Origin of the sequence: Pseudomonas sp. MH9.2 (genome assembly GCF_034353875.1) — a bacterium.
Lineage (GTDB): Bacteria > Pseudomonadota > Gammaproteobacteria > Pseudomonadales > Pseudomonadaceae > Aquipseudomonas.
Window position 1 is genome coordinate 3,543,303 of sequence record NZ_CP133784.1, and the last position, 115,343, is coordinate 3,658,645.

92 protein-coding genes and 4 pseudogenes (1 of these 96 only partly in view) are annotated in these 115,343 nt (G+C 59.3%); 27 read left to right on the forward strand and 69 right to left on the reverse strand.

The window, feature by feature from the left end:
* On the forward strand, positions 1–1,540 hold the 3' portion of the coding sequence (locus tag RHM55_RS16625; protein ID WP_416152022.1) for a heavy metal translocating P-type ATPase. 725 nt of this gene lie to the left of the window's left edge; only the last 1,540 of its 2,265 coding nucleotides appear in the window; its start codon lies beyond the left edge, outside the window; it ends in the stop codon at positions 1,538–1,540.
* A gap of 29 nt (positions 1,541–1,569) precedes the next feature.
* Here RHM55_RS16625 and hutG read toward each other — a convergent pair whose 3' ends face one another.
* From hutG to hutC, 10 genes and pseudogenes are all read right to left on the reverse strand, one after another.
* The gene (gene hutG, locus RHM55_RS16630) at positions 1,570–2,373 is read right to left on the reverse strand and encodes an N-formylglutamate deformylase (protein ID WP_322177411.1); all 804 of its coding nucleotides are present in this window, start codon (positions 2,371–2,373) and stop codon (positions 1,570–1,572) included.
* A 16-nt stretch (positions 2,374–2,389) separates the two neighbouring features.
* Positions 2,390–3,595, reverse strand: a complete 1,206-nt coding sequence (hutI, locus tag RHM55_RS16635) for an imidazolonepropionase (protein ID WP_322177412.1) — start codon at positions 3,593–3,595, stop codon at positions 2,390–2,392.
* 15 nt (positions 3,596–3,610) lie between these two features.
* On the reverse strand, positions 3,611–5,029 hold the full coding sequence (locus RHM55_RS16640; protein WP_322177413.1) for an amino acid permease: 1,419 nt from the start codon (positions 5,027–5,029) through the stop codon (positions 3,611–3,613).
* Between the two features lie 104 nt (positions 5,030–5,133).
* Entirely contained in the window at positions 5,134–6,672 is a 1,539-nt protein-coding gene (hutH, locus tag RHM55_RS16645; RefSeq protein WP_322177414.1) for a histidine ammonia-lyase, read from the reverse strand.
* 203 nt (positions 6,673–6,875) lie between these two features.
* On the reverse strand, positions 6,876–8,345 hold the full coding sequence (locus tag RHM55_RS16650; protein WP_322177415.1) for a cytosine permease: 1,470 nt from the start codon (positions 8,343–8,345) through the stop codon (positions 6,876–6,878).
* 138 nt (positions 8,346–8,483) lie between these two features.
* Positions 8,484–10,184, reverse strand: a complete 1,701-nt coding sequence (gene hutU, locus RHM55_RS16655) for a urocanate hydratase (protein ID WP_322177416.1) — start codon at positions 10,182–10,184, stop codon at positions 8,484–8,486.
* A gap of 493 nt (positions 10,185–10,677) precedes the next feature.
* Positions 10,678–11,175 carry an Lrp/AsnC family transcriptional regulator gene (locus tag RHM55_RS16660; protein ID WP_322177417.1) on the reverse strand — a complete coding sequence of 166 codons (498 nt, stop codon included), beginning with the start codon at positions 11,173–11,175 and terminating at the stop codon, positions 10,678–10,680.
* 177 nt (positions 11,176–11,352) lie between these two features.
* Positions 11,353–12,258 (reverse strand): annotated as a pseudogene (ctlX, locus tag RHM55_RS16665) (citrulline utilization hydrolase CtlX); the annotation flags it as partial.
* A 188-nt stretch (positions 12,259–12,446) separates the two neighbouring features.
* A complete protein-coding gene (locus RHM55_RS16670; protein ID WP_322177418.1) occupies positions 12,447–13,016 on the reverse strand; it encodes a HutD family protein in 570 nt (189 codons plus the stop codon).
* Entirely contained in the window at positions 13,013–13,723 is a 711-nt protein-coding gene (hutC, locus tag RHM55_RS16675; protein WP_322182988.1) for a histidine utilization repressor, read from the reverse strand. Before hutC ends, RHM55_RS16670 begins: the two co-directional genes overlap by 4 nt.
* A gap of 202 nt (positions 13,724–13,925) precedes the next feature.
* Here hutC and RHM55_RS16680 point away from each other — a divergent pair, with 202 nt between their 5' ends.
* On the forward strand, positions 13,926–15,290 hold the full coding sequence (locus RHM55_RS16680) for a formimidoylglutamate deiminase (RefSeq protein WP_322177419.1): 1,365 nt from the start codon (positions 13,926–13,928) through the stop codon (positions 15,288–15,290).
* 105 nt (positions 15,291–15,395) lie between these two features.
* Here RHM55_RS16680 and RHM55_RS16685 read toward each other — a convergent pair whose 3' ends face one another.
* The 7 genes from RHM55_RS16685 to RHM55_RS16715 form a co-directional block, all read right to left on the reverse strand.
* On the reverse strand, positions 15,396–15,965 hold the full coding sequence (locus tag RHM55_RS16685) for a lipocalin family protein (RefSeq protein WP_322177420.1): 570 nt from the start codon (positions 15,963–15,965) through the stop codon (positions 15,396–15,398).
* Positions 15,966–15,983: 18 nt separating this feature from the next.
* A complete protein-coding gene (locus RHM55_RS16690; RefSeq protein ID WP_322177421.1) occupies positions 15,984–16,238 on the reverse strand; it encodes a hypothetical protein in 255 nt (84 codons plus the stop codon).
* Between the two features lie 122 nt (positions 16,239–16,360).
* Positions 16,361–16,963, reverse strand: a complete 603-nt coding sequence (locus tag RHM55_RS16695; protein ID WP_322177422.1) for a DUF924 family protein — start codon at positions 16,961–16,963, stop codon at positions 16,361–16,363.
* 3 nt (positions 16,964–16,966) lie between these two features.
* Complete coding sequence (locus RHM55_RS16700; protein WP_322177423.1) at positions 16,967–17,977, reverse strand: class 1 fructose-bisphosphatase; 1,011 nt, start codon at positions 17,975–17,977, stop codon at positions 16,967–16,969.
* A gap of 144 nt (positions 17,978–18,121) precedes the next feature.
* Positions 18,122–19,435, reverse strand: coding sequence for a DUF3999 domain-containing protein (locus RHM55_RS16705; RefSeq protein WP_322182990.1), 1,314 nt, complete (start codon positions 19,433–19,435; stop codon positions 18,122–18,124).
* Between the two features lie 80 nt (positions 19,436–19,515).
* Positions 19,516–22,311 carry a DUF2339 domain-containing protein gene (locus RHM55_RS16710; protein WP_322177424.1) on the reverse strand — a complete coding sequence of 932 codons (2,796 nt, stop codon included), beginning with the start codon at positions 22,309–22,311 and terminating at the stop codon, positions 19,516–19,518.
* Between the two features lie 154 nt (positions 22,312–22,465).
* Positions 22,466–24,919, reverse strand: coding sequence for a glycogen/starch/alpha-glucan phosphorylase (locus RHM55_RS16715; protein WP_322177425.1), 2,454 nt, complete (start codon positions 24,917–24,919; stop codon positions 22,466–22,468).
* Between the two features lie 234 nt (positions 24,920–25,153).
* On the opposite strand from RHM55_RS16715, the gene pip reads away from it, so the two are divergent.
* From pip to mdoH, 4 genes are all read left to right on the forward strand, one after another.
* Positions 25,154–26,125: a prolyl aminopeptidase gene (gene pip / locus RHM55_RS16720; protein WP_322177426.1), complete on the forward strand. Its 972-nt coding sequence runs from the start codon at positions 25,154–25,156 to the stop codon at positions 26,123–26,125.
* Positions 26,126–26,135: 10 nt separating this feature from the next.
* Positions 26,136–26,573 (forward strand): D-aminoacyl-tRNA deacylase, encoded by a 438-nt coding sequence (gene dtd, locus RHM55_RS16725; protein ID WP_322177427.1) that lies wholly within the window; start codon positions 26,136–26,138, stop codon positions 26,571–26,573.
* Positions 26,574–26,838: 265 nt separating this feature from the next.
* Positions 26,839–28,731 (forward strand): glucan biosynthesis protein G, encoded by a 1,893-nt coding sequence (locus RHM55_RS16730; RefSeq protein WP_322177428.1) that lies wholly within the window; start codon positions 26,839–26,841, stop codon positions 28,729–28,731.
* A complete protein-coding gene (gene mdoH / locus RHM55_RS16735) occupies positions 28,724–31,300 on the forward strand; it encodes a glucans biosynthesis glucosyltransferase MdoH (protein ID WP_322177429.1) in 2,577 nt (858 codons plus the stop codon). Before RHM55_RS16730 ends, mdoH begins: the two co-directional genes overlap by 8 nt.
* 103 nt (positions 31,301–31,403) lie before the next feature.
* Here mdoH and RHM55_RS25970 read toward each other — a convergent pair whose 3' ends face one another.
* The 13 genes and pseudogenes from RHM55_RS25970 to ubiE form a co-directional block, all read right to left on the reverse strand.
* Positions 31,404–32,297 carry a methyl-accepting chemotaxis protein gene (locus RHM55_RS25970; protein ID WP_416152023.1) on the reverse strand — a complete coding sequence of 298 codons (894 nt, stop codon included), beginning with the start codon at positions 32,295–32,297 and terminating at the stop codon, positions 31,404–31,406.
* Between the two features lie 9 nt (positions 32,298–32,306).
* A pseudogene (locus RHM55_RS25975) lies at positions 32,307–33,344 on the reverse strand (methyl-accepting chemotaxis protein); the annotation flags it as partial.
* Positions 33,345–33,592: 248 nt separating this feature from the next.
* Complete coding sequence (locus tag RHM55_RS25980; protein ID WP_407074651.1) at positions 33,593–34,456, reverse strand: methyl-accepting chemotaxis protein; 864 nt, start codon at positions 34,454–34,456, stop codon at positions 33,593–33,595.
* A 39-nt stretch (positions 34,457–34,495) separates the two neighbouring features.
* Positions 34,496–35,623, reverse strand: a pseudogene (locus RHM55_RS25985) (methyl-accepting chemotaxis protein); the annotation flags it as partial.
* 53 nt (positions 35,624–35,676) lie between these two features.
* Complete coding sequence (locus tag RHM55_RS16750; RefSeq protein ID WP_322177432.1) at positions 35,677–36,384, reverse strand: 16S rRNA (uracil(1498)-N(3))-methyltransferase; 708 nt, start codon at positions 36,382–36,384, stop codon at positions 35,677–35,679.
* Entirely contained in the window at positions 36,381–37,184 is an 804-nt protein-coding gene (gene tatC / locus RHM55_RS16755) for a twin-arginine translocase subunit TatC (protein WP_322177433.1), read from the reverse strand. The genes RHM55_RS16750 and tatC overlap by 4 nt, the downstream gene beginning before the upstream one ends.
* Positions 37,181–37,672, reverse strand: a complete 492-nt coding sequence (tatB, locus tag RHM55_RS16760) for a Sec-independent protein translocase protein TatB (RefSeq protein ID WP_322177434.1) — start codon at positions 37,670–37,672, stop codon at positions 37,181–37,183. Before tatB ends, tatC begins: the two co-directional genes overlap by 4 nt.
* A gap of 10 nt (positions 37,673–37,682) precedes the next feature.
* Positions 37,683–37,946, reverse strand: coding sequence for a twin-arginine translocase TatA/TatE family subunit (locus RHM55_RS16765; RefSeq protein WP_219063590.1), 264 nt, complete (start codon positions 37,944–37,946; stop codon positions 37,683–37,685).
* 26 nt (positions 37,947–37,972) lie between these two features.
* Positions 37,973–38,305, reverse strand: a complete 333-nt coding sequence (locus RHM55_RS16770) for a phosphoribosyl-ATP diphosphatase (RefSeq protein WP_219063589.1) — start codon at positions 38,303–38,305, stop codon at positions 37,973–37,975.
* Positions 38,298–38,699, reverse strand: coding sequence for a phosphoribosyl-AMP cyclohydrolase (gene hisI / locus RHM55_RS16775; RefSeq protein ID WP_322177435.1), 402 nt, complete (start codon positions 38,697–38,699; stop codon positions 38,298–38,300). The genes RHM55_RS16770 and hisI overlap by 8 nt, the downstream gene beginning before the upstream one ends.
* Positions 38,700–38,768: 69 nt before the next feature.
* Positions 38,769–40,388: a ubiquinone biosynthesis regulatory protein kinase UbiB gene (gene ubiB / locus RHM55_RS16780; protein ID WP_322177436.1), complete on the reverse strand. Its 1,620-nt coding sequence runs from the start codon at positions 40,386–40,388 to the stop codon at positions 38,769–38,771.
* A complete protein-coding gene (locus tag RHM55_RS16785; RefSeq protein ID WP_322177437.1) occupies positions 40,385–41,008 on the reverse strand; it encodes a ubiquinone biosynthesis accessory factor UbiJ in 624 nt (207 codons plus the stop codon). Before RHM55_RS16785 ends, ubiB begins: the two co-directional genes overlap by 4 nt.
* Positions 41,008–41,778, reverse strand: a complete 771-nt coding sequence (ubiE, locus tag RHM55_RS16790; RefSeq protein ID WP_219063685.1) for a bifunctional demethylmenaquinone methyltransferase/2-methoxy-6-polyprenyl-1,4-benzoquinol methylase UbiE — start codon at positions 41,776–41,778, stop codon at positions 41,008–41,010. The genes RHM55_RS16785 and ubiE overlap by 1 nt, the downstream gene beginning before the upstream one ends.
* A 149-nt stretch (positions 41,779–41,927) precedes the next feature.
* Between ubiE and RHM55_RS16795 the strand changes: the two genes are divergently transcribed.
* From RHM55_RS16795 to RHM55_RS16805, 3 genes are all read left to right on the forward strand, one after another.
* Positions 41,928–42,206, forward strand: a complete 279-nt coding sequence (locus RHM55_RS16795; RefSeq protein ID WP_322177438.1) for a polyhydroxyalkanoic acid system family protein — start codon at positions 41,928–41,930, stop codon at positions 42,204–42,206.
* Positions 42,207–42,391: 185 nt separating this feature from the next.
* Entirely contained in the window at positions 42,392–42,817 is a 426-nt protein-coding gene (locus RHM55_RS16800) for a phasin family protein (protein WP_322177439.1), read from the forward strand.
* A gap of 10 nt (positions 42,818–42,827) precedes the next feature.
* On the forward strand, positions 42,828–43,586 hold the full coding sequence (locus RHM55_RS16805; protein ID WP_322177440.1) for a phasin family protein: 759 nt from the start codon (positions 42,828–42,830) through the stop codon (positions 43,584–43,586).
* A gap of 121 nt (positions 43,587–43,707) precedes the next feature.
* On the opposite strand, the gene RHM55_RS16810 is transcribed toward RHM55_RS16805, so the two are convergent.
* The 10 genes from RHM55_RS16810 to RHM55_RS16855 all read right to left on the reverse strand — a co-directional run bounded on the left by RHM55_RS16810 (position 43,708) and on the right by RHM55_RS16855 (position 56,534).
* A complete protein-coding gene (locus RHM55_RS16810) occupies positions 43,708–44,322 on the reverse strand; it encodes a TetR/AcrR family transcriptional regulator (RefSeq protein ID WP_322177441.1) in 615 nt (204 codons plus the stop codon).
* 71 nt (positions 44,323–44,393) lie between these two features.
* Positions 44,394–46,076: a class II poly(R)-hydroxyalkanoic acid synthase gene (gene phaC / locus RHM55_RS16815; RefSeq protein ID WP_322177442.1), complete on the reverse strand. Its 1,683-nt coding sequence runs from the start codon at positions 46,074–46,076 to the stop codon at positions 44,394–44,396.
* Between the two features lie 42 nt (positions 46,077–46,118).
* On the reverse strand, positions 46,119–46,973 hold the full coding sequence (gene phaZ, locus RHM55_RS16820) for a poly(3-hydroxyalkanoate) depolymerase (protein ID WP_219063580.1): 855 nt from the start codon (positions 46,971–46,973) through the stop codon (positions 46,119–46,121).
* Between the two features lie 149 nt (positions 46,974–47,122).
* Complete coding sequence (gene phaC, locus RHM55_RS16825; protein WP_322177443.1) at positions 47,123–48,802, reverse strand: class II poly(R)-hydroxyalkanoic acid synthase; 1,680 nt, start codon at positions 48,800–48,802, stop codon at positions 47,123–47,125.
* A 343-nt stretch (positions 48,803–49,145) separates the two neighbouring features.
* Positions 49,146–49,529: a DUF971 domain-containing protein gene (locus RHM55_RS16830; RefSeq protein WP_322177444.1), complete on the reverse strand. Its 384-nt coding sequence runs from the start codon at positions 49,527–49,529 to the stop codon at positions 49,146–49,148.
* Between the two features lie 47 nt (positions 49,530–49,576).
* Complete coding sequence (gene hslU, locus RHM55_RS16835; RefSeq protein ID WP_322177445.1) at positions 49,577–50,914, reverse strand: ATP-dependent protease ATPase subunit HslU; 1,338 nt, start codon at positions 50,912–50,914, stop codon at positions 49,577–49,579.
* A 67-nt stretch (positions 50,915–50,981) separates the two neighbouring features.
* Positions 50,982–51,512, reverse strand: a complete 531-nt coding sequence (gene hslV / locus RHM55_RS16840; RefSeq protein WP_219063576.1) for an ATP-dependent protease subunit HslV — start codon at positions 51,510–51,512, stop codon at positions 50,982–50,984.
* A 244-nt stretch (positions 51,513–51,756) separates the two neighbouring features.
* Complete coding sequence (locus RHM55_RS16845; protein ID WP_322177446.1) at positions 51,757–52,446, reverse strand: SPOR domain-containing protein; 690 nt, start codon at positions 52,444–52,446, stop codon at positions 51,757–51,759.
* Position 52,447: 1 nt separating this feature from the next.
* A complete protein-coding gene (gene argS, locus RHM55_RS16850; RefSeq protein WP_322177447.1) occupies positions 52,448–54,184 on the reverse strand; it encodes an arginine--tRNA ligase in 1,737 nt (578 codons plus the stop codon).
* Positions 54,185–54,314: 130 nt separating this feature from the next.
* Complete coding sequence (locus tag RHM55_RS16855) at positions 54,315–56,534, reverse strand: primosomal protein N' (RefSeq protein ID WP_322177448.1); 2,220 nt, start codon at positions 56,532–56,534, stop codon at positions 54,315–54,317.
* A 167-nt stretch (positions 56,535–56,701) separates the two neighbouring features.
* On the opposite strand from RHM55_RS16855, the gene rpmE reads away from it, so the two are divergent.
* From rpmE to RHM55_RS16870, 3 genes are all read left to right on the forward strand, one after another.
* The gene (gene rpmE, locus RHM55_RS16860) at positions 56,702–56,938 is read left to right on the forward strand and encodes a 50S ribosomal protein L31 (protein WP_219063572.1); all 237 of its coding nucleotides are present in this window, start codon (positions 56,702–56,704) and stop codon (positions 56,936–56,938) included.
* A 23-nt stretch (positions 56,939–56,961) separates the two neighbouring features.
* A complete protein-coding gene (locus tag RHM55_RS16865; protein ID WP_322177449.1) occupies positions 56,962–57,765 on the forward strand; it encodes a thermonuclease family protein in 804 nt (267 codons plus the stop codon).
* A gap of 181 nt (positions 57,766–57,946) precedes the next feature.
* The gene (locus RHM55_RS16870) at positions 57,947–59,215 is read left to right on the forward strand and encodes a malic enzyme-like NAD(P)-binding protein (RefSeq protein ID WP_322177450.1); all 1,269 of its coding nucleotides are present in this window, start codon (positions 57,947–57,949) and stop codon (positions 59,213–59,215) included.
* Between the two features lie 121 nt (positions 59,216–59,336).
* Here RHM55_RS16870 and RHM55_RS16875 read toward each other — a convergent pair whose 3' ends face one another.
* Positions 59,337–61,781, reverse strand: a complete 2,445-nt coding sequence (locus tag RHM55_RS16875; RefSeq protein WP_407074652.1) for a penicillin-binding protein 1A — start codon at positions 61,779–61,781, stop codon at positions 59,337–59,339.
* Between the two features lie 209 nt (positions 61,782–61,990).
* On the opposite strand from RHM55_RS16875, the gene RHM55_RS16880 reads away from it, so the two are divergent.
* The 11 genes from RHM55_RS16880 (at position 61,991) to hemE (ending at position 77,804) form a co-directional block, all read left to right on the forward strand.
* Positions 61,991–63,055 (forward strand): pilus assembly protein PilM, encoded by a 1,065-nt coding sequence (locus tag RHM55_RS16880; RefSeq protein ID WP_322177452.1) that lies wholly within the window; start codon positions 61,991–61,993, stop codon positions 63,053–63,055.
* Positions 63,055–63,621, forward strand: a complete 567-nt coding sequence (locus RHM55_RS16885) for a PilN domain-containing protein (RefSeq protein ID WP_322177453.1) — start codon at positions 63,055–63,057, stop codon at positions 63,619–63,621. The genes RHM55_RS16880 and RHM55_RS16885 overlap by 1 nt, the downstream gene beginning before the upstream one ends.
* Positions 63,618–64,241, forward strand: a complete 624-nt coding sequence (gene pilO, locus RHM55_RS16890) for a type 4a pilus biogenesis protein PilO (protein WP_322177454.1) — start codon at positions 63,618–63,620, stop codon at positions 64,239–64,241. The genes RHM55_RS16885 and pilO overlap by 4 nt, the downstream gene beginning before the upstream one ends.
* Positions 64,238–64,777 (forward strand): pilus assembly protein PilP, encoded by a 540-nt coding sequence (locus RHM55_RS16895; protein WP_322177455.1) that lies wholly within the window; start codon positions 64,238–64,240, stop codon positions 64,775–64,777. Before pilO ends, RHM55_RS16895 begins: the two co-directional genes overlap by 4 nt.
* A 110-nt stretch (positions 64,778–64,887) precedes the next feature.
* Positions 64,888–66,975 (forward strand): type IV pilus secretin PilQ, encoded by a 2,088-nt coding sequence (gene pilQ, locus RHM55_RS16900; protein ID WP_322177456.1) that lies wholly within the window; start codon positions 64,888–64,890, stop codon positions 66,973–66,975.
* Between the two features lie 4 nt (positions 66,976–66,979).
* On the forward strand, positions 66,980–67,498 hold the full coding sequence (aroK, locus tag RHM55_RS16905; protein ID WP_322177457.1) for a shikimate kinase AroK: 519 nt from the start codon (positions 66,980–66,982) through the stop codon (positions 67,496–67,498).
* A gap of 129 nt (positions 67,499–67,627) precedes the next feature.
* The gene (aroB, locus tag RHM55_RS16910) at positions 67,628–68,731 is read left to right on the forward strand and encodes a 3-dehydroquinate synthase (protein WP_322177458.1); all 1,104 of its coding nucleotides are present in this window, start codon (positions 67,628–67,630) and stop codon (positions 68,729–68,731) included.
* A 9-nt stretch (positions 68,732–68,740) separates the two neighbouring features.
* Positions 68,741–70,351, forward strand: a complete 1,611-nt coding sequence (locus RHM55_RS16915) for an AAA family ATPase (RefSeq protein WP_322177459.1) — start codon at positions 68,741–68,743, stop codon at positions 70,349–70,351.
* Between the two features lie 357 nt (positions 70,352–70,708).
* Positions 70,709–75,154, forward strand: a complete 4,446-nt coding sequence (gltB, locus tag RHM55_RS16920) for a glutamate synthase large subunit (protein WP_322177460.1) — start codon at positions 70,709–70,711, stop codon at positions 75,152–75,154.
* A 32-nt stretch (positions 75,155–75,186) separates the two neighbouring features.
* Positions 75,187–76,605: an FAD-dependent oxidoreductase gene (locus RHM55_RS16925; protein ID WP_219063559.1), complete on the forward strand. Its 1,419-nt coding sequence runs from the start codon at positions 75,187–75,189 to the stop codon at positions 76,603–76,605.
* Positions 76,606–76,736: 131 nt separating this feature from the next.
* On the forward strand, positions 76,737–77,804 hold the full coding sequence (gene hemE, locus RHM55_RS16930) for a uroporphyrinogen decarboxylase (protein ID WP_219063558.1): 1,068 nt from the start codon (positions 76,737–76,739) through the stop codon (positions 77,802–77,804).
* A gap of 82 nt (positions 77,805–77,886) precedes the next feature.
* Here the strand turns inward: hemE and RHM55_RS16935 are convergent, their stop codons facing one another.
* Entirely contained in the window at positions 77,887–79,158 is a 1,272-nt protein-coding gene (locus RHM55_RS16935) for an MFS transporter (RefSeq protein ID WP_322177461.1), read from the reverse strand.
* A gap of 118 nt (positions 79,159–79,276) precedes the next feature.
* Here RHM55_RS16935 and RHM55_RS16940 point away from each other — a divergent pair, with 118 nt between their 5' ends.
* Positions 79,277–80,173: a LysR family transcriptional regulator gene (locus RHM55_RS16940; protein ID WP_322177462.1), complete on the forward strand. Its 897-nt coding sequence runs from the start codon at positions 79,277–79,279 to the stop codon at positions 80,171–80,173.
* A gap of 195 nt (positions 80,174–80,368) precedes the next feature.
* Here the strand turns inward: RHM55_RS16940 and RHM55_RS16945 are convergent, their stop codons facing one another.
* From RHM55_RS16945 to RHM55_RS17040, 20 genes are read right to left on the reverse strand one after another with little or no spacing between them, the layout of a single operon-like run.
* Positions 80,369–81,592: a beta-ketoacyl-ACP synthase gene (locus tag RHM55_RS16945; protein ID WP_322177463.1), complete on the reverse strand. Its 1,224-nt coding sequence runs from the start codon at positions 81,590–81,592 to the stop codon at positions 80,369–80,371.
* Positions 81,592–82,320: a 3-oxoacyl-ACP reductase FabG gene (gene fabG / locus RHM55_RS16950; protein WP_322177464.1), complete on the reverse strand. Its 729-nt coding sequence runs from the start codon at positions 82,318–82,320 to the stop codon at positions 81,592–81,594. The genes RHM55_RS16945 and fabG overlap by 1 nt, the downstream gene beginning before the upstream one ends.
* Complete coding sequence (locus RHM55_RS16955; RefSeq protein ID WP_322177465.1) at positions 82,317–82,772, reverse strand: hotdog family protein; 456 nt, start codon at positions 82,770–82,772, stop codon at positions 82,317–82,319. The genes fabG and RHM55_RS16955 overlap by 4 nt, the downstream gene beginning before the upstream one ends.
* Entirely contained in the window at positions 82,769–83,965 is a 1,197-nt protein-coding gene (locus tag RHM55_RS16960) for a beta-ketoacyl-[acyl-carrier-protein] synthase family protein (protein WP_322177466.1), read from the reverse strand. Before RHM55_RS16960 ends, RHM55_RS16955 begins: the two co-directional genes overlap by 4 nt.
* The gene (locus RHM55_RS16965; RefSeq protein ID WP_322177467.1) at positions 83,962–84,450 is read right to left on the reverse strand and encodes a DUF3261 domain-containing protein; all 489 of its coding nucleotides are present in this window, start codon (positions 84,448–84,450) and stop codon (positions 83,962–83,964) included. The genes RHM55_RS16960 and RHM55_RS16965 overlap by 4 nt, the downstream gene beginning before the upstream one ends.
* Positions 84,447–85,196 carry a class I SAM-dependent methyltransferase gene (locus RHM55_RS16970; protein ID WP_322177468.1) on the reverse strand — a complete coding sequence of 250 codons (750 nt, stop codon included), beginning with the start codon at positions 85,194–85,196 and terminating at the stop codon, positions 84,447–84,449. The genes RHM55_RS16965 and RHM55_RS16970 overlap by 4 nt, the downstream gene beginning before the upstream one ends.
* On the reverse strand, positions 85,193–86,425 hold the full coding sequence (locus RHM55_RS16975) for an NAD(P)/FAD-dependent oxidoreductase (protein WP_416152024.1): 1,233 nt from the start codon (positions 86,423–86,425) through the stop codon (positions 85,193–85,195). Before RHM55_RS16975 ends, RHM55_RS16970 begins: the two co-directional genes overlap by 4 nt.
* Position 86,426: 1 nt before the next feature.
* Positions 86,427–87,587, reverse strand: a complete 1,161-nt coding sequence (locus tag RHM55_RS16980) for a sodium:proton antiporter (protein ID WP_322177470.1) — start codon at positions 87,585–87,587, stop codon at positions 86,427–86,429.
* On the reverse strand, positions 87,584–89,938 hold the full coding sequence (locus RHM55_RS16985; protein ID WP_322177471.1) for an MMPL family transporter: 2,355 nt from the start codon (positions 89,936–89,938) through the stop codon (positions 87,584–87,586). Before RHM55_RS16985 ends, RHM55_RS16980 begins: the two co-directional genes overlap by 4 nt.
* The gene (locus RHM55_RS16990) at positions 89,922–90,524 is read right to left on the reverse strand and encodes an outer membrane lipoprotein carrier protein LolA (RefSeq protein WP_322177472.1); all 603 of its coding nucleotides are present in this window, start codon (positions 90,522–90,524) and stop codon (positions 89,922–89,924) included. The genes RHM55_RS16985 and RHM55_RS16990 overlap by 17 nt, the downstream gene beginning before the upstream one ends.
* Complete coding sequence (locus RHM55_RS16995) at positions 90,521–90,946, reverse strand: acyl-CoA thioesterase (RefSeq protein WP_322177473.1); 426 nt, start codon at positions 90,944–90,946, stop codon at positions 90,521–90,523. Before RHM55_RS16995 ends, RHM55_RS16990 begins: the two co-directional genes overlap by 4 nt.
* Complete coding sequence (locus RHM55_RS17000) at positions 90,936–92,483, reverse strand: aromatic amino acid ammonia-lyase (protein WP_322177474.1); 1,548 nt, start codon at positions 92,481–92,483, stop codon at positions 90,936–90,938. The genes RHM55_RS16995 and RHM55_RS17000 overlap by 11 nt, the downstream gene beginning before the upstream one ends.
* A complete protein-coding gene (locus tag RHM55_RS17005) occupies positions 92,464–93,414 on the reverse strand; it encodes a glycosyl transferase (RefSeq protein WP_322177475.1) in 951 nt (316 codons plus the stop codon). The genes RHM55_RS17000 and RHM55_RS17005 overlap by 20 nt, the downstream gene beginning before the upstream one ends.
* Entirely contained in the window at positions 93,407–94,144 is a 738-nt protein-coding gene (locus RHM55_RS17010; RefSeq protein WP_322177476.1) for a glycosyltransferase family 2 protein, read from the reverse strand. The genes RHM55_RS17005 and RHM55_RS17010 overlap by 8 nt, the downstream gene beginning before the upstream one ends.
* Positions 94,137–95,816, reverse strand: a complete 1,680-nt coding sequence (locus RHM55_RS17015; RefSeq protein ID WP_322177477.1) for an AMP-binding protein — start codon at positions 95,814–95,816, stop codon at positions 94,137–94,139. Before RHM55_RS17015 ends, RHM55_RS17010 begins: the two co-directional genes overlap by 8 nt.
* Entirely contained in the window at positions 95,813–96,358 is a 546-nt protein-coding gene (locus RHM55_RS17020; RefSeq protein ID WP_322177478.1) for a hypothetical protein, read from the reverse strand. Before RHM55_RS17020 ends, RHM55_RS17015 begins: the two co-directional genes overlap by 4 nt.
* Positions 96,355–96,609 (reverse strand): acyl carrier protein, encoded by a 255-nt coding sequence (locus tag RHM55_RS17025; protein WP_322177479.1) that lies wholly within the window; start codon positions 96,607–96,609, stop codon positions 96,355–96,357. Before RHM55_RS17025 ends, RHM55_RS17020 begins: the two co-directional genes overlap by 4 nt.
* 9 nt (positions 96,610–96,618) lie before the next feature.
* Complete coding sequence (locus RHM55_RS17030) at positions 96,619–96,879, reverse strand: phosphopantetheine-binding protein (RefSeq protein ID WP_219064478.1); 261 nt, start codon at positions 96,877–96,879, stop codon at positions 96,619–96,621.
* Positions 96,854–97,666: a lysophospholipid acyltransferase family protein gene (locus RHM55_RS17035; RefSeq protein WP_322182993.1), complete on the reverse strand. Its 813-nt coding sequence runs from the start codon at positions 97,664–97,666 to the stop codon at positions 96,854–96,856. The genes RHM55_RS17030 and RHM55_RS17035 overlap by 26 nt, the downstream gene beginning before the upstream one ends.
* Positions 97,642–98,361 carry a beta-ketoacyl synthase chain length factor gene (locus RHM55_RS17040; RefSeq protein WP_322177480.1) on the reverse strand — a complete coding sequence of 240 codons (720 nt, stop codon included), beginning with the start codon at positions 98,359–98,361 and terminating at the stop codon, positions 97,642–97,644. The genes RHM55_RS17035 and RHM55_RS17040 overlap by 25 nt, the downstream gene beginning before the upstream one ends.
* A gap of 361 nt (positions 98,362–98,722) precedes the next feature.
* Here RHM55_RS17040 and RHM55_RS17045 point away from each other — a divergent pair, with 361 nt between their 5' ends.
* Entirely contained in the window at positions 98,723–99,502 is a 780-nt protein-coding gene (locus tag RHM55_RS17045; RefSeq protein WP_219064476.1) for a ParA family protein, read from the forward strand.
* 28 nt (positions 99,503–99,530) lie between these two features.
* Here the strand turns inward: RHM55_RS17045 and RHM55_RS17050 are convergent.
* Both RHM55_RS17050 and trxC read right to left on the reverse strand, forming a co-directional pair.
* Positions 99,531–99,917 (reverse strand): annotated as a pseudogene (locus RHM55_RS17050) (PAAR domain-containing protein); the annotation flags it as partial.
* Positions 99,918–100,048: 131 nt separating this feature from the next.
* Complete coding sequence (gene trxC, locus RHM55_RS17055; RefSeq protein WP_219064475.1) at positions 100,049–100,483, reverse strand: thioredoxin TrxC; 435 nt, start codon at positions 100,481–100,483, stop codon at positions 100,049–100,051.
* Positions 100,484–100,901: 418 nt separating this feature from the next.
* Between trxC and RHM55_RS17060 the strand changes: the two genes are divergently transcribed.
* Positions 100,902–101,348 (forward strand): hypothetical protein, encoded by a 447-nt coding sequence (locus RHM55_RS17060; RefSeq protein WP_322177481.1) that lies wholly within the window; start codon positions 100,902–100,904, stop codon positions 101,346–101,348.
* Positions 101,349–101,517: 169 nt separating this feature from the next.
* Positions 101,518–102,276: a hypothetical protein gene (locus tag RHM55_RS17065; protein WP_322177482.1), complete on the forward strand. Its 759-nt coding sequence runs from the start codon at positions 101,518–101,520 to the stop codon at positions 102,274–102,276.
* On the opposite strand, the gene selO is transcribed toward RHM55_RS17065, so the two are convergent.
* The 5 genes from selO to putA form a co-directional block, all read right to left on the reverse strand.
* A complete protein-coding gene (selO, locus tag RHM55_RS17070) occupies positions 102,215–103,678 on the reverse strand; it encodes a protein adenylyltransferase SelO (RefSeq protein ID WP_322177483.1) in 1,464 nt (487 codons plus the stop codon). The two genes, RHM55_RS17065 and selO, sit on opposite strands and share 62 nt — an antisense overlap.
* Positions 103,679–103,726: 48 nt before the next feature.
* The gene (gene mscK, locus RHM55_RS17075; RefSeq protein ID WP_322177484.1) at positions 103,727–107,089 is read right to left on the reverse strand and encodes a mechanosensitive channel MscK; all 3,363 of its coding nucleotides are present in this window, start codon (positions 107,087–107,089) and stop codon (positions 103,727–103,729) included.
* Positions 107,090–107,124: 35 nt separating this feature from the next.
* Positions 107,125–108,867 carry a potassium/proton antiporter gene (locus RHM55_RS17080; RefSeq protein ID WP_322177485.1) on the reverse strand — a complete coding sequence of 581 codons (1,743 nt, stop codon included), beginning with the start codon at positions 108,865–108,867 and terminating at the stop codon, positions 107,125–107,127.
* 177 nt (positions 108,868–109,044) lie between these two features.
* The gene (locus RHM55_RS17085) at positions 109,045–110,847 is read right to left on the reverse strand and encodes an acyl-CoA dehydrogenase (protein WP_322177486.1); all 1,803 of its coding nucleotides are present in this window, start codon (positions 110,845–110,847) and stop codon (positions 109,045–109,047) included.
* A 199-nt stretch (positions 110,848–111,046) separates the two neighbouring features.
* Entirely contained in the window at positions 111,047–115,000 is a 3,954-nt protein-coding gene (putA, locus tag RHM55_RS17090) for a trifunctional transcriptional regulator/proline dehydrogenase/L-glutamate gamma-semialdehyde dehydrogenase (protein WP_322177487.1), read from the reverse strand.
* Between the last annotated feature and the right edge of the window lie 343 nt (positions 115,001–115,343).

Below are 115,343 nucleotides of genomic sequence, written 5' to 3' on the forward strand. Positions count from 1 at the left end.
GATGCAGCTGACCCCCGAGTCGGCCACCGTGCAGCAGGCCGACGGTACATGGCTCAAGCAAGAGGTGAAAACCGTCGAGTTGGGTGCGCTGTTGCGCGTGCGGCCGGGCGAGCGAATCGGGCTGGACGGTGAAGTGGTCTCGGGTAACTCGACCATCGACCAGGCACCGATCACCGGAGAAAGCCTGCCGGTAGAAAAAGCCGCTGGGGACAAAGTCTTCGCGGGCACCATCAATCAGGCGGGCTCGCTGGAATATCGGGTGACTGCAGCGGCGAATCACTCAACGCTGGCGCGGATCATTCATGCAGTCGAAGCGGCTCAAAGTGCGCGTGCGCCGACTCAACGGTTTGTCGACAGCTTCTCTAGAATCTACACCCCGGCGGTCTTCCTGCTGGCCTTGGCTGTGGCGCTGATCCCTCCGCTATTGATGGGCGCTATCTGGTTCGACTGGATCTACCGTGCGCTGGTGCTGTTGGTGGTCGCTTGCCCCTGTGCGCTGGTGATTTCCACCCCGGTGACCATCGTCAGCGGGCTGGCGGCAGCCGCGCGCAAGGGCATTCTGGTCAAGGGCGGGGTGTACCTGGAAAACGGGCACAGGCTCGACTATCTGGCGCTGGATAAAACCGGGACCATTACCCACGGCAAGCCCGTGCAGACTGATTACCTGGCGTTAGGCCCCGATGCCCCGGGGATCAGCGACATCACGCGGAGCATCGCTGCCAGTCTGGCCAGCCGCTCCGATCACCCTGTGTCGCAGGCCATTGCCAAAGCCTCGGCTGAGCAGTCATTGACCCTGCATGAGGTCCAGGCGTTCGAAGCCCTGGCCGGTCGTGGTGTGCGCGGTGAGGTGGGTGGTCAGCTTTATCACTTGGGCAATCACCGGTTGGTAGAAGAACTTGGCCTGTGTTCGCCGGAGTTGGAGCTAAAGCTCGACGCAATGGAGCGCCAGGGGAAATCCGTGGTGCTGCTGTGTGATTCCCTCGGCCCGATAGCACTGTTCGCGGTTGCCGATACGGTCAAGGAAAGCAGCCGTGAGGCGATTCGCGAATTGCACGCGCTGGGCATCAAAACCATGATGCTGACCGGCGACAATCCGCATACCGCGAAGGCGATTGCTGATGTGGTCGGTATCGATCAGGCGCAGGGCAACCTGTTGCCAGCAGACAAACTGCAGGCCATCGAAGCGCTTTATGCGCGGGGTCATCGCGTGGGCATGGTCGGAGACGGCATCAACGATGCGCCAGCCCTGGCTCGCGCCGAGATTGGTTTCGCGATGGCGGCGGCGGGGACTGACACTGCAATCGAAACCGCCGATGTCGCCTTGATGGACGATGATCTGCGCAAGATTCCGGCCTTTATTCGCCTGTCACGTCAGACGTCGGCGATTCTCAAGCAGAATATTATTCTCGCTTTGGTGATCAAGGCGGTGTTCCTGATCGTCACCTTCGCCGGCATGGCAACCATGTGGATGGCCGTGTTTGCCGACATGGGCGTCAGCCTGCTGGTGGTGTTCAACGGGTTGCGGTTGCTCAGGAAATAGCGGTCGCCTGACATGATGCTTTCGCGATGTCAGCCTGGATAGCGCTTCTGTCCCCAGTCGATCAGCGTTTGCAGCAGGTTTTGCAGCACCTCTTGTGTGGGCTCGGCCAGGTCTGGGCGGTACTTGAAGGGTTCGAACTCTTCCATGTAGGTGTTTTGCACCAGTTCCAGCTGCACGGCATGGATGTTGTTGGCAGGGTCACCGTAATGGCGGGTGATGTGGCCGCCCTTGAAGCGTCCGTTGAGGACATGGGTGTAATCGGTGGCTGATGCGCAGGTCGCTTCCAGCTCGCGGGCCAGTGTTGTGTCGCAGCTGGCGCCGTTGAACGTACCGAGGTTGAAGTCCGGCAGGCGGCCTTCGAACAGGTGCGCAATCTCGCCCCGAATGGAATGCGCATCGAACAGCAGCGCATAGCCGAATTCGTCACGCAGCCGCGCCAGTTCGTGCTGCAACCTTTGGTGATACGGGGTCCAAATCAGCGCAAGGTAGCGGGCGCGCTCTTCAGCGCTGGGTGCCAGGCCTTCGCGGAACAGCGGCGAGCCGTCAAACAGCGTCGCCGGGAACAGCCCTGTGGTCGCGCCGGCATACAACGGCTTGTCATCGGCCGGGCGATTGAGGTCGATGACGAAACGCGAATACTCGGCCGCCAGGGTGCTGGCGCCGAGTTCGCCGGCGAAATCATACAGCTGCGGGATGTGCCAGTCGGTGTCTGGCAGGCTTTGCGCTGCGTCCACCAGGCCCGCTTCGACCGCCGGGGTCAGGCGCAATCCAGCATGGGGCATGCTGACCAGCAAGGGCAGCCGGCCACGTTTGAAATCCAGAACCTTATTCACACCTACCTCCTGAGTATCACACCAGTGATTCGGCGCCGTGACGCACGATCCGCTTGTCCAGATCGCCGCCCAGCCAGTAAGCCAGGTCCGCTGGCCGTTCAATCTTCCACGCCACGAAGTCGGCGATTTTGCCCACTTCCAGCGAACCATGGGTATCGCCCAGCCCCAGCGCTTTGGCGGCGTTGAGGGTGACGCCCGCCAGGGCCTCTTCCGGGGTCATGCGGAACAGCGTACACGCTATGTTCAGCATCAAGCGCAACGACAGGGCCGGCGAAGTGCCGGGGTTCAGGTCGGTGGCTATCGCGATGTTGACCCCGTATTTACGCAGCGCGTCCATGGGTGGCAATCGGGTTTCCCGAAGAAAGTAGAAGGCTCCCGGCAGCAGCACTGCGACGGTGCCAGACGCGGCCATGGCGATGGCATCGTCTTCGGTCATGAACTCCAGATGATCCGCCGACAACGCGTGATAGCGCGCCGCGAGGCTGGAGCCGCCCAGGGATGACAGCTGCTCGGCGTGCAGTTTCACCGGCAGGCCCAATTGAGCCGCAGTGATAAACACCTGCTCAACCTGCGCGGGCGAGAACGCCAGGTATTCGCAGAACGCATCCACCGCGTCCACCAGACCTTCCGCCGCCAGTGCCGGGAGCATCTCGTGGCAGATATGGTCGATGTAGTCGTCGGCGCGGTTGGCGTATTCCGGCGGCAAGGCGTGGGCGGCCAGGCACGTACTGCGTACCGTGACCGGGAGCACTGCACCCAGCCGACGGATCACCCGCAGAATTTTGCGCTCACTGGCCAGGTCCAGGCCGTAGCCGGATTTGATTTCCACCGTGGTCACACCGTCGCGGAGCAAGCGCTTGAGACGCTGCTCTGCACTGGCGAAGAGTTGATCTTCGCTGGCGGCGCGGGTGGCGCGTACGGTACTGGCGATGCCGCCACCGGCCGCCGCGATCTCTGCGTAGCTCACGCCTTGCAAGCGCTGCTCGAATTCGCCGCTGCGGTTACCGCCAAAAACCGTGTGCGTGTGACAGTCGATCAGGCCTGGCGTGACCCAGGCACCGCCCAGGTCGACGACGTTGGTATGGTCGTACGCGGGTTGTTCAGCCTGCGGGCCGATCCACTCGATGTGCTCGCCTGACGTCATGATCGCGGCATCCTCGATGATCGAGTACTTACCTTGCGCCATGGTCGCAACGTGACAGTGTTGCCAGAGCGTTTTCATCTGCGGCCTCCGAGGTCAGTGAGGTGAGAAAAGAGAAGGTTCAGACACTAATCGCGCCTTTGGTGTGCCCGGTTTGACCCAGATCCGGTAGGCAATCACCAGCAGCACGATCCATATCGCACCGACGATCAGTGCCGCCCGGCTGTCCGGGAAATAACCCAGCACGCCAAATATGAACAGCATGAACAGGATCGCCGCCGCCGGGGCATAGGGCCAGAACGGCACCGGGAATTTCAGTTGCGCGACCTCTTTGCTGTCCATTGAACGACGCATGGCGACCTGCGTAAACAGGATCATCAGCCAGACCCAGACCGTGGCGAACGTCGCGATGGACGCTATCACGAGGAACACGTTTTCCGGGATCACATAGTTGAGAACCACGCCGCCAAGCAGGGATGCACCCATGACCAGCACGCTCATCCATGGCACACCCTGGCGCGACAGTCGGGCAAAGCTTTTCGGCGCCTGGCCTTGCTCGGCGAGGCCATACATCATGCGTCCGGCACCGAAAATGTCGCTGTTGATCGCCGATACCGCAGCTGAAATCACCACGATATTGAGAATGGTCGCGGCCGAGGAAATGCCCAGTTTGTCGAAAATCTGCACGAATGGACTGCCTTGGGTCCCGATCTGTGGCCAAGGGTAGATCGACATCAGCACGAACAACGTCAGCACGTAGAACAACAGAATGCGCAATGGCACGGCATTGATCGCACGGGGGATCACGTGCTGTGGGTCTTTGGCTTCACCGGCCGTGATGCCGATGATTTCGATGCCGCCGAAGGCGAACATCACCACCGCCAACGAAGCGATCAGGCCGCCGATCCCGTTGGGCATGAAGCCGCCATGGGCCCAGAGATTACTGATGCCTGCGACCGTTTCAGGAGTAGAAGCGCCGGACGAGCTGATGCCAAACAGCATGATGCCCAGGCCGCCGAGGATCATTGCGACGATGGCGCTGACCTTGAGCAGGGACAGCCAGAACTCTGTTTCACCGAAGACTTTGACGCTGCACAGATTGAGCGCGCCGATCAGGAATACGATGCTCAGCACCCAGATCCAGCGCGGCACATCGGGGAACCAGAACCCCATATAAATACCGAATGCGGTCACGTCGGCGAGGCAGACGATGATCATTTCAAAGGCGTAGGTCCAGCCCAGGACAAAGCCTGCCATGGGCCCGAGATACGTGCTGGCGTATTGGCCGAACGAGCCAGACACAGGGTTATGCACGGCCATTTCGCCAAGGGCACGCATGACCATGAACACCGCTGCGCCACCGATCAGATAGGCCAGCAACACGGCCGGCCCCGCCATCTGGATCGCCGACGCGGAACCGTAGAACAAGCCGGTGCCGATGGCTGAGCCAAGGGCCATGAATCGAATGTGCCGAGCGGAGAGTCCACGCTTCAGGCCGGTTGGGTGTGGCTTCATATCGCATCCCTTATTTTTGTTGTATGGCGAGAAGTGCTGCGAATCCTGGCCTCCGGGTTCGCAGCACTTCTCCCATAACGAACCGGTCCAGGTTCGGCAGTGATTTACAGGCTTGGCAACAGATTGGCGGGCACCAGCGTGTTCAAGCAGTTGGATGCCAGCAATTGGCAGGCGGCTTCGATGTCCGGTGCGAAGAAGCGGTCCTTATCGTAGAACGGCACTTTGCTGCGCAGAGCGGCGCGGGCTTGTTCGAGTTTTGGCGAGGTTTTCAAGCCATCGCGGAAATCCAGACCCTGACAGGCCGCTAGCCATTCTACGGCGAGAATGCCCCGAACGTTCTCAGCCATTTCCCACAGACGCTTGCCGGCAGCAGGAGCCATGGACACATGGTCTTCCTGGTTGGCAGAGGTCGGGATGCTGTCGACGCTGTGCGGGTGGGCCAACGCCTTGTTCTCGCTGGCCAACGCGGCTGCAGTCACTTGCGCGATCATGAAACCGGAGTTCACGCCGCCATTGGCCACCAGGAACGGTGGCAATTGCGACATGTGCTTGTCCATCATCAACGAGATGCGACGCTCGCTGAGGGCACCGATTTCCGCCAGGGCGAGGGCCAGGTTATCCGCCGCCATGGCGACCGGTTCAGCGTGGAAGTTACCGCCCGAGATCACTTCGCCTTCAGCGGCGAACACCAGCGGGTTGTCGGAAACGGCATTGGATTCGACGGCCAGCACTTCAGCGGCCTGACGCAGCTGGGTCAGGCATGCGCCCATGACTTGTGGCTGGCAGCGCAGCGAGTACGGGTCTTGAACCTTGTCGCAGTCGATGTGGGAGTTAGAGATCTGGCTGCTTTCACCCAACAGGTCGCGGTAGCAGGCAGCGGCGTCGATTTGTCCGCGTTGACCGCGAGCGGTATGAATCCGGGCATCGAACGGTGCGCGCGAACCCAGCACGGCTTCGACCGTCAGCGAGCCACAGGACAGCGCGGCGGCGAACAGGTCTTCGCCTTCGAACAGGCCGCGCAGGGCAAACGCAGTGGAGACCTGAGTGCCGTTGAGCAGCGCCAGGCCTTCCTTGGCCGCCAGGGTCAGGGGTTTCAGACCAGCAATGGCCAGGGCGTCAGTCGCTTGCAGCCATTCGCCTTTGTGACGGGCTTTGCCTTCGCCGAGCAATACCAGGGACATGTGCGCCAATGGCGCGAGGTCACCGGACGCGCCGACCGAGCCTTTGAGCGGAATGTGAGGGTAAACCTCGGCATTGATCAGCGCGATCAAGGCGTCGATCACCTGACGGCGAATACCCGAAAAACCACGGCTCAGGCTGTTGACCTTGAGCACCATGATCAGGCGCACCAGTTCATCGCTGATCGGCTGACCGATCCCGGCTGCGTGGGACAGCACCAGCGAGCGCTGGAGGTTTTCCAAGTCTTCGCTGGCAATGCGCGTCGATGCCAAAAGACCGAACCCCGTGTTGATACCGTAGGCGGTACGGTTCTCGGCGAGAATCTGCTCGACGCAGGCCACGCTGTTTTCAATTTGTTGCGAGGCACTTTCATGCAGGCGAAGGGTTACCGGGTGGTGGTAAATCACTCGCAATTGCGCCAGGGACAGTTGGCCGGGGGTCAGGTTTAACTCAGTCACATTCATACTCCCTTGTGGGTGTTGATTAATGCCGGCTGCTTGAAGCCAACGCTTGTCGGCTGGGCCTTGTGGGCGTTTGCATCGGCTATCTTGGAAAGGCGGTGTTCACAATAAGTTCGCGAACATCGGCTGTAGGTATTCATTGTTCTTGAGGATCGCCGCGCTTCAGTTTTCACGGTCTCTCCCACTAACGAGTGCATTGGCGACCGTCAGTTCAGTGCGGCCTGGGATCGCAAATCCGATGGCATTCCTTCGGTCGTGTCGTTGTCTACCGGCAAAATCAGGCGATCTGGAATTGCGCTGTGCCATTTTTTGGCGATCAGGTAGTACGCGACGGCAGGCACCACCAGACCAATGATCCAGGATATATCGGTATCGCCCAGGGGCTCGACCAAGGGGCCGGTGTAGAAGTGGGTGGAAATGAACGGCATTTGAATCAATACGCCCAAGACATAGACGCTGATACCGATCCAGTTCCAGCGACCATAGCGGCCATCCGGGTTCGACAGCGCCGGGATGTCGTAGCGCTCTTTGGTAACGCAGTAGAAGTCCACCAGGTTGATCGCGCTCCATGGCGTGAAAAACGCCAGCAGGAACAGGATAAACGCCGAAAAGTCCTTGAGGAACGAGTCCTTGCCCAGCAAGGCCAGCAACGTTGCTACGCCGACCATGGCGAAGATGTACGTCAGTCGCAGACCACTGGAGATATGCCGGTTGCCACGAAAGCCACTGACGATGGTTGCGATCGACATGAAGCTGCCGTAGGCGTTGAGGGTCGTGATGGTGACTTTGCCGAATGCCACGCTAAAATACAGCAGGGCTGCGACAACGCCAGTGCCGCCGAGGCTGACGATGAACGACACCTCGTGGTGGGCGAATTGCTTACCCGCCAATGCGGCTGCGAACACACCGAACACCATCGATGCTTGTGCACCAATGATCGAACCCAGGCCGACTGCCCAGAACGTTTTAACTGCCGATATGCTGCGCGGCAAGTACCTTGAGTAGTCCGCCACGTACGGGCCGAACGCGATCTGCCAGGAGGCCGACAGCGAAATCGCCAACAGAAAGCTGCTCAATGAGAAGTGCTTGTTGCCCAGCAGCGCGCCAACATCATTGCCTTCCAGCAAGGCGCCAAACAGGTAGATGAACGCGATCACCCCAATCACGCTCGCCACGCGGCCAATCGCGTGAATGGCCCGGTAACCGAAGATGGTCGCCACCACGATCAACCCCGCGAAGATAACGATGCCTTGCCAGTCCTGCACATGAAGCAACTGCGCCAGCGCCTGTCCCGCCAGTAACGAACCACTGGCCGAGAAACCGATGTACATCAGGCACACCAACACCAGCGGGATCACCGCGCCATATACGCCGAACTGCACGCGGCTGGAGATCATTTGTGGCAAGCCCAGTTTCGGACCTTGCGCCGCGTGCAACGCCATAACCCCGCCGCCCAGCAGTTGCCCGACCAGCAAGCCAATCAACGACCAGAACACATCACCGCCCAGCACCACGGCCAATGCCCCGGTGACAATCGCAGTGATTTGCAGGTTGGCACCCAACCACAGCGTAAATTGACTGAACAGACGACCATGTCTTTCCCCGTCGGGGATGTAATCGATCGAACGCCTTTCGATCATTGATTTGTTTGCAACACGATCATTTGGAACAGCCATGCGACCACCTTCTATGGGGGAATGCGAAGAACTCTGTAGGAGCCGGCTTGCCTGCGAATGGGGCGGCTCGGTGTATCAGGCCAGACGCCTTCGCAGCTGGACGCTTAGTTGCACGCCTGCCCCCACAGGTTTATGCGATCAGCGGTTAACCATTGGCAGGTTCAGGCCCTGTTCTTTGGCACAGTCGATAGCGATCTGATAGCCCGCATCCGCGTGGCGCATGACGCCGGTGGCCGGGTCGTTGTGCAGTACGCGGGCGATGCGTTCGGCTGCTTCATCGGTGCCGTCGCAAACAATCACCATGCCCGAATGCTGAGAGAAGCCCATGCCGACGCCGCCGCCGTGGTGCAAGGACACCCAGGTCGCGCCGCTGGCGGTGTTGAGCAAGGCATTGAGCAATGGCCAGTCAGACACGGCATCGGAGCCATCCTGCATGGATTCGGTTTCACGGTTCGGGCTGGCGACCGAGCCTGAGTCCAGGTGGTCACGGCCAATAACGATCGGTGCCGATAGCTCGCCGCTGCGGACCATTTCGTTGAACGCCAGACCAAGCTTGGCGCGCTGGCCCAGCCCGACCCAGCAGATACGTGCCGGCAGACCCTGGAAGGCGATGCGCTCACGGGCCATTTCCAGCCAGTTGTGCAGGTGGGCATCGTCCGGGATCAGTTCCTTGACCTTGGCGTCAGTCTTGTAGATGTCTTGCGGATCGCCCGACAGCGCAGCCCAACGGAACGGACCGATGCCACGGCAGAACAGCGGACGGATATAGGCCGGTACGAAACCTGGGAAGTCGAATGCGTTTTCTACGCCTTCTTCTTGAGCCATCTGACGGATGTTGTTGCCGTAATCGAAGGTCGGCACGCCCATTTTCTGGAAGTCCAGCATGGCGTTGACGTGAACGGCCATGGATTGCTTGGCAGCCTTCACGACGGCCGCTGGCTCGGTCTTGGCGCGAGCGCGGTATTCGTCCCAGGTCCAGCCTATTGGAAGGTAGCCGTTGAGTGGATCGTGGGCGCTGGTCTGGTCAGTGACCATGTCGGGACGCACACCGCGACGGACCATTTCCGGGAGGATTTCAGCGGCGTTACCGCACAGGGCGATGGAGATCGCCTTGCCTTCGGCGGTGTATTTGGCGATGCGTGCCAGTGCGTCGTCGAGGTCAGTAGCCTGCTCGTCGACGTAGCGGGTTTTGAGGCGAAAATCGATGCTGATCTGCTGGCATTCGATGTTCAGCGAGCAGGCACCAGCCAGCGTCGCTGCCAGTGGTTGAGCGCCACCCATGCCGCCCAGCCCTGCAGTCAGTACCCAGCGACCTGTCAGGTTGTCGTTGTAGTGCTGGCGACCGGCTTCGACGAAGGTTTCATAGGTGCCTTGAACGATGCCTTGGCTGCCGATGTAGATCCAGCTGCCGGCGGTCATCTGGCCGTACATGGCCAGGCCCTTGGCATCCAGTTCATTGAAGTGTTCCCAGCTGGCCCAGTGCGGCACCAGGTTGGAGTTGGCGATCAGGACGCGTGGGGCGTTGCTGTGGGTCTTGAACACGCCGACCGGTTTGCCGGATTGAATCAGCAGGGTTTCGTCGTCATTCAGGTTGGTCAGGCTTTCGACGATCTTGTCGTAGCACTCCCAGTTGCGCGCGGCGCGACCGATGCCACCGTAAACCACCAGTTCTTTCGGGTTTTCGGCGACTTCGGGGTCGAGGTTGTTCATCAACATCCGCAGCGGTGCTTCGGTCATCCAGCTTTTAGCCGTCAGTTTGGTGCCACGGGCAGCGCGGACTTCGACGTCACGGTGCTTGGTCCAGGTTTCCGGGGTCCAGTGTTGGGTATTCTCAGTCACGAAAAAACTCCTCAGCGATCAATCCAAACCAGCCCAGGCAGTGGGCAAGCCGGCCTGTGTCGAGCATCTCGAAACAGACGAAACAGGTTTAGCAAGTAAATGGGGCAAGGCATGTGCATCGGGGTTGGGGTGGTTACCGGCTCTCTCTTACGCACACATCTTTACTTGTACATACAAGCATATGCAATCGGAAGACCAACTCGCTTTGCGGGTCGGCAATAAATCTTTAAACCCGCTGTGAGCCTCGAAATAGAAGGGCTGGGCGGATACCAAAAAAGATGAGATTTTTTTGGTCAGGACGTGGGCCTGTTGTGACAAGGTAGTTTTGCGCGGTATTGGGGCGTTTGGTAACAGTTTGCGAGAGGAGGGTGCGCGAGGAGAAACGGTTTGGAGAGAGGGGCTCTACAGGTCAGTCGTAGCGTTTGCACCGTGTTCTCGCCGCTGCGTTGCAATGGAGGACCTTGTGTCCTCCATTGCAACGCAGCGGCGATGACTAATCGTAGTGACTGGCGGTGTTTTTCACGTCAGCCAGCTCTGGGTGGGCGACCAGTTTGTCGATGTGCAGTTCGTCGTTGTTCAGCCAGGTTTCGGTGAGTACCCGGTAGTGCTCCATGTCTCTGCAGCGCATGCGCAAGCTGTAGTCGAACGGACCGCTGATGAGTTGGCATTCGAACACATGCGAGCATGCTTTGACGCACGCTTCGAAGGCTTTCTGGGCGGCCCGCCCGCTCTGATTGGACAGGGCAACCAGCACCAGCAGTGACAGGCCCGGCGAAACGGCTTTGACATCGATGATGGCGCTATAGCCACGAATCACACCGCGCCTTTCAAGCTTGCGTACCCGTTCCAGACAAGGCCTGGGGGTCAGATGAACCAGCGATGAAAGCTTCTCGTAGGTGATCCGTCCGTTATGCCGCAAGACGTCGAGAATGGCTTCATCGATGCGATCCAGGGGGGCTGTGCCAGGAGGTTCGTTATCCTTCGTAACCATTGGTTTTTTCACTTCAATCGGCTGGACAGAAACTGCGTAAGTCGTTCGCTGTTCGGGTGACCATCACTATGGTACGACCTTCCTCAGCCAGCGTCTGTATGACCTGAGGACCTCGCCTACACGCCGCTGTGTGGTAGGAGGGCAAGGATCAGGCGCGTTTTTTTGGGCTATCAGTGTAGGCAGATGAATTTCGGCGAGCATGCAGCGAGCGCTGCCGCCACCAATGCTTTCGATATGGTCGATGTTCACCACCACTGGCTGGGTGTGTCGTTCGATGTGCTGTTGCTGGGCGGGTTCGAGCGATCGCCAGGCACTGCGGGACATTACCAGCAACGCTTGACCGTTCTTGTCGTGCAGTTCAAGCATGTTGCCGGCGAAGGACTCCAACTGATCCCAGTTCAACGTGAGGATCTCTTTGCCGGTGTCATGCAGGGAGTTTTGCAGCGCTGTGCGTTCTTTGAGGTTGGGCAGTGCTTGCAGGCAGACCACCGAAAGGTGGCGGCCGACACTCATCATCACGTTGCTGTGATAGATAGGTGATTGATGGCGGTCGACGGCATGGAACAGGCACAACGTGTAGTTCAGGCGCTCGGCAAATTGGCGCAGGGCATCCGCGTGTGTTCGTCCAGAATGGCAGGCATAGCTAATTCGATGTTCGCGATCAAGCACCATGCTGCCGGTGCCCTCAAGGAAAATGTTCTGCTGCTCCAGCGGGCTGAAGTCGATGGTTTCGCGAATGGCGTAATGCTGGTCGAGTGCTTTCAATACCCCTTTTTGCCGCTCCAGACGTCGATTCTGGCCTTCCATGGGGTAGAGCACGAGACTGCCGTCGGCATGGCTACTCCACCAGTTGTTCGGGAAGATCGAATCCGGGGTATGCGGCGCTGGCGTGTCTTGCACCACCAGCACGTCGACACCGTATTGACGCAAGGTCTCGACATAACCGTCGAACTCTTCCAGCGCTTTATGCTGTGCCTGTTCAGGGTCGCGCGGCGCCCGCTGAAAGCGGTTGTTGATGGCGGTGTCCGGGTTGAAGGCGAACCGCGCCGGGCGGATCATCAAGACGCTGTTGGTGGTTTGCATGGAGCGCGCATCCAAGGGTTGGTTATGCGTCCATCTTGTGCCCGACATCGTTGTAATTCTTGCTGACCTGGCTGGGTTGCCCAGCGGGGATGGCCGAAAAAGGCGGCGCTACAGCCGATTCGGCTGCTAGGGGGAGGGCGACATGAGTCGCGTCGGCCCTTTCGTGAAGAAGGCAACGCCGTTTCGAATCAGATCGCAGTCAGTTCAATCAAACAGCACGAACCGCTGACGGAGATTTCCAGCAGTTCACGGTTACCGTTCAGTTGCAGGCAGTCATGTTTGCCGAGCGTTTCGGTGGTGGTCCCTACGCTGACCCTCAAGCCCTCAGCCACGCTGAAGACCAGCACGGTGCCTGCCGAGGTAAAAAACCGCTGCTTGCTGTCGATCCATTGCAAGCGAGCGGTGTAACGATCCGGCGCATAGATCAGGTTGAAATCACGAATGGCGCCACCGAGCAGCGTGCAGGCCACCTGGCTTTCGCCGCTGAAAGCGAAGGGGTCCAATGGCAGCAGGGGCCGAGTCGTTTGACCGTCCACGTGCAGAGTCATGCCCGCGCCTTGGAGCACGGTAATGATTCGCTGATAGCCGGCGAAGGTGGAGAAACCGCCCGACTCGGCGATGTCGGCAATCGACAGGCGCCAGCCGAAGCCGTCGAGGCCAACACCCGCATCGCGAGTGATTTCCTCCGTACTGCCCCCGCCATTTTTCCACGGCATGCGCGGGTAGCTGGCTGCGCGCAAAACAGTGAGCTGACTCATTTGCTGAAACGTCCTTCCAGTCGATGCCTGGAGCCTGGGTGGATAAGGCGCGCGGCTGTCACTGGCTGGCGCCCGGACCAGGTCCGGCGGCGAATCAGCAGGCAGGGCTCGCCAGGTTCTATTTGCAGCAGTTTGCATTCCAGCGGTTCGGCCAGAATCGCTTCGACCACGTGCTCGCCCTCGGTCAGCGGTGCGACTTGCGACAGGTAGGCGTAGGGCGTTTGCAGGGTGAAGTCCTGCTTGAGGTAGTCGGGCGCGACCAGAGCGTTGACGAAGCGGTCTTCGATTTGCACGGGAATATCGTTTTCGAAGTGCACGATCAGCGAATGAAACACCCGCTGACCTTCACGCATGTCCAGTGCCAGGGCGCGCTCGGAGCCTGCGGCCTCTTCATTGAGGATGATGACCTTGCAGGTGTGACGATGGCCTCGCGAGGCGATCTCATCGGCAATGTTGTGCACTTCGAACAGCGCCGACTGGCTCTTGGGCTCGGCGACGAAAGTGCCCACGCCCTGCATGCGCACCAATAACCCTTCGGCGGTCAGTTCGCGCAAGGCCCGGTTGATGGTCATGCGGCTGAAGCCCAGCTGGGTCACCAGTTCGCTTTCTGACGGCACGCGATGATGTGGCGCCCAGGTTCCGTTCTGGATCTGCTGGGCGATCATATGCTTGACGCGGGCGTACAGAGGCGCCGGACTGTCGCCCATTTGGGCAGCCAGCGAAGAGACGGCAGGCGGAGTCGGCACAGTGAAATCCTTGTTCGATGGGTGATGATTCGGGAAGTGGGTCCATGGCGCAGATGCGCTCAAGCTAACCATTGATCCGACCGACGACAAGCTTGCTGGAGTTTACCGAGCAGGCAAACGTCTGTATATGTATATACAAATAAACACGATGGAGTGTAGAGCCATGTCCGCCTTCTTTGCCGAGCGCGCATTATTGCCCAGTGGTTGGGCCAACAATGTTCGTTTCGACGTCAGCGCCGATGGCCTGCTCACCGGTGTCCAGGTCGATACCGATGCGCAGGGTGCCGAGTTTATCAAGGGGCCGTTGTTGCCGGGTATGCCTAATCTGCATTCGCATGCCTTTCAGCGCGCCATGGCCGGTTTGGCCGAAGTGGCAGGTAACCCGAACGACAGTTTCTGGACCTGGCGCGACCTGATGTACCGTCTGGTCGGGAAGATCAGCCCGGAACAGCTCGGCGTCATTGCTCGCCAGCTGTACATTGAAATGCTCAAGGGCGGTTTTACCTCGGTCGCTGAATTCCATTACGTGCACCAGGACACGTCCGGCAAACCCTACGCCGACCCCGCTGAGTTGGCCCTGCAAATCAGCCAGGCTGCCAGCTTCGCGGGCATTGGCCTGACCCTGCTGCCGGTGCTGTACAGCCATTCCGGTTTCGGTGGCCAGGCGCCTGACGAGGGGCAGCGTCGCTTTATCCACAGCACCGACAGTTATCTGGATCTACAGGCGCGCTTGGGCCCGATTCTGGCTCGGCAGCCCGCGCAGGCATTGGGTCTGTGTTTCCACTCGTTGCGCGCCGTCACTCCGCAACAGATCCGTGACGTGTTGGCCGCCAGCGACAAGCAGTGTCCAGCGCACATTCATATCGCCGAGCAGCAGAAAGAAGTCGAAGACTGCCTGAGCTGGAGCGGGCTTCGTCCGCTGCAATGGCTGTACGAAAATGTCGCTGTGGACTCACGTTGGTGCCTGGTACATGCCACCCATGCCGACCCCGATGAAGTTGCACTGATGGCTGAAAGTCGCGCAGTGGCCGGTTTGTGCCTGACCACCGAAGCAAATCTTGGCGACGGAATCTTCCCTGCGGTGGACTTCATCGCGCAGGGTGGACGCTGGGGGATCGGTTCGGACAGCCATGTGTCACTGAGCGTGGTCGAAGAATTGCGTTGGCTGGAATATGGCCAGCGTCTGCGTGATCAGCGACGTAATCGGTTGCATCGCAGCGATCAGCCAATGGTTGGGCGAACCTTGTACGATGCGGCGCTTGGTGGCGGGGCGCAGGCCTTGGGGCAGGCGATTGGCTCGCTCCAGGTGGGGCAGCGCGCGGACTGGCTGGTGTTGGATGGCAACGATCCCTATCTGGCGACGGCCAGTGGCGACGCGATTCTCAATCGTTGGCTGTTCGCTGGGGGCGATCGGCAGATCCGCGATGTGATGGTCAATGGTCGCTGGGTAGTGCGAGCTGGGCGTCATGCGGGCGAGGAAGAAAGCAGCAGGGCGTTTGCCCAGGTATTGCGGGAATTGCTGGGGTAGTCAGGCGGATCTTATGCGCCTGACATGTCGCCTTCGCGAATAAATCTGCTCCCCCGGCTCAGTTTTCTGCGGGAGCTGATTTATCCGCGAAGCGGTTCATACGGTCTATTTTCCGACAGGTTTGGCGATTTTCGAATCATCAACGCGCCAGATCAGCTTACTGGTGTCGTAACCCTGCTGACGTGCTTTGGCCAGCAGCTCCTCGCGCGTTGCATCGGACACCCGCGTGTTGCGCGACAGTAGCCACAGGTATTTGCGGTTCGGGTTACCTACCACCGCAGTTTTGTAGTCATCGCTGACATACAGCACCCAGTAACCACCCTTGGCGACGCCCGGTAGCAACCGGGAAAACCAGGTATCGAACTCCACCCAGAGCTTGTCGGTTTTATCAGGGACTTGCGGCGACGCTGTGCCGTGCACTTCTTCCCACTTACCCTCAAGTGTCCGACAGCGGTTGGTCACGCCCACGTTGCCATCGTCTTCAAGGATGTAATGGGCTTCGGATTGCGCACAATTGCGTTGGAAAAACATCGGCATCCGCGCCAACTCATACCAGGTCCCCTGGTAACGCTTGAGGTCAACATGATCGACCGTCTTGGGTTCGATCAGCTCGATCGAGGAGTTGGCGCACCCTGCCAGCAATAGACCCGCCAGCATCCCTATCCATAAACGCATAAGGCTCTCCTTTCAGGCTTACTTCAGGCCCTGGCCGGAAAACATCAGCACCTTGTCGCCTGCGTATTGCACGCTGATAAAGGTCTTCTGATCGCCCCATGTGCAGCTAGACATGCCCAGCGCGCCGGAGCAATCAGTCGGGCTGCCCAGCAGCTTTTCGACTTCGGCCTTGGGCATCCCTGAGGAGATTTTCGAATAATTTTCCTGAGTGACTTTACTGCACGCAGCCAACAGCACACAAAACGACAACAACGCGAGGGTACGCAGAGACATGAGTGAAGCTCCTGAACAGTAGGGGGCGGCGCTACAGCGTGTAGGACGCTGGCGAATTGCCAATAGGTTAGAAGAGAAATACGCGATCTGGTTCCCGTGGGCGGCAGGGATTTATATCTCGCTTAAAATCGCGACCCAGGCTCTTTCAAAAACACCCGTTCTTCAGCTGTTGATGTACGTCCAAGGATTTGATTGCGGTGGGGGAAACGCGAGAAACGGGCAATGACCCTTTGATGCTTTTTGGCGTAATCAAGTTGGTCGGCGAAGACGTCATGATCCGTGGCCGATTGCTGGTGGAACAGTTCGGTAAAGTGGGCAACGGCTTGATCCTGCATCTCCAGGTCTTCACTGTGTTCCAGCACCAGGTAGATGAATGATCGCTGGATCGGCAGCAAATGCTGGTCGCGGCCCAGTTTCAGGCCGTGTTCGACCAATGCCTGGGCGCGTTGATCGCCTGCAAACGCCTTGGGCGTATCGCGATAAATCATGCGCGGGAGTTGATCGAGGAGCAGTACCAGTGCAAGCCAGCCTTGAGGGGATTCGGCCCATTCGGACAGCCCTCCCGCCAATGCGTGTTCGACCTGTACAGCGAAACGTTCGCGCGCATCGCTGTCCTGGCTTTTCTTCTTGCCGAACCAAAGCGGGCCCTTGGCCTTTACCACGTTGGTTGGTGATTCGGCTGAACCGAACCACCATTCAAGCAGCGGATGCCAGGGCGCGTACATGGCTTAGACGTTGTGATAAGACGTGGCGCGCTCGACTTCTTCCTTGGAACCCAGGAAGACCGCGACACGCTGGTGCAGGCCTTCAGGCTGGATGTCGAGGATGCGCTGATGGCCGTCGGTGGACATGCCGCCCGCCTGTTCTACGATGAACGACATCGGGTTGGCTTCGTACATCAGGCGCAGCTTGCCTGGCTTGGACGGGTCACGGCTGTCACGTGGGTACATGAACATGCCGCCACGGGTCAGGATGCGATGCACGTCGGCAACCATGGCTGCGATCCAGCGCATGTTGTAGTTCTTTTTCAGCGGGCCGTCTTCGCCAGCCAGCAGTTCGTCGACGTAGCGTTTGACCGGAGCTTCCCAGTGACGCGCGTTGGACATGTTGATGGCAAATTCCTGGGTGGTCTCAGGGATCCGCATGTCTTCGTGGGTCAGCACGAAGCTGCCCAGCTCGCGATCGAGGGTGAAGCCTTTGACGCCGTCGCCCAGGGTCAGGACCAACATGGTTTGCGGGCCGTAGATCGCGTAACCGGCAGCAACTTGCTGGGTGCCCGGTTGCAGGAAAGCTTTCTCGCTCAGGTTGTCGTTCTGGCTCAGGTGACCGCTCGGGCAACGCAGCACCGAGAAGATGGTGCCGACCGACACGTTGACGTCAATGTTCGAGGAACCGTCCAATGGGTCGAATACCAGCAGGTACGCGCCTTTTGGGTACTTGCCGGGAATCTGGTAGGCATTGTCCATTTCTTCGGACGCCATGCCGGCCAGGTGACCGCCCCATTCGTTGGCTTCGAGCAGAATGTCGTTGGAGATCACGTCGAGCTTTTTCTGCACTTCGCCCTGTACGTTTTCAGTGTTCATGCTGCCGAGCACACCGCCCAGCGCGCCTTTGGAGACGGCGTGGCTGATTTCCTTGCATGCGCGTGCTACCACTTCGATAAGGAAGCGCAGATCGGCAGGAGTGTTGTTGCTGCGGGTCTGCTCAATCAAATAGCGACTTAGGGTAACGCGGGACATGGAGAGCTCCGAAGTGGGGGATAAAAACCCGCACAGTTTAGCGCGAGTGGACACGTAATACTCCAGTCAGACCGGGTTCTGGCCCATAGAGTTCACATGTCGGTTGAGAGTAGCCTCAAAACGGCAACAAGCAGGTGACCCTGCTCAAGATTTTGCCGAGGGCGTGCGCAACAGGCTCACTGCCATCCAGCCAAGGAAAACGACGCCCAGCAACAACACTGCCCATAAACCGGTGCGCTTCCAGTCCGTGCCTTTCACGGCCGGTGTTGGCGTGCGTGCGATGACCACGGGTGAGGCCGCCGGTTGCGCAATGCCCAGTGATGCGAGCACCTGCGGTTGATAATCGGGGATCAGCGTGGACAGCGGCAAGTCTGCCGCCCGCGCCGCCGTGTTACCAATGGCGAGAGTATACGGCCCTGCACCTTTGGCCAGGAACACCAGTTGCGTGGCGCGGACTGCGAAACGCAGTTGTGGGGCCGCAGTGCCCAGACCGCCGCCACGCTCATCCACATCGAGCTTGAATTGCTGCACGGTACGGCCAGCCAGCTGTAACTCATCCTGCAGCACGTCCTGACCATTCTGTGTCAGTCGATACAACAAGCCGCCGCCCACGATTTGCCACGGGGCGTTGCTGTCGAGGCGCGCCGACAGGGTGGCCGGTGCCAGACTGTTGGCCTGGCTGATGTCGACCTTTACGCGCTCCACGGCTAGATCAATGGGCAATTGCCAGCTGTATTCGCCCGGTTTGACGGTGCTGCCCGCCAGCGGTTGTGACCAGACCAAAGGCTGCGGCAGGTGGTCGGGGCTGGCGCTGATCAATTGCGCGGAGGTCAGTGTCGGTGCGGAGTTCGGGGTGTTCCACAGCAAACGCAGGTAGCGCGCCGGTTGGCCGGGTAGAGTGACTTCGCGTTGCTCGATCACTTCATCGGCAAACGACAGTCGTGCAACCTGGCCCTCGCCCCAGGATTGCCAGTGCTGCAGATCGTTACTGGCCTCGATACTGAAGCGCTGAAAACCTTCCCGTTCGGTGTTCCAGTCAAGAATCAACTGCTCCAGCGGGGCCTTGATCTCGCTGGTGTCGAGCAGCCAACCGCGCAGTACTTCTTCGCCGGCTTCGATTTCGCCTTGTGGTTGCACTTCAACCAGCGTGCCGCTGGCGGTGCGCTCGACCCGAATCGTAGGCACTGCATCACTGGCATCGGCGGCGTCATAGAGGGCAAACCACTTAACCGGGATCGGCGTCTGGTTTTCCCGGCGCTGAACGTCGCTATGGGTCAGTGAGTACGCCAGTGCCTGGCCCTCAGCGTTGAAAACGCGAACGTCACCCAGACCGGCCTGACGCGCACCCAGTTGTACCGCCAGCGGTAGTTCAAGGCGATACCACGGGCCATTACCGCTCAAGGTCAACGGTACCTGACTAGCGAAATCAGTCGGTTTTTCCTGCGCATGGGCGGACATCGTTGCGAAGAGGGCCGCACATAACGCCGCGCCAAATACGGCGCGGATGAAGGTTGACTGACAGCTCAAGAATGAGTTCCTCATACGATGGTCCTAGTCGGATCGGGCGTAGATTTTTTAGAGGGCAAAGGCATCGGCGACGAAGGTCCGGGCGGCAAGGGAGAGAAATATCCCACTACCAATAGCAACACGCCAACCCCGATGAACGACACGATACGCGCCAGTCCACCGCGGTTGCTCAGTTCGACGAAGAACAGCTTGGCGACCACCACACCGATCAGTGTGGCGCCAACGATCCAGATATCACGTCGGCCGCGCAGGTGTCCGCCAACCATCAGTGCTAAGGCCATCAAGGTCCAGACAATCGACAGACCGGCTTGCACCCTCATCGAATCCAGCAATTCATCCAACTGATAGGGCACGCCACTCCAATGGTGGGCCGTGCGCATGACCATCCCAGTGAACAGGGCGAATAAGCTAGCCCCTGCTACCACCTGTGCCACTCGCTGCGCGCGATCATGGGCGATACCGAGTTGAGGCAATCGGCTGCGCGCCCAGACGAATACCCCGGCCAATGCGAGCAACAGGCCCAATTCCAGCGGATTGAGCAGTGGCAGATAGGCCAGCGGTGCGGCGGCACCGTCGCTGACGATGTTCGCCAGCCAGAACCAGATCAACATCAGCAGCGCCAAGGGGGCAGCGGCCCAGACCCGGTATTCACGGGGATAGGCCTCGATGGGCCACGGCAGTGCGCGGGGCGCAGCCATCAATAGCAAATAGGTGCTCGGCAGCAACGCCCAGCCCAGCCAGCGCCATGCGTTGTAGTGTTCGGACAATGTCATCAAGCCGAAGCGCAACTCCAGCGCCAACACGCCGATGATCAGCCAGCAACCCAAGACATGTGCCGCGCTGACCACCCAGCTCGGCAGTGTGCCCGCCAGGTGCCGCAGCGACAGCAGATGTACGACGAACACCGCGCCCCACGCCAGCCAACCCCAGTAGGCTGCCGGGTGATAGCTGGCGTTCAGCGCGAGCAGCAATAGCAAGGTGCAGGCCGGGGTCAGCAGAGTACAAAGCACTGCCAGTGCCGACCAGTGCAGTCGCAGGGCGAGGACCGTCCATAGCGCGACGCTGACAGCCGCGAGGCATAGCAACGTGGGTATTTGCAATTCGGTCGGTGCGAATCGTTGTGCGCCGTTGACCAGTGCCACAGCCCACCAACCCACTCCCCACGCCAGCAGCAATGCGCTCAGACGCTGCAGATTCATGGTTTTCATGGGGATTGCATTGACTGGGCTCAGGCGTTGCTGGAGCCACGCGCTGAGCATCGCGGCCAGCGCGAGGACCATCGGCGTCCAGGCATCGCGATGGGCCAGTAAAGTGGTGTCGGTTCGATACAGGTCGCCCTGTAGGTCGCCGAACAGCGCGAGGCCTGCTCCCAGCTGCAACAGCAGGCCGAAAGCGCGTGCCAGCACTCGTTGCTGACGCAAGCCCAGCCAGAAAACGGCCGCGCCTTCCAGGGCCCACGCGGCCGAGGTCCAGCGTGCATCCAGCCCGAGGGGTATCGCCAATGACGCGAATACCACACCCAGTGCCAGGCAGGTCTCCACTAACAGTAAGGCGCGTCCCGGCGCCCGGCCGGACAGCAGGCGCGCCAGGCCTATATAGAGCATTCCCATTACCAGCGCGCTGTAGGCGGGAGCGAACTCCATGTGTTGGACCAGCGCGAACTGCAGGCCGAAACCGACAATCGGTGGGCCGAACAAGATACTGCCGTCGACGTAGTCACCCTGGCGAGCTGACCAGCGCAATATCGCTTCGCGGCTATCGTCTTCGGGCGCGGTGCTCAGCTCTTGCAGTTTGCGTCGAGCGAACAGCAGACCAATCGCCAGATACATCAGGAAAAACACGATCAGAAACGGCTCGGTGCTCCAGAACAATGCGGGCGTGTATGCCTGCAGGCCCCAGACGAAACCGATGCCGAAGGTGCCGACAAAACCGATCAGGTTCAGTAGGCGCCAGGCCTTGAACCAGGCGATGGCAAAAATCCCGGCATTGAGCAGTGCGAAGTAACTGAACAGGGCTACATGGCTGCCAGCGCCGGTAGACGTCAGCAGCGGTGCGGCGAATCCTCCGAGTGCCGCCGCCGCAGCCAGACCCAGTGCGTCCTGTTTTACCGCGAGGATCGCCGAGAACACCGTCACCACCACCAGCAGGCCGAACGCCATGTTCGGGTCGAGCAACGCATTCAAACGCATGGCGGCAAATACCGTCAGGTACAGCACGCCGACCCCCGCGCCCTGCAGGACCAATGCGTAATTACGGTTGCGCTGTCGTAGCCACCAGCCCAGCGCCAGCAATGCCAAGGCGCAGGCGGCAACGGCGGCGTAGCGGGCTTCCAGTGGAATGACCACACCTTCAGTGGCGTAGCGCAGCAAAAAGGCCAGCCCGAGGAACAGCAGCAGCACCCCGACCCGCAGCACGGTATTACCGCCCAGCAGCCAGTTACGTACGCCGGCTAATGCGCGCTCGATCATGTTTGGGGTTGCCGGCGTAGAAACCGGGTTCGGCGTTGCTGTTGGCTGGGTCCATTCGTCGTCGACGGGCAGATCCCAAGTCAATTCGGTGGCTGCTTCAAGGGCGGGGGGCACACTGACAAGTGGCTGAGCCGCAGGCGCCGGGATTTCAGCGTTGCCAGGAGCAGATTCGAGGAGGGTAAGGCGTTGCTGAACCGCCTCGAGCTGACGGCCAAGCAGGGTCATACAAATGGCCTGTCCAAGACCAAGCCCGGCGAGTGCGCCGATTGCAGCACCCACGAAAGACTCGTCCAGGTAACCACCCAGCACGAGACCGACCAGCAGGAGAATCCATTGCACGCGTTGACATCCCTTTATGCGGCTTGCCTGGAGTATATCGGTCCAGGCCGTCGGGGACATGATTTGTAGCGGAGGTCGGCGATGAATTCACTCGAGAAGACGGCACGCCGGGTAATCCGTGTCAGGCCATTCGCGAGTGAGTTCACCCACAGATTTATTCCTCCAACGCTTTCCAGATGTCGTTCGAATATTCGCGAATGGTTCGGTCCGACGAGAACCAGCCCATCCGTGAAGTATTGAGCACCGCTGAGCGCCACCACTGTTTAGGGTCGTGCCACAGTGTCTGGACCTTGCCTTGAGCCTCCCAATAGGACTCGAAGTCGGCGCACACCAAAAAGCGGTCGTAAGCGATCAATTGATCGATCAGGCCGACATAGCGGTTTGGATCATCCGGTGAGAATACCCCGCCCCGGATCGCTTCCAGCACATCATTGAGCCGCGGTGAACTCGCGATATCGCCAGTGGCACTGTAATCGCCGGCGCGTTTTCGTGCTTCGACCTGCTGCGACGTCAGGCCGAAGATGAACATGTGCTCAAGTCCGATTCGCTCGCTCATTTCCACGTTGGCACCATCAAGGGTGCCGATGGTCAGTGCGCCATTGAGGCCGAATTTCATGTTGCTGGTGCCCGAGGCCTCCAGGCCTGCGGTGGAGATCTGCTCCGAGAGGTCGGCGGCCGGGATAATACTTTCTGCCAGGCTGACGTTGTAGTTGGGTATGAACACCACTTTGAGCAAGCCGCGCACGGTGGGGTCGTTGTTTACGGTGCGAGCGATGTCATTGGTCAGTTTGATGATCAACTTGGCCGTGTGATAACTGGCGGCTGCCTTGCCGGCAAAAATTTTCACCCGCGGCACCCAGTTAATCTCCGGTTCGGCCCGCATTGCCTGATACAGCGCGATGGTGTGGAACAGGTTCAACAGTTGGCGTTTGTATTCGTGGATGCGTTTGACCTGAACGTCGAACATCGCCGTTGGGTCGACCATGATTCCCAGCCGCTCATGAATGAGGGTCGCCAAGGCTTGCTTGCTCTTCAGGCGCTGAGCGGCAAATTGTTGGCGGAACGCTTCCTTCTCGGCGAACGGCTCTAACTCGATCAGGCGTGATTCAGCATTATCCAGAACGTCTGCACCCAGGGCCTCGACCAGCATGCGGGTCAATGGCGGGTTGGCCTGATGCAGCCAGCGCCTAAAGGTGATGCCGTTGGTTTTGTTGTTGATCCGCTCGGGATATAGCTTGTGCAATTCGGCGAACACGGTCTTGCGCATCAATTGGGTGTGCAGCGCCGACACGCCATTCACACTGTGCGAACCCAGAAACGCCAGGTTACCCATGCGCACGCGGCGGCCGTTGTCCTCTTCGATCAGCGAGACTGCGCGCAGCACTTCAAAGTCGTGAATGCCTTTGGCCCGCAATTCGTCGATGTGCAGGGCGTTGATCAGGTAAATGATCTGCATGTGCCGCGGCAGCATCCGCTCCATCAGGCCAACCGACCAAGTTTCCAGCGCCTCGGGAAGCAAGGTGTGGTTGGTGTAGGCCAGGGTGTCGACGGTGATCTTCCAGGCCGAATCCCATGGGATGCCGTGGGTATCGATCAACAAACGCATCAACTCGGCAACGGCGATCGAAGGGTGCGTGTCGTTCATCTGGATCGCGGCGTGATCGGCCAGCGAGTGCAGGGATTCGTGCATGTTCAGGTGGCGTCGCAGCAAATCCTGCAGCGACGCGGAAACGAAGAAGTATTCCTGGCGCAGGCGCAGTTCCTGACCGGCTTCGGTGCTGTCGTTGGGGTACAGCACACGGGAAATACTTTCTGCGCGAACGACTTCGGCTACCGCACCAAAGTGATCGCCGGCATTGAAGCGTTCAAGGTGCAGGTCCTCGACCGCCCGTGCCCGCCACAAGCGCAGAGTATTGACGCTCGATCCGCGCCAGCCGACCACCGGGGTGTCGTAAGCAACGGCGCGCACAACTTCCGCCGGACGCCAGACCTGGCGTTGCTCGCCCGCTTCATTGACCAGCGTCTCGACGCTGCCGCCGAAGCCGATCGGGTAAATCACCTCGGCACGCTCGAACTCCCAAGGGTTACCGAAGTCCAGCCAGTTCTCGGTTTGCTCTTGTTGCCAGCCATCGACCACGGCTTGACGGAACAAGCCATGCTCGTAACGAATACCGTAACCATGGGACGCGACACCGAGGGTCGACATGCTCTCCATGAAGCAGGCAGCCAGACGACCGAGACCGCCGTTGCCCAGCGCGGCATCCGGTTCGAGCAAGCGAATGCGCTCGATGTCCACGCCCAGCTCAGTCATGGCTTCACGAGCGATGTCCAGCAGGCCAAGGTTGCTCAGGCTGTCGTAGAGCAGTCGGCCGATCAGGAACTCGAGAGACAGGTAATAAACCCGTTTCTGGCCTTTACGGTAAATCTGTCGGGTGTGGTCCATCCAATGCTCGACCATATGGTCGCGGGCGGCCAGGGCGATTGCTTCGAACCAGTCATGGTCAAACGCGTGATCTGGATCTTTACCCACCGCATAAGTGAGTTTTTCGAGTACAGCGGCACGGAAAGCGGCCACCTCGGCGTCACGAACAAGCGGTTCCTCTGACATCAATACGACCTCTAACGAGCAGACGAATAGGAAGCTGGATGATTAACTCTAGATGGTTCGACACGGGTCTGTCTTTCTGGTTCGCGGGTAATTGCAATTGATGAAAACCCTGCATTGATCGTTCCATCGCGAGCAACCCTTCTCTCTCTGGGGGCATGATCATTCTTCGATTCGGGTTTATGATGCTCCACGGCAAAATAAATAGAAGCCCCTGACCGCCCCTTTGGAGCACCTATGCAGACTTTGTACCCGCAGATCAAACCTTACGCCCGGCACGATCTGGCCGTGGAAAAGCCTCATGTGCTGTACGTCGATGAAAGCGGTTCGCCCGAAGGTTTGCCAGTGGTTTTCATCCACGGCGGGCCGGGTGCGGGTTGCGATGCCCAGAGCCGTCGGTTTTTTGACCCGAATATGTACCGCATTATTACCTTCGATCAGCGCGGTTGTGGGCGCTCCACCCCCCACGCCAGCCTGGAAAACAATACCACTTGGCATTTGGTCGAAGACCTGGAACGTATTCGTCTGCACCTGGGGATCGAAAAATGGGTGCTGTTCGGCGGCTCCTGGGGTTCGACCCTGGCATTGGCTTACGCTCAGACCCATCCGGAACGCGTCCATGCCTTGATCCTGCGGGGCATCTTTTTGTGCCGGCCACAGGAAATCAACTGGTTCTACCAGGCGGGTGCCAGCCGCTTGTTTCCCGATTATTGGCAGGACTACCTGGCGCCGATTCCGCTGGATGAGCGCCATGACTTGCTGGGCGCCTTCCACAAACGCCTGACGGGCAGCGATCAGATCGCCCAGATGCACGCCGCCAAAGCCTGGTCCACCTGGGAAGGGCGCACGGCGACGCTACGGCCGAATCCGATGGTGGTGGATCGCTTCTCGGAACCGCAGCGCGCGTTGTCTATCGCCCGCATCGAATGCCATTACTTCACCAACAACGCGTTCCTCGAAGAGAATCAGTTGATTCGCGATATGCCCAGGATTGCTCATTTGCCGGGCATCATCGTGCATGGCCGCTACGATGTGATCTGCCCACTGGACAACGCCTGGGAGCTGCATCAAGCCTGGCCCAACAGTGAACTGCAGGTGATCCGCGATGCAGGTCATGCGGCATCCGAGCCGGGCATTACCGATGCGTTGGTGCGCGCAGCCAGCCAGATTGCCCGTCGGTTGCTCGATCTGCCGCCCGAAGAAGCGTGAAAGGCCTGGTATGAAAGGTCTGCTCCAGCGCGTGAGTGGCGCGCACGTCGAAGTGGCGGGTGAGATCGTAGGTGCCATTGATCAGGGCTTGTTGGTATTGATCGGCGTCGAGCCGCAAGATACGTGCGCCAGCGCCGATAAGTTGCTGAGCAAACTGCTGAACTATCGGGTGTTCAGCGACGCCGAAGGCAAAATGAACCTGTCGCTCAGGGATGTCGGTGGCGGTTTGCTGTTAGTGTCGCAGTTCACCTTGGCGGCTGACACCAAAAGCGGCCTGCGGCCGAGCTTTTCAAAAGCCGCACCGCCCGCGCTTGGCGCCGAGTTATTCAGCTATTTGTTAGAGCAGGCGAGAGGCGTGCACGATAAGGTTGCAGCAGGCCAATTTGGTGCGGACATGCAGGTTCATCTGGTCAATGATGGCCCTGTGACATTTTTACTTGAGAGCTAAACAGGCGATTGCCCTGGGCCGCCCTGATTTATCAGGTGAAAAAGCAATAAATACTTCATCGGACCTGATGCGTTGTAACGCGGCCTGCTAGATAATCGCGCGCTACGGGGATCAGCGTTCGTTGACCCGATTGATATAGCCAGAGGCTGGTCCGTCGCCGTTTAGGGAATCATTAGGTCCTTTCGGAGTCGGAACAATGCTCGCCAACCCGGCACTTGATAGCTGGCCGTTGGTTTTATGATCTGTTTTTCGGCGAGGGTTGCTCGTGATTGTTAGTCCCTGTATTGCTCCAATGAAACCCGGTAAACGGTTACGTAGTGCCCTGTTGGCAGGTTCTGCACTGATCTGTCTGTTCAGCGCAGGCCAGCTTTGGGCGTTCAGCCTGGACGATGTTGCGGCCAAGGCCAAAGACATGGCCGGGCAGAAATACGAAGCTCCGAAGAGCAATCTGCCGAACGAATTTCGCGACATGAAGTTCGCGGATTATCAAAAAATCCGTTTTCTTCAAGAAAAGGGCGTGTGGGCTGGGGAAAAGACACCCTTCAAGCTGTCCTTTTATCACCAGGGCATGCACTTCGACACGCCGGTCAAAATCAATGAAGTCACGGCGACCGATGTACAGGAATTCAAGTACGACCCTGGCCGGTTCGATTTTGGCGACATGAAGTTCGACCCGAAAGCCACCGAAAAACTCGGTTACGCAGGCTTTCGCGTGCTTTACCCGATCAATAAAGATGATAAGAACGACGAGATCATGACGATGCTGGGCGCGAGCTACTTCCGCGTGATTGGCAAAGGTCAGGTCTACGGCTTGTCTGCGCGCGGTATGGCTATCGACACCGCAATGCCATCGGGTGAGGAGTTCCCGCGTTTCACCGAGTTCTGGATCGAGCGTCCACAACCGGACGACAACCATCTGGTGATCTTTGCACTGCTGGACTCTCCACGTGCGACAGGCGCCTATCAACTGACCTTGCGTCCGGGCACCAACACCCTCGTCGACGTCAAGTCGCGCATGTTCCTGCGCGATAAAGTTGGCAAACTGGGCGTCGCTCCACTGACCAGCATGTACCTGTTCGGCGCCAATCAGCCGTCCAAAGTACTGAACTATCGCCGCGAACTGCATGACTCCAGCGGTCTGTCGATTCAGGCCGCCAATGGCGAGTGGATCTGGCGTCCGTTGAACAACCCGAAACACCTCGCGGTCAGCAGCTTCTCGGTGGAAAACCCGCGTGGCTTCGGTCTGCTTCAGCGTGGCCGTAACTTCAGCCACTACGAAGACCTGGATGATCGTTATGACAAACGCCCAAGTGCCTGGATCGAACCGAAAGGCGACTGGGGCAAAGGCACCGTTGATCTGGTAGAAATCCCGACTGCCGACGAAACCAACGACAACATCGTTGCGTTCTGGAAGCCGGAAGTCATTCCTGAGCCAGGCCAGCCGATGGAGTTCAACTATCGCCTGCACTGGACCATGGACGAAAGCTCCATCCATTCCCCTGATCTGGGCTGGGTCAAGCAGACCCTGCGCTCTACAGGTGACGTCAAACAGTCCAATCTGATCCGTCAGCCTGACGGCAGTGTGGCTTTCCTGGTCGACTTCGAAGGCCCGGTGCTCGCAAAACTGGGTGAAGACCCGGCGATCCGCAGCCAAGTGACCACTGACGACAACACTGAGTTGGTAGAAAACAATCTGCGCTACAACCCGGTGACCAAAGGCTGGCGTCTGACGTTGCGCCTGAAAGCCAAAGATTCGGGCAAGTCGATCGACATGCGCGCTTATCTGCTTCGTGAAGTTCCTGCCGAGCCTGGTAAGGAACCTGCGGCAATTGTTGCTGACAAAGCAGATAAGAAAGTAGAGAAGAAGGTCGAGAGCAAAGTGGCTCCGAAAGAAGAGAAAACCGTCATAGTCAAGGCTGACACGGCTAAACCCGCCGAGGCGAAAGGCGACTCCACAAAAGCAGACGTAGCGAAGGCCGACTCGACAAAAGCAGACGCTGCAAAAGCAGAAGTAGCGAAGGCCGATGTCGCGAAAGACAAAGATGGCAAACAGATCCCGCAGCCTGAAGCCGAGACTGCCCCCACTAATCCGGAACCGGCCAAGAATGTACAAATCTTGACCGAGACCTGGAGCTATCAGTTGCCTGCCGATGAGTAATGTCCAGTCTGTGCCAGAGTCTCTGACCGAGTACCTGGCACATTTGCCGATGAGCGATGAGCAGCGGGCGGAACTCGCCAGCTGCACCTCGTTCACCGAGCTGCACCAGCGTCTTTCAACGCAGCCATTCACCGATAGCGCCGAGGCCGCTCAGGCTTCGGTTTGCCGTCGTTTGACATTGACCACCGCTGACGAGCTGGAAGAAGCTGAAATGCTCGTCCTCGACGCCAGTGGTCGGGTCTGCCTGAAAGCCACGCCGCCGATTCGTCGTACCAAAGTCATCCCTGAGCCATGGCGCACCAATATCCTGGTGCGTGGCTGGCGCCGTCTGATGGGTCGCAAGAATCTTCCCTCACCGCCCCAGCGCGAGCTGCCTTCGGCACGCTGGCGTTTTGTCGGCTCATTGCGCCGTTACATCTTGCTGGTGCTGATGCTGGGTCAAACCGTCGTTGCCACTTGGTACATGAAAGGGATCATGCCTTACCAAGGCTGGTCCTTCGTGTCACTGGATGAAATCACTCGCCAGACATTGTTCCAGACTGCGGTGCAAGTGCTGCCCTATGCCTTGCAGACCAGCATTCTATTGCTGTTCGGGATTTTGTTCTGTTGGGTCTCGGCCGGCTTCTGGACGGCGTTGATGGGCTTTCTCGAATTGCTCACCGGGCATGACAAATACCGCATTTCCGGGGCCAGCGCAGGTAACGAACCCATCGAAGCCGGTGCTCGTACCGCCATCGTGATGCCGATCTGTAATGAAGACGTTCCTCGTGTGTTCGCCGGTCTGCGCGCTACTTTTGAATCGGTAGCCGCCACGGGCGACCTGGACCGCTTTGACTTTTTCGTCCTCAGTGATACCAACGACTCCGATATCGCCGTCGCCGAACAGCAGGCCTGGCTTGAGGTCTGCCGTGAAAGCGAAGGCTTCGGCAAGATCTTCTATCGTCGCCGTCGTCGTCGGGTAAAACGCAAAAGCGGCAACCTCGATGACTTCTGCCGTCGCTGGGGCGGTGAATACCGCTACATGGTCGTGCTCGATGCCGACAGCGTCATGAGCGGTGAATGCCTGACCAGTCTGGTGCGTTTGATGGAAGCCACCCCGGACGCCGGCATTATCCAGACCGCGCCACGCGCGTCGGGCATGGACACGCTGTATGCGCGCATGCAGCAGTTCGCTACCCGTGTGTACGGGCCGCTGTTTACCGCCGGTTTGCACTTCTGGCAGTTGGGCGAATCCCACTACTGGGGGCACAACGCGATCATCCGCATGAAGCCGTTCATCGAGCACTGCGCCTTGGCGCCGTTGCCCGGTAAAGGGGCTTTCGCCGGGGCTATTCTGTCTCACGACTTCGTCGAAGCCGCGCTGATGCGCCGTGCCGGTTGGGGCGTGTGGATTGCTTATGATTTGCCCGGCAGTTACGAAGAGTTGCCGCCTAACCTGTTGGATGAACTCAAGCGTGACCGCCGGTGGTGTCACGGTAACTTGATGAACTTCCGGCTGTTCTTGGTCAAAGGTATGCACCCGGTACACCGTGCGGTGTTCCTGACCGGGGTGATGTCGTACCTGTCGGCACCGTTATGGTTCTTCTTCCTTGTGCTGTCGACTGCCTTGTTGGCGGTTAACACGCTCATGGAGCCGCAGTACTTCATGGAGCCACGTCAGCTGTATCCGTTGTGGCCACAATGGCACCCGGACAAAGCTGTCGCGCTGTTCTCGACCACCATCGTGTTGCTGTTCCTGCCCAAACTGCTCAGCATTATTCTGATCTGGGCCAAGGGTTCGGTAGGTTTTGGCGGTCGGATCAAAGTGACCCTGTCGATGCTGATGGAAATGCTGTTTTCGGTGCTGTTGGCACCGGTCCGCATGCTGTTCCACACGCGCTTCGTACTGGCCGCGTTCCTCGGTTGGGCCGCGACCTGGAACTCGCCGCAGCGTGACGATGACTCCACGCCATGGAGCGAAGCGGTCAAGCGCCACGGTCCGCAAACGCTTTTGGGTTTGTGCTGGGGTCTGCTGGTCGCCTCGCTGAACCCAAGCTTCCTATGGTGGCTGGCCCCGATTGTCGGCTCGTTGATGCTGTCGATTCCGGTTTCGGTGATTTCCAGCCGGGTCGGTTTGGGCCTCAAGGCGCGGGACGAGAAACTCTTCCTGATCCCTGAAGAGTACGCGCCGCCAAAAGAGCTGGTCGCGACCGATCATTACACCCATGAAAACCGTTGGCATGCGTTGAAACAGGGCTTCATTCGGGCCGTGGTCGATCCACAGCAGAACGCACTGGCATGCGCCTTGGCGACGTCGCGGCACACGCAGTCCGAGCCGATTGAATGGACGCGCATCGAGCGGGTTCGTCAGGCGATGAAAGTCGGGCCGGATAAACTCAGCAACCAGGAACGCCTGATGCTGTTGAGTGACCCGGTAGCCTTGGCGCGACTGCATGAACAGGTCTGGAGCGAAGGTCATCCTGAGTGGCTCGCCGCGTGGCGTCAGTCGATCGAAGCCGATCCGCATGCGCCTCTGCTGCCGTTGCAACCTGCCACCCATGTTGCCCCGCACCAACTGGCTAACGCCTGATAGCGCGGTAAAAAAGCGCCCTTGAGGTCACTCCTCAAGGGCGTTTTTTTTGGAATGGAATAAACAGCGTGTAGACGATTTCGCTCCGTTTTCGACGCTGCACCTACACCCGAAACCGCCCCACCAGCCCCTGCAAATGAGTCCCCAATCGCGCCAGTTCGACACTTGACGCTGCCGTTTCCTCGCTGGCCGCTGCCGTCTGTTCGGCGATATCACGCACGTTCAGTACGCTGCGGGTGATTTCCTCGGCGACGGCGCTTTGTTCCTCCCCTGCGGTCGCGATCTGCTGGTTCATGCTCTGGATGGTCGAGACAGTGAGCGTGATGTGTTCCAGGGCGCCGCCGGCCCGACGGCTCAATTCGACGCTGCTGTCCGACAGGGTGCGGCTGTTGTCCAAGGTGGTTACCACCTGCTGGGTGCCGTTCTGCAAGGCGGCGATCAGCTCTTCGATCTCTTCGGTGGATTGCTGGGTGCGTTGCGCCAGGCTGCGCACCTCGTCCGCAACCACTGCGAAACCACGGCCCGCTTCACCGGCGCGTGCGGCTTCAATGGCGGCGTTCAGGGCCAGCAGATTGGTTTGCTGCGACACTGATTTGATCACGTCGAGCACGCTGCCAATTTTATCGCTTTCCAGCTTGAGTTGGTTCATCGCCACGGTTGAGTTGCCGACCTCAACGGCCAGACTCTCAATCAGGGTAATGGCTTCAGCTACCACTTTGTCGCCCTCGCGGGCCTGCTGATCGGCCTGGACTGCGGCGTTCGACGCTTCCTCGGCATTGCGGGCGACCTCCCGTACAGTTGCTGTCATCTCGTTCATGGCGGTGGCGACCTGATCGGTTTCATCTTTTTGGCTGTTCACGCCGACACTGGTCTGCGCCGTCACCGCAGACAACTGCTCTGCGGCGCTGGCGATTTGCGAAACACCGTCGCCAATTCCGCCGATCAGCTCACGCAGGCTCAGGGTCATTTGCTGCATGCTGGCCTGCAGTTGGCCCATTTCATCGCGGCGCTCGATGACCAGGTCTTTGCTCAAGTCGCCTTGAGCAATGCGTCCGGCCGCAGTCAGTGTTTGTTGCAGGGGGACGATGATCTGTCGTGTTATTAGCCAAGCAGCAAAGAGCCCGAACAGCAGCGCCATAGAGGCAACGCTGATCAAGGTGGTGCGCGCCCGCGCCGCCTCGGTATCGCGCTGAGCGGTCTGGCGGTTACTCAGCTCGGCGCTGGAGGCGAGCAACGTGTTACCCAGCGCTTCCATGCTCTCTTGTGCGGCCTCGGCCTTGATCTGAATGTCTTTGAATTGGCTTAGTTTGTCGCGATAGTTCTGTAAAGTCTGATTGGCTTGTTGCAGCCCGGAGACATTGGCGTCGGCTTGATCCTCGGATATCTGGCTAACCTCTTTGAGTGCCTCATTGATGGCTGCAATCGCCGCAAGTTCATATCGCTCCTGACCGCTGAAGGTATAAGCCTGCACTTGATAGCGCGCAGCCTCGATCTGCTGCCGCAGCTGAGAGATGTTGGTAAATTCGCCCAGCCGTTCGTTGCTGTCCTGCTCTTGGCTGACGGCCTTCAGTACCTCGGTTTCCACCTGTGCCACCGTTTTCATGGCCTGCACGGATTGTTGCTCAAGCAGTTCGCGGATGTTGCCGCGTGCCTTCAATGTCTGCCCAAGTTCGGTGAAGGTCCTTTCAAAGCTGCGTACCGTCTCACTCTGGTTCGATAGCAACGCGAGGCTGACCGGGTCGTCCATGGTGCTGCGTAACGCATTGAGCTGTACTTGGAGTTCGTTAAGGCGCTTTAGCACTGTGGCGGCACTCTCCGGTGTATTTTCAACGCGAAAGGTGATCCGCTCAATCCGCAGGTCCTTGCTCGCGTTGGTCAACTGGCCGATGCCCGTCAGCTTTTCGGAGCGGTCGATCATGGTGTCGAGCGCATGCCAGCCCGTCACGGTGATCGCCAGAGTCAGCAGTAAGACCAGGCCGAAGCCCAGTGCGAGTTTAAGCTTGACGCTTGTATTACCCAGAGCCTGGGTCAGGGTTCGGAACATGAGAGTTCTCCTGCAAGGGATGCGAAAAGAAGGCAAAACATCGTTGTGCCTGGTTAACGCATCGGCAGGGGAAGGGGTCGCTCGACCTGAACAGGTCGTAGGAAAAGTCTGAAAATAACTGATAGATGTCACATGCGCTGTAGGAGGGACTGGACCGTCTTGTCTGCGAAGGCCCAGCAGCGCGGTGTCTGGCCGACCTGGTTGTCTGGTCTTCGCAGACAAGTCTGCTCCTACAGATATGTGTTGTTTTACACCCTGAACTTGCCCACCAACATTTGTAGATGGTTGCCCAGTCGCGCCAGTTCGACACTGGATGCTGCGGTTTCTTCACTGGCTGCGGAGGTTTGCTCGGAGACGTCGCGTACGTTCAATACGCTGCGGTTGATCTCTTCGGCGGTAGCGCTTTGTTGTTCGGCTGCGGCGGCGATTTGCTGGTTCATGCCCTGGATCGCTGACACGGTGCGAGCAATATTCTCCAGCGAGCTGCCGGCTCGGCGCGTCAGTTCGACACTGCTGACGGTCAGGCTGCGGCTGTTGTCCATGATGGTCGCCACGTGCTGGGTGCCTTTTTGCAGGCCGGCGATCAGCGCCTCGATCTCTTCGGTGGATTTTTGCGTGCGCTGGGCAAGGCTGCGCACTTCATCGGCCACCACGGCGAAACCACGACCGGCTTCCCCTGCTCGCGCGGCTTCAATGGCGGCGTTGAGCGCCAGGAGGTTGGTCTGTTGCGCAACCGATTTGATCACGTCGAGCACACTGCCAATCTTGTCGCTTTCACGCTTGAGTTCAGTCATCGCGTCGGTGGAGTTGCCGACTTCACTGGCCAGACGTTCGATTTGGGTGATGGCCTCCTTGACCACCCGGTCGCCTTCACGCGCCTGTTGATCAGCGGCAACGGCGGCTTCAGACGCTTCTTCGGCATTGCGCGCGACCTCCTGAACAGTGGCCGTCATTTCGTGCATGGCCGTGGCCACCTGATCGGTTTCGACCTTCTGGCTGTTAACCCCGGCACTGGTTTGTTCGGTCACAGCGGACAACTCTTCAGCGGCGCTGGCTATTTGCGTCACACTGTCGCTGATGCCCCCAATCAAGGCACGCAAGTTGACGGTCATGCGCTGAATACTGTTCTGCAACTGGCCTATCTCGTCCTTGCGCTCGACGTGTAAATCCTGGCTCAAATCACCTGAAGCGACACGTTCCACGACGTGGAGCGTGTGCAGCAGCGGGGTGACGATCTGGCGGGTGATAGCCCAAGCCGCAATGACACCGAACAGCAGTGCCAGGGCCGTTGCGATGCCGAGCATGGAGCGAGCTTGAGCGCTATCAGCATCGCGCTTGAGGTTTTGTGAAGCAGACAGTTGGCTGCTGAGTGTCAGCAGGCTATCACCCAGCCCCGACATTTTTGCCAGCGCTTGCTGGTTCAGCAGTTGGGCATCACGGTATTGGCCCACGGCACCGCGATAGGCCTTGAGGGCATCGCTGGCGTCTTTGAGTTTGCCCAGATACTCGGACGGTATCGAGCCCGGCAGCGTGTTAAGCCCGGTCAGCGCGGTGTCGATAGCGGTGTTGGCGTTTTGCTCGAACTCAGGCTTGCCACTGTAGGTGTAGCTGCGCACCTCAAAGCGTGCCTGCTGGATCAGCTTGCTCAGTTCCACAACACCGTTGAACGCCAGAATGCTATCGCCCTTGAGCAACGATTCTTCGATGCCGGAGACATGCTCCACGGCACGGTCAGCGGTAGCGCCCAGATTCACGCGACTCGCTTCCCGGGTTTGAATGGCTTGGGTCATGTCGGCGAAAGCGCGACGGTAGCTTGCGCTGGCCTGGCTCTGCTGATCAAGCATGTCCTGATCAGCCTTGTTCTGAATCTTGGTTGTTGCAGTGCGCAGATTTTGCTCGACCTTATCGAGAACGCCAGTTACCGCGGCTGCGGACTCGGCGCTAGGTTGTGCTTCGTAATGTTGTCGGGCGACACGCAGGTCCCTGTTCAAGTCATTGAGTTGGGTGATCGACGCCAGCTTGTCACCCCGATCAATCAGCGAGGTGATGCTCAGCCAGCCCGTAAGGGTGATAACGATTGTGAGCAACAGCACGAGACCGAAGCCGATACCCAGTTTCAGGCTGACACTTATATTTCCGAGGCTTCGGACTAACCAACTGTACATGACGGCTCCCTGAGGTGAACTTGTTATAGCGTCCTCCTGCATCGGCTGCAGGGATCGGAACTGAAGCGCGTTGGTCGATAAAGTCGGACTAATTGCGTAGGAGATTTCGACCATTGCTCCATGCTGCGTCGTAAATCGAGTCTTGAAGATCGATGTGGGAATCTTCTTTAGAACAGGCGGGCGAGCAGGGCCGTGACAGCGGTTTCGACCCGCAGGATGCGTTCGCCGAGCTGGACCGGCTGGAGGCCAGCCTTGCTCAACAAGTCGATTTCGTAGGGGATCCAGCCGCCTTCCGGGCCGATGGCCAATGTGACGGACTGATCGGTGCCGCGCGGGCAGGCAGGGTAGTCACCCGGATGACCGACCAGACCCAGGCTGCCTTCAACCAGCTGAGGCAGACGGTCTTCGACGAACGGCTTGAAGCGTTTTTCGATCAGAATCTCTGGCAGTACGCAATCGCGTGCCTGTTCCAGACCCAATACAAGCTGTTCACGGATGGCTTCGGGCTCCAGAAACGGTGTTTGCCAGAAGCTTTTTTCCACCCGATAGCTGTTGAGTAGAATCACTCTGGGCACGCCCATGGTTGCGATTGTCTGAAACACCCGGCGCAGCATCTTCGGCCTGGGCAAGGCCAGCAGCAGGGTCAGGGGCAGTTTGGCCGGTGGCGCGCGATCAAGGCTGATCTGCAATTCGGCTTCATGGCTTTCCAGGCGCAGCAATTCGCCAGTACCTAGCAAACCACCGATGCGGCCTACACGCAGGCTGTCGCCAACGACTGCGCGATGCACCTCTTGCATGTGCTTCAGGCGGCGGTCGCGCAGGATGACTCTGTCAGCTGCGATAAAGTCAGCTTTTTCGAGCAGCAGCAGGTTCACGGCTGGGTCGCAGGCGGCTGGTCGTGTTTGTCAGAGTCCTCATCCGTCTGGTCATCCGGGTGATCGCCACGCTTGACGATCAATCCGCTGCACAACACGCCGATCTCGAACAGCAGCCACATTGGCACCGCAAGCAACGTCTGCGAAAAGATGTCCGGCGGTGTCAGAATCATGCCGACCACGAAGCAGCCAATGACCACGTACGGGCGCATTTTTTTCAAGTATTTGACATCGACGATGCCGATCCATACCAGCAACACCACCGCTACCGGGATCTCGAAAGCGACACCGAAGGCGAAGAACAAGGTCATGACAAAGTCCAGGTAACTGGCGATGTCAGTCATCATCGAAACGCCTTCCGGGGTCACGCTGGCGAAGAAGTGGAAAATCAGCGGGAACACCAAAAAGTACGCGAAGGCCATGCCTGAATAGAACAGGATAATGCTCGAAACCAGCAGCGGCACGGCGACGCGCTTTTCATGCTTGTACAGACCGGGTGCAATAAAGCCCCATATCTGGTGCAGGATCACCGGCATCGCCAGAAACAGCGAGCACATCATGGTCAGCTTGAACGGTGTCAGGAACGGCGAGGCCACGTCGGTGGCGATCATCGTCGCGCCTTCGGGCAAATACACCCGCAGAGGTGCGGAAACCAGGGTGTAGATCTTTTGGGTGAAGTAAAACAACCCGGCAAAGATCAGGAAAATTGCCACAACGCAACGCAACAGGCGTGTGCGCAGCTCGGTGAGGTGCGAGATCAGCGGCATTTGCTGATCGTTTTCCGGGATATCAGCGCTCATGGGGCTCGCGGTGGCAAAGAAGAATCGTTGACGGGCGGTGCGCTTGGCACCGGGCTGACGTGTGCGACCGGGGCAGCCTCGGCTGGAGCTGCTGGAGCTGCTGGAGCAACGGGGACCGGGACAACGACAACCGGTTCAGTCGCGACGACGGGCGTTTCCGGCTGCGATGCCGGTGTCGGCGGCGCGATGGTCTGTGCCTCGACTGGCGGGCTGACCGTCGCGACGGGCTCGACCGGTGCCTGTTGCGGCGCGAAAATCTTTTTGGCTTCCTGCTCTAACGACAGAATGTGCTCGTTGTGCAGCTGCCGACGAATTTCATCGGCACCGATTTCGCGCTCGACTTCCTGTTTGATCGCATTGAAGCTGCGCTTCAGCCGCCCGACCCAAAGGCCAGCAGTACGTGCAGCACCCGGCAGGCGCTCGGGGCCAAGCACCAGCAGGGCAACGAGGCCGACGAGCAGCAGTTCAGAGAAGCTGATACCAAACATTCAACACGACCTAGTCTTTGCGGATTGGCTCTTCGACTTTATGTGCTTGCGCGTCGATGGTCTGTGGCTCATGCAGGGTCGAACCCTGAGGCGCCTGCTGCGGTTGCATCGGCGGCTGCTGTTCAGCAGGTTTCTCTTCATCGTTCATGGCTTTGCGGAAGCCTTTGATTGATTCGCCAACATCCGTACCCAAGCCTTTGAGTTTCTTGGTGCCGAACACCAATACGACGACAACCAAAATGATGAGCCAGTGTTTCCAGTCAAAAATACCCATGAAACTTTCCTCCTCGAGGTGCGTGTTTAGTCGGCAGAGCGTGCGGCTTTTTCAGCGTGCCCGGACAGCCCGAAGCGCCGATCCAGTTCATCGAGTACAGCTTGCGGATGCTGACCCAAAGCTGCAAGCATCACCATGCTGTGAAACCACAGGTCCGCGGTCTCATAGATGACATCACTGCAATCACCGCTGATGGCGGCATCCTTGGCAGCGATGATGGTTTCGACCGATTCTTCACCGACCTTTTCCAGAATCTTGTTCAAACCCTTGTGGTACAGGCTGGCGACATAAGAACTGTCGGCAGCGGCGCCCTTGCGTGCTTCAAGCACTTCGGCCAGACGGGCCAGGGTGTCAGTCATGTGTGTGTCCTGCCTGATAGATAGCGTGCGGGTCTTTGAGCACCGGGTCGACAACCTTCCAGCCGGCATCGTCGTACACCCGGTAGAAGCAGCTTTCACGACCCGTGTGGCAGGCAATCCCGCCGATCTGTTCGACCTTCAGGATAATCACGTCGGCATCGCAGTCCAGGCGCAATTCGTGAAGCTTCTGCACATGCCCGGATTCTTCACCTTTGCGCCAGAGTTTGCCACGGGAACGCGACCAATAAATGGCCCGGTTCTCGGTCGCGGTCAAGCTCAGCGCTTCGCGATTCATCCAGGCCATCATCAGCACGCGTCCGGTTTCATGGTCCTGGGCAATCGCAGGCACCAAACCATCGCTGTTCCAGTGAATCTCGTCCAGCCAGTCTTTCATCGTCGACTCCGCAAGCCGGGCCTTGAGGCCTCGGCGATTGAATAGTGTGCCAGCGACCTGCGCTGCTGGCTATCGGCGCACGACCAGATACAGACCTGCCACCAACATGACCCAGGCTGGCCATGCTGCCAGCGCGACCAGGGCCGTGCCGCTGGCAGCCAGGGTCGAGCCCAGTACCGCGCCGCCTGCCAGTAAACCTGCGCCAGTCAGACGCAACGCCCAGCCGTCGCCACGCTCACGCCACGCGGGCTGCGGTGCGGAGGCGTGGGGCTTGGACATGCGCTCCAGCAGGTCGCGGGTCATGTTGGCCAGGTGGGGTATCTGTTCAACCTGCGTGTGCAGGTTGTGCAGCAGGGTTTTCGGGCTGACGCGCTCGCGCATCCAGCGCTCCAAAAACGGTTGAGCGGTGCTCCACAGGTCAAGTTCCGGGTACAGTTGGCGCCCCAGACCCTCAATGTTGAGCAGGGTTTTTTGTAACAGCACCAATTGTGGCTGGACTTCCATGTTGAAGCGGCGTGCGGTCTGGAACAGACGCATCAGCACCTGGCCGAACGAAATGTCTTTAAGCGGCTTCTCGAAAATCGGTTCGCAAACAGTGCGGATCGCGGCTTCGAATTCGTTGAGCTTGGTATGCGCCGGCACCCAGCCCGAGTCGATGTGCAACTGGGCCACGCGACGATAGTCACGCTTGAAGAACGCAAACAGGTTGCGCGCCAGATAGTCCTGGTCTTCGGGCGTCAGGCTGCCGACGATGCCGCAGTCGATGGCGATGTACTGCGGGCTCCAAGGCTGCACGGTGCTGACGAAAATGTTGCCGGGATGCATGTCGGCATGAAAGAAGCTGTCACGAAATACTTGGGTGAAGAAAATCTCCACGCCGCGCTCGGCGAGCATTTTCATGTCGGTGCGCTGATCGGCCAGGGTCGCGAGGTCCGTGACCTGAATGCCGTAGATGCGCTCCATCACCAGTACTTTGGGGCGGCACCAGTCCCAATAGACTTGAGGCACGTAGAGCAGCGGCGAGCCTTCGAAGTTGCGTCGCAGCTGGCTGGAGTTGGCGGCCTCGCGCAACAAATCGAGTTCGTCGTAGATGGTCTTTTCGTAATCGCTGACCACCTCTACCGGATGCAGCAGACGTGCATCGGCCGAGAGCCGTTCGGCCACGCGGGCCAGTATGAACAACCACGCCAGATCCTGGCTGATGATCGGTTTGAGGCCGGGGCGCACGACTTTGACCACCACCTCTTCGCCGGTTTTCAACTGCGCGGCATGCACCTGCGCGACCGAGGCAGAGGCCAGCGGTGCGACATCGAAGCGGCTGAACACGGCACTGATTTTTGCGCCGAGCTGCTCTTCGATCAGGCCGATGGCCTGCTGCGAATCGAACGGCGGCACGCGGTCCTGCAAGTGCATCAACTCGTCGGCGATGTCCTCGGGGAGCAGATCGCGGCGGGTGGAGAGCAGCTGGCCGAATTTTATGAAAATCGGCCCGAGGTCCTGCAGCGCCATGCGCAAGCGTGCGCCACGGCTCAGCTCCAGGGGTTTACGCGGGAACCAGCGCCACGGCATGGCATAACGCAGGGCGAGCATCCACCAGGGCAGCGGCAGGGCAAACAACAAGTCATCGAGACGGTAGCGGATCACGACGCGTTGGATGCGAAACAGACGGCGGACGGCAAGCAGCTTCATGCGTTATCGCTGGATTTGAGGGAGAGGGCAAGGCGCTCGAAGCGCGCCTCGAGACGTTCAAGGTCGAGCCTGGTCTGGTCCAGCTCGGCGAAGCGGGCTTCGGCTTCACGTTGGCCGACCAGGGTGCGCGATTCCTCACTGAGGTAGTCGGCGAGGTTGTGCGTGAGGTTGGTCAGGCTGTCGCGGGTCCAGCGGGCGCTGCTGCGCAGTTGGCCCCCGAGCAAAGGACTGGCGACCGGACCGAGCCAGCGCGAGAGTTCGTACTCCCAGTCCAGCTCAAGGTCTTGCAGCACGCCGACCAGTTCCAGCAATACGGCGCTGTCGCCTTCAAGCTCGACTTCAGGGCCATGCAGTACGGCGGTTTTGTCCTGGCTCAGGGCTAGACGCAGCAAACTCGAGGCTGGCGCACGCAGGGTACAGTCGGCCTCAGCGGCCCAGTGTGCCGCCAACAGCAAGCCTTCATCGCTGGGCAAAATGAACAGCTGAAAGGCCGGGTTACGGCAATCGACTGCAATCATCTTGCCTGCCAGGCGTTCGAGGCGTGGCAGGGCGGTGCTGTCCATGCGCAGCACACGGTTGATGCCGAGCTCGACGCTGGCGAGCAAGCCGCTGAGTAACATCAGGGCTTGATGCCGCGATGCAGGGCAACGATGCCTGCGGTCATGTTGTGATAGGTCACACGGTCGAAACCGGCTTCTACCATCATCGACTTGAGGGTTTCCTGATTCGGGTGCATGCGGATCGACTCCGCCAGATAGCGGTAGCTTTCCGAGTCATTGGTAATCAGTTTGCCCATCAGCGGCATGAACGCGAACGAGTAAGCGTCGTAGGCCTTGGACATCAGCGCGTTGGTCGGTTTGGAGAACTCCAGGACCAACAAGCGCCCGCCGGGCTTGAGGACACGCAGCATCGAGCGCAGGGCGTCTTCTTTATGCGTCACGTTGCGCAGGCCGAAGGCGATGGTCACGCAGTCGAAATGGTTGTCCGGGAACGGCAGCTTTTCCGCGTCGGCCTGAACGAACTTGACGTTGCCAGCCACACCCAGGTCCAGCAGACGGTCGCGGCCGACTTTCAACATCGAGGCGTTGATGTCCGCCAGTACGACTTCGCCGGTCGGACCGACCAGATGCGAAAACTTTCTTGCCAGATCGCCAGTGCCGCCAGCGATGTCCAGCACGCGATTGCCCGTGCGTACGCCAGACAACTCGATAGCAAAGCGCTTCCACAACCGGTGCATGCCACCGGACAGCAGGTCGTTCATCAAGTCGTACTTGGCCGCAACGGAGTGGAAAACCTCAGCGACTTTCTCGGCTTTCTGGCTTTCCGGTACGTTTTTGTAGCCGAAGTGAGTGGTGGGTTCGGCATCGCTGCCTTTGCGCGGATCGTTCATATCGCTGTCACCGGAATAAAGTGGGGCCATTCTAATCGTCGGGGCAGCCTTTGTCTTGACAAGGCTCATGGTTGACATCTCCTCTTGGTCTCGCTGCTCATGGTGGCGCGATATAGAATGTGGCTCGAAACCGACCAAGGAGTCCTTGCATGGCCCAAATAACTGTTGAACGTGAACACGCCCTTGGCCGCGAAGCTGCGCGGGAAAAGGCCGAGCATCTGGTGCTCAAGCTGGCGGATAAATATGCGCTGAAACCGACATGGTCAGGCGATGTAGTGGAGCTCGAGGGCAAGGGCGCCAAGGGGAAAATCGAGGTCGAAGACACATTGATCAGGGTCAGCATCGAGCTGAACTTTTTCCTCTCGGCAATGAGCGGCGCGATCAAATCCGAGGTGGAGAGGGTCCTGGACAAAGAACTGCTGGCTTGAATTCCTGAATCCCCTCGCGGCTGTGTGATGTTTATCGATTAAACGCGTTACCGCTCCACAGCCCGCCCCCCCCCGCAAAATAGCCACCAACCTAGGGTGAGCATTCTAATTTTTCTGATTATTTTGTGCTCATGCCCATCAACCCGTGGGCAGTTCCTCCAACCTTTTTGAGCGTGAGGTGCACCATGGCCAAAGTAGCCCTGAAGAAGAAAGTTGATGCCGAGCAAGCCACGGCCCTTTCCGAAGTAAAACTGTATGCCCGCAAAATCTGGCTGGCTGGCTTGGGTGCCTACTCCAAGGCCGGTCAAGAAGGCGCCGAGTATGTAAAAGACTTGATCAAGACCGGCGAAGAAGTTGAAAAAAAGGGTAAGAAAATCGTCGACAAGCAGCTCGATGCGGCCAACAGCGAGATCGACACGATCAAAGACGACGTGGCAGGCGTCAAGGGCAAGTTCGAAGTGCAACTTCATAAAGTCGAGAAGGCTTTTGACCGCCGTGTTGGCCGCGCCTTGAATCGGTTTGGCATTGCGTCTAAACATGATGTTGAGACACTCTCTGCTAAGCTCGATGGGCTGACGGCATTGCTTGAACGTGTCGCGCATAAACAATAAGGAGATCGGGATGGCTGGCAAAAAGAAGATTGAAAAAGAAGGCAGCTCCTGGATTGGCGAGGTTGAAAAATACTCCCGTCAAATCTGGCTGGCTGGTTTAGGCGCTTACTCAAAAATCAGCAATGACGGCAGTAAGCTTTTCGAAACCCTGGTCAAAGACGGCGAGAAGGCCGAAAAGCAGACCAAGAGCGGCGTCGACAAGCAAGTCGATGCAGCGAAGGCAACAGCGCAATCGGCAAAATCCCGAGTGGGCGACGTCAAGGACCTTGCGCTGGGTAAGTGGAGCGAGCTCGAAGGTGCTTTCGACAAACGCCTGAACAGCGCCATCTCGCGCCTCGGTGTCCCAAGCCGCAACGAAGTCAAGGCACTGCACAGCAAGGTCGATCTCCTGACTAGGCAAATCGAGAAACTGACCGGCGCGTCGGTGACGCCTGTGTCCTCCAAAGCCGCTGCAAAACCTGCGGCTAAACCCGTAGCCAAGGCAACGGCCAAGGCAGTGGCCAAACCCGCGGCTAAAGCGCCGGCCAAAACGGCAGCCGCCAAGCCAGCCGCGAAACCGGTTGCCAAGCCTGTTGCCGCGAAATCGGTAGCTAAACCAGCCGCCACCAAGCCCGCAGCAGCGAAAGCACCCGCAGTGAAAAAAGCAGCAGCACCCAAGCCCGCTGCGGCCAAACCTGCAGTAGCAGCAACGCCAACTGCCGTTGCTGCTTCAGCGGCAACCCCTGCGCCAGCAACGACCGCTGCGTCGACGCCCGCCAGCCAGTCCTGATTTTTACGGACTGCCAAAAGCCCGGCTGCAAGGTCGGGCTTTTTCGTTTGTGCGTTACCTGTTAGAGAGACATAAGTGCAGCACGTGACGAGTCGTTGCGTGATGGAGTGGTCGGTTTCAACTACTCCTCCAGATAATGCATCGCCAGCTTCTCCACCCCCTGCCGCGAGTCGGGGATCAGGTGGGGCGCGACCAGCATCATGATCTGGTAGACAACGACGCGTACTTCGCCTTCTTTGCCGAGGATGCGTTGGTAGTCCAGGGAGAACAGCAGGGTCATGCTGATCTGTTCCACCAGTTGCCCCAGCGCTTGTGTGTCGCTGACCAGTTGCCTCTGTGCTTTCAGCTGTGCCAGTAACGATGCCAGGGTGCGTTTTAGTGCGTTGAGCAGGTTGCGGATACCGCGTGCCAGTTTTGGCAGACGGCCCGCGAGGTTGGACAGGTCCTGGAACAGGAAGCGGTAATACGACAGGCGCTCGACGATCAGGTGCAGAAACACCCAGTAGTCTTCCGGCGCGAGCTGTGCGTTGGCCGGGGGATTGAGTAGCGGCGACAGTTCTGTCTGGAAACGCTCGAACAAGCCCATGACCAGCGGCTCTTTGCCGTGAAAGTGGTAGTAGAGATTGCCGGGGCTGATGCCCAGTTCGTTAGCGATTTCCAGTGTCGAGACGTTAGGTTCGCCCTGTTGGTTGAACAAGTGCAAGGCGCATTCAAGGATACGGTCGCGTGTTTTCATCCGGTCTTCTTGTGTGGGTTAATCAGGAATGCACGCAGTGTGTGTTCGCGGCGCCACAGAGGATTTGCATCTCAGCGCACACGCACATAGGTTCCAGGCGCGGCCTCCATCGGTGGGTAGTTCTGGTTGCCGAGGGCCATGAGGGTTTCTCGTTGTGCGCCGGAGCGCTGCTGAATCCAGTTCAACCAGTTCGGCCACCAGCTGCCTTCGACGGTTTCTCCATCGTAGTACCAGGCCCGGGGGTCGCTGCTGAGTTTGCCGTTTTCGATGTAGCTCGATTTGGGGTTGCCTGGCGGGTTGAGGATGCTTTGTACGTGACCGCTGTTGGCCAGCAAGAAGCGCCGGTCGCCGCCGAGCAGCAAGGTCGAGCGATAGACCGCGTCCCACGGTGTGATGTGGTCATTGATCCCTGCCACGCTGAAGCTGTCGACGGTGACTTTCTGCAGGTCAACGGGCGTGCCGCATACCTCCAGACCGCCGGGGTGGCTGAGTGGGTTGTATTTGAAAAAGTCCAGCAAGTCGCCATGCAGGGCGGCCGGCAGGCGTGTGCTGTCGTTGTTCCAGTAGAGGATGTCGAAGGGCGGCGGCGCCTTGCCCAGCAGGTAGTTATTGACCCAGTAATTCCAGATCAAATCGTTGGGGCGCATCCAGGCGAAGATTTTGGCCATGTCGCGGCCATCAAGCACACCTTGCTGGTAAGAGCGGCGCTTAGCGGCTTCCAGGGTCTCTTCATCGACGAACAAGGTTGCTGCGCTGTCGATCTGGCTGTCCAGCAGGCTGACCAGGTAGGTTGCGCTGGAGACCCGGCGCATTTGTCGCTTGGCCTGGAGATGGCCTTGCAGTGCGGCCATGGTCAGGCCGCCGGCGCAGGCACCCAACAGGTTCACTTCGCGGCTGCCAGTAATGGCGCGGCATACGTTCATCGCTTCTTCGACGGCTTCGACGTAGCTGGACAACCCCCATTCGCGATGACGCACATCCGGGTTGCGCCAGCTGATCATGAACACTTGCAGGCCGTTTTTCAGTGCGTACTGGACGAAGCTGTTGGCCGGGCTGAGGTCGAAAATGTAGTACTTGTTAATTTGCGGCGGAACGATCAGCAGAGGCCGAGCGTACTGCTTTTCGCTCATCGGCTTGTACTGCATCAGCTCCAGCAGCTCGTTGCGAAACACGACTGCACCGGGGGTGGTGGCGACGGTCTTGCCGACCTCGAATGCATCTTTGGTGATCTGGCTGGGCAGGCCATTGTTGTGCATCAGGTCATCGACCAGGTGGCTGATGCCCTTGAATACGCTGCTGCCGCCGGAGTTGAACAGCTCCTTGACCGCCAGCGGGTTGAGCAGGGTGTTGGAGGGTGACAGGGCATCGCTGAGCAAGGACAGGATGAAGTGCGCACGGGCGCGATCATCCTCGGACATCTCGCTATCATCGATCCAACTCTTGAGCTGATGCTGCCAGCTCAGATAGGCCTGCAGCCCGCGTCGATAGAGGGGGTTTTGCAGCCACGTCGGGTCCGCGAAGCGGCTGTCACGAGGGTTGGGCGTGTGCAGGTTGTCACCCAGTATGACGCGACCCAACTGACCACCCAGGGCCAGCACATGACGTGCGCTGTGGACCGGGTGACGCAGGCTTTGGACGGCCACGCTACGCAGCGTGGAAAACACATCTCGCCCGCGCAAACCACTGATGACGCTTTGCGCATTGATGAATGTGGCCGGGGTGGGCACAGATTCCTTCGCTGGCTTGTCTCGCATGGGGCAACACTCCTTCGTCAGGCCATGACTAAAGCCCTTTACCTATCGATGAATCGGGGTCGGGTGCGGATGCATGACCGCGCGCTGCCGCTCCTCCAGTAGGAATTTCATGATGATGGGCGCCACCGCTTCGGCACGGGTGATCAAAAATAAATGACCGTCATCGATTATGTGTAGCTGGGCATTGGGTATCCGCCAAGCCAGCATGCGCATATTTATCAAAGGAATGAGCGGATCGTCGTCGCCCGCGAGGATCAATGTAGGCTGACGAATCTTGTGCAGCCAATGGATGCTGGTCCAGCCCATCCCGGCAAACAGCTGCCAGTAATAACCCAGCTTGCCCGACGATCGGACCTTGGCGGCGTGATTGGCGGCCAGGTGAGGGTCCCGACGAAAGGCGCCACCGTAGATTTCCGGCGCGATGCGTATCACATGGGACGGCTGAATATATCGCCGTGGGCTGGCCATCAACCACAGCACACGAGGCTTGCCCGGCACCATGACTGCGCCGGCGGCTGTCGCGGCGAGCACCAGTTTTTTGCAGCGTTCTGGATAGTCGTAGGCGAACTGTTGCGCCAACGCGCCGCCCCACGACACCCCGATCACATTGACCTGGCCGTAATTCAGGTAGTCGAGCATCCTCGCGGTCAGCTTGGCCAGCCCGGGAAAGCGAAAGGGGCGACTGGGCGTGGAAGAGCCGCCGACACCCGGCACATCGAAGGCGATCACTTCCATGTCCGGGTCAAGCGCGTCGACGAACGGAAATACCAGCTCCAGGTTGGCGCCGATGCCATTGAAAATCAGCAACGGTGTCATATCACCCTTGCCTGGGCGGACGGCCGTGCGGATGGTGTGACCATCCAGGTCGATGGTACGAAAAACAAACGGTTTCGACATGCGCGGGCCCTATGGGTTAAACCGCTGGTTAAGCCGTCCTGCGCTTTTCCAGACGGGTCGAGGTGATCCTCGTATTACTGCTCGTCACGTGACCGCGCGTCGGAGGCTGATGGCACTTCCAGATATCCATCAGCACCCTGTTTTGTTGTTTAGCGTTCGTGTACGTAAGTGCCCGGTGCAGCTTCGCCAGCCGGGTGTGCTTTGTTGCCGAGCACGCTCGGCGCCTTTTTCAATTTACCTGAGCGCTCTGCTTGCCAGCTTTGCCAGTAAAGCCACCAGGAATCGGTGTGCTTGGTCGAGTTCTCTTGCCACTCTTTGGCATCGACCGGCAGCTCGGGGTTGGTCATGTAGCGTGACTTGGGGTTGCCCGGCGGGTTGAGAATGCTTTGAATATGGCCGCTGCTGGACAGTACGAATTCAGTCTTTCCGCCGAATAGACGGGCCGATTTGTAGCACGAGCCCCATGGCGTGATGTGGTCGTTGGTGCCTGCCAGGCTAAACACATCGCTGGTCACCTTTTTCAGGTCGATCGGTGTGCCACACACTTCAAGGGCGTTGGCGCGGATCAGCGGGTTGGTCTTGAACATCTCGATCAGGTCGCCATGGAACGCGGCGGGCAGGCGGGTGGTGTCGTTGTTCCAGAACAGGATGTCGAAGACTGGCGGTTCGTTGCCCAACAGGTAATTGTTGACCCAGTAATTCCAGATCAGGTCATTGGGGCGCATCCAGGCGAAAATCTTGGCCATGTCACGGCCTTCCAGTACGCCCGCTTGATAGGAGTGGCGCTTGGCCGATTCCAGGGTCTTTTCGTCGACAAACAGCGCGACCTCGCTGTCGAGGGTGGTATCCAGCACGCTGACCAACAAGGTCAGGGCATGGACCTTCTGCTCGCCCAGCGCGGCGTAGTGACCCAGCAGCGCGGTGCAGGTGATGCCGCCGGAGCAAGCGCCCAGCATGTTGATGTCTTTGCTGCCGGTGATAGCGCGGACCACGTCAACCGCTTCTTTGAGCGCGTCGATGTAGGTCGACAGGCCCCACTCCCGCTGTGCCTTGGTCGGGTTGCGCCAACTGACGATAAACGTCTGCACGCCACCGCGCAGGCAGAAGCGTGCCAGGCTTTTATCCGGGTTCAGGTCGAACACATAGAACTTGTTGATCTGCGGTGGAACGACCAATAACGGCCGCTCAAGCACCTGTTCGGTCATCGGTTTGTACTGGATCAGTTCAAGCACGTCATTGCGAAAGACCACCGAGCCTTCGGTGGTGCCGAGGCTCTTGCCGACTTCGAAGGCGTCCATATTGACCTGGCTCGGCATGCCGCCGTTATGCACCAAGTCCTTGGCCAAGTGTGACAACCCGTCGAGAAGGCTTTTGCCACCGGTTTCGAAAAACCGTTTGACCGCAGCCGGGTTGGCGGCGCTGTTGGTCGGCGACATGGCTTCGGTCATCAGATTGATCACAAAGTGACCACGATTAATGTTTTGTTCTGACAGATTGCTGTCACTGATCCAGTCGTGCAACTCCTTGCGCCAGGCCAGGTAGGTTTGTAGATAACGGCGATACAGCGGGTTCTGGCTCCAGGCAGGGTCAGCGAATCGACGGTCGTCGCTGGCAGGTTGCAAACTGGATTTCCCTAGCAAAACATTCTTCAGTTCGACACCGAAATGAGCGACATGCTTGACGCTGTGGAAAGGTTGCCTGAGGGCTTGGGTTAGAACCATCCGAGCAGTGGTCAGCAAATCTTTACTCCGCAAGCCGACCACGGGGTTTAGCCCCAGAGTGTTTTCCGAGGCTTGGCGCTGCAAGTCATCGTTGTTCTTGATACTCATCTACGACGCTCCATTGTCCTGAGACGAGTACCGGACATCGCTGTGGATCAGTGACACAGGCGCCTGCCGGTACTACTGCTCGGGTGACCGATGATGGCTAAACCACATGCTCCCGGCAGGTGTTTGCGCAAAGATGAGTCCTGTCTTTTTCGCGGCAGCCGGATCTCATCTGTTGCGTCATCGCACGCGCCAGCTCTGCACGGATTAAATGCAGGGAACTTGCCAGATCTATTGGTTACCCGAGATTTCAAAAAATCGCAAGCAGGGCCAGTCGTTGGCCTCTGCGAGGAATATTGAAGCAAACAGAATTAGAAACGTCGCCCTAAAAGGTCAGACGGTTGGGCTAGAGCATCAGCTTGATGATTTGCTCGGAGGGGTCGCGGGATTTACCAGCTGTTTTCAGCTCGGCAAGATAATCGGTCCACAGCTGTTCCTGGCGTTGCGCCAATTGGTACAGGTAGTCCCAGGTGAACAATCCGCTGTCATGACCGTCGTCGAAGGTCAATTTTAGTGCGTACTGCCCGGCCGGTTCGATTTTGCTCAAGCCCACGCCGAGCTTGCCAAATTGCAGGATCGGTTTGCCATGACCCTGAACCTCGGCCGATGGTGAGTGCACCCGCAAGAACTCGGCGCTCAAGTGGTATTCCTCGTCGGGCGCGTATTTCAGCGTCAGGGTTTTCGAAGCTTTGTGCAGATTGATTGCGCTGGGGAGCTTGGTATTGGCCATGAGGTTCAGGGCCGCGAGCGGCCCTGCCGGTTCCAGTTAAGTGCGTGTTAAAGGATATACCGCGAGAGGTCTTCGTCCTTGGCCAGTTCGCCCAAGTGACTGTTGACGTAGTCGGCATTGATCAGGATGGTCTCTGCATCTTGCGCGCTGGCCAGGTCGGCAGCACTAAAGGACACCTCTTCGAGCAGGCGCTCAAGCAACGTGTGCAAACGACGCGCGCCGATGTTTTCGGTCTTCTCGTTGACCTGCCAGGCAATCTCGGCGATGCGCTTGATGCCGTCGGGCAAGAACTCGATGTTCAGGCCTTCGGTCTTGAGCAGTTCGCGGTATTGCTCGGTCAGCGACGCATGCGGCTCGCTGAGGATGCGCTCGAAATCCTGCGGTGTCAGGGCCTTGAGTTCAACGCGGATCGGCAGACGGCCTTGCAGCTCAGGCACCAGATCGCTCGGCTTGCTCAGGTGGAACGCCCCGGATGCAATGAACAGGATGTGGTCGGTCTTGACCATGCCCAGCTTGGTGTTCACGGTGCAGCCTTCGATCAGCGGCAGCAGGTCACGTTGCACGCCTTCGCGGGACACGTCGACGCCACCGGAATTGCCGCGTCTGGCGACCTTGTCGATTTCATCGATAAACACGATGCCGTGCTGCTCAACCGCTTCCAGCGCCTTGGCTTTCAGTTCTTCTTCATTGACCAGGCGCCCGGCTTCTTCGTCGCGGACCAGCTTCAGTGCGTCCTTGACCTTGAGCTTGCGGCTTTTCTTTTTGCCCTTGCCCATGTTGGCGAACAGGTTTTGCAGCTGGCTGGTCATCTCTTCCATGCCTGGCGGCGCGGAAATATCGACACCGACGGACTCGGAGACTTCGATCTCGATGTCCTTGTCATCCAGCTGGCCTTCACGCAGGCGCTTGCGGAACAGCTGACGGGTATTGGAATCGGTGCTCGGTGCGGCATCTTCGTTGAAGCCAGCGCGTGCGGGCGGCAGCAGGGCGTCGAGGATGCGTTCTTCGGCAGCGTCTTCGGCGCGATGGCGGACCTTGGTCATTTCCTGTTCGCGCAGGAGCTTGATCGCGGCGTCGGCCAGATCGCGAATGATCGATTCGACATCGCGGCCGACATAGCCGACTTCGGTGAATTTGGTCGCTTCGACCTTGATGAACGGCGCGTTGGCCAGTTTGGCCAGGCGACGGGCGATTTCGGTTTTACCGACACCGGTCGGGCCGATCATCAGAATGTTTTTTGGCGTGACTTCGACGCGCAGTTCTTCAGGCAACTGCATCCGGCGCCAGCGGTTACGCAAAGCGATGGCGACGGCGCGTTTGGCATCGTCCTGGCCAATGATGTGGCGATTGAGTTCGTGGACGATTTCACGGGGAGTCATAGACATGGTAGTGGCGGTCCTCTAGCTGAAAAAAGCGCGCATGGCTGTTTATGCAAACGGCATGGGAAACGGCTTATTCGGCGAGGTCCTGCTCCTCAATGGTGATGTTGTGGTTGGTGAACACGCAGATATCGGCAGCGATGCCCAGTGCGGTTTCGGCAATTTCGCGGGCCGAGAGTTCGGTTTTCATCAGCAGGGCGCGCGCGGCAGCTTGAGCGTAGGGGCCACCGGAGCCCATGGCAATCAGACCGTCTTCAGGTTCAACGACATCGCCGTTACCCGTGATGATCAGCGATGCATCTTTGTTGGCGACCGCCAGCATGGCTTCCAGGCGGCTCAGGGAACGGTCGGTGCGCCATTCTTTAGCCAGTTCAACGGCCGCGCGGACCAGATGGCCCTGGTGTTTTTCAAGTTGGCCTTCGAAACGTTCGAAAAGGGTGAAGGCGTCGGCGGTGGCTCCGGCGAAACCGGCAATGACTTCGCCGTGGTACAGGCGGCGAACTTTTTTCGCGTTGCCTTTCATGACGGTATTGCCGAGAGAAACCTGGCCGTCGCCAGCCATGACGACTTTGCCGTTACGGCGCACTGAAACGATGGTGGTCAAAGGAGCGTCTCCACGCAGCGGGGCGAAAATGCCCTAATGGAAACTCATATGGGGGTGGTGGCTGACATTTCAACCATGGGGTATGTCATGGGGTGAATGGAAATATCTGGATACGGGCTGTCTGGGCAGATCGCTTTTGCGCAGGAACTCGCCCCCACGGAGCGCGGATGATCCACTGGGGGAGTGAATCTATTCGTCAAAGCGGCGTATCCGACACGCCGCTTTGACCTGGACTACAGGTGGATCACTTACCCTGACGCTGTTGTAACAGCAGATTGCTGAAGCCGCTGCCCGCCAGTTGTTTCTGCGCGATGGTCAGTTGCTCACGATTGCTGTAAGGACCGACGAGCACCCGATACCAGATTTCGTCCTTCACGGTGCCGGATTCAACCTGCACTGTTTGCCCCAGCAGAATGATCTGCGCCCGGACCTTGTCCGCGTCGGCTTGCTTGCGGAACGAACCGGCCTGCAAGAAGAACTTCGTCACCGCAGCCGGTTTGGCCACCGGTGGCGCTGGCGGGGGCGTCAGGCCGCTGAGTGCAGCTTGGGCGCGGGCGGTGTCAATCTTCGCCGCTTGCGCAGGCGTGACCGGTGCAACCGGAGCTACGACCGCGGGCAGTGTTTTTTCGGGCACGGCTTCGTTCGGCACGATGACTTCGGACTCCGGCAGCAAGGTATAGAAGTCGTACTTCGGCTTCGCCGGTGCCTGCGGGCTGGGTGCCGTCTTGTTCGCCTCGGCGATTTTCGCGGCCTTGGCGTCTTCTTTAACCCGCTTGACGTCAGTACCGCCTGGTTCGAGTTTCATCAAAAATACGATGAAAGCACCCACCGACAGGCCAATCGCCAGCCACAACCATCCTGGAATCGGCTTCTTCGCGGGTGCCTGATAACGGCTGGCGCCGCGCTTGGGAGCAGGTTTTTTTTTCGCAGCCAACTTACATACGCTCCAGAGTTTCCAGACCCAAGAGTTCCAGGCCTTGCTTGAGGGTGCGGCCAGTCAGTGCGGTGAGACGCAGACGGCTTTGCTGTTGTTCCGGGTTCTCGGCACCGAGGATCGGGCAGTTCTCGTAGAAACTGGAGAACAGACCGGCGAGCTCATAGATGTAGGCACACAGTACATGCGGCGTGCCTTTTTCCGCGACGTTGTTCAACGTTTCGCCAAACTGCGCCAGGCGGGCCGCCAGCTCCTGCTCTTGAGGCGCCTCAAGCACGATATGCCCCTGGTTGATGTCGAACGGCTTGCCCAACTTGCGGAACACACCGGCGACGCGGGTGTAAGCGTAGAGCAGGTACGGCGCGGTGTTGCCTTCGAAGCTGAGCATCTGATCGAAGTTGAAGCTGTAGTCGCTGGTGCGATGCTTGGACAGGTCGGCGTATTTCACCGCGCTGATCCCTACTGCATTGGCGATGCTGCGCAATTCGGCTTCAGCGACTTCCGGGTTCTTTTCTTTCACCAGGGTGTAGGCGCGCTCCTGGGCTTCGTCGAGCAGGTCTACCAGCTTGACGGTGCCACCGTCACGGGTCTTGAACGGACGGCCATCGGCGCCGTTCATGGTGCCGAAGCCCATGTGTTCCATGTGCATGCCATTGGTCACGAAACCGGCGCGGCGGGCGACTTCGAACACCTGTTGGAAGTGCAGGGCCTGACGTTGATCGACGAAGTACAGCGCGCGGTCGGCCTTCAACACATTACTGCGGTAGCGGATCGCGGCCAGGTCGGTGGTGGCGTACAGATAACCGCCGCCCGCCTTTTGCACGATCACCGGCAGAGGCGTGTCTTCAGCGGTCCTGAACTCTTCGAGGAACACGCACTGGGCGCCGTTGCTCTCGACCAGCAGGCCTGCAGCCTTGAGGTCGCTGACCACGTTGGCCAGGTCATCGTTGTAGGCGCTTTCGCCCCTGACGTCAGCCGGGGTCAGGTTGACGTTCAAACGGTCGTAAATTGTTTGGCAGTGGGACAGCGATATGTTTTTGAAGCGTTCCCACAACGTCAGGCATTCCGGGTCACCGGCTTGCAGTTTGACCACCAGGCCTCGGGCGCGCTCGGCGAACTCTTCGGATTCGTCGAAGCGATGCTTGGCCGCACGGTAGAAGTTTTCCAGGTCCGACAACTCATCGCTGGTCGTCGGTTTTTCCTGCAGGTACGCCAGGAGCATGCCGAATTGAGTGCCCCAGTCTCCCACGTGGTTCTGACGAATCACAGTGTCGCCCAGGAACGCCAGCACATTGGCCACGCCATCGCCGATAACAGTCGAGCGCAGGTGGCCGACGTGCATCTCTTTGGCCAGGTTGGGCGCGGACAAGTCGACCACCACGCGTTGTACGGGACCGACCTTGCGGACTGACAGTTGTGGGTCGATCAGCGCGGCATCGAGACGTGCTGCCAGAGCCTGGGTGTTCTGGAAGAAGTTGAGAAAGCCGGGGCCGGCGATTTCGACCTTGCTGACCTGTGCGTCGGCGGGCAGCGCGGCAACCAGTTTTTCCGCCAGATCGCGGGGTTTCAAACCGGCAGGCTTGGCCAGCATCATCGCGATGTTGCTGGCGAAGTCACCGTGGGTTTTGTCCCGCACGTTTTCCACCTGGATCGCCGGTGTCAGCCCTTCCGGCAGGACGCCTTCGTTGACGAGTTGGGTCAGGGCTTGTTGGATCAGCTGGCGAATGGTGTCTTTCATGGTCTTCTCTTTCGACCGCAAGCGCGGCGGCGCCTGGATGCGCTGGTGGAAAAACTGGGCATTATCCGTTGCGAGGGCAGGCTTGCCAACCATGATGGACATGCGGTCTTAAATATGCCGGCTTTGGCCCTTAATACAAATCAACCGGGTCCACGTCCAGCGACCAGCGCACCTGACGCCCGCTGGGCATGTTTTCAAGCACCAGCAGCCATGCGCTGAGCAAGCGATGCAGGGGCGCGCGGGCGCTGGCTTGCAGGAGCAATTGCGCGCGGTAGCGGCCGGCGCGCCGCTCCATCGGCGCCGGGACCGGGCCCAGCAACTCAATGGCGCCCAGATTCATTTCAGCCAACAAGCGTTCGGCCTCGGCGCAGGCGTTGTCGAGAAAGCCTTCGGCCTGTCCCGGCTTGTGCGCTTCGGCGCGCAGCAGCGCCAGGTGCGAGAACGGTGGCAGGCCCGCGGCCCGGCGTTCGCTCAACGCTTGTTCGGCGAAGGCGAAGTAGCCTTGTTCGGTCAGCTGAATTAACAGGGGGTGGTCGGCCAGATGCGTCTGGATGATCACTTTGCCTGGCTCTTCGGCCCGTCCTGCGCGCCCTGCTACTTGAACGATCAGCTGCGCCATGCGCTCGCTGGCGCGGAAATCGCCGGAAAATAAACCGCCGTCGGCATCTAGAATCGACACCAGGGTCACGCGGGGGAAGTGGTGCCCTTTGGCGAGCATCTGGGTGCCGACCAGAATGCACGGCTGACCGCGCTGAATGGTGGCGAACAGCTGGTTCATCGCGTCTTTGCGCGAGGTGCTGTCGCGGTCGACCCGCAGCACGGGGAAGTCCGGGAACAAAATACCCAGGCGCTCTTCTGCACGCTCGGTGCCCGCACCCACAGGGCGCAGGTCGACCTTGCCGCATGCCGGACAGTGTCGAGGGACACGCTCGACATGGCCGCAATGGTGGCAGCGCAATTCGCCGGAACGCTGGTGCACAGTCATGCGCGCGTCGCAGCGCGGGCATTCCGAGAGCCAGCTGCAGTCGTGGCAAAGCAAGGTCGGCGCAAAGCCGCGACGGTTGAGGAACACCAGGACCTGCTGGCCTGCAGCCAGAGTCTGAGCGATGGCTTGCTGCATCGGTCCGGAAATACCGCTGTCCAGTGGCCGGCTCTTCACATCCAGCCGCAGGAAGCGCGGTTGTTGCGCACCGCCTGCGCGTTGGTTCAGGCGCAGCAGGCCGTAGCGTCCGGTGTAGGCGTTGTGCAGGCTTTCCAGTGATGGCGTGGCGGATCCGAGGACAATCGGAATGTTTTCCTGCCGGGCCCGCACCAACGCCAGATCGCGGGCGTGGTAGCGCAGACCTTCCTGCTGTTTATAGGAGCCGTCGTGCTCTTCATCAATAATGATCAGGCCGGGGTTCTTCATTGGCGTGAACAGCGCGGAGCGGGTGCCGATAATAATGTCGGCCTCGCCGTCGCGCGCCGCCAGCCAGGCATCCAGGCGATCCCGGTCATTGACCGCCGAGTGCACCAGCGCGATGCGTGCGTTGAAACGTTGTTCGAAGCGCGCCAGGGTTTGCGGGCCGAGGTTGATCTCCGGGATCAACACCAGCGCCTGCTTGCCGGCTTCCAGGGTTTCGCGGATCAGCTGTAAATAGACTTCGGTTTTGCCACTGCCGGTGACGCCTGCCAGCAGAAATGCATGAAAGGTGTCGAAGCCGGCACGAATGGCTTCGTATGCGGCGCGTTGCTCGGGGTTGAGTGGCAGCTCAGGTTGCGCCAGCCAGCGCTCATGACGTTCGCTCGGCGCATGGCGGCGCACTTCGGCCTTGACCATGTCCTTGGCCAGCAACAGGTTCAGGCTTTCCCGGTTGAGCATCAGTTTGCTGAGTAACTGATTGGCCACGCCATGCGGATGCTGGGCGAGGGTGGTCAGGGCCTCACGCTGTTTCGGTGCGCGGGCGATGCGCGGGTCATCGAGTCTGGCGCCGGGAGCCACTTGCCAGAATCGTTCCTGCCGCGCTTCGGCGGGTTCGCCCTGGCGCAGCAGTACCGGCAAGGCCCAGCTCAAGGTGTCGCCGAGGCTGTGCTGGTAATACTGCGATGTCCACAGGCACAGTTTGAACAGCGAAGGCGGCAGCGGCGGATGCTCATCGAGGATGGCCACGGCCGGTTTGAGCTTTTCAGCCGGGACGTCACTGTGGTCAGTGATCTCCACCAGAATGCCAATCATCTCGCGCCGACCGAACGGCACGCGTACGCGCATGCCCGGCTGTAACGCACTGCGCAACACCCCGGTGGGGGCGCGGTAGTCGAATAAGCGTCTGAGCGGCGAGGGCAGAGCGAGGCGCAAAATGGCGTCGGGCACGCGGAGGGTTCTCTGTAACGGTCTGTGACGAAGCGGCGATCTTAGCAGACGGCCGGTTTTAACGTTCGCTTGCGTCGTTGGCGATGTCTGGTAGTATCCGCAGCCTAATTACGTGCGGTGTTCAACAATAGTGTTGCGCGGCGGCACGCTAGCCCGGAGAAGTACCCATGAAAGCTGACATTCATCCAGTTTACGAAGCCATTGTCGCGACTTGCAGCTGCGGCAACGTGATCCACACTCGCTCCAACCTCGCCAAGCCATTGAGCCTTGACGTGTGCAACGAGTGCCACCCGTTCTACACCGGCAAGCAGAAGACTCTTGATATCGGCGGCCGTGTCGACAAGTTCAAATCGCGTTTCGGTGCTTTCGGCGCAGCCAAAGCTCCTGAAGCTGCTGCAGAGTAAGGCTGGCCGTTCTGGAAGGTCCATTGGACTACTCCAGGCTGCTTAAAAAGGCGTCCCTCGCGGGCGCCTTTTTTATGTCCGCGATTTGGCTGACGGCAGCCCAGGCCTTGTGCCCGGCGCCCGACTCCCTGCCTGTATTCGCGGTCCAGCGGGTCGTGGATGGCGATACCCTGCGCCTGAGCGATGGCCGCAGTGTGCGGATGATTGGACTGAATGCGCCAGAGACCGGCAAGAAAGGCCGTTCCGCCGAGCCTTTCGCTGATGCCGCCAGGCGCCGCCTGCAAAGTCTGGTCGACGAAAACGACGGCCGGGTCAGTCTGCAGGTGGGCCAGGAGCCCAAGGATCATTACGGTCGTACGCTGGCCAACGTCTATGGTCGTCAGGGCGAAAACCTTGAGGCGCAGTTGTTGGCCGAGGGTTTGGCCTATCAAGTGGTGATCGCCCCCAATGTCGCCCTGCTCGACTGCCTGCAGCGGGCAGAGCGCAGTGCGCGCCAAGCCGGGTTGGGGGTGTGGCGTACGTCGCCGGTACAGCCGGTCGGGAAAATCAATAGCGGCGGTTTTGCCCTGATCTCCGGGCAGGTCAGCGACGTGCAGCGCAATGCTGGCGGCGTGTGGATTGAGTTGCAGGGCTCGCTGGTGTTGCGGATCGCGCCGAAGTTAGTGAGTCAGTTCGACGTCTCTCGACTGGAGCGCCTTAAAGGCCGGAGCATCGAAGCGCGTGGTTGGGTGATTGATCGTTCGCGTCGTGGCGGGCTCAAGTCAGGGCAGGCGCGCTGGATGTTGCCCATTACTCATCCCGCGATGCTGAGTTTTCTCGATCAATAAAAAGTGTAGACAGTTTGCTTTTTGAGTTGTAGACAGTCCTGGTCTTGTGTTCCGTCCCCCTTGGCGTAAAGTCGTAGAGGCCGGGCCTTGACAGAAGTGACTAGTCAGTCTTGTGAGGACTTTCCTTCTTGCGTATCCTCGGCGGTCCGTCAGTCCAACAGTAAAAAAGCGGAATGCCCACATGTCAGATTTGAAAACTGCCGCTCTCGAATATCATGCCAAGCCTCGCCCCGGGAAACTGAGTGTCGAGATAACCAAACCTACCGCCACTGCGCGTGACCTGGCCCTGGCATACAGCCCGGGCGTTGCCGAGCCGGTGCGCGAAATTGCCCGTGATCCTGAGCTTGCTTATAAGTACACCGGCAAGGGTAATCTGGTAGCGGTCATTTCCAACGGCACCGCTATTCTTGGCTTGGGTGACCTTGGTCCATTGGCTTCCAAGCCAGTGATGGAAGGTAAAGGCTTGCTGTTCAAACGTTTCGCAGGGATTGACGTTTTCGATATCGAAGTCGATGCAGAAAGCCCGCAAGCGTTCATCGACACCGTTAAGCGCATCTCCATCACCTTTGGCGGCATCAACCTTGAAGACATCAAGGCGCCAGAGTGCTTTGAGATCGAGAAAGCGCTGATTGAACAATGTGACATTCCGGTGTTCCACGATGATCAACACGGCACGGCGATTGTTACTGCGGCCGGCATGATCAACGCATTGGAAATCGTAGGCAAAAGCCTGGACAGCGCCCAAATCGTTTGCCTGGGTGCAGGCGCAGCAGCCATCTCCTGCATGAAGTTGCTGGTGAGCATGGGGGCGAAGATCGAAAACATTTTCATGGTCGACCGTACTGGCGTGATTCATTCTGGCCGTAACGATCTGAATCAGTACAAAGCCGTGTTCGCCCATGCGACTGAAAAACGCACACTGTCCGATGCCTTGAAAGGTGCTGATGTGTTCGTGGGGCTGTCCGGCCCGAACCTGCTGAGCGCTGAAAACCTGAGCTTGATGGCGGCTAACCCGATCGTGTTCGCGTGCTCGAACCCGGATCCGGAAATCGCCCCAGAGTTGGCTCACGCCACTCGCAATGACGTGATCATGGCCACTGGCCGTTCGGACTACCCGAACCAGGTCAATAACGTATTGGGTTTCCCGTTCATCTTCCGTGGCGCACTGGATGTTCGTGCTAAGCGTATCAACGAAGAGATGAAAATCGCTGCCGCCCACGCCCTGCGTAAACTGGCCAAGCTACCGGTTCCTCAGGAAGTCTGCGATGCGTACGGTGGTATCAAGCTGGAATTCGGTCGCGAATACATCATTCCGAAGCCAATGGATGCGCGCCTCCTGGGTGTGATCTCCGATGCCGTGGCTAAAGCCGCCATCGAAACCGGCGTAGCCACCCTGCCGTATCCGAAGAACTACCCGCTCAAGAGCGTCGATGACGTTTTCAACGGCTAAGTCCTGGTTGCGATACACAAAAAACCCTGCAGCGATGCAGGGTTTTTTTGTGGGTGCCAATCAGGGTGCTTCCACAAGGAGTCTGTTGTGATCAACAGATTCCTTATGGAAGGCAAGGGCATCAGAACAGATCGATTGGCGCCGATTCATCCGCAGGTAGCGGGCTGTTGGGTGCATTGCCGCCGCCCACTTCGTTCACGCTGGGTGGCGTATCTTCGCTTTTGAACAGCTCGAAATACGCGTTGGGCGTGCTCGGCGTTGCGGCACGGCCACTGACCGGGTCGACTCGCAGGCTGAGGATGCCTTCCGGTTCGGCCTGAACATGCGGTGGTTTATCTTTCAAGGCGGCGCTCATGTAGCTCATCCAGATCGGCAGGGCGACCGTGCCGCCGAATTCCTGGCGACCCAGGCTTTCCGGCTGATCGAACCCGGTCCAGACGCTGGTGATGTAGTCCGCGTTGTAACCGGTGAACCAGGCGTCCTTAGACTCGTTGGTCGTACCGGTTTTGCCGGCGATGTCCGGACGGTTCATCGACAGGGCGCGGCGGCCGGTACCGCGCTTGATCACGTCCTGCAGCATGCTGTTGAGGATGTAGGTGGTGCGGCCATCGACGATGCGCTCGGCGACGGCTGGCGCTTGTGGCTCGTTGGTCGTTGAGGTCGACGAGGCGGGCACCATGCTCGGGTTGTCATTGACGGCAAAGGTGGCGGTGTTGGCCGCGGGCTTGGCGTCATTGGCCGGTACGCTCGGCGGATTGGCGACGAACAGGGTTGCGCCGTCACGGTTTTCGATGCGCTGTATCAGGTACGGGCTGATTTTGTAACCGCCGTTGGCGAAGGTGCTCCAGCCAGTGGCGACTTCCATCGGCGTCAGCGTTGCAGTCCCCAGGGCCAGCGACAGGTTGCGTGGCAGATCCTGCTTGTTGAAGCCGAAGCGGGTGATGTAGTTGATCGCGGTGTCGATGCCAAGGCCTTGCAGCAGGCGGATGGACACCAGGTTGCGTGACTTGTACAACGCTTCGCGCAAACGGATCGGGCCGAGGAACGTGTTGGTATCGTTTTTCGGCCGCCAGACTTTGTCCAGGTACTCATCGACGAACACGATAGGCGCGTCGTTGACCAGGCTGGCGGCGGTGTAGCCGTTGTCCAGCGCGGCGCTATACAGGAACGGCTTGAAGCTCGAGCCCGGTTGACGCTTGGCCTGCATGGCGCGGTTGTAATTGCTCTGTTCGAAAGCAAAGCCGCCGACCAGCGCGCGAATCGCACCATTTTGGGGGTCCAGCGACACCAGTGCGCTTTGCACTGCCGGGGTCTGGCTGAACTTCAGGCTTCCGTCCACTTGACGCTGCACCCGGATCAGATCGCCCACTTGCGCGACATCGGATGGTTGTTGTGGGCGTGCACCCAAGCTGTTTGTATTAAGGAACGGTCGTGCCCACTTCATGCTGTCCCAGGAGACGGCTTCTTCTTTTTCGCCGTTGCGGGACAGCACATGCAGGCCGGCTTTATCGACTTGAGTGACAATCGCCGGCTCGAGGCCGCTGATGGAACGCTGTTTGGTCAGCTCCAGTGCCCATGCATCACGGGTTTTGCCGGGCAGACGGCTTTCCGGACCACGATAGCCGTGACGTTGGTCATAGCTGATCAATCCTTCCTGAACGGCGGTGTTTGCATTTTCCTGAAGATTGCTGGGTACCGTGGTGGTGACGCGGAAACCTTCCGTGTACGCTTCGCTGCCATAACGGCCGACCATTTCGGCGCGGGCCATTTCGGCGATATAGGGCGCGTTTACTTCCGGGCTCTGGACGTGGTAGCTGGCATTGATGGGTTCGGCCAGGGCGATTTCATAGGCGCTCTGATCGATCTTGCCCAATTTGTGCATGCGCCCCAGAATCCAGTCGCGACGCTCTTTGGCCCGCACGGGGTTGGCCAACGGGTTGAAGCGCGAAGGTGCTTTGGGCAGGCCGGCGATCATCGCCATCTGTGCAATGCTCAGGTCGCGGATCGATTTACCGTAATACACTTGCGCCGCAGCTTCGATGCCGTAAGCGCGGTTGCCCAGGTAGATTTTGTTGACGTACAGCTCAAGGATTTCGTCCTTGCTCAGTTCGCGCTCGATCTGCAGGGCCAGAAGGATTTCGTTGGTTTTTCGGGAAAAGCTTCTTTCGCTGGTCAAAAAGAAGTTTTTCGCGACTTGCATGGTGATCGTGCTGCCGCCGGACTGGATATGGCCGCTCTTCACCAATTGGGAGGCGGCGCGCATCAGGCTGCTGGGGTCAACGCCGTAGTGATTGGCGAAGTTGTCATCTTCTGCCGATAACAGGGCGTTAATGAAATTGGGTGGAATGTCGGCGAAGCGAATAGGGGAGCGGCGCATTTCGCCGAACTCTGCAATCAATTTGCCGTCGCTGCTGAAAACCCGCAGCGGAATTTGCAATTGGATGCTTCTCAGCGACTCGACGGAAGGCAGGCCCGGGCTGAGGTACAAAAATGCACCGCTCAAAACGAGCAGCAGCCCGCAGAACACAGCGACGAATGACCACCAGAAAAACTTCAGCAGGCGTATCAAGGCTTTTGGATTTCCAGATAAAAGAATGGGTTAAGCGCAGGCATCTACAAATGAACACGGTTTGAAGCTTGGCTTTACGAAAAAACGCTTGGGCATTATAAGCATTTTTCGTGTCGGAGCGTGATTTGCGCTACTGTCAAGGCGGCTGGCACAGGCATTGGACACTCAATAATCCGTAAGTGACGGAAACTCATAGGGAATCGGTTGTGTTCGAACTCTTCAGTAAGAAGGCCAATACCCTTCTAGGGATCGATATTAGCTCCACCTCGGTAAAACTCCTTGAATTGAGTCGTTCCGGCACTCGCTACAAAGTTGAGTCCTACGCGGTCGAACCGCTACCCGCCAACGCTGTAGTCGAAAAAAATATCGCCGATCTCGACGGGGTCGGTCAGGCATTGTCACGGGTGTTGGTCAAGGCCAAGACTCATGTCAAAAGCGTCGCCGTGGCAGTGGCCGGCTCTGCCGTGATCACCAAGACCATCGAGATGGACGCTGGCCTGTCGGACGATGACATGGAAAGTCAGCTCAAGATTGAAGCTGATCAGTACATTCCGTATCCCCTTGAAGAAGTCGCCATCGATTTTGAAGTGCAGGGTTACTCGGCGCGCAACCCCGAGCGCGTTGAAGTCCTGCTCGCCGCCTGCCGCAAGGAAAACGTAGAGGTTCGCGAAGCCGCCCTGGCGCTGGCGGGCCTCAATGCCAAGGTCGTGGATGTCGAAGCGTATGCGTTGGAGCGCGCCTTCGGCCTGCTTGCTGCGCAGTTGGGCAACGATCACGAGCAGCTGACCGTGGCGGTGGTCGACATCGGCGCCACCATGACTACTTTGAGCGTGCTGCACAACGGTCGGATTATTTATACCCGCGAACAATTGTTCGGCGGCCGGCAACTGACTGAAGAAATTCAGCGTCGTTATGGTCTGGCGGTAGAAGAAGCGGGCCTGGCGAAAAAACAGGGCGGTCTGCCGGATGACTATGTCAGCGAGGTGCTGCAGCCGTTCAAGGATGCCGTGGTTCAGCAAGTTACCCGCTCGTTGCAGTTCTTTTTTGCGGCCGGTCAGTACAACACCGTGGATTACATCATGCTGGCGGGTGGTACCTCTTCGCTTGCAGGCCTGGACCATTTGATTCAGCAACGTCTGGGCACGCCCACGCTGGTGGCCAATCCGTTCGCCGACATGGCGCTAAGTAGCAAGGTCAACGCGGGGGCGCTGGCCAGTGATGCTCCGGCCTTGATGATTGCCTGTGGTCTGGCGTTAAGGAGCTTTGACTGATGGCGCGGATCAACCTGTTACCGTGGCGCGAACAGCTGCGCGAAGAGCGAAAGAAGCGTTTCCTGACGGCGCTTGTCGGGGTGTTGGTCATTGCCGTCGGCGTGATCTTCTTTGGCGATCAATACATCAGCAATGCGGTCGACCACCAAGTGGCGCGCAATGGGTATGTGCAGAAAGAAATTACCCTGCTCGATGACCGGATTAAAGAAATCAGCGAGTTGAAGGCGCGGCGCAAGCAATTGCTGGAGCGGATGAAAATCATTCAGGACCTGCAAGGCAATCGCCCGATCATCGGACGAATTTTCGATCAGTTGGCGCGTACCTTGCCTGATGGCGTGTATTTCTCTGATGTAAAAATGACCGGCAAGATTATTAGCATCAGCGGTGCCGCTGAATCGAACAACCGTGTTTCGGACCTGATGCGTAATCTCGACGCCTCTGATTGGCTTGAGGCGCCTAGTCTCAACGAGGTCAAGGCCAACCCGGCGGGTGCGGTCGACCAGACAAACACCTTCCAGTTAACGGTACGTCAGACTCAGCCTGCGATTAAAGGGGTCAAGCCATGAATCCAAAGGAATGGCTGGACAGCCTGCGCAAGATCGACTTCAACGATCTGGACCTGAACAACCTTGGCTCATGGCCAGCGGCAGTCAAATCCATCGCCGGGGCGATGGTGTTGATCGTGGTCCTGGCGCTGGGCTACAACTTTTACCTCAAAGACTTGCTGGATCAGCTCGACCAGTCGCGAGCGACCGAAGTCGCGCTCAAAGAGCAATTTGCCACGAAGGCTTTCAAGGCTGCAAACCTGGAGGCCTACAAAGCGCAGATGACGGAAATGCAGACGTCCTTCGGCGCATTATTGCGGCAATTGCCCAGCGACACTGAAGTCCCTGGGTTGCTCGAAGACATCACCCGCACCGGTCTGGGCAGTGGCCTTGAGTTCGAAGAGATCAAATTGCTGCCGGAAGCGGCTCAGCAGTTCTATATCGAATTGCCGATCCAGATCACGGTGGTCGGTGCCTATCACGACCTTGCGACCTTTGTCAGCGGCGTGGCCAGTCTGCCGCGCATCGTGACCTTGCATGATTTCGAGATCAAACCCGTGGAGCCTGGCAGTACGCAAAAGCTGCGCATGAGCATTCTGGCCAAGACCTACCGTTATAACGATAAAGGGCAGCAGCAATGAGGGCCGCTCGACTGTTGTGCATGAGTGTGGCTTTGATCGGGCTGTCCGGTTGCGACAATGGCAATCAGTTTGGCGACTTGCAGACCTATATGGATGAAGTGCGGGCACGCCCGACGGGCGTTATCGAGCCATTGCCAAAGTTCCGCCCTTACGAAGCCTTTACCTACAGCGCCGCTGCACTGCGTAGCCCGTTCCAGCCGCTCGTCAAGATTGATTTGGTCCGTCGGCAGAAGGGCTCGCAGCAGGTCAAACCGGATGAAACGCGGGTCAAGCAATTCCTCGAAGGCTTCAATATCGAGCAATTCGAAATGGTCGGCACGATGGCCAACGACTCGGGGATCTTTGCCCTGATGCGCGGTGGCGTAGGCGGTGGCGGTGGTGTGTACCGCATGAAAGTCGGTGATTATCTGGGGCGCAATCATGGTCGCATCGTTTCAATCAGCGACTCGCAGGTCGATGTCGTCGAAATAGTGCCTGATGGCGAGGGTGCATGGCTCGAACGGCCACGCAGTATTTCCCTCAAGGAACGCTCATGAGCGAGATGTGCGAACACGCAGTATTGCCGAGCGCAGTAGTTTTCACTCGTCCGGTGACGGACGGGGCCAGCATTTACAACACCCTCGGGTCAGCACAACGGAAATTGATAATGACTAGGATTTTCTCGGTTGTCGGCATTTCGCTATGGATAGCGATGGTTTCGCCGATGCTCCAGGCGGCTAACTTGAAAGCTCTGGATGTCGCCGCTTTGCCAGGAGATCGGGTCGAGTTGAAGCTGACCTTCGACGGACCAATCCCCGCGCCGCGCGGCTATACCACTGAGCAACCCGCACGTATTGCTCTGGATTTGCCCGGTGTGACCAGCCAACTGGCGACCAAAAGTCGTGATTTGGGCGTGGGCAATGCTCGCAGTGTGGTGGTGGTCGAGGCCAAAGACCGCACGCGGGTCATTATCAATATGACGGTGCTTGCGCCCTACAGCTCGCGGGTCGAGGGTAATAACCTGTTCGTGGTCGTGGGTCAGGGCGCAGCCTCTGCTCAGGGGATCAAGCCAAGCGCGGCGCCCACGTCTGCACGGGTTTCAGTTCCGGCCGCAGCACCTGCCAGGCCCTATGTTGCCGTGGGAAAAGCGATCAAGAACATCGATTTCCAGCGCGGTGAGTTGGGGGAAGGTAACGTCATCATCGAACTGAGTGACCCAGGCATCGCCCCGGACATTCAGGAGCAAGGTGGCAAAATCCGGGTCAATTTCGCGAAAACCCAGCTCCCGGACCCCTTGCGCGTTCGGTTGGATGTCAAGGATTTCGCCACGCCTGTGCAGTTCGTCAATGCCAGCGTAGCGGGTGACAAGGCCAGTATCAGCATCGAGCCGACTGGCGCGTTTGATTATTCGGCCTATCAGACCGATAACAAACTGACCATCAGTGTGCGGCCGTTGACGTCCGAAGACCTGGATCGTCGAAATGCAGACAAGCCGATCTACACCGGAGAAAAGCTGTCGCTGAACTTCCAGGACATCGACGTTCGCTCGGTCTTGCAGCTGATTGCCGATTTTACCAACCTCAATCTGGTGGCCAGCGACACAGTGCAGGGCGGGATCACCTTGCGCTTGCAGAACGTGCCGTGGGATCAGGCGCTGGATCTGGTACTGAAAACCAAAGGACTGGATAAACGCAAGATCGGCAATGTCCTGTTAGTCGCGCCTGCGGATGAAATCGCCGCTCGCGAACGTCAGGAACTGGAGTCGATGAAGCAGATTGCCGAGTTGGCGCCGTTGCGCCGCGAGCTGCTGCAAGTGAATTACGCCAAGGCGGCCGACATCGCCAAGCTGTTCCAGTCGGTGACCAGCGCTGAGACCAAAGCCGATGAGCGCGGCTCGATCACCGTCGATGACCGGACGAACAACATCATTGCCTACCAGACTCAGGACCGTCTCGATGAGCTGCGCAGGATTGTTTCGCAGCTGGATATCCCCGTGCGACAGGTGATGATCGAGGCACGCATCGTCGAGGCCAACGTCGATTATGACAAGGCGCTGGGCGTGCGCTGGGGAGGTTCGAGCAATCGCAGCGGTAGCAACAATGCGACTGTCGGCGGCAAAGGTACGGTGACCGGCGCCAATGGTGTCGTCACTAACTCCAACTCACCTTTCGTCGATCTGGGCGCTGCCAACGCGACGTCCGGGATCGGTATCGCTTTCGTGACCGATAACGTGCTGCTGGACCTTGAGTTGAGTGCCATGGAGAAAACCGGTAACGGTGAGATCGTTTCCCAACCCAAGGTCGTGACCTCCGATAAAGAGACCGCGAAGATCCTCAAGGGGACTGAAGTCCCGTATCAGGAAGCCAGTTCCAGTGGCGCGACGTCGGTGTCTTTCAAAGAGGCGTCGCTGTCCCTGGAGGTGACGCCGCAAATCACCCCTGATAACCGCATTATCATGGAGGTCAAGGTTACCAAGGATGAGCCGGATTACATCAATACCGTGCTGGGTGTACCGCCAATCAAGAAAAACGAAGTCAACGCCAAGGTGCTGGTGGCTGACGGCGAAACCATCGTCATCGGCGGTGTTTTCTCTAATACGCAGAGTAAAATCGTCGACAAGGTGCCATTTCTTGGCGATGTGCCGTATGTTGGCCGGCTTTTCCGGCGTGACGTTGTTTCAGAGAAAAAATCCGAGCTGCTGGTATTCCTGACTCCGCGTATCATGAACAACCAGGCGATTGCTGTGAGTCGTTGATTCTGTGCGAAATTTGATACTTGTTGGACCGATGGGGGCGGGCAAAAGCACCATCGGTCGCTTGCTGGCCAAAGAGCTGCGACTACCGTTCAAAGATTCCGACAAGGAAATTGAGCTGCGTACCGGCGCCAATATCCCGTGGATTTTCGATAAGGAAGGCGAGCCGGGCTTTCGCGACCGCGAGCAGGCGGTGATTGCTGAGCTGTGCGAGTCCGATGGTGTCGTGCTGGCGACCGGTGGTGGCGCAGTGATGCGCAGTGAAAACCGTCAGGCGCTGCATGCCGGAGGGCGTGTGGTGTATTTGCACGCCTCGGTCGAGCAGCAGGTCGAACGTACAGCCCGTGATCGCAATCGGCCGTTGCTGCGTAACGCCGATCCGGCACGGGTATTGCGCGATCTGCTGGCAATCCGTGATCCGCTCTACCGGGAAATCGCCGATCTTGTGGTGGAAACCGATGAGCGGCCGCCGCGGATGGTGGTGCTGGACATCCTTACGCGTCTGGCCGAGCTTGCTCCTCGTTAATGTGCGCGTCGAAATGCGCTATCCTCCGGCACATTAAGCCCGCGCCGCAGCGTGGCGTAAGGCCATGATTTTATAACCAGAATTCAGCGATGGCGCGACACGCGCACTTGTTAAACAACGTGGGGACACATGCAGACACTTAAGGTCGAGCTTGGCGAGCGAAGCTATCCGATTCACATTGGCGAAGGCTTGTTGGATCGGCTTGATCTGCTGGCGCCGCACATCGCCGGACGACAAGTGGCGATTGTTTCCAATGCGACTGTCGCGCCACTCTACCTTGAGCGATTGACTCGCACGCTGAGCACTTACAACGTGCTGCCCGTAGTGCTTCCCGATGGCGAAGCCTTCAAAAACTGGGAAACCCTGCAAACCATTTTCGATGCCTTGCTCACCGCTCGGCATGACCGCCGTACCACTGTTATCGCCTTGGGTGGCGGGGTGGTGGGCGATATGGCTGGTTTTGCTGCGGCCTGCTATCAGCGCGGCGTGGATTTCATCCAGGTGCCCACCACCTTGCTGTCCCAAGTGGATTCGTCGGTGGGTGGCAAGACCGGCATCAACCATCCGCTGGGCAAGAACATGGTGGGTGCGTTCTATCAGCCCAATGTGGTGCTGATTGATACGACGACGCTCAATACCCTGCCTGCGCGCGAGTTGTCGGCGGGGCTGGCTGAGGTCATCAAGTACGGCCTGATCTGCGATGAGCCGTTCCTGACCTGGCTGGAAGAAAATGTCGATCAGTTGCGGGCCCTCGATCAGGCGGCCCTGACGGTTGCAATCGAGCGCTCCTGTGCGGCCAAGGCCGCGGTGGTGGGCGCCGATGAGCGAGAGACGGGGGTGCGCGCGACGCTTAACCTGGGTCACACCTTCGGCCACGCTATCGAAACCCACATGGGTTATGGCGTCTGGCTGCACGGTGAAGCCGTGGCGGCGGGTACGGTGATGGCGCTTGAGATGTCTGCGCGTCTCGGCTGGATCACCCAGCAAGAACGTGATCGCGGGATTCGTCTGTTCCAGCGCGCCGGGCTGCCAGTCGTGCCGCCAGAAGAGATGACTGTGGATGACTTCCTCGAACACATGGCAATTGACAAGAAGGTGATCGATGGTCGCTTGCGCCTGGTCCTGCTGCGGCGGATCGGCGAAGCCGTTGTGACTGCCGATTATCCAAAAGAAGTATTACAGGCCACGCTGGGGGCGGACTACCGCGCCTTGGTGGATCAGCTTAGAGGTTAATGAAAATCCATGACTAGTTTGCACGCCGACGAGGCCTTCCTCGGCCATTACCAGTTGAGTCATGACCCCTTTGCAACGCGGGTACCTGGCTTCAAGTTCTTCCCGGCTCAGCGCAAACCCGTGCTCGGTCAGCTTCATCACCTGGCGCGCTATAGCCAGTTGCTGCTTGTAGTCACAGGCCCGCACGGCAGCGGTAAAACGTTGCTGCGCCAGGCGCTGGTCGCCAGCACCAACAAACAATCGGTGCAGAGCGTGGTGGTTTCTGCGCGTGGCGCCAGCGACGCTGCAGGTGTCATGCGTCAGGTCGCTCAGGCCCTAAACGTGGTTCAGCCGGAAATGCGTGCGATCCTGTCTCAGGTCGTGCAATTGGCGCTGACCGGACAGGAGGTCTATTTATTGGTGGACGACGCCGAACAACTCGGCGAATCCGCACTCGAAGCTTTGCTCGGGTTGGCAGCAGGTACGCCTGAAGGTCGCCCGCATGTGTTCCTGTTCGGCGAGTCGTCATTGATCGACCGTCTGGAGCAGCTCAGCGCCGAGGAAGAGCGTTTTCACGTCATTGAGTTGCAACCGTACACCGAAGAAGAAACCCGCGAGTACCTGGCTCAGCGCCTGGACGGTGCAGGTCAAGGCATCGAGTTGTTCACGGCTGATCAGATCACCGATATCCATGAGCGCTCCGATGGTTGGCCGGGCGCGATCAACCAGGTCGCCCGCGATGCAATGATCGAAGCGATGATCGCCAGCCGCACTGCGGTCAAGCGTCCAAGTATGGGGTTCAAGATGCCGAAGAAACATGTGTTGGCTTTGGGTGCAGTAGTCGTGGTCGGGATAATGGCCGCATGGTTGATGCCAGGCCGTAGCAACAACAGCGCCACCGCGCCTGCAGCGCCGCCAGCGAATGCGCAAGCACAACTGCCACTGGGTCAGGGGCAGCCGACTGCTCAGCAATCGAATAATCAGGGTGGTCCGGCCATTGAGTTTGCCGGTAACTCGCAGCCGATGCCTTTGCCGTTGGTAGGTAAATCGCAGCCCGTCATGCGTGGGCCATTGGCCGAGGCAGCTGGCAATGCAGAGGATGATGAGCCGGGTCCCGCTGGCGGCACCTCGCGTCAGCCGCCTACAGTCACCACCACGGCTCCGCCAGTAGGTGTGCCAGCAGGCCCGGCACCGACTCCGGCGCCAGCCCGTCCGGCTGCAGCTGTTGCCGCTGCCAAGCCAGTAGCGCCAGTCGTCAAGCCAGCGCCCGTTCAGGTCGCGACAGCCAAGCCAGCGCCAAAAGTGGCGGAAAAAGTAACGGAAAAACCTGCTGCCTCCTCCGCGCCAGCCTCGGGTGGTAACTGGTACGCCGGTCAGGCGCCGGGCCATTATGTCGTGCAAATTGTGGGTACAAGCTCGGAAGCCGCTGCTCAGGCGATCATTAAAGAGAACGGTGGCGAGTACCGGTATTTCAAGAAAAACCTGCAAGGCAAACCACTGTATGTAGTGACCTACGGTAACTTTTCTGACCGCGCTGCTGCCCTTGCAGCCATCAAGGTATTGCCAGCCAAGGTTCAGGCTGGTAAACCTTGGCCTCGTACTGTCGCCAGCGTCCAACAGGAACTGGCTGCAACGCACTGAAGTCGCAGCGGCCTTATCCAGGCCGCCTGCACTGCTCCCCCGGAATATCGCATGTGCGTGCTGCTTTCGAGCAGCGCGCCTTGTGGTGTCTGCGTCCCGGACGTCATAAATGTTCTTGGGCTCGCAGGCCGGGCTCGTAAAAATGTTTTGACTAGCACATTATCTGGCCTTAAACCTTTCATTAATGCGACATAGATTTACGGCTGCTGGTCGTTAAGTTTGTGAGCTTTTGTGTCGATGTGTACAATGACCTCCCTTTTGCCCCCGCAAAGCTGGCATACGTTCGGCGCGGTTGGTAAGTGGTTGAATTGAAAAGAAATTTGCCTCGACAAGAGGCAGCCTGGTGAGAAAGTGTCTATGAAAGCAGGTCTGTACCATCCAGATGAATTCAAGGATAACTGTGGTTTCGGCCTGATTGCGCACATGCAAGGCGAACCCAGTCATAACCTGTTGCAAACGGCTATCGAAGCCCTGACCTGCATGACCCACCGTGGTGGGATCAACGCTGACGGCAAGACCGGCGACGGCTGTGGCCTGCTGATACAGAAGCCGGATGCATTCCTGCGCGCAATGGCCAGCGAACACTTCGGCATCGACCTGCCCAAGCAGTACGCCGTCGGCATGGTGTTCTTCAACCAGGACACCGCCAAGGCAGAAGCTGCGCGCGCGAACATGAATCGCGAAATCCAGGCCGCTGGCCTGCAACTGATCGGTTGGCGCAAAGTGCCGATCGACACCAGCGTACTCGGCCGCCTGGCCCTGGAGCGCCTGCCGCAAATCGAGCAGGTGTTCATCGGTGGCGAAGGCCTGAGCGATCAACAGTTCGCCATCAAACTGTTCAGCTCCCGTCGCCGTTCGTCGGTGTCCAACGCCGCAGACACCGATCACTACATCTGCAGTTTTTCGCACAAGACCATCATCTACAAAGGCTTGATGATGCCGGCGGACCTGACGGCCTTCTATCCGGACCTCAGTGACGAACGCCTGAAAACCGCGATTTGTGTGTTCCACCAGCGTTTCTCTACCAACACTTTGCCGAAATGGCCGCTGGCTCAGCCGTTCCGTTTTCTTGCCCACAACGGCGAGATCAACACCATCACTGGCAACCGCAACTGGGCGCAGGCCCGTCGCACCAAGTTTGCCAACGAGTTGATCCCTGATCTGGAAGAGCTCGGCCCGCTGGTCAACAGCGTGGGCTCCGACTCCTCAAGCATGGACAACATGCTTGAGCTGATGGTCACCGGCGGTATCGACCTGTTCCGTGGCGTGCGCATGCTTATTCCGCCTGCCTGGCAGAACGCCGAGACCATGGACGCCGAACTGCGCGCGTTCTACGAATACAACTCCATGCACATGGAACCATGGGACGGCCCGGCTGGCGTGGTCATGACCGATGGTCGCCATGCGGTCTGCCTGCTCGACCGTAACGGTCTGCGCCCGGCGCGCTGGGTCACCACCAAAAATGGTTTCATCACCCTGGCGTCAGAGATTGGCGTGTGGAACTACAAGCCTGAAGACGTTATCGCCAAGGGTCGTGTCGGCCCAGGGCAGATCTTCGCGGTCGACACCGAGACCGGTCAGATCCTTGATACCGACGCTATCGACAACCGCTTGAAGTCGCGCCATCCGTACAAGCAGTGGCTGCGCAAGAACGCCTTGCGCATCCAGGCGACGCTGGTCGACGACCAGGGCGTGGCCAGCTACGACACTGACCAGCTCAAGCAATACATGAAAATGTTCCAGGTCACCTTCGAGGAGCGTGATCAGGTGCTGCGTCCGTTGGCCGAACAGGGTCAGGAAGCCGTTGGCTCGATGGGCGACGACACGCCAATGGCCGTGTTGTCCCAGCGTGTACGTACGCCTTACGATTATTTCCGTCAGCAGTTTGCGCAGGTGACCAACCCGCCTATCGACCCGCTGCGTGAAGCGATCGTCATGTCGCTCGAGATCTGTCTGGGTGCCGAGCGCAACATCTTCCAGGAATCGGCTGAGCACGCTTCACGCGTGATCCTCAGCACGCCGGTCATTTCTCCGGCGAAATGGCGCTCGTTGATGACCCTGGATCGTCCAGGTTTCGAGCGTCATTTCATCGACCTCAACTATGACGAGAGCGTCGGGCTCGAAGCTGCGGTGCGTAACATCGCCGATCAGGCCGAAGAGGCCGTGCGTGCCGGCAAGACTCAGCTGGTGCTGAGTGACCGTCACATCGCGCCAGGCAAGTTGCCTGCTCACGCCGCGCTGGCGGTGGGTGCCGTGCACCACCGTCTGACCGAGTGTGGTCTGCGTTGCGACAGCAACATCTTGGTTGAAACGGCCACCGCTCGTGACCCGCACCACTTTGCAGTGTTGATGGGCTTCGGTGCGTCTGCGATCTACCCGTACCTCGCTTATGAAGTGCTGGCCGACCTGATCCGTACCGGTGAAGTCCTTGCGGACCTGGACGAAGCGTTCAAGTTCTACCGCAAGGGCATCTCCAAAGGGCTGCTGAAGATACTGTCGAAGATGGGCATTTCGACCGTCGCGTCTTACCGTGGTGCGCAGCTGTTCGAAGCCATCGGCCTGGCCGATGAAATCGTCAACCTGAGCTTCCGTGGCGTGCCAAGCCGGATCAAGGGTGCGCGCTTCGTCGACCTCGAAGCCGAACAGAAGCTGCTGGCCCTCGAAGCCTGGAGCCCGCGCAAGCCAATCCAGCAGGGCGGTCTGCTCAAGTTTGTGTATGGCGGCGAATACCACGCGTACAACCCAGACGTTGTCAGCACCTTGCAAGCCGCCGTGCAGCAGGGGGATTACAGCAAGTTCAAGGAGTACACCGCGTTAGTCGACAACCGTCCGGTGTCGATGCTTCGCGATCTGCTCAAGGTCACGACCCTCGATCAGCCGTTGGCGATTGAGGAAATCGAACCGTTGGAGAAAATTCTCAAGCGCTTCGACTCCGCCGGGATTTCCCTCGGCGCACTGTCGCCTGAGGCGCACGAAGCCTTGGCCGAAGCGATGAACCGCTTGGGCGCACGCTCTAACTCCGGTGAAGGCGGCGAAGACCCTGTGCGTTATGGCACGGTGAAAAGCTCGAAGATCAAGCAGGTGGCGACCGGTCGTTTTGGCGTTACCGCTGAATATCTGGTCAACGCCGAAGTGCTGCAGATCAAAGTCGCTCAGGGCGCCAAGCCCGGCGAAGGTGGTCAGTTGCCCGGTGGCAAGGTCAACGGTTTGATCGCCAAGCTGCGTTATGCGGTGCCTGGCGTGACCCTGATTTCACCGCCGCCGCACCACGACATCTACTCGATTGAAGACTTGTCGCAGCTGATTTTTGACCTGAAACAGGTCAACCCGGCGGCGCTGGTTTCGGTCAAACTGGTGGCAGAAGCGGGCGTAGGCACCATCGCAGCCGGTGTGGCCAAGGCTTACGCCGACCTGATCACCATCTCCGGTTACGACGGTGGTACCGGTGCTTCGCCGCTGACCTCGATCAAATACGCGGGCGCTCCGTGGGAACTCGGCCTGGCTGAAACTCACCAGACCCTGCGCGGCAACGACCTGCGCGGCAAAGTCCGGGTGCAGACCGATGGTGGTCTGAAAACCGGTCTGGACGTGATCAAGGCGGCGATCCTCGGCGCTGAAAGCTTCGGCTTCGGCACCGCGCCAATGATCGCCCTGGGCTGCAAATACCTGCGCATCTGCCACCTGAACAACTGCGCCACCGGCGTGGCGACGCAGAACGAGAAGCTGCGTAAAGATCACTACATCGGCACCGTCGACATGGTGGTGAACTTCTTCACCTTCGTCGCCGAAGAGACCCGCGAGTGGCTGGCCAAGCTGGGCGTGCGCACCCTCGAAGAACTGATCGGGCGTACTGACCTGCTGGAAATCCTGCCGGGCGAAACCGCCAAGCAGCAGCACCTGGATTTGACGCCGCTGCTGGGCAGCGACTATATCCCGGCGGACAAGCCACAGTTCTGTCAGGTGGAACGCAACCCGCCGTTCGACAAAGGCTTGCTGGCCGAGAAAATGGTCGAGATGGCCAAGCCTGCAATCGTCGGCCTCAGCGGCGCTGACTTCTCCATGGATATCTGCAACTGCGACCGGTCCATCGGCGCGCGGATTTCCGGTGAAGTCGCCAAGCTGCACGGCAACCAGGGCATGGCCAGGGCGCCGATCACGTTCCGTTTCAAAGGCACGGCCGGGCAAAGCTTCGGCGTGTGGAACGTCGGTGGCTTGAACATGTACCTGGAAGGCGATGCCAACGACTACGTCGGCAAGGGCATGACCGGCGGCAAGCTGGTCATCGTTCCGCCAGTCGGCAGCGCGTACAAGACTCAGGACAGCGCCATCATCGGCAACACCTGTCTGTACGGTGCAACCGGCGGCAAACTGTTCGCGGCCGGTACCGCTGGCGAGCGGTTTGCAGTGCGTAACTCCGGTGCCCACACCGTCGTTGAAGGCACGGGCGACCACTGCTGTGAATACATGACAGGCGGTTTCGTCTGTGTACTGGGTAAAACGGGCTATAACTTCGGCTCCGGTATGACCGGTGGTTTCGCCTACGTGCTGGACCAAGACAACACCTTCGTTGACAAGGTCAACCACGAACTGGTGGAAATCCAACGGATCAGCGGCGAAACGATGGAGGCTTATCGCAGCCACCTGCAACGCGTGCTGGCCGAATACGTCGAGGAAACCAATAGCGAGTGGGGTCGTCACCTCACCGAAAACCTCGATGACTATCTGCGTCGGTTCTGGTTGGTCAAGCCTAAGGCTGCCAGCTTGAAATCGTTGCTTTCCAGCACCCGTGCCAACCCGCAGTGATATGCGCCTGAAGTGTTTGATGAGGTTTTAACATGGCTGAACGTCTAAATAATGACTTCCAGTTCATCGAGGTCGGGCGCAAAGATCCGAAGAAGAAACTGTTGCGTCAACGCAAGAAAGAGTTCGTAGAAATCTACGAACCGTTCAAACCCCAGCAGTCGGCCGATCAGGCCCACCGCTGTCTGGGTTGCGGCAACCCGTACTGCGAATGGAAGTGCCCGGTGCACAACTTCATTCCCAACTGGCTCAAACTGGTGGCCGAAGGCAATATCCTGGCGGCTGCCGAGCTGTCACACCAGACCAACACCCTGCCGGAAGTCTGTGGCCGGGTATGCCCTCAGGATCGTCTGTGTGAGGGTGCCTGCACCCTCAACGACGGTTTTGGTGCGGTCACCATCGGTTCGGTGGAGAAGTACATCACGGACACCGCGTTCGCCATGGGCTGGCGCCCAGACATGTCCAAGGTCAAAGCGACCGGCAAACGTGTTGCGGTGATCGGTGCCGGGCCTGCGGGCCTGGGGTGTGCCGACGTGCTGGTGCGCGGTGGCGTGACCCCGGTGGTGTTCGACAAAAACCCGGAAATCGGCGGTTTGCTGACCTTCGGCATCCCGGAGTTCAAGCTGGAAAAAAGCGTGCTGAGCAATCGTCGCGAAGTTTTCACCGGCATGGGTATCGAGTTCCGCCTCAATACCGAAGTCGGCAAGGACGTCACCATCGATCAACTGCTTGAAGAATACGATGCTGTGTTCATGGGCATGGGCACCTACACCTATATGAAGGGTGGCTTTGCCGGTGAAGACCTGCCAGGCGTGCACGATGCACTGGATTACTTGATCGCCAACGTCAACCGCAATCTGGGCTTCGAAAAGGCGCCGGAAGATTTCGTCGACATGAAGGGCAAGAAGATTGTGGTGCTCGGCGGTGGTGACACCGCGATGGACTGCAACCGCACCGCGATTCGCCAAGGCGCCAAATCGGTGACCTGTGCTTATCGTCGCGACGAAGCGAACATGCCCGGCTCGCGTAAAGAAGTGAAGAACGCCAAGGAAGAAGGGGTGAAATTCCTCTACAACCGTCAGCCAATCGCTATCGTTGGCGAAGACAAGGTCGAAGGCGTGAAGGTGGTCGAGACCCGTCTTGGCGAGCCAGACGCCCGTGGCCGTCGCAGCCCCGAGCCAATCCCGGGCTCCGAAGAGATCATCCCGGCCGATGCCGTGGTCATCGCATTCGGTTTCCGTCCAAGCCCGTCGTTGTGGTTTGAGGAATTCAGCATCCAGACTGACAGCCAGGGCCGCGTGATTGCTCCGGAACAGGCGCAGTTCAAGCACCAGACCAGCAACCCGAAAATCTTCGCCGGTGGCGATATGGTTCGCGGATCTGACTTGGTGGTGACTGCGATCTTCGAAGGCCGAAATGCCGCCGAAGGAATCCTGGATTACCTGGGTCTGTGATCACCCCGACAGGGTGGCGCGACCTCTGATTCCTGCGACAAATCGCCTCGATACATAAAAGGCACGGCTCATGCCGTGCCTTTTGCGTTGCGCTCTGAGAAAATACCCGCACTTTTTAACCGGATGCCGACATGACTGCCCTGAAGAACGACCGTTTCCTTCGTGCCCTGCTCAAGCAACCCGTCGACGTCACCCCTGTGTGGATGATGCGTCAGGCCGGTCGCTACCTGCCGGAATACCGCGCCAGTCGGGCCAAGGCCGGTGATTTCATGAGCTTGTGCATGAACCCGGAGTTCGCGTGCGAAGTCACCCTGCAACCGCTGGACCGCTATCCACAACTGGACGCGGCGATCCTGTTCTCCGACATTCTGACCATCCCCGACGCCATGGGCCTGGGCCTGTACTTCGAAACCGGGGAAGGTCCGCGCTTCAAAAAAACCGTCTCCACCCTGGCCGATATCGAAGCCCTGCCGATTCCTGATCCGCAGAAAGACCTGGGCTATGTGATGGACGCGGTCAGCACCATCCGCCGTGAACTCAACGGCCGTGTGCCGCTGATCGGGTTCTCCGGCAGCCCGTGGACCCTGGCGACCTATATGGTCGAAGGCGGCTCGTCGAAAGACTTCCGCAAGTCCAAGGCCATGCTCTACGACAACCCGCAAGCCATGCACTTGTTGCTGGATAAACTGGCGCAGTCGGTGACCTCGTACCTCAACGGCCAGATCCTCGCGGGTGCGCAAGCGGTGCAGATCTTCGACAGTTGGGGTGGCAGCCTGTCAGACGCCGCGTATCAGGAGTTCTCCCTGGCCTACATGCGTAAAATCGTTAGCGGTCTGATCCGTGAACACGACGGGCGCAAAGTGCCGGTCATCCTGTTCACCAAAGGCGGCGGTCTGTGGCTTGAAAGCATCGCCGATGCGGGTGCTGATGCCTTGGGTCTGGACTGGACCTGCGACATCGGAGAAGCCCGTCGTCGCGTCGGCAACAAAGTCGCGTTGCAAGGCAACATGGACCCTACCGTGCTTTACGCTAACCCTACAGCCATCCGCGCCGAAGTCGCCCGCATCCTCGCCCGCTATGGCAGCGGCACCGGACACGTCTTCAACCTCGGTCACGGCATTACCCCTGAAGTCGACCCGGTCAATGCTGGCGTCTTCATGGAAGCTGTGCATGAGTTCTCGGCGCAGTATCACCAGTAAGCTGACTTGCGGCCGCTTAGCGACCCATCGCGGGCAAGCGCGCGCCTACAAACCTGTAGGCGCGCGCTTGCCCGCGATGCTTTCAGTTGCGAGTCACCAGCGGCGCCAACCGGGCCAGGCGCAACGCCACAGCCAGGGCGATCAGCAGCAGTACGCCGATGAACAGGCCAATGCCATTCCAGCCTGCGTAGTGCCAGAACATCCCACCTGCGGTACCGGCCACGCTGGAGCCCGCGTAGTAACTAAACAAATAGAGCGATGACGCCTGGCCTTTGGCCTTGAGGGCGCGGCGGCCGATCCAGCTGCTGGCGACCGAGTGGGCGCCGAAGAAGCCGAAGGTGAACATCAGTACGCCGACGATCACCACTGGCAGCAGGGTGAACATCGTCAGGGCGACGCCCGCCAGCATCAGCACAATCACCGACCACAAGACTTTGCGCCGTCCGAGTTTATCGGCTAACGCGCCGATTTTCGCCGAGCTGTAGATACCGGACAGGTACACCACGGAGAACAGTCCGACCAGCGACTGGCTCAGGTGGTAAGGCTCAGCCAGCAAGCGATAACCGATGTAGTTGAACAACGTGACGAACGCGCCCATCAGCAGGAAGGCTTCGAGAAACAGCCACGGCAAACCGGCATCGCGAAACTGCAGGGTAAAGCCGTTGAGCAGGCTGCGTGGGTGCAGCGAGCGTGGGCGGAAGTTGCGCGACTCGGGGAGAATCCTCCAGAACACCGCAGCGGCAATCAATGCCAGACCGCCGATGATCAGCATCGCGGTATGCCAGCTGACAAAGTCGACCAGGATCCCCGTGATAAGACGCCCGCTCATACCGCCAATGGCGTTTCCGCCGATGTACAGGCCCATGGCCAGGCCGATGTGCTGCGGATGGATCTCTTCGCTGAGGTAGGTCATGGCGACCGCTGCCAGGCCGCTGAGGGACAGGCCGACCAGTGCGCGTGTCAACAGGATGCCTTCCCAGGTCGGCATCAGTGCGCTGATCATGGTAAACAGCGCGGCGCAAAACAGCGCCGTCACCATCACAGGTTTACGCCCTAGCCGATCCGAAATGGGGCCGGTGATCAGCAAACCAATCGCGAGCATGCCCGTGGCTACCGAAAGAATCAGGCTGCTTTGCGCTGCGTTGATTGAAAACTCATGGGACAGGACCGGCATCATCGGCTGCACGCAGTACAGCAGGGCAAAGGTCGCAAAGCCGCCAGAGAACAACGCCAGCACCGTGCGCATGAACATCGGCGTGCCTTTTTCGATGTAGATCTCGCTCAACGCCATCGCGACATCGCCGGTAGGCGAAGACTCGATATCGTTAGCGTGGGGGTGAGCAGCAATTTTCACAATGGACCTCGGTGGGTCAACGGGTCGGGCAATGTGAAAAAGAATATAGCTCGCTAATGATTCTTTCCAATATATTGTTCGACCTGTTTGATATTTAAAACGACCTAATGGTGAATCCATGGAACTGCGACATCTTCGGTATTTCATTGCGGTGGCCGAAGAGCTGCATTTCGGCCGGGCCGCGCAAGCACTGGGTATCTCCCAACCGCCGTTGAGCCAGCAAATTCAGGCGCTTGAACAGGAGGTAGGGGCGCGGTTGTTCGAGCGCACCAATCGTCGCGTCGAGCTGAGTGAAGCCGGTCGGCTGTTTCTGGCCGAAGCCCGTCTGGTGTTGGCCCAGGTCGACAAAGCGGCCGACGTGGCGCGGCGTGCGCAGTTGGGGCTGTTAGGCGAGCTGAAAATCGGTTTCACCTCCTCGGCGCCTTTCAACTCAAGCATTCCGCAGGTGATTTTTGCGTTCCGTCAGGCCTTCCCGGCGGTTCACCTGGCGTTGCAGGAAATGAGCAGCAAGGAAGTGGCCGAGGCGCTGGTGGATGAGTCGGTGCAGGTCGGCATCATGCGTCCCTTGCCTTTGCCGGAATCGTTGGTCGCCGTGGAGTTGTTCCGCGAACCGCTGGTGGCGATTATACGTGCCGATCACCCGTTGGCGGTGGGCAGTGAAAAAGGCCTGCAGCTGTCGGCGTTGGCGGCTGAACCCTTTGTGTTTTTCCCGCGCTCATATGGCAGCGGCTTGTACGCGCAGTTGATCAACCTGGCGCGCCAGGCAGGGTTCAGCCCGCTGATCACCCAAGAGGCGGGCGAGGCGATGACCATTATCGGGCTGGTGGCCGCAGGGTTGGGGGTGACGGTGTTGCCGGCGTCCTACCAGCGCATGCGTATCGACGGCGTGGTCTACCGAACGTTGCTCGATGCAGAGGCCAATACGGCGGTTTGGCTAGTGCAGCGCCGGGACCAGCATTCACCGATGGCCAAGGCATTCGTCGAATTGTTGACCAAGCAGGCGGTAGCGCTGTAAGAGGCCCCACCTCGTCTTCGCCGCCGTGCTGTCGCGCAGAAAACTGGATCTCGATTCTGCCCGGAGGGCGTAGGAGCTGACTTGTCTGCGAAAAGGGCCGGAGGACCTTCATGCGGTGGTGACGTCAGTCATTTTGCGACTGCTTCGCAGCCGATTCGCAGACAAGTCAGCTCCTACAGGGTATTTGTGGGGCTACTACCAGCGTCGGAAGATCAGTGAAGTGTTCACACCACCAAACGCGAAGTTATTGTTCATCACGAATTGGTTGCTCATATGCCGCGATTCCCCGCGTAAATAATCAAGTTCGGCACAACGCGGATCGACAGCATCGAGGTTGAGGGTGTGGATGTAGCGGTCGCGGTTCATCATCTCGATGCAGAACCACGACTCCAGCGCACCGCAGGCGCCCAGGGTGTGGCCGAGAAAGCTTTTCTGCGAACTGATGGGCATCCGCGCGCCGAACAGGCTGTGGGTCGCCAGGGTCTCTGCAATGTCGCCTTGTTCGGTGGCGGTGCCGTGACCATTGACGTAACCGATGGCGTCGGCACTCAGGTGGGCGTCCTCCAGGGCCAGCTCCATGGCGCGACGCATGGTGGTCTGCTCTGGACGCGTGGCGTGTGCGCCATCGGCGTTGCTGCCGAAGCCAACGATCTCGGCGTGGATGTGCGCGCCCCGGGCCAGGGCGTGTTCCAGTTCTTCGAGGACCAGCATGCCGCCGCCTTCACCGATCACCAGGCCGTCGCGGTCGCTGTCGTAAGGGCGAGGGCTGGTGTGCGGGGCGTCGTTTTTCAGGCTGGTGGCGTACAGCGCGTCGAAGACCATGGCTTCGGTCGGACACAGCTCCTCGGCGCCACCGGCCAGCATCAGCGGCAGGCGACCGAACTTGATCGATTCGTAGGCATAGCCGATGCCCTGGCTGCCGCTGGTGCAGGCGCTGGAGGTCGGTATCAAACGCCCGGTCAGGCCGAAGAAGATGCTGATGTTCGCCGCCGTAGTGTGCGGCATCATCCGCACATAGGAGTTGGCGTTCAGGCCCTCGGCGACGGAGTTGATCAGCATGTTGCCGAACGCTTTGATTTCATCGGTGCTGCCGGTGGACGAACCACAGGAAACGCCCATGCGCCCGTCGCGAATGATCGGGTCGTTGAGCAGGCCCGCGTCGAGCAACGCCTGTTCAGCCGCGCCGACGGCGAGCCGCGACACGCGACCCATGCTGCGCAACTGTTTGCGGGACCAGTGTCCAGGCACCGCGAAATCGTCGATCGGGCCGGCGAGGCGGGTGTTGAGTTCGGTAAAACGGTCCCACTCATCCATCCGCCGAATGCCGCTGCGGTTGGCGTTGAAATTGGCTTCGATACTGGTCCAGTCACTGCCCAGCGATGTAATACCGGCCATGCCGGTAACAACTACGCGCTTCATTAGCACAGGCCTCCGTTGACCGCCAGAACCTGACGGGTGATGTAGGACGCTTCGGCCGACATCAGGAAATTCACGGCACCGGCGACTTCTTCGGGGGTGCCCATGCGTTGCGCGGGGATCATTTTCATCAGCTCATCCACGGGCACATTTTCGTCGAGCATTGCCGTATCGATCAAGCCGGGGGCGACGCAGTTGACGGTGATCTTGCGTTTGCCCAGTTCGATGGCGAGCGCTTTGGCAGCCCCAATGATACCTGCCTTGGAGGCGCTGTAATTTACCTGTCCACGATTGCCGATCAAGCCCGAAACCGATGTGATGCACACTATCCGCCCAGCGGCGCGACGCCTGATCATTGGCATCATTACCGGGTGCAGAACGTTGTAGAAACCATCGAGGTTGGTGCGCATGACCACGTCCCAGTCTTCGTCGGTCAACGCCGGAAAGGCGCCGTCACGGGTCAGACCGGCATTGCAGACAACGCCGTAATAGGCGCCGTGAGTGTCCACATCGGCTTCGAGAATCGCCTTGCACGCAGCCCGGTCGGCGACGTCGAATTGCAGTATGCGCGCTTGTCGGCCCAAGGCCTGGATTTCCCGCTGAACCGCTTCGGCCTCAGTACGGCCGCTACGACAATGCAGGATCAGATCGTAACCGGCCTGGGCCAGACGCAGGGCGATGGCACGGCCGATGCCACGGCTGGAGCCGGTGACCAGTATTGATTCAGTCATGCGCAAACTCCTTCAGCGAGATAGTCAGCGGGCAGGGGTGGGCAATACACGTTAACCCGCGCCATGGCCTTGATGCCGGGGCCGGTCAGGTGGCACTCGAAGACGCCCATGCCGTTGTCATCCTGCAGTGAGCGCAGGGCGTGGATGGTCAGTTCGCTGCCTGCGGGGAAGTGCTCGACGTTGCATTCGAACTTGCGCGTGCCCAACAAAAAGCCGAGTTGGACCTTATGGCCTTGCGCGCGCGCCTTGCAACCCGCGTAGGCGGCAATGCTCTGGGCCATGAGTTCGATCCCGACCCAGGCTGGGAGGCTACCATCGGCGCGGCTGAACAAGCCGCCAGGGCGGACTTTCAGACGGGTGTGAATTTGTTCTTCGTCGAACGTCAGGACCTGATCGATGAGGATCATGTCTCCGGCGTGGGGCACCAGTTCGGCAATCGGCCAATCGATCATGGGGCGTCTCCTATAATCAGGCTGACGTTATTGCCGCCGAAGGCGAAGGAATTGCTCATCAGTCGGCGTGGTCGGGTGTGCAGCAGGCGCTGGCCGGGCTCAACCCATTTCAAAGCGGGCAGTTGGGAATCGGCTTCGCCGTCCCAGAGGTGCGGTGGCAATGCCTGTTGCGTATTTTCCGGGGCCAGGCTCAGCCAGCAGAATGCTGCTTCCAGCGCTCCGGCAGCGCCGAGGGTGTGGCCGCTCATGGGTTTGGTTGATGAACAGGGAACGCCGTCTGGAAAAATCGCCTGCACGGCGAAGCTTTCCATCGCGTCATTGTGCTGCGTGGCGGTGCCGTGCAAGTTCAGGTAATCGATCTGCTCTGCATGCAGGCCGGCATTGTTCAGCGCTTTTTGCATGGCTTGGCGCGCGCCGCGACCACTGGGTTCCGGTGCGGAAATATGGTGGGCATCAGAGCTCGCGCCCGCACCGAGCAGGGCAATCGACGTGGCACCGCTGGCCTCGCGGGTCATGAGGTACAAGACCGCTGCCTCGCCGATGTTGATCCCGTTGCGATTGCGCGAAAATGGATTGCAGCGCTGTTCCGATACCGCTTCCAGTGCGGAAAACCCGTTCAGCGTCAGCTTGCACAGGGTGTCTACGCCACCGCACAGCACCGCGTCGCACACCCCCATGTCCAGCAAGCGCCGCGCACTGAGCAGCGCCCGCGCGCTGGAGGTGCAGGCGGTGGAAATGACGTAAGCCGGGCCGCTGAGTTGCAGCCAGGCCGCGAGGAAATTCGCCGGGGCGCTGAGTTCCTGTTGCTGATAGTCATAATCGCAGGGGAATCGCTGCTCGCGCAGATACATCGCAATGCCACGACTGGCTTCATCGATCCCCGAGGTGCTGGTGCCGAGAATCACGCCGATACGCGAGCGGCCATAGCGTTCAATGGCTTGCTGGATATCGTCTTTGATTTGCAGGGCGGCGGCCAGCAGGAGTTGATTGTTGCGGCTGCTTTGCTGGCCCAACTCGGGAGGAATCTGAGGTAATACGTCGTGTACGGCACCGACCGGCAAGCGCCGACCCGGAACCCAGTCGTTCTCGTCGATCATGCCTGAGTCATCGCCTGCGAACAACCTGCGCGCGACCTCGGTTTTGTTATTGCCCAGGGCGCAAATCAACCCCAGGGCATTGAGGTAGGCGGTCATGGCGTGGCCTCGTCATTCAACGGGCTGACGTTGTAACTCAGGCCCTGCTCCAGCCGCAGACTGAAGACCTGCGGTTGACGGTAATCGACGCGCCAGCGCGTGCCCAAGTTGCGTTGGCGGGCCTGGGATTGCGCGGCAGGATAGCGGCTGCGTAACTCAGGGGCCGGCGTCAGGGCGAACAGCAGCGCGGCGAACAGCTCGCGTGCTTCCGGATTGGGCGGCAACAGACCATCGGCCTGCCATGTGCCGTTGTTCAAGCGCTGGCGGGCGAGAGGAATGCCCAGCGGGTCGAGCAGCGACCAACGCAAACTGGCCTCTTCTTGCTGGATCACCAACAACCAATCCTGGCGTTGGCCCGCTTGCTCGCGCTGGATGTGCAATTGCAGCGGCAACGGCAGGTGCGGCAGTGTCTCGGGCAGGGGCGCCCGGCTGGCGCAGGCGCACAGCAAAAGAAGGCAAACGCTCAGCAGCAGGCCGCGAATCATCCTGCGCCACCTTGCACGGGTTTGCGCGCGACGACGTTGACCAGGGTTTCTTCGCGCTGACCGAATGGCGCGGGGCGGCGCAGTCCAAAGCGCTCCAGCAGGCCGAAATCCTTTGAACGACTCCACCATAAATACGGGTACGAAACAGTGTGCGGGCCGAACTCAAAGCCCTGTCCGCGCAGCATGTCGAGGTATTGCCCGGCGCTCTTCTGCACCTGCATCGGATGGCGGAACAGCCAGCGGATCACCCAGGTATCGATGTAGGCCTTGGTCGATTCGGCGAACAGCAGATAACCGCCCGGCTTCAGCACCCGATAGAACTCGGCGAGGGCCTGTTCTTGCTCCACCAGATGGTGAAAAGTCTGGTGGCAGAACAGCAGGTCGACGCTGGCATCCGGCAGTTGCAAGTGCGCGCAATCGCTGCCGATCAGTTCGACATTGATGCCTTGGCGCATCGCTTCATCGCGGCTCACGGACAGGCTTTGCGGGTCGGCATCCACGCCCAGTAAACGCGCCGGGGCGAACACCTGCTGCAAGTAGCGGAAGGATTTCCCCTGGCCACAGCCCGCATCCAGGAGCACGGCGTCAGCCGGTGGCGCGATGCCGGGCGCGCCTTGATCAAAGAGCCTACGCAAATCATTGATCGCCACGCGCAGGACGTGGTGCTGCCACGTGTGGCTGCGCAGGAACCATAAGCCGAAGCGGGTTTCCTCGACGAAACTGTCGCTCAGGTAGGCGCTGCTCATTGGGCTGTGCTCGCGCAGACTTCCGAGATCACCCGCAAGCGGCGCTTGGCTTCGCTGACAAAGGGGTTGCGTTCATCCCAGGCATAACCCGCGAGGATTGCACTGATCATGCGGCGGATTTCCGGAGGACTGTCGGAATGGAAGATCACATCCTGGAAGGTGCCTTCGTACCAGCCTTCGACATAGGCACGGAACGTGTCGACGCCGCGCTTGAGCGGCACGGAGAACTCGGTGTGCCAATCGACGGTTTCGCCTTGCAACTGACGATGCAGCAGGCCGGCAGCCATGCTTGCCGAGCGCATAGCGATGGTCACGCCGGAAGAGAACACCGGGTCGAGAAACTCTGCCGCGTTACCCAGCAGAGCGAAGCCCTGGCCGTGCAGGGTTTTGACGTTGGCCGAATAACCATTGATGGCGCGCGCCGGGGTATCCCACACAGCGTTTTGCAGCAGGCCAGAGAGGCTTGGTGTTTCGTCGATAAACGCCCGCAGGCAGGCCTCCAGATCCTCTGGCTTGCGTTGAAAGTGCTCGGCCGAAGCGACCACGCCCAACGAGCAGCGGCCATCGCTGAACGGGATCAGCCAGAACCAGATGTCGCGATGCGTGGGGTGAATGCTGACGAGGATCTTCTCGCGGTCGAATTGCATGTCATCAATGCGGTCTTCGATGTGGGTAAACACCGCCTGGCGAATCGGAAAGTTCGACGGTGCTTCCAGGTCGAGCAGTCGCGGCAGTACCCGGCCATAGCCGCTGGCATCCAGCACGAAGTCCGCTTCGAGGGTGTACTCACTGCCATCTTCGCGGCGTGCGCGCAGCTGCGGTTGCGGGCCATCGAAATTGGCTGCAGTGATTTCTTCCAGATAGCGAATTTCTACGCTTTGCAGTTCAGCCTGATCGGCGAGCAACTTGTCGAAGGTGGCGCGTTGCACCTGGAACGTGGTCGGCTTGCCGTTGCTGAAGGTGTCGCCAAAGTCGAAATGGGTGTAGCGCTCGCCCCAGGCGAAGGCCGCGCCGTTTTTTACTTGAAAACCAGCGGCCTCCACGGCGTCGAGCATGCCGGCTTCTTCGACGAAATCCAGGCAGTGCGAGAGCAGGCTCTCGCCAATGGAGAAGCGTGGGAAAAGCTGGCGCTCAATGATCAGCACGTCGTGTCCCTGACGCTTGAGCAGTGCCGCAGCGATTGCGCCAGAGGGACCGGCACCAATTACTACGACCTGGCGTCTTTCCATTTCAGCTGTTGGCACAAGGGCTCCTTGCCTGTTCGGCGGGTTTGACAATCATTCGGTTCATGCCCGCGAATGCGGGCATCAGGGTCGCGATCAAGCCCATCAGCATCAGCGCGAAGTACAGCGCAGGACTGATCAGCTGTTGTTGCAGCAGCAGGTTGAGGAAGACGATCTCACTCAACCCGCGAATATTGAGCAGCAGGCTTTCACGCCAGCGGCTTGCGCCAGTAAACGACGGCGTAGCCCAGCGCAGACCGAGCCAGTTGCCGAACACTTTGCTGGCAATCGGCAGCGCCAGCAGCGCGCCGAGTTGCAGCCAACTGAGGCTGCTTACCGCGCTGTGAACGTTGATCTGGACGATCCCGAACGTCAGGATCAGGGGGATTGCCAGTGTGTTCTGCAGGCGTTTGAACCGTTCAGGGCTTAGTGGCAGTACGAAGGGTTGCTTGAGCCAGGCCATGCAAAACAGGTAGCCGATACCCAGGATCAAGGCGTTGAGTTTGTAGTGCTCGGCGACCACCAGCAGTGCGAAAAAGGTCAGGCTATAGACCCATGGCTGGCGCAGACGCAGCGCCCTGAAGAGCAACGGTACGCAGGCGCCCAGCAGCGGTAGCAACAGGCTGCTAAGGTGCAGGCTGCCTTGGGCGATGGCGAACAGACTCCAGCAGGTCAGGTCGATCAGGATCGCAGTCTGTACCAGGCGTCGGGTCGCCGCAGGTGGGTAGTCGATGTGGTGCAGGTATAAAAACAACACGGGAATCGCCGTGATTGCGAACACCAGGCCGACCGCCAGCGAACTTAGCCACGCTTGCTCCGGCAGCAGCCAGAACGCGCACGCCAGCCCGCAGCAGAAGGGCACGCAAAAGCTCGGCACGGCGATTTTCAGGCTTTGCCGGTCCATGTCCAGTTCGATCACGTCGCTGAGGATGTGCCCAAGCACGAGGGCGAAACCCAGGCCATACAGGGTCTTCAACCAAACGGGCTCCACCAGTTGTGCGCCGCTGAGTTGCCAATGCGGCTCGATCCAGAACACCATCAGCAACGGCAGGCCGAACGTCGCCAGGAGCAATTGGCTGACGATGGGAATCAGGCCAACGTAGCGACCCAGGCGTGTTGCCAGCGCAAACATCAGCAAGGCCAGCAGCCAGAACAGCGCGATCATCATGCTGCCGACTCGGCGATGGCGGGTGTATGCGGTTGACGACCGGCCCACGGGGCGAGCATGAAGCTGAACGCCAGGCCGAGGCTTACGGACAGGCCGAAGTTGCTCACCGCAGGCGTGCTGGAAACCGCCAGCAGGCCGAACGACAGCCAGGTGGTGACGGCGGCGAGCAGGGTGCCGAGCAGGCTGACCGCCGCGCCGCCGACCTGCTCACGCATCAGGATCGCGTAATCGACGCTGATGGCTGTGACCAGGAGCAGCCCGAACAGGCTGAACAAGGTCAGCGGCTGACCCAGCCAGCCGAGGCTTGCCAGGCTGCACAGTGCCGCCAACAGTGGCAGGGCGACGATCCGCAGGGCGCCACTGAGACCGAAGGGCAGAATCAACAGCAACACGATCAGGCCACAGGACAACAGCTTGAGCTCCGCAGCGCTGATTTGGGTGGCGGCGAACACGTTGTTCAGATCGCCGAGACGGTCCACCAGTTGCACGCCCTCAAGGTCCAGCGCCTGTACGCGTAACAATGCCGGGTTATTCAAGCCCTGCAGGCTGACCATGCCGGCCACGCCATCAGGTGTAGCCCCCAGCCACAGCCCGCGCCACGGTTCGCCCAAAGGACCGGCCAACGCCATGTCGATGTCCTCAGTCGGTAGTGCCTGCAAGCGTGCCAGCTCTGCTTGCAGCGCACTGGCCGGTACGCCCAGCTCAATCAGCGGCTGCCAATACAACGGCAGTTTGCCCAGAGCATCGCGCACGCGGCGTTGCTCTTCGGGCGGACTGAGCAATTGGTTAAGCGCCAAGTAGCCCTGCAACTTGTCGAGGCTGATCAGTTGGTCCAGCCGCTGGCTCAGCTTGGTCTGCCGTTCGAGCAATTGCTGCTGATCGGCGGCGCGCACAAGGAAGAACTGACTGGTTGGCTGATAGCCGGTGATACGGGCAATGGTTTGGGCTTCGGCCAGCAATTGCGGCGGCGCGCTGATCCATTGGCGGATGTCGTTTTTGCTGGTCAGTTGCCACAGCCCGGCGGCACAGAATGTGAGCAGCAGCCCCAGCAACACGGGCGTGCCGATGCGGCCGAGCAGGGCTTCACGCATGCTCAACAAGCACTCAGCGATACGCAGCGGCCAGGTGGCCGGACGCAGCTCCATGTTGTTGAGCATCGCTGGCAGCAGGCACACCGCAGTCAAATAGGCGCTGACCAGCCCGGCAGCGGAGAACACCGCAATTTGGGTCAGGGCCGGGAAAGGCGTCCAGGCCAAGGCCAGATAGCCGATGCAACTGGTGGCCAGACTCAGGCTCAAGCCCGAGAGTGTCAGGCGCAAGGCTGGCCAACTGCGCCAGGACTTCATGCTCCAGCTTTTCGACAGGTAATGCAGCGGGTAATCCACCGCGACCCCGATCAGGCTGGAACCCAGCACCAGGGTCATCACGTGCATGTGGCCGAACAGCGCCACGCAGGCCACCGCGCCGAATAACATGCCCACCACCACTGGCACGAATGCCAGCAGTACGCGCCAGCGCCGAAACGCCAGCAGCAGCAGCAACAAAATACCCAGCGTGGCGCCGCCGCCGACCCAGGTGATTTCCCGGGAGGCTTGGCGTTGGCCCTCGGCGGCGTATAGCAAACCGCTGGCGGCGAGCAATTGCGCGTCAGCCTGGCGGGCTTGTTCGCGCGCGGCACTGAGCAGGTCGGCGACCTGCAGGGGCAAGTGCATGTCGAATGCATTGCCTCGGGTTCGTGCGCGCAGCAACACCCAGCTTTTACCGTCGGCGTTGGCGATCAACGCGCCACTGCCGAGATCCAGCTGCACGGAACCATGCTGCGGCTGGCTGTTTTGGATACGCCCGGTCAGGCCGAGCCAGTCATCCTGGCTGGGCACCAGACTGAAGCCGGTGAAGGGGTCGAACAGACTCTGTACGCGTTGCTGAATGAACGCTTGCGGTTGCTCGATCAACTCGCTACGGTCGGCGGGCGACAACATCGCCAGTCGCCCCTGGAGCAATTGCTGGCGCAGCCCCGGGATGTCGGTTTGCAGGTTCCATTGAACCTTCTCGAACAACCCGCTGGCCTGCCATTTTTCGCCCAGCTGTTGGGCCAGATCGATGGCGTGCTGGCGATCCGCGTGGCCAACCAGCACCAGCATCTCGCGGTTGAGGGGTTCTTGCATGCGCTCTTCGGCGCGCAGTTCCAGGGCATCCGGGGTTGAGCCGGGCACCAGCTCCATCAAGTTCGCCGACAGTGGAGGACCGTTGCGCCATTGCCAGCCAGCCAGGGCCAGCATGGCCAGCAAGAGTACCAGGAACAGGCGCGGCATCCAGCGTTCAAACGACTGGCGTCTAGTCAACAAAGTCATGGTGCTCCGCATCGCTCAAGGTGCCAGCGGCGCTGCTGTTGATCATGCGTAGCAGGGTGCTGTCACCCTGAGTTTCAAGCAGTTCGATACGCTGAACCAGTTCGCCGCCGTCAATATTGATTTGTTTGAACACCTGTTGCAGCAGCAACGAGCGCGGGGTCAGGGTCAGTTGCCACGCCTGTGCATCGCCTTTAAGTTGCAGGTCGAAATCGCGTTGCAGGCCACTGCTGTCGCCTTGCAGTACGGCGAGGAACAGCCGGTTTTGCTCGGCGCCTGCGCTCTTGTTCGGCAGCAATTGCCAACCATTGGCATCGCGGCGGGCGATCCCGACGGTACTGATTCGATAATCCTGTTTCAGCGGTGTCGCCAGCAGCCAGAGCAGGCCATAGTCCTTGGCGAGGACGAATTTACCCTTGCTGGTCAACGGCTGGGGCAGGGCGCGCAGGTGTTTTTCCTGAATGAAATCGCCATGAATCACTGAGGGTTTCCCCAGTTGCGTGCTCAGTTGTTGCAGGTCAAAGGCGTTGGCCAGCGATGACAGACCAAGCAGCGCAACGGCGAACAACAGGTGGTAAAGGCGGTTCATGGCAGCGCTCTCTGTACCGCATCGGTGAACACTTTGGGCGATGCCAGTTGCATGTCGTGGCTGGTAATCTCCACGGCCACTTGAATTGTGGTGGCGCGGGTCATGCGCTCGCCCGTGACGGCGTCGCTGATCAGGTAGTTGATCTTCAAGCGGTTCTCCCACTCCACCAGACTGGCGCGAACGTTAAGCTTCTGGCCGAAAACTGCGCCGCGTATATAACGTAATTGCAGGTCAATGACCGGCCAGGCGTAGCCGGAATCGAGCATCTGCTGGTAGTTGTGGTCCAGTTGGTCGAGCAGCGCACAGCGGGCGACTTCCAGGTACTTGATGTAATGGCCGTGCCAGACCACGTTCATCATGTCGATGTCGAAAAATGGCACCTGGATTTCGGTGTCAGTGTGGATCAGGCCCTTACTGCGCATGCAGCCTCCAGTGGCGGTCGGCGATCCGCTGCAGGCACAGCCGCAGTTCGCCGTCCAGCGCGCGGTCTTCGATCACGGGCGGGAAGTCTTTGCTCAGTTGCTCGTGCATGGCTGCCAGCGCGGGCGGCAGGGGCCGAGCATCGTCAGCCTGACTGCGCAGCCAGACACCTTGGTTGGCCGCGAGCAAGGTGGCGGCGGCTACTTGCTCGGTCAGCTCCAGTACGCGGATCGCATCACGGGCGGCGATGGTGCCCATGCTGACCTTGTCCTGGTTATGGCATTCGGTGGAACGCGAGAACACGCTGGCCGGCATGGTGTTTTTCAAGGCTTCGGCTGTCCAGGCACTGGTGCCGATCTGCACTGCCTTGAACCCGTGGTTGAGCATTGCCCGCTCAGCGCTGGCGCCTGACAGGTTGCTTGGCAGGCCGTGGCTGTAACGCACGTCCACCAGCAATGCCAGTTGCCGATCCAGCAGGTCGGCGACGTTGGCTACCAGGGTCTTGAGGCTGTCCATGGCGAACGCGATGTGGCCGCCATAGAAGTGGCCGCCATGCAGTACGCGTTCGGCTTCAGCGTCGATGATCGGGTTGTCGTTGGCGCTGTTCAGCTCGATTTCGATGAATGAACGCAGCCAGTTCAGGCTGTCGGCCAACACGCCCAGGACATGGGGGGCGCAACGCAGCGAATAGCGATCTTGCAAGCGGTGCAAGGGCGCGGTCGGTGCATCGATGGCCAGGTCCTGGCGCAACCAGGCGGCGACTTGCATCTGCCCTGGGTGTGGCTTGGTGGCAAACAGGCGTTCATCGAAATGCTCGGGATTGCCCTGCAAGGCCACCACGTTCATGGCGGTGATGCGGGTCGCCAGTTGCAGCAGGTAATCGGCGCGGGCGAAGGCGAGGCAGGCGATGCCGGTCATGACTGCGGTGCCGTTCATCAAGGCCAGCGCTTCTTTCGGGCGCAGGACCAACGGCTCCCAGCCCAACTCGCGGTGCACGTCAGCGGCCGCGCGGCGCTCGCCACGGAACATCACTTCGCGCTCACCGGACAAGGTCGCGGCCACGTAAGACAGCGGCGTCAGGTCACCGCTGGCGCCCACTGAGCCTTCTTCCGGGATCTGCGGCAGGATGTCTTGGTCGATAAAGGCCTGAAGGCGCTCCAGCAACTCCACGCGCACCCCGGAAACGCCCATGCACAGCGACTGCAACCGCGCAGCGAGTACCGCACGGGTCGCTTGTGCGTCGAGCATTTTACCGAGACCGCAGCCGTGGAACGTGTACAAGTGACGTGGCAGCGCTTCGACGTGCTGCAACGGCACCGCGACGACACAGGAGTCGCCATAACCGGTGGTTACGCCATAGATCACGCCTTCCTTGTCCAACAGGGAATCAAGAAATTGCGCGCCTTTGGCGATGCGCAGGCGAAATGCGCTGTCGTTTTGCAGCTGCGTCGGCACTTGGCGATTGGCCAGAAGCAGCACCTCTTCAATACGCAACGGCCGTTCGCCGAAGGTTACCGGTTCAAGCGCTTGGATCGTCATCGGTCTTCCAGAATGAGTAGAAGTTGAACCACTGATGTGGTGCCTCAAGGCAATAATGGGCGAGGCGTGCGGCGTAGCGCTGGACATGTCCGGCGACCACCTGCTCGCGATTACTGCGCCGCCATTTAATGCGCTCGGCGAAAGGTTCGAGAATGACGCGATAACCGCTGGCGCCCTTCAGGCAGAAAATCAGATTGATCGGGCATTGCAGCAAGCCCGCCAACAGCCATGGGCCCTGCGGGAATGCGGCGGGGTGGCCAAGGAAATCCACCCGTACATTGCGCCCGCCATGCAGGGGGACGCGGTCGCCAGCAATGGCCAGCCATTCACCGTTATCCAGGCGTTGGCTCAATTGCAGCATGATCATCGGGTTCAGCTCGCTGACCTGAATCAGGCGCAGATTAGTGGCCCCCGCTTCACCCAACAGGCGATTGAAGCGTTCGGCGTGCTTGGTGTGCACCAGCACGTTCATGGTGACCCGTTCACCCAGTTCGGCCAGCGCGCGGCAGACTTCGAGATTGCCCAGATGGGTGCCGACCAGCATTTGCCCGCGCCCACTGCGCAACTGGTTGCGCAGCAAGTCGTGATCGACAATCGTGATCTGGTCCAGCGTGAGCTTGCCGTTCCATACGTCGAGCTTGTCCAGCAGTGCATCGGCGAAGGCCATGAACTGCTTGAACACGCTCCGCCGGGTGGGGCGTAGCGCCGATTGTCTGCTCCAGCTGGCCAGGTACTGCTGGTATTGCCAGGCATTCTGTCGGGCGCCAGGGCCAAATACGAAGAAGTACAGGACGATGCCGTACAGCACGGGAGTCAGCAGGCGTCGCCCGAAATGACGCACGCCCCAGGCCATCAGTTTCATCAGCAGAAAGCTGCCACGCTCCTGATGAGCGGCCCAATGTTTTTTGGCTTCGTTCGTCGGCTCACTCATGTCGCCACCGACGCCACAGGATCAGCGGCATACGCACCAACATGCCGAAGAACAGTTTGGTGTGCATTTTCGTGATCAGTACGTTGTCGCGGAACAGCCGGAAGTGCGACACCCCGTCCAGCGGGTAATGAACACGGGTCGGCAGCCAGAGCATTGGCTGATTGCGCCAGGACAGGCGCACTAGGATGTCCGAGTCGAAGTCCATCCGCGTGCCCACCTGCACCGAGTCGATCAGCTTGATAGTCGGTGCCAGGGGGTAGAGCCGGAAGCCACACATTGAATCGCGAATCTGAAACGACAGGGTGTTGACCCAGACCCAGAAGTGGGTCAGGTAGCGTGCATACAGGCGAACCTTGGGCACGCTGGCGTCGTACTGCGGATAGCCGCAAATCACCGCCAGGGGAGCACGGCGCGAGGCGTCGAGAAACAGTGATACGTCGTTCAGGTCATGTTGACCGTCGGCATCCACTTGCAGTGCATGACTGAAGCCCAGGCGCGCAGCTTCGCGGAAACCGGTCATCACCGCGCCACCTTTGCCTTGGTTGATCGGCAGGCGCACCACATAGACGTTATCTTCTCCGGCCAACGCTTGCAGCACCGCCGCGCAACTCGGGCTGCTGCCGTCGTCGACCAGCACACAGGGTAGGCCTGCCTTCAGCAGTTCGTGCACGACGGCGGACACCGTCCGCTCGTGGTCATAGACCGGGATCACCGCGCAAGGGTTATGCATGCGCAGCCTCCAGCACGATACGGCCACTGGAGCAGGCAGCTTCTGTGTTGCGGTAGGCAAAATACAGTTTGCTGCGCTCGGCATCGAAATGCAGGGTCAGCGCAACCTGATCGCCAGGGCGCACCAGTTGCTGGAACTTCAACACTTCCATGCCTGCAAATCGCGGTGGCAGATCCAGTAGGCGCCGGCCCAGGCTCAGCGCCCAATCGACCTGCACCACGCCCGGCAGTACCGGGGTTTGCGGGAAGTGTCCGCTGAAATAAGCCAGGTCCGCGGGAATGATCAAGTCAAGGTGCCACTCGCCGCCTACTTGCTGCTGGCTGAGCAGTTCCGGCTCTTTGGGACGCGCAGCAAGCAGCAGGGCTTCGACCTCAGCCTGTGGCAGTTTGCCTTGGGCGTTGAGCGGTAGCTGACGCAGCAGTCGCCAGCGCCTCGGTAGGGCGATGGCCTCGCAATACGGGCGCAAATGGCGGCGCAGTTGCTCGGTCAGCGTACGTCGGCCTTGATTGCGCAAGGCATGCAGACCGCTTTCGCTGAGAACCACCAACGCGCCGAGGGACGCCCGGTTCTCTTGAACCACGCCCAGACGCACCTCGCTGACCCACTCATGTGCCGCCAGCGCGTGTTCCAGTTGCGGCAGGGAAATACGCTTTTCTTCAAGCTTGACGATGCGGTCCAGCCGGCCGAGCAATTCAAAACGTCCGTCAGCGCTGAAGCGCGCGGCGTCGGCCGTGTGTTCGACATGGCCAACAGGCAAGTAAGGGGACTCGATCAGCAGGGCGCCGTCGCTGTCCTGGCTCAGTTGCACTCCTTCAAAACCCTGCCACAGGCTGTCGCCCTGACGCCAGGCGATGCCGCCGGTTTCCGAACTGCCGAGGATTTCGGTTGGCCATTGGCCCAAACGCTGCTGCAAGCTGCGCGCGGCTTCGGCGGGCAGCGCACCGCCCGAAGAGAATACGCGGCGCACGCTGCTCAAGGCCGGCCAATCGAGGTTGTCGCCCATGCGCTTGAGCAGTGCCGGACTGGCGACCCAGGCGAATGTCGGATGTTCGCGACTGGTTCGCTGTAAATCTTCAGGGAATGGCAGCTGCTTGCGCACAAAACTGCGCCCGGCACACAGCGGCCACAGCACCCGGAACAGCAAGCCGTAAATATGCTGGGTGGCAACGCTGCCGATGATGCAGGACGTGCCGAGGTCGGCGCCCCACAGCGCTTCCAGTGCTTTGACTTCATTGGCCAACTGGCGCAGACGCTTTTCGATCAGCTTCGGTTCGCCACTGGAGCCTGACGTGCACAGGCTCAGGCGACAGGTGTCGAGGTCCAGCGCGGTGGGCGACAGCGGCGCGGCGTGTAATTCATCCAGGTGTGTGTCGCCCACCTGATCGCTGAGCCACAGGTCGACGTCGTTCGACCAGCGCTCGCGGGTTTGTGCTTGCAGGTCTGCGGGCAATAACACGCTGACACCGGCACGCCATGCACCGAACAAGGCCACGGCCAGCTGACCGGCGTCTTCCAGATGCAGCGCAAGGCGCTTGACGTCTCGGGCCTGGAGACCGGCGGCAACACTCAGGGCCTGCTCGCAGAAACGGGCGTGGTCCAGGGCGGGGGCCATCGTCAGTTCGCGGGCAGGCAAAGCCTCGAGCAACAGGTGCTCAAGTGGTATCCAATTCATGCGCGACCTCTTACACGTTGACGTAACAGCCATTCACCGGCAAACAGCAGGCCCATCAGGCCATAAGCGATCAAGCCGTTGTACAGCGTCCACCAACTCAATGGCGCCCACAGGGTCAACGCCGCTGCGAGCAGGCCATTACACAGAAAAAACAGGCTCCAGACCTGGGTCACCTGTCGGGTGTAGCGGATCGCGATCACGGGCAAGTCAGGCTCGCTCAGGCGTGCCAATCGCTCGATGACGGGTGGGCCATAGATCAGGCTGAGGCCGAACAGACTCAACATGAATCCGCTGACGAGCACCGGGTACCAGCGCAGTAATAACGGGCTATTGAACAGCCCCAGCAGCAGGCAAAAACCCAGGGCGACAACGGCCGTCAACACGCTGCCAGGACGGCGTTTTCCCGTCAGCGCCCGCGCCAGCCATAGCCCTCCGAGCAGCAAGGCAAACTGCCAAGGGGCGAAATGTTCAATGCCGAAATACACCGCAAAGGGGTAAAGCACGCCAGCCAACAGCAGGCCAAGGGCGATCAGCCGACTCATGCGGTCGGATTGACCAGGCGGTAAACCGCCTCGACCACATCGTTGACGGTGCGTACGGCTTTGAAGTCTTCAGCGGCGATTTTCTTGCCGGTCTTGCGTTTGATGTGGTCGATCAGGTCCACGGCATCAATGCTGTCAATTTCCAGGTCCTGGTACAGGTTGGCTTGCAGGTTGACTCGCTCAGGCTCAAGTTCGAACAGCTCAACCAGCGCACTGCGCAGGGTGTCGAAGATGTCTTCACGGGTTTGCATTGTTATTCCTCAGGCCGCTTGTCTGGCGCTGACGAACGCCGCAAGGCTGTCCACGCTGGTGAAGTGATTACGGGTGTCTTTGGCGTCGGCGTCGATCTTGATGCCGTAACGTTTCTGAATCGCCAGGCCCAGTTCCAGGGCGTCTACCGAATCCAGGCCAAGGCCTTCGCCGAACAGGATCTGATCGTTGCCGATGTCATGGGTGCTGATGTCTTCGAGGCCCAGGGCGTCGATAATCAGCTGCTTAATTTCCAGGTGCAGATCGCTCATCTTTGGCGAGCTCCTTGATGAAGTACTGATGCAGATAATCGTTGAGCTTGCGCGAGGCTATGGGTGCCGGGCCAAGCACAGCAAAGGCTTGTGGATCTATATCGGCCCCAACGCGCAAACTGAAGTGCGCCCGGCGCTTTGGGATGCGATACCAGGGCTGGGCTTTAGTCAGGGTGCTGGGATTGACTTGGATCGTCACCGGGGTAATGAGTTTCGCACCTCGCAGTGCAATTGAGGCTCCGCCACGATGAAAGGCAGGCACCTGCCCCGGCGTGGTGCGCGTGCCTTCCGGGAAAATAATCAGTGTCTGCCCGCTGCGTAGAGCGTCTGCGGCAGCATCGAGCATCTCCATGCTGCCATCATTGCTGATGTAATCGGCGGAACGCACCGGCCCCCGGGTAAAGGGGTTCTGCCACAAGCTCTGTTTGACCACGCAATTGGCATTGCGCACCAACCCGATCAGAAATACCACGTCGATCAGCGACGGATGGTTGGCAATGATCATCTGGCCCGGGCGGCCGAGTTTTTCCGCGCCCTGGACGTCATAGGTCAGCACGCCGGTGCGTGCCATAAATCGGATGAACCGCCAGAGCAGCCAACTGATCGTGCGTCGGGCGCGGGACCGATGGCGTTGCGCATCGCCGGGCAGGCAGCTCAACAAAGGGAAAAACACCAATCGCAGGCACAGGCCGACCACCCCGAAAAGGGCAAAGCTCAGGGCGGTAGCCAGCAGGCGCCAATAATAGGCGTCGCGGCGCTTGCTCAGCGGGTCCGTTGCCAGGTCCACAATCGGTTTTTCCATGAATGTTGGCAGGTGGTCTGCTCGCTCGTTAACGTGCGCAACAGGTTGAGGGCGTGAGGCCACTCTGTATGGGACATGTTTTCGCTGCCGGTGCTCAGGCACAACTGCCAGTCGGTGCCAGGGGTCAGCAGCAGCCCTACCGCGTAGGGAAAGGGCACGTCCTCGATCCAGTCGGCATAAGCTGCAGGTGGCTGGTCTTCCGTGACGATCAGCAGCACGGCTGGCGAGCCCTCGGCCAGCAGGGCAACGGCTTCAATAATACCGTGTTCCAGGCCGTCACCCGCTGCAGCCAGCGCCGTCATCTCACTGGTTTCACCGCGCATGATCGACCACAGGCCAATCACGGCATTGTGCACTGAGAGGCTGAACTGGGTGGGCGACAGCGGCTGATTGGCGGCCAGATCGGAGAGGATGTCGAGGGTCCGAGGGGTTTCGCCATGGCGCGAGACGAACACCAGCGGAAGCTGTTCAAGACCTTCAGCCAATGGCCAGCCAACGCTGAAAGCCATCCGCGCCAGGCGACTCAAGCGTCTGCGCTGCATAGCGGGCAAAAACGAGACGTCGGGCGCCATATCCCCACTGTCTAAAAGGGAAGGGCTCAGGCTCCATTGCTGCCAGTCCTCGACCGTTTCCAGGCCGGGGGCCCAGGCGCGCCATTGTGCGATGTTGAACGTGATCACGAGTTTTCTTCCCGCCCCTGCGGGCATGCCTTTCGCTGCGGTTTTCCGAGACAACACCCATTTGAGCACGGTTCGCCGAAACGGCACCCATTCGGGTGAGGCGCTTTAGCCGAGAGGCGCGCATTATCCCGATGGGGCTGATGAGTAGCAAATGCTGTTACGAATAGTTTATTTAGACAAATAGTTCCTTCGTTATGCATTTTTAATTTCGACTTCGCTGTGTAGGAAAATCGCTATTAATTATGTAAGCCTAAGTCCGTTATCGGCGTCTTTTCAGATGAAGCGCTCGCCCTTGTCACCCGCTTTGCTTAGACTCGGGCCCATTCATCAAGGCCATTTACAGAACCAAGGAGGTCTATTCATGCGGCGCGTGGTGTTCAATCAGAAAGGCGGAGTGGGTAAGTCCAGTATCGCCTGCAACCTGGCGGCAGTCAGCGCTCACGAAGGGTATCGGACGCTTTTGATCGATCTTGATGCCCAGGCCAACTCGACGCAGTACCTCACCGGTTTGACCGGCGACGATATTCCGATGGGCATCGCCGATTTCTTCAAGCAAACCCTGTCGTCAGGTCCGTTTGCCAAGAAGAATAAGGTCGATATCTATGAAACGCCCTTCGACAACCTGCACGTGGTAACCGCCACGGCAGAGCTGGCCGACTTGCAGCCCAAGCTTGAGGCCAAACACAAGATCAACAAGTTGCGAAAACTTCTTGATGAACTGGACGAGGATTACGACCGGATTTATCTGGATACACCGCCTGCGCTGAATTTTTACGCGGTTTCGGCGCTGATCGCTGCCGACAGGGTATTGATCCCTTTTGACTGCGATAGTTTTTCGCGTCAGGCGCTGTATGGCCTGCTCAAGGAAATCGAAGAGCTGAAGGAAGATCATAACGAGGGCCTGGAAGTGGAAGGCATTATCGTCAACCAATTCCAGTCCCGCGCCAGTCTGCCGCAGCAAATCCTCGATGAGCTGATCGCTGAAGGTTTGCCGGTGTTGCCGGTTTACCTCAACAGTTCGGTGAAAATGCGCGAGTCGCATCAGGCCAACATTCCGTTGATCCATCTCGAGCCACGGCACAAGTTGACCCAGCAGTTCGTTGATCTGCACGACCTGCTTGAATCGGGAGCTCAGCGCTGACACCTACCGCACTGGAGGGTTGTCGCAGAGGTGAAAACAACTTCTCGCGCAATGAGCCGTCGTGGATGGCGCGGGACCATTGTTCGGCGGCCATCCGCGCGGCTTCGGCGAGGTCTGCCGGGATGGGAATCGTCGCCTCCATATCGGCCTGAATGCTGTCTTGTGTCGCCAGCAATCGATGGCTGCCTAGTATGCAGCCGCACTGCACCCAATGGCCGTGGGTTGCCACCGCGACATACTCGTCAACGTAGGTTGGATTGCCTTGGGCGATGTAACCGACGCTATCGCACGCCGGGCACCACACGGGGTCGCCCATCCTCGCCAGTTTGCGCAGCAACACGATTGCCTTGGCGGAAGCCGCTATGACAAAACCGTCCGTGGTAGTGAGATCACCTTCCCTGATGACAAATGTCATAGATAGTCCTTACCCATCGCTCAAGTAGAGTAAGGAAGGCTAGTAGTAAAGCGCGGCAGCAGGTGCCGGAAAACCCTGTTTCGGAATCGGCCTACAGAAAAGTCAGCACCTGTGCCGCTGCTGAAAAACGTCTAAATCCCTTGGCTTTTCAACCAGGCCAGTAGCTGCGGCAAAGGGAAGGCGCCACTTTGACGCGCGACTTCCTGGCCATTCTTGAACAGGATCAAGCTGGGGATCGAACGAATGCCTAGCTGAGCCGACAGCTGTTGGTTGGCCTCACTGTCCAGCTTGGCGAGCCGGCAGCGCCCTGACAGCTGACTGGCCGCCTGTTCGAAGACGGGAGCAAAAGACTTGCACGGGCCGCACCACGCCGCCCACACGTCCACCAACAGCGGCAGATCGCCTTTGATCTGGCTGGCGTAGTCGCCCTGAGTCAGTTCGAAAGGCTTGCTCAGCACTACCTGCGCCTTGCAGCGCCCACATTTAGGCTGATCGCCAAGGCGGTCGGCCGGGATGCGATTGAGCCCGTTGCAGTGCGGGCAGGGGATCAGGAGTGGGTCTGGCATGGGAGGCTCCGTTGGCAGTGTGTGCATTTGAGATAAATGGTGATGCTGGCGTCGAGAATCAAGTCGGCTTTTATTAGAAAAGATCCAAGTGATTAAACTATAGGCGGTGAGTTTCCGGAAATCTGTAGGGATGACCGGGGGCGCGCAGTCTTGAGTGCGAATAAGCAGTCGATCGTAGGCAAGCCTGCTCCTACAGGCCTAGGTACTTGTCCCTGTGGGATAGTCAACTACCCGTTCAGGGAGTGGTGCTCGGCAATCGAGCTCGATAGTCTCTGGCAACAGCAATCAATCTGTTGTTTTTCTTGAATAAGCGTCTATGTATAAGTGTCGAGGTCCCGTATCGCCCCCTATTAATAAATAAGCAGTGTTCGGTTTTCAATATAAAAACAATACCCTCGACTCAAGTTGGACTATCACAATGCACATTATCAATCCCATCGTTTTCTCGGTAATGCTGGCGGCTGTCACTGTTTCCTCGGCAGCGCAGGCCGGGCCGGCGGTCAGTGTTACTTTTAAAAATAACGGCACAGCGGCGGCGATCTACAGTGCCGTGGGCAAAAATGGGGCCGGCACCAAGGCGAATGCTTCGCCCACCCCAGGCGATAAGGTAGAGAAGGGAAGTTTCGACAGTTATAAAGTGCAAAGCAATCTTTCGCCGGATGTGAATTATGCCGTTGTGCATTACCAGATAGGCTCCAAGGCTTGTCAGTTCACAACGACGTATCTCAAGTCGCGTGTGCGCGGCGTGGAACTGCCGAAATGGAATAAAAATGCAGTCGCCAGTGGGGGCGCTCGGTGTGACGTAAAGATCACATCCGTTGATTTTGCTACTCACGCATGGGCTGTTGAATTTGCAATGAAATAACACGTCGGTTATCAGGTTTACAGGACGTGCTCTGCAGGTATATCTGCGTGCAGAGCAGAGTCTTGTAAGGCGTGTTTTTATCGATTAACAGGGGTGGTACATGATTAGTAATATACAGGCTTCGCCGGTAAGTTCATCCAGTACGGTAATACTCACCCAGCCTATATCAATGAGTGACAGCACGCCGGCCCAGTCTGCAATCGCTTCAACCGACACGGTGAAGGTATCAACGCTGTCTCGCCAGTTGAGTGACAGCGCGGCGCGAGCGGAGGTGCGTGATAAAAATACGAGCCGTGGCGAGCTCGGTGATATGGCTCGAAAGTTGAAAGATGATTTTTTAGGCGATAGCTACAATGCGCAAAGAGTCAGGCATGACGCGGAAAAGCCTGAAACTGACGATCCTGATTTATTAGCGAGGGCTCGGCACGCTACGGCGTATGTGAACCTTGCCAGCACGGGCGATAGGAGTACCAAGAGTCCGTTTGCTGACCTGACAACCGAGCAACTCGCCCTCATCATTTACGATGACAGCGGTTCGTATACTGTGAATGAGAGGCGAGCTGCTGCATATGACGCTAATGATATAGAACAAAAATGGCGAGTCGAGGTGATTGCCCAATCAAGGCAAGAAAGTGAGGGTAACGTCAACACACCTAAGTTCTATGCTGAAGTGCTGTCCCACTACAAATCATTACCCCCTATCGAGCAGGCTCAATACCCGGGCGATTATGAGACCCGCCTGCTGGTCAGGATCAGCGAGGGCGGGGGTGTTCAAAACACCGAGGACGACCGTCTCCTCACCCTGTTCGAAGTCCTGGCAAATATACAACTGCCTGAAAAAGAGTCTGGCCCCACCGTCCCTGGCCTCAGGATGAACAGCTTATCTCCAGATGTTTCCCCCACTCCGGCGGCCGTTCTGCGTAGTTAGCCATGCCGGGCTGTTCTTCGAAGGGGTTGCTCAGCACGGTGTGCAGGCGGCGCACTTCTTCATAGTTGCCGTCTTCGGCGGCGTCGATGGCTTTTTGTGCCAGATAGTTGCGCAGGATATAGAGCGGGTTGACCGCGTGCATGCGTGCTTGGCGTTGTTGCTCGGTGCCATTGTCTTCACGGGCGATCCGGGCTTGGTAGTCAGTGGCCCAGACATCGAAGCCTTTGATGTCGACAAAGTCATCGCGTAGGCGGGTGGAGGCCAGGGCGGCGGGCTCATCACCCAGTCGACGGAAGAACAGGGTGTAGTCGACGCCGCTGTTCTGCATCAGTTTGAGCAGGCGTTCGATCAGTTGGGTATCGCCGTCTTCGGCGCGGGTCAGGCCCAGTCTGCTGCGCATCAGGTCCAGGTAATGAGCCTGGTACAACGGCAGGAACAGACCGAGGGCTTCACGCAGGGCTTCGACACTGATGAACGGTGTCAGGGCTTGAGCGAGGGCGCTGAGGTTCCATTGGCCGATGGGCACCTGATTGCTGAAGGAGTAACGACCTTCGTGATCGGAGTGGTTGCAGATGAAGTTCTGGTCGAAATCATCGAGAAAGGCGAACGGGCCGAAGTCGAAAGTGATGCCCAGGATCGACATGTTGTCGGTGTTCATGACGCCATGGCAGAAACCGTAGGCTTGCCACTTGGCAATCAACTCGGCATTGCGCTCGACGATTGTCCGGAACATCGCCAGGTACGGCTCAGGCTGTTCCAGGCAGTCGGGAAAATGCATCGCCAGCACGTGCTCGCCCAGCTCTTTCAGGCGTTCCGGCTGCTTGGTGTAGAAGAAATACTCGAAACTGCCGAAGCGGATATGGCTCGGCGCCAGGCGCAGGACCATGGCTGCACGTTCTTGCTTCTCCCGCCACACGGGTGTGCTTGAGCCGATCACGCACGCGGCTCGACTGCTGGGGATGCCCAGTGCGTGCAAAGCTTCAGAGGCCAGAAACTCTCGGATCGATGAGCGCAATACCGCCCGGCCATCGCCCATGCGTGAATAAGGGGTCTGCCCGGCGCCCTTGAGGTGCAAGTCCCAATGTTCGCCAGCGTCGTTGTAAACCTCGCCCAACAACAGGCCGCGACCATCGCCCAGCCGTGGGTTGTAGGAGCCGAATTGGTGACCTGAATACACCATGGCCCTCGCATCGGCGTCGGCCCAGAGTTTGTGCCCACTGAAGATTTCGGCGAAGACCGGCAGTTCGGCCTGTGCCGGATCGAGATCGAGCAACGCCATGGCGGCAGCACTTGCCACCACCAGACGCGGATCAGCGATGGGCTCGGGCAGGACCGAAGTGGAGAACGCATCCCCCAGGCGGGCGAAGCGGTTGTCGAAGGTCAGTTCGTCGAGGGCTTTCAAGGGCCACCTCCAGCAGAATGTCCGACCATTCTGCTGGGATTAAGCGTATCAGTCGAGTCTGATGTCCGGTGGCTCGGGTGCGTCCTTGGCGGCAGGGGGCGCTGGCGGGACCGGTGCACTGGTTTTGTCTGCGGCTTCGATGGGCACCATCTTGTATTCCTGACCCTGCATGTTCTTGAGGTAGACCTCCACCTGGCGGAACGAGATGTTGATGTGGTGTGCCTTGAACTCGCGATTAATAAAGCGGTTGATCTCGTCGAGTACCGGGTTGCGGTCGCCGAGGTCACGCACGTGCATGCGCAGCTCGTGGTCGAGGGTGCTTTCGCCGAAGTTCAGGAAGTACACGATAGGCGGCGGGTCTTTGAGTACCCGCGGGTTTTCGTGGGCGGCCTTGAGCAGCAGGTTGCGCACCAACTCCAAGTCCGAGCCGTAATCGACCCCCAGTTTCAGGGTGACGCGGGTGATGGTGTCGGTCAGTGACCAGTTGATCAATTGCCCGGTGATGAAGGTCTTGTTCGGGACAATAATGTCCTTGCGGTCGAAGTCGGTGATGGTCGTGGCGCGGATACGGATCTTGCTGACCGTGCCTGACAGGTTGCCAATGGTGATGGTGTCGCCGATCCGCACCGGACGTTCGAACAGGATCATGATGCCGGAGATGAAGTTGGCGAAAATCTCCTGCATCCCGAAACCCAAACCTACCGACAGTGCCGCGACCAGCCATTGCAGTTTGTCCCAACTCACGCCCAGCGCCGACAGGGTGGAAACGAAACCGACCCCGGCAATCGCATACGACAGCAGGGTCGTAGTCGCGTAGGCGCTGCCCTGGGCCAGGCTCAGGCGTGACAGCACCAGCACTTCGAGCAGGCCTGGCAGGTTACCGGCCAGTACGACGGTGATGCAGATGATGATCAGTGCGCCAATCATGTCGCCGAGGCTGATTGGCACCATGCTCATGGTCGCGCCGGTGCCGCTGGTGTATTCGTAGAGGGTGATGTTGTCCAGATAGGAGAATACCGTGATCAGGTCGGACCAGACCCAATACAGCGCGCCGATAAAGCCGCCGAGCAGGGCTAGGCGAATCAAGCGCAAGGACTGTTCGTTGACCTGTTCGATATCCAGTGTCGGCTCTTCGATTACCGAGTCACCGTCACCGCTTTCCTTGGCCGCCTGACGTTTGCTCAGGGCGCGCTGGTAGGCCAGACGCCTTGCCGCTACGCCCAGGCCGCGGATGAAGGCGGCTTCGATGACCAGCCACAGCATCAGTAAGTACAGGGTGTTGATCAGTCGATCACTGAGTTTCAGCGCGGTGTAGTAGTAGCCGAAGCACACCGCGATGAACAAGGCTATTGGCAGGGCGGTGAAGATCACGCCGACCGCTTTGCGGAACAGCGACGCGCTCTCGCGAGTGGGGCTGCTGATCAGCAAACGGCTTAGCAGCCAGGTCATCATGGCGTAGCACGTCAGAACAACGGCAATCCCCAGGACGTCGTCGGCCAGCGCGGCAGGTTGATGTTCCGCCATCGCAACGACGGCGACCAACGCCAGCACCACCAGGCCCAGGCGGCGAATCCAGCCTCTGAGGAATTCAACCTGTGGTTTTTCCCAGCGGAAATGCAGTTGTGCGACGCCTCCCGGCGCGAGAATCCGGTAAGCGGTATAGAACACCAGCCAGGCCAGGGCGATTTGTAGCAAGGCCGAGCCCAGGTTGGCGTTTTGCCCGCGTGCGTCAATTTGCAAGGCATAGCCACACAACGCCAGGCCCAGCGCCACGGGCATGGCCAGCAAGATATTGATCAGGATCGCCAGCGGTGTCTGCCATTGGCTGTCGCGTTTGAAGTGGCCGATATCGGAGTGCAATTTGTTCAGCTTGCTGTAGAGCGCTTTGCGTTTCCATACCAGTGCGCCGATCAACAACAGCAGCGGCAGAAACAGCAGGGGTCTGCTTGTCAGCCCGTCTGCCAACTCGCTGACACTTGACGTCCATGGAAGGGTGGCGAGCTGTTTTGTCAGGCGCGGCTGGATGCCTTCTATCCATTCCAGGTCCAGCGGTTTATTGCTGGGAATCCAGAACATCTGCTCGTCGAGGGTCGAGCGCAGACTCAGCGCCGTGCTGGCCAGCTGTTTCTGACTGAGCTGCAGGGTAATGGACTCGTTGAGCAGCGCGCTCAGCTCACGGTTCAAACGTTCCAGCAGATCGCTGCGGGTGGTCGCAAGGTCAAGCAGGGTTTTGCGCAGCAGCGGCGTAACGTCTTCTGGCGGTTGGGTGGCGAGCAGCTTTTCGACATAAGCGCTTGGGCTGCTGATCAACTCCCGCTGTTGATTGACTTCGAATTGATACAGACGAATGTCAGCGATTTCGTCTGCCAAGCCGCTGTCGAGCGTCAGGTGCGGCAGTGCCTGTTTCTGTTTGTAGAGGATTTTGGACAGCAGCAGGCTGCCCTTGAGCACGCTGATCTGTTCATCCAGCGCCTGATCGCTTTGGGTCAGGCTATCCAGCTGTTGCTTGGTCTTGAGGTTTTGCTGGGTCAAGTCGTTGAGGCGGTCAGTGCCGCGCAACAGGTAATCCGAGAGTTTGAGATTGGCCGCGCTTTCAGTGGCCAGCAGGCTGCTGCTGCCCGCTTTTTGCGCTTCGATGGACAGTTGTGTGACGGTTTGTTGTGACTGGGCACGGCGCTTGTCGTTGATCAGGGTTTGCAGGTCTTGAATATCCTGCTCTTGCCGGCTGACGCGCTCGGTCAGCAGGTCATGCTGGCTGCTGCTCAGATCTTGCAGCAGGCTGTTGCCTGCCAGTTCCTGACGGCGCAATACCGTCAGGGCGTTGAGCGAGGCCAGTTCGGCATTGAGTTGGTTACGCTGGTCGGCGCTGAGTGGTTTGCCGCTGTCCTTGCCCGTTTTAAGGAGGTTGTTGATCTGCTGAATGCGCGTCTGATTGCTGCTGATCTCGGCCTGCGCCCGTTCCGGACGGGTCTGTGCGGTGATGGTCAGACTGTTAGCATCGTTCAGGCTTTTTTGCAGGTCGTTGAGCTGAGTGCTGCGCTCGGTGAGCATTTGCTCGAGTGGCGGCACGTCGAGGTTCGCGTAACGCTGGGTCGTCGGGACGGTTTTGCTGGCTTTGAGACGAGTCAGTTCGCGCTGGTTTTCCGCCGTCTGGCGCGGAGCCAGGCTCAGTTGCTGTTTGAGTTCGGTCAGACGCTTTTCAGCGTCTTCCTTGCTGGCGATCAGCGTCAGGGTTTGCTCAAGCACCTGTTGCAGGGCTTTTTGATCCGCATCAGCCAATTTGCGTTCGGCAATTTTATCCAGACTTTGCTGTACGGCGCTGCGGGTGGGCGGCTCGGCAGCCTGTGCCGGGATGGTAGAGAGGCAGAGCCCAAGAAGGGCGGCAACAAAAAAAGTGCGCAGGTTGAGCATAAGTACCGGTCGAACTGATCGAAGAGAGAGGGAGTTTAGAGGAACAACCCAGGACCTGGGCGGCTCCCTTCGGGAAATTTGACGCCGACTTTAAGGATCTTGTTCCCGTCCATCACCGCAACGGTCCAAATGGTACCGTTCCATTCGATCTGATCGCCGACCACAGGCTCGCCGCGATTCTTCTGAATGATGAATTGGCTAAGCGGCATCTCTGGATCCAGACCGTCGAGTTTCAAACCATACAATGCTGCGACAGGCCCGAGCTGAGCGTCTCCCTCGAGGACGAAGTCGCCGAAGAAACGCAAATCCAGACCGCGCTGCGGGGCCTGGCTGAACAGCTTGCCCAAGGCAGACAGGTCATGTTCATGGCCGATCACGCAAAGCAGATCACCGACTTCAAGGGTGGTACTACCCGACGGATGGAGCAGTTGCTGACCTCGAAACAGGGCCGCGATACGGGTGCCCTCGGGCATTTTCAGTTCACGCAGGGCGGCGCCGATGCACCATTTTTCAGCACCCAGGCGGTAAACGAACAGTTCCCACTCACTGGTGGCATGCACCTCCAGCGCGGCGCGTGAAATCGGTGCCGGTTCTGGCGGTACGGTGACTTTCAGCAGCTTGGCGACCCACGGCAGGCTGGTTCCCTGGACCAACAACGAGACAAGTACGATAAAAAACGCGAGGTTGAAATACAGCTGGGCGTGGGGCAGCCCGGCCATAAGCGGGAACACCGCGAGAATGATCGGCACCGCGCCGCGCAGACCGACCCAGGCGATAAATGCTTTTTCCCGGTCATGGAACGCCTTGAATGGCAGCAGGCCGACCAGCACCGACAGCGGCCGGGCAAACAGAATCATCCACAGTGCCAGACCCAGCGCGGGCAGGGCGATAGGCAGTAAATCATGCGGTGTGACCAGCAGGCCCAGCACCAGGAACATGCCGATCTGCGCCAGCCAGGCCATGCCGTCGAGCATGTGCAGAATGCCGTGGCGACTGCGGATCGGACGGTTGCCAAGCACCAGGCCACACAGGTACACCGCTAAAAAGCCGCTGCCGTGGATGGCGTTGGTCAGGGCAAACACCGCCAGCCCGCCGCTGATCACCAGAATGGGGTACAGGCCGTTTGCCAGATTGATCCGGTTGACCAGTTGCAGCATCAGCCAGCCGCCGCCCAGACCGATAATCCCGCCGATACCAAACTCACGAATCAGTTGCCCCAGCAGGCCCCAGTGCAGGCCGGTTTCGCCGCTGGCGAGCATGTCGATCAGGGTCACGGTCAGGAAAACCGCCATCGGGTCGTTACTGCCGGATTCGATTTCCAGGCTGGCGGTGACCCGTTCGTTCAGGCCTTTGCCGCCCAGCAGCGAGAAGACCGCCGCAGCATCGGTGGAGCCAACAATGGCGCCGATCAACAGGCCCTGAATCAAATTCAGATTAAACAACCATGCAGCCGCTACCCCGGTCAGCCCGGTGGTGATCAGTACACCGACCGTTGCCAATGACAGGGCCGGCCACAGCGCAACCCGGAAGCTGGCGACGCGTGTGCGCAAGCCGCCATCGAGCAAAATCACCGCCAGGGCGAGGTTGCCGACCAGATACGCCGTTGGGTAGTTGTCGAAAATGATCCCGCCGCCATCGACGCCCGCGGCCATGCCCACCGCGAGGATGATGACCAGAATCGGGATGCCCAGACGTGAAGAGAGGGAGCTGACCAGGATACTTGCACCCACCAGCAACGCGCCGATCAAGAACAGGCTGTTGATGGTTGTTGCATCCAAGGGCGGTACTCCAGAAAGCAAATTCAAAAGGCTGGGCGCGAACTGCCTATGCAGTCCGCGTGCCAAGCGATTCTAACCTGTTGAATTGGCTGGCTGTCAAAGCTTTGTCTGTTTGGGGCTTGGATCAGTCGGGATGATTTGCCTTATGACGTGCGCGACAGCGAGTCTGCCAGCCCGTTAAAACCAGGCGTCCTGCATTGACAGGCAGGTGTCATCCCTCGCTTCGAGAATCGCCAGCTCGTGATGGCAGCCCGGTATTTCCCACGTCAGGAAGTACCGGGCAGCTTGAAGCTTGCCTTTATAGAAGCTGACGTCGGCTTCGTTGCCTTTTGCCAGGCCTTCTTCTGCGCGGATCGCCTGTTCCAGCCAGCGCCAGCCGATCACGGTATGACCGAACGCCTTCAGGTACAGCGCCGAATTGGCCAGGCTGCTATTGACCTTGCCCTGCGCCAGGTCGGTCAACAGGCCGATGGTCACGGTTTGCAGGCGTGCCACCAATTGCTCCAGTGGTTGGCGCAGCGGGGTTAAACCTTCATGAGCCTGCGCACGTGCTGCGGTGTCGGCGATCAGGCGGATCAGTTGCTTGAGTCCGGCACCGCCGTTTTGCCCCAGTTTTCGCCCGAGCAGGTCCAGCGACTGAATGCCGTGAGTACCCTCATGAATCGGGTTCAAGCGGTTATCGCGGTAGTACTGTTCCACCGGGTATTCGCGGGTGTAGCCATGGCCGCCGAGAATCTGGATCGCCAGTTCGTTGGCCTTGAGGCAGAACTCGGAGGGCCAGGATTTGACGATAGGCGTCAGTAAGTCGAGTAACTCGTGGGCCTGCTTGCGGACCTCTTCGGTTTCCCCGGTGGTGGTGTCGTCAAATAGCCGCGCCGCATACAGACCGAGGTCGAAGGCGCCTTCGACGTAGGCTTTCTGCGTCAGCAACATGCGTTTGACGTCGGCATGCTGGATGATCGCAACCGGCGCGGTTTCCGGGTTTTTGCTGTCCGGCAGACGACCTTGCGGGCGTTCGCGGGCGTACTCCAGTGAGTACAGATACCCGGCGTAACCCAGCATCACGGCGCCCATGCCGACGCCGATCCGTGCTTCGTTCATCATCTGGAACATATAGCTCAAGCCTTGATGCGGCTTGCCCACCAGATAGCCGACACACTCGCCGTTATCACCAAAGTTCAGCGCCGTGGACGTGGTGCCGCGCCAGCCCATCTTGTGGAACAAACCGGCCAGCAGCACGTCGTTGCGTTTGCCCAGACTGCCATCATCGTTGACCAGGAACTTGGGCACGATAAACAGCGAGATGCCTTTTACCCCGGCTGGGGCGTCAGGCAGCTTGGCCAGGACCATGTGCACGATGTTTTCCGACAACGGATGATCGCCGCCAGAGATGAAAATCTTATTGCCGCGCAGGCGATAGCTGCCGTCCGCCGCAGGTTCGGCGCGGGTGCGAATATCCGACAGCGAGGAGCCGGCATGCGGTTCAGTCAGGGCCATGGTGCCGAAAAAGCGTCCGTCGATCATCGGCTGCAAAAAGCGCTGTTTCTGTTCTTCGCTGCCAAAGCTTTCGATCAGGTTGGCCGCACCCATGGTCAGGAACGGGTACGACGTCGACGCGGCATTGGCCGATTGAAAATGCGCAAAACAGGCTTGCGACAGCAGCGTAGGCAACTGCATACCGCCCGCCTCGAAGCTACGTGCGGCATTAAGAAAGCCCGCTGCAAGGAATGCATCCACCGCAGGCTTGACCTCCGGGATCAGGATCGCCTCGCCGTTTTCATAGCGCGGCTCGTTCTCGTCACCCTTGCGGTTGTGCGGGGCGAAATACTTTTCCGCAATGGTCCGCGCCGTACTAATCGCCGCATCGAAGGTCTCGCGATTGTGCTCGACGAAACGCTCGCGCTGGGTCAGGGCTTCGGCATCGAGCACTTCATACAGCTCGAAAGCCAGATTGCGGGAACTGAGCAGCGTCTCGGACATGGCGGCCTACCTTTTTTTGGAGTGCTCGGAGTCTAGGCGTTGGAGCAGGCTGCTGAATAGCAAGATTGATGCGGGTGATGGAGGGGTAAAACGTGGGGTAAGTCGAGTTAGATGACGTGCTGTTTCAAATTTGCCGGACGATTTTTTTGTGAAAAAAAGGGGAGCCTGAGCTCCCCTTTTGTACCCGCTGCGCTAACGATTAACCAATCGTCATCAAGCTGGCATTTCCTCCTGCTGCCGCAGTGTTCACGCTCAGGGCTCGCTCGATCACCAGGCGTTCCAGCGCGATGTTGGTTTCGCCGTGTGACAGGCCTTGAACCCCGACGATAGCGCCAGCGCGTTTGGCGACTTGCTGGCAGATCGCTCGCAGTTGGTCGGAGTCGCCGTGATGCAGGACTGCATCGATGACCACTTCGTCCTTGTTCCAGTCAGCGATCAACTGGATGCGTGCCTGTACTTCTTTAGGCAGGCGAGCGTGCAGTGGTTTGCTCACGTCGTTTTCCGGCACCACAGCGGTGCTACCGACGGCCAATACGGCGGCCAGCTGGATCAACAGGTCAGCTTCGATGTCCGCCAGACACAGCACATGCTCACGGGGCAGCAGGCTGTAGCTGTTGCGTTCGCCGGTCGGGCCGTTCAGCAAGCGGATGGTGCCGCTTTGCGACTGCTCGGCGAACTGTTTGCACAACGCGCCCAGCGCGTCTTGCTGGTGACTGCTGGCCCAGGCTTGCAGGGCGCCGAGCGGTTTGCTCATGGCTTCACGCATCTGGGTGTCCGGCGCAGCCAGCGCATCGCCGCGAGCGAAGGACTGCTCGATGGCATCCACCGGGCGAACCGAGAGCAGGCGATAGAGGTACAGCGGTCCACCGGCTTTAGGCCCGGTGCCCGACAACCCTTCACCTCCGAACGGCTGCACACCCACTACAGCGCCGACGATGTTGCGGTTGACGTAGACGTTACCGGCATTGACCTTGTCGACGACCTTGGCGATGGTTTCGTCGATACGCGTGTGCACACCGAGCGTCAGACCGTAGCCCGAGGCGTTGATCTGGCCGATCAGCTGGTCCAGTTCCTTACGCTTGTAGCGCACCACGTGCAGCACTGGGCCGAAGATCTCCCGTTGCAGTTCGTCGAAGCTTTCCAGTTCGATCAAGGTTGGCATCACATAGGTGCCGCGCTTTATTTCTGTGCTGTCGGCAATCGCCATCTGGTACACGGTGCGGCCTTTGTCGCGCATGGCCTGGATGTGCTTCTCGATCCCGGCTTTGGCCTCGGCATCGATCACCGGCCCGATATCCACGGACAAACGCTCCGGGTTGCCAAGGCGGCATTCAGCCATGGCGCCTTTAAGCATTTCGATCACGCGGTCGGCAGAGTCCTCTTGCAGGCATAGCACACGCAGAGCCGAGCAGCGTTGACCGGCACTGTCGAAGGCCGAGGACACCACGTCGATGACCACTTGTTCGGTCAGCGCGGAGGAGTCGACGATCATCGCGTTTTGTCCGCCGGTTTCGGCGATCAGCGGAATCGGCCGACCTTGTGCGTCCAGGCGACCGGCGATATTGCGTTGCAGCAAGCGCGCGACTTCGGTCGAACCCGTGAACATCACGCCCTTGACCCGATTATCCCCCACCAGACGTGCGCCGACCGTTTCACCACGGCCCGGCAGCAGTTGCACCACGCCCTCAGGGATGCCGGCTTCAAGTAACAAGCGCACCGCTTGTGCAGCAATCAGCGGGGTTTGTTCGGCGGGTTTGGCCAGCACCGGGTTACCGGCGGCCAATGCGGCGGCGACCTGGCCACTGAAAATAGCCAGCGGGAAGTTCCACGGGCTGATACAGACCACTGGCCCTAAGGGGCGATGCGCGTCGTTGGTGAAGTCATTGCGCGCCTGCACTGCGTAGTAACGCAGGAAGTCCACGGCTTCACGTACTTCGGCGATGGCGTTGGCGAATGTCTTGCCGGCTTCACGCGCCAGCAGGCCCATCAGCGGCTGGATTTCACCCTCCATCAACTCAGCGGCACGTTCCAGGATCGCAGCGCGTTCTGCGGGTGGTGTCGCTTGCCAGATGGGGGCGGCGTTGAGCGCACACTGGATGGCGTTATCGACGTCTTCCAGATTGGCTTCCTGAACGTGACCGACCACATCACGCAAATCCGACGGGTTCAGGACCGGCGCAAAAGCGCCGGTGCTCGCAGGGCTGCCGAGCATCGGAGCGGCTTTCCAGTCGTTGTGCGCGGTTGCCAGCAATGCCGAGGACAGCGACGCCAGGCGGTGTTCGTTTGCCAGGTCGATACCGCTGGAGTTGGCGCGAGCCGGGCCGTAAAGATCACGCGGCAGCGGGATACGTGGGTGTGGCAGGCCGAAGCCGCCTTCCTGCGCGGCCATCTGCTCGATGCTGCTCACTGGATCGGCCACCAGTTCCTGAATGGCGATGGAGTGGTCGGCAATGCGGTTGACGAACGAGGTGTTCGCGCCGTTTTCCAGGAGGCGACGTACCAAGTACGCCAACAATGTTTCGTGGGTGCCGACCGGTGCATAGACCCTGCATGGGCGGTTCAGCTTGCCATCGGCAACCTTGCCCACCACTTGTTCGTACAACGGTTCGCCCATGCCGTGGAGGCACTGGAACTCGTACTGGCCGGGGTAATAGTTCTGACCGGCAATATGGTAGATCGCTGCCAGGGTGTGGGCGTTGTGCGTGGCAAATTGCGGATAGATGACTTCCGGCACAGACAGCAGTTTGCGTGCGCAGGCGATGTAGGAAACGTCGGTGTATACCTTGCGGGTATAGACCGGATAGCCTTCCAGGCCGTCGACCTGGGCGCGCTTGATTTCGCTGTCCCAGTACGCGCCTTTCACCAAGCGGATCATCAGGCGATGGCGGCTGCGGCGGGCCAGATCGATCACGTAGTCAATCACATACGGGCACCGTTTCTGGTACGCCTGAATCACGAAGCCAATGCCGTTCCAGCCGGTCAGCTGCGGCTCGAAGCACAGGCGTTCCAGCAGATCCAGTGACAGCTCGAGACGGTCGGCCTCTTCGGCGTCGATGTTCAGGCCGATGTCGTATTGCTTGGCCAGCAAGGTCAGCGACAACAGGCGCGGGTACAACTCTTCCATGACGCGTTCGTACTGCGCGCGGCTGTAGCGCGGGTGCAGGGCGGAGAGTTTGATCGAGATCCCGGGGCCTTCATAAATGCCACGACCATGGGACGCTTTGCCAATGGAGTGGATCGCTTGCTCGTAGGACGCGAGGTATTTCTGTGCGTCGTGTTCGGTCAGGGCCGCTTCACCGAGCATGTCGTAGGAGTAGCGGAAGCCCTTGGCTTCGAAGCGGCTGGCATTGGCCAGGGCTTCTGCGATGGTTTCGCCGGTGACGAACTGCTCGCCCATCAGGCGCATCGCCATGTCCACGCCTTTTCGGATCATCGGCTCGCCGCTTTTGCCAATGATCCGGCTCAGCGAAGAGGTCAGGCCTGTTTCATTATGGGTAGCGACCAGTTTGCCGGTCAGTAGCAGGCCCCACGTGGCAGCGTTGACGAACAGCGACGGACTATTGCCCAAGTGCGGCTGCCAGTTTCCGGTGCTGATCTTGTCGCGAATCAGTGCGTCGCGGGTGCCCTTGTCCGGGATGCGCAGCAGCGCTTCGGCCAGGCACATCAGTGCCACGCCTTCTTGAGAGGACAACGAGAATTCTTGCAACAAACCCTGGACGATGCCGGCACGGCCTCCCGCGCTTTTCTGATTGCGCAGTTTTTCGGCGATGCTCGCGGCGAGCTTCTGGGTGGCCTCGGCCATGCTCACGGGCAGGCGCGCCTGTTCCAGCAGCATCGGTACCACTTCAGGTTCCGGGCGGCGATAGGCGGAGGTAATCGCCGCACGCAAAACTGATTGCGGCAGGATGCTCTCGGCGAACTCGAGGAAGCACTGGTGGGCGATGTCTGCTGGCAGGCCGACGTGGTCGTCGCCATCCTTGAGTGTCAGCCCGTTCAACTCTGTCAGGGTTGCACCCCCTTCGAGTTTTTCCAGGTAGTTGAAAATCGCTTGCTTGATCAACCAGTGTGGAGTGCGGTCGATTGATTGAGCAGCGGCTTTCAATCGCTCACGGGTAGGGTCGTCAAGTTTGACACCCAGGGTGGTCGTCGCCATTTCTTGTCCTCGTTATCGCCACCACGGTGTGGCATCAGCTGGCGCTCAGATTAGCCTCGCGTTTGACGGGGTGCAACCTAGTGCAACCTATTTTCATCGGAAATTTTTTGCTCATCTCGGAAAACGAGGAGCAGCCAGAACTAAGCGCGCTCTTATGGTGCTTTTAATTATGTAAAAGTGCTTTTTTGCTCCGAAAGGAAGCAAAAAACATTCCGGTACGTAAAAGACTCAATAAGGTGCAACTTAATTTCCAAAACTGGTTGCGCCTTATTTGCATAGTTGACTAGGATTCGCGGCCAAGGTGCAACCCGGTACGCATGAGGTTCATCTGCTGACATTTTCC

Coding starts and splice junctions, on each gene's coding strand:
- RHM55_RS16965 (WP_322177467.1), bottom strand. CDS start 84,450: ATGATTCGCGGCCTGCTGCTGAGCGTTTGCCTTCTTTTGCTGTGCGCC.
- RHM55_RS16895 (WP_322177455.1), top strand. CDS start 64,238: ATGAGGGCCGCTCGACTGTTGTGCATGAGTGTGGCTTTGATCGGGCTG.
- RHM55_RS16785 (WP_322177437.1), bottom strand. CDS start 41,008: ATGTTACTCAGCGGCTTGCTCGCCAGCGTCGAGCTCGGCATCAACCGT.
- RHM55_RS16805 (WP_322177440.1), top strand. CDS start 42,828: ATGGCTGGCAAAAAGAAGATTGAAAAAGAAGGCAGCTCCTGGATTGGC.
- RHM55_RS16705 (WP_322182990.1), bottom strand. CDS start 19,435: ATGTCCGCCCATGCGCAGGAAAAACCGACTGATTTCGCTAGTCAGGTA.
- RHM55_RS16770 (WP_219063589.1), bottom strand. CDS start 38,305: ATGACTGACACCCTGGCCCGTCTGGCCGAAGTGCTTGAAGCACGCAAG.
- RHM55_RS16955 (WP_322177465.1), bottom strand. CDS start 82,772: ATGATCGATTGGCCGATTGCCGAACTGGTGCCCCACGCCGGAGACATG.
- RHM55_RS16650 (WP_322177415.1), bottom strand. CDS start 8,345: ATGGCTGTTCCAAATGATCGTGTTGCAAACAAATCAATGATCGAAAGG.
- aroB (WP_322177458.1), top strand. CDS start 67,628: ATGCAGACACTTAAGGTCGAGCTTGGCGAGCGAAGCTATCCGATTCAC.
- RHM55_RS16940 (WP_322177462.1), top strand. CDS start 79,277: ATGGAACTGCGACATCTTCGGTATTTCATTGCGGTGGCCGAAGAGCTG.
- RHM55_RS16830 (WP_322177444.1), bottom strand. CDS start 49,529: ATGGCCAATACCAAGCTCCCCAGCGCAATCAATCTGCACAAAGCTTCG.
- trxC (WP_219064475.1), bottom strand. CDS start 100,483: ATGCCAGACCCACTCCTGATCCCCTGCCCGCACTGCAACGGGCTCAAT.
- RHM55_RS17085 (WP_322177486.1), bottom strand. CDS start 110,847: ATGTCCGAGACGCTGCTCAGTTCCCGCAATCTGGCTTTCGAGCTGTAT.
- RHM55_RS17010 (WP_322177476.1), bottom strand. CDS start 94,144: ATGCATAACCCTTGCGCGGTGATCCCGGTCTATGACCACGAGCGGACG.
- hutC (WP_322182988.1), bottom strand. CDS start 13,723: ATGGGCGACAGTCCGGCGCCTCTGTACGCCCGCGTCAAGCATATGATC.
- RHM55_RS16995 (WP_322177473.1), bottom strand. CDS start 90,946: ATGCGCAGTAAGGGCCTGATCCACACTGACACCGAAATCCAGGTGCCA.
- phaC (WP_322177442.1), bottom strand. CDS start 46,076: ATGCGAGACAAGCCAGCGAAGGAATCTGTGCCCACCCCGGCCACATTC.
- phaC (WP_322177443.1), bottom strand. CDS start 48,802: ATGAGTATCAAGAACAACGATGACTTGCAGCGCCAAGCCTCGGAAAAC.
- phaZ (WP_219063580.1), bottom strand. CDS start 46,973: ATGTCGAAACCGTTTGTTTTTCGTACCATCGACCTGGATGGTCACACC.
- RHM55_RS16885 (WP_322177453.1), top strand. CDS start 63,055: ATGGCGCGGATCAACCTGTTACCGTGGCGCGAACAGCTGCGCGAAGAG.
- RHM55_RS16970 (WP_322177468.1), bottom strand. CDS start 85,196: ATGAGCAGCGCCTACCTGAGCGACAGTTTCGTCGAGGAAACCCGCTTC.
- hutH (WP_322177414.1), bottom strand. CDS start 6,672: ATGAATGTGACTGAGTTAAACCTGACCCCCGGCCAACTGTCCCTGGCG.
- RHM55_RS16695 (WP_322177422.1), bottom strand. CDS start 16,963: ATGTACGCGCCCTGGCATCCGCTGCTTGAATGGTGGTTCGGTTCAGCC.
- dtd (WP_322177427.1), top strand. CDS start 26,136: ATGAAAGGTCTGCTCCAGCGCGTGAGTGGCGCGCACGTCGAAGTGGCG.
- hisI (WP_322177435.1), bottom strand. CDS start 38,699: ATGAAAGACTGGCTGGACGAGATTCACTGGAACAGCGATGGTTTGGTG.
- RHM55_RS16795 (WP_322177438.1), top strand. CDS start 41,928: ATGGCCCAAATAACTGTTGAACGTGAACACGCCCTTGGCCGCGAAGCT.
- gltB (WP_322177460.1), top strand. CDS start 70,709: ATGAAAGCAGGTCTGTACCATCCAGATGAATTCAAGGATAACTGTGGT.
- RHM55_RS16810 (WP_322177441.1), bottom strand. CDS start 44,322: ATGAAAACACGCGACCGTATCCTTGAATGCGCCTTGCACTTGTTCAAC.
- mscK (WP_322177484.1), bottom strand. CDS start 107,089: ATGCTCAACCTGCGCACTTTTTTTGTTGCCGCCCTTCTTGGGCTCTGC.
- RHM55_RS17065 (WP_322177482.1), top strand. CDS start 101,518: ATGAGTGACAGCACGCCGGCCCAGTCTGCAATCGCTTCAACCGACACG.
- RHM55_RS16680 (WP_322177419.1), top strand. CDS start 13,926: ATGTCCGCCTTCTTTGCCGAGCGCGCATTATTGCCCAGTGGTTGGGCC.
- tatC (WP_322177433.1), bottom strand. CDS start 37,184: ATGAGCGCTGATATCCCGGAAAACGATCAGCAAATGCCGCTGATCTCG.
- RHM55_RS17045 (WP_219064476.1), top strand. CDS start 98,723: ATGCGGCGCGTGGTGTTCAATCAGAAAGGCGGAGTGGGTAAGTCCAGT.
- RHM55_RS17060 (WP_322177481.1), top strand. CDS start 100,902: ATGCACATTATCAATCCCATCGTTTTCTCGGTAATGCTGGCGGCTGTC.
- RHM55_RS17030 (WP_219064478.1), bottom strand. CDS start 96,879: ATGAGCGATCTGCACCTGGAAATTAAGCAGCTGATTATCGACGCCCTG.
- RHM55_RS16960 (WP_322177466.1), bottom strand. CDS start 83,965: ATGACCGCCTACCTCAATGCCCTGGGGTTGATTTGCGCCCTGGGCAAT.
- RHM55_RS16870 (WP_322177450.1), top strand. CDS start 57,947: ATGTCAGATTTGAAAACTGCCGCTCTCGAATATCATGCCAAGCCTCGC.
- tatB (WP_322177434.1), bottom strand. CDS start 37,672: ATGTTTGGTATCAGCTTCTCTGAACTGCTGCTCGTCGGCCTCGTTGCC.
- hemE (WP_219063558.1), top strand. CDS start 76,737: ATGACTGCCCTGAAGAACGACCGTTTCCTTCGTGCCCTGCTCAAGCAA.
- rpmE (WP_219063572.1), top strand. CDS start 56,702: ATGAAAGCTGACATTCATCCAGTTTACGAAGCCATTGTCGCGACTTGC.
- RHM55_RS16660 (WP_322177417.1), bottom strand. CDS start 11,175: ATGGTTACGAAGGATAACGAACCTCCTGGCACAGCCCCCCTGGATCGC.
- argS (WP_322177447.1), bottom strand. CDS start 54,184: ATGAAAGACACCATTCGCCAGCTGATCCAACAAGCCCTGACCCAACTC.
- RHM55_RS16990 (WP_322177472.1), bottom strand. CDS start 90,524: ATGAACCGCCTTTACCACCTGTTGTTCGCCGTTGCGCTGCTTGGTCTG.
- RHM55_RS25980 (WP_407074651.1), bottom strand. CDS start 34,456: ATGACCGTCAACTTGCGTGCCTTGATTGGGGGCATCAGCGACAGTGTG.
- RHM55_RS17005 (WP_322177475.1), bottom strand. CDS start 93,414: ATGAGTGAGCCGACGAACGAAGCCAAAAAACATTGGGCCGCTCATCAG.
- pip (WP_322177426.1), top strand. CDS start 25,154: ATGCAGACTTTGTACCCGCAGATCAAACCTTACGCCCGGCACGATCTG.
- RHM55_RS16690 (WP_322177421.1), bottom strand. CDS start 16,238: ATGTCTCTGCGTACCCTCGCGTTGTTGTCGTTTTGTGTGCTGTTGGCT.
- RHM55_RS16925 (WP_219063559.1), top strand. CDS start 75,187: ATGGCTGAACGTCTAAATAATGACTTCCAGTTCATCGAGGTCGGGCGC.
- mdoH (WP_322177429.1), top strand. CDS start 28,724: ATGAGTAATGTCCAGTCTGTGCCAGAGTCTCTGACCGAGTACCTGGCA.
- RHM55_RS16670 (WP_322177418.1), bottom strand. CDS start 13,016: ATGAGTCAGCTCACTGTTTTGCGCGCAGCCAGCTACCCGCGCATGCCG.
- pilQ (WP_322177456.1), top strand. CDS start 64,888: ATGACTAGGATTTTCTCGGTTGTCGGCATTTCGCTATGGATAGCGATG.
- RHM55_RS16980 (WP_322177470.1), bottom strand. CDS start 87,587: ATGATGATCGCGCTGTTCTGGCTGCTGGCCTTGCTGATGTTTGCGCTG.
- RHM55_RS16685 (WP_322177420.1), bottom strand. CDS start 15,965: ATGCGTTTATGGATAGGGATGCTGGCGGGTCTATTGCTGGCAGGGTGC.
- RHM55_RS16765 (WP_219063590.1), bottom strand. CDS start 37,946: ATGGGTATTTTTGACTGGAAACACTGGCTCATCATTTTGGTTGTCGTC.
- fabG (WP_322177464.1), bottom strand. CDS start 82,320: ATGACTGAATCAATACTGGTCACCGGCTCCAGCCGTGGCATCGGCCGT.
- RHM55_RS16640 (WP_322177413.1), bottom strand. CDS start 5,029: ATGAAGCCACACCCAACCGGCCTGAAGCGTGGACTCTCCGCTCGGCAC.
- RHM55_RS17015 (WP_322177477.1), bottom strand. CDS start 95,816: ATGAATTGGATACCACTTGAGCACCTGTTGCTCGAGGCTTTGCCTGCC.
- RHM55_RS16945 (WP_322177463.1), bottom strand. CDS start 81,592: ATGAAGCGCGTAGTTGTTACCGGCATGGCCGGTATTACATCGCTGGGC.
- RHM55_RS17020 (WP_322177478.1), bottom strand. CDS start 96,358: ATGAGTCGGCTGATCGCCCTTGGCCTGCTGTTGGCTGGCGTGCTTTAC.
- ubiB (WP_322177436.1), bottom strand. CDS start 40,388: ATGAAGCTGCTTGCCGTCCGCCGTCTGTTTCGCATCCAACGCGTCGTG.
- RHM55_RS16915 (WP_322177459.1), top strand. CDS start 68,741: ATGACTAGTTTGCACGCCGACGAGGCCTTCCTCGGCCATTACCAGTTG.
- RHM55_RS16700 (WP_322177423.1), bottom strand. CDS start 17,977: ATGTCCCGCGTTACCCTAAGTCGCTATTTGATTGAGCAGACCCGCAGC.
- RHM55_RS17000 (WP_322177474.1), bottom strand. CDS start 92,483: ATGACGATCCAAGCGCTTGAACCGGTAACCTTCGGCGAACGGCCGTTG.
- RHM55_RS25970 (WP_416152023.1), bottom strand. CDS start 32,297: ATGGGCCAACTGCAGGCCAGCATGCAGCAAATGACCCTGAGCCTGCGT.
- RHM55_RS16985 (WP_322177471.1), bottom strand. CDS start 89,938: ATGACTTTGTTGACTAGACGCCAGTCGTTTGAACGCTGGATGCCGCGC.
- pilO (WP_322177454.1), top strand. CDS start 63,618: ATGAATCCAAAGGAATGGCTGGACAGCCTGCGCAAGATCGACTTCAAC.
- hslU (WP_322177445.1), bottom strand. CDS start 50,914: ATGTCTATGACTCCCCGTGAAATCGTCCACGAACTCAATCGCCACATC.
- hutI (WP_322177412.1), bottom strand. CDS start 3,595: ATGAAAACGCTCTGGCAACACTGTCACGTTGCGACCATGGCGCAAGGT.
- RHM55_RS16975 (WP_416152024.1), bottom strand. CDS start 86,425: ATGGAAAGACGCCAGGTCGTAGTAATTGGTGCCGGTCCCTCTGGCGCA.
- RHM55_RS16715 (WP_322177425.1), bottom strand. CDS start 24,919: ATGTCAGAGGAACCGCTTGTTCGTGACGCCGAGGTGGCCGCTTTCCGT.
- RHM55_RS17025 (WP_322177479.1), bottom strand. CDS start 96,609: ATGCAAACCCGTGAAGACATCTTCGACACCCTGCGCAGTGCGCTGGTT.
- putA (WP_322177487.1), bottom strand. CDS start 115,000: ATGGCGACGACCACCCTGGGTGTCAAACTTGACGACCCTACCCGTGAG.
- ubiE (WP_219063685.1), bottom strand. CDS start 41,778: ATGAACGATCCGCGCAAAGGCAGCGATGCCGAACCCACCACTCACTTC.
- RHM55_RS16800 (WP_322177439.1), top strand. CDS start 42,392: ATGGCCAAAGTAGCCCTGAAGAAGAAAGTTGATGCCGAGCAAGCCACG.